The sequence below is a fragment of the Desulfovibrio fairfieldensis genome, assembly GCF_001553605.1.
Taxonomy (GTDB): domain Bacteria; phylum Desulfobacterota; class Desulfovibrionia; order Desulfovibrionales; family Desulfovibrionaceae; genus Desulfovibrio; species Desulfovibrio fairfieldensis.
Genome location: NZ_CP014229.1, coordinates 165001 through 277073, shown reverse-complemented (window position 1 = coordinate 277073; position 112073 = coordinate 165001). Strand labels below are relative to the sequence as shown.

At 61.2% G+C, this 112073-nt stretch carries 104 protein-coding genes, 3 tRNA genes and 2 rRNA genes (2 of these 109 only partly in view); 53 read left to right on the top strand and 56 right to left on the bottom strand.

Features of this window, described 5'->3' with window-relative positions; genetic code table 11:
• Both AXF13_RS01195 and AXF13_RS01190 read left to right on the top strand, forming a co-directional pair.
• Window positions 1-1035: the 3' portion of a hypothetical protein gene (locus AXF13_RS01195; protein ID WP_062251333.1), read on the top strand. 666 nt of this gene lie to the left of the window's left edge; only the last 1035 of its 1701 coding nucleotides appear in the window; the start codon falls outside the window, past its left edge; the stop codon is at window positions 1033-1035.
• Entirely contained in the window at window positions 1035-7649 is a 6615-nt protein-coding gene (locus AXF13_RS01190) for a hypothetical protein (RefSeq protein WP_062251332.1), read from the top strand. The genes AXF13_RS01195 and AXF13_RS01190 overlap by 1 nt, the downstream gene beginning before the upstream one ends.
• A gap of 81 nt (window positions 7650-7730) precedes the next feature.
• On the opposite strand, the gene AXF13_RS01185 is transcribed toward AXF13_RS01190, so the two are convergent.
• From AXF13_RS01185 to AXF13_RS01175, 5 genes are all read right to left on the bottom strand, one after another.
• Entirely contained in the window at window positions 7731-8039 is a 309-nt protein-coding gene (locus tag AXF13_RS01185; protein WP_062251331.1) for an addiction module antidote protein, read from the bottom strand.
• On the bottom strand, window positions 8036-8338 hold the full coding sequence (locus AXF13_RS15670; protein WP_083521910.1) for a type II toxin-antitoxin system RelE/ParE family toxin: 303 nt from the start codon (window positions 8336-8338) through the stop codon (window positions 8036-8038). Before AXF13_RS15670 ends, AXF13_RS01185 begins: the two co-directional genes overlap by 4 nt.
• 30 nt (window positions 8339-8368) lie before the next feature.
• Window positions 8369-8707 (bottom strand): BRO-N domain-containing protein, encoded by a 339-nt coding sequence (locus AXF13_RS15665; RefSeq protein WP_236887152.1) that lies wholly within the window; start codon window positions 8705-8707, stop codon window positions 8369-8371.
• Window positions 8708-8827: 120 nt separating this feature from the next.
• The gene (locus tag AXF13_RS16360; RefSeq protein ID WP_150116045.1) at window positions 8828-9154 is read right to left on the bottom strand and encodes a hypothetical protein; all 327 of its coding nucleotides are present in this window, start codon (window positions 9152-9154) and stop codon (window positions 8828-8830) included.
• A gap of 107 nt (window positions 9155-9261) precedes the next feature.
• Entirely contained in the window at window positions 9262-9486 is a 225-nt protein-coding gene (locus AXF13_RS01175; protein WP_062251329.1) for a helix-turn-helix domain-containing protein, read from the bottom strand.
• 156 nt (window positions 9487-9642) lie between these two features.
• Here AXF13_RS01175 and AXF13_RS01170 point away from each other — a divergent pair, with 156 nt between their 5' ends.
• From AXF13_RS01170 to ggt, 6 genes are all read left to right on the top strand, one after another.
• On the top strand, window positions 9643-10005 hold the full coding sequence (locus AXF13_RS01170) for a hypothetical protein (protein WP_062251328.1): 363 nt from the start codon (window positions 9643-9645) through the stop codon (window positions 10003-10005).
• 64 nt (window positions 10006-10069) lie between these two features.
• On the top strand, window positions 10070-10570 hold the full coding sequence (locus AXF13_RS01165) for a hypothetical protein (RefSeq protein WP_062251327.1): 501 nt from the start codon (window positions 10070-10072) through the stop codon (window positions 10568-10570).
• An 11-nt stretch (window positions 10571-10581) separates the two neighbouring features.
• Window positions 10582-11304, top strand: coding sequence for a hypothetical protein (locus AXF13_RS01160; protein ID WP_062251326.1), 723 nt, complete (start codon window positions 10582-10584; stop codon window positions 11302-11304).
• 626 nt (window positions 11305-11930) lie between these two features.
• Complete coding sequence (locus AXF13_RS01155) at window positions 11931-14054, top strand: methyl-accepting chemotaxis protein (protein ID WP_083521908.1); 2124 nt, start codon at window positions 11931-11933, stop codon at window positions 14052-14054.
• 356 nt (window positions 14055-14410) lie between these two features.
• Window positions 14411-15310 (top strand): DMT family transporter, encoded by a 900-nt coding sequence (locus AXF13_RS01150; RefSeq protein WP_062251324.1) that lies wholly within the window; start codon window positions 14411-14413, stop codon window positions 15308-15310.
• A 202-nt stretch (window positions 15311-15512) separates the two neighbouring features.
• Window positions 15513-17174, top strand: a complete 1662-nt coding sequence (gene ggt, locus AXF13_RS01145; protein WP_062251323.1) for a gamma-glutamyltransferase — start codon at window positions 15513-15515, stop codon at window positions 17172-17174.
• 138 nt (window positions 17175-17312) lie between these two features.
• Here ggt and AXF13_RS01140 read toward each other — a convergent pair whose 3' ends face one another.
• The 3 genes from AXF13_RS01140 to AXF13_RS01130 form a co-directional block, all read right to left on the bottom strand.
• Window positions 17313-17762 carry a GlcG/HbpS family heme-binding protein gene (locus AXF13_RS01140; protein WP_062251322.1) on the bottom strand — a complete coding sequence of 150 codons (450 nt, stop codon included), beginning with the start codon at window positions 17760-17762 and terminating at the stop codon, window positions 17313-17315.
• Window positions 17763-17840: 78 nt separating this feature from the next.
• Window positions 17841-19763: a TRAP transporter large permease gene (locus AXF13_RS01135; protein ID WP_062251321.1), complete on the bottom strand. Its 1923-nt coding sequence runs from the start codon at window positions 19761-19763 to the stop codon at window positions 17841-17843.
• 184 nt (window positions 19764-19947) lie between these two features.
• Entirely contained in the window at window positions 19948-20973 is a 1026-nt protein-coding gene (locus AXF13_RS01130; protein WP_062251320.1) for a TRAP transporter substrate-binding protein, read from the bottom strand.
• A 632-nt stretch (window positions 20974-21605) separates the two neighbouring features.
• Here AXF13_RS01130 and AXF13_RS01125 point away from each other — a divergent pair.
• On the top strand, window positions 21606-23519 hold the full coding sequence (locus AXF13_RS01125) for a sensor domain-containing diguanylate cyclase (protein WP_062251319.1): 1914 nt from the start codon (window positions 21606-21608) through the stop codon (window positions 23517-23519).
• A 68-nt stretch (window positions 23520-23587) separates the two neighbouring features.
• Window positions 23588-25141 carry a helix-turn-helix transcriptional regulator gene (locus tag AXF13_RS01120; protein WP_062251318.1) on the top strand — a complete coding sequence of 518 codons (1554 nt, stop codon included), beginning with the start codon at window positions 23588-23590 and terminating at the stop codon, window positions 25139-25141.
• A 177-nt stretch (window positions 25142-25318) separates the two neighbouring features.
• Here the strand turns inward: AXF13_RS01120 and AXF13_RS01115 are convergent, their stop codons facing one another.
• From AXF13_RS01115 to AXF13_RS01095, 5 genes are all read right to left on the bottom strand, one after another.
• A complete protein-coding gene (locus tag AXF13_RS01115; RefSeq protein ID WP_008686281.1) occupies window positions 25319-25603 on the bottom strand; it encodes a hypothetical protein in 285 nt (94 codons plus the stop codon).
• Window positions 25604-26018: 415 nt separating this feature from the next.
• Window positions 26019-26252, bottom strand: a complete 234-nt coding sequence (locus tag AXF13_RS01110) for a hypothetical protein (RefSeq protein WP_008686285.1) — start codon at window positions 26250-26252, stop codon at window positions 26019-26021.
• A gap of 90 nt (window positions 26253-26342) precedes the next feature.
• Complete coding sequence (locus AXF13_RS01105; protein WP_062251317.1) at window positions 26343-27875, bottom strand: fused MFS/spermidine synthase; 1533 nt, start codon at window positions 27873-27875, stop codon at window positions 26343-26345.
• A gap of 191 nt (window positions 27876-28066) precedes the next feature.
• Window positions 28067-28498, bottom strand: coding sequence for a tRNA adenosine(34) deaminase TadA (tadA, locus tag AXF13_RS01100; RefSeq protein ID WP_050801284.1), 432 nt, complete (start codon window positions 28496-28498; stop codon window positions 28067-28069).
• 71 nt (window positions 28499-28569) lie between these two features.
• Complete coding sequence (locus AXF13_RS01095) at window positions 28570-29238, bottom strand: LOG family protein (RefSeq protein ID WP_008686290.1); 669 nt, start codon at window positions 29236-29238, stop codon at window positions 28570-28572.
• Between the two features lie 247 nt (window positions 29239-29485).
• On the opposite strand from AXF13_RS01095, the gene AXF13_RS01090 reads away from it, so the two are divergent.
• Genes AXF13_RS01090 through AXF13_RS01065 form a run of 6 tightly spaced genes read left to right on the top strand, consistent with a single transcriptional unit; the run spans window position 29486 to window position 34395 of the window.
• Window positions 29486-31096: an MBL fold metallo-hydrolase RNA specificity domain-containing protein gene (locus AXF13_RS01090; RefSeq protein WP_062251316.1), complete on the top strand. Its 1611-nt coding sequence runs from the start codon at window positions 29486-29488 to the stop codon at window positions 31094-31096.
• Between the two features lie 7 nt (window positions 31097-31103).
• Window positions 31104-31655: a 16S rRNA (guanine(966)-N(2))-methyltransferase RsmD gene (gene rsmD / locus AXF13_RS01085; protein WP_062251315.1), complete on the top strand. Its 552-nt coding sequence runs from the start codon at window positions 31104-31106 to the stop codon at window positions 31653-31655.
• A complete protein-coding gene (coaD, locus tag AXF13_RS01080; protein WP_008686293.1) occupies window positions 31652-32191 on the top strand; it encodes a pantetheine-phosphate adenylyltransferase in 540 nt (179 codons plus the stop codon). The genes rsmD and coaD overlap by 4 nt, the downstream gene beginning before the upstream one ends.
• On the top strand, window positions 32191-33150 hold the full coding sequence (gene miaA, locus AXF13_RS01075) for a tRNA (adenosine(37)-N6)-dimethylallyltransferase MiaA (protein WP_062251314.1): 960 nt from the start codon (window positions 32191-32193) through the stop codon (window positions 33148-33150). The genes coaD and miaA overlap by 1 nt, the downstream gene beginning before the upstream one ends.
• A 4-nt stretch (window positions 33151-33154) precedes the next feature.
• Window positions 33155-33727, top strand: a complete 573-nt coding sequence (locus AXF13_RS01070; protein ID WP_062251313.1) for a GNAT family N-acetyltransferase — start codon at window positions 33155-33157, stop codon at window positions 33725-33727.
• Entirely contained in the window at window positions 33724-34395 is a 672-nt protein-coding gene (locus AXF13_RS01065) for a B3/B4 domain-containing protein (RefSeq protein WP_062251312.1), read from the top strand. The genes AXF13_RS01070 and AXF13_RS01065 overlap by 4 nt, the downstream gene beginning before the upstream one ends.
• A 79-nt stretch (window positions 34396-34474) precedes the next feature.
• On the opposite strand, the gene AXF13_RS01060 is transcribed toward AXF13_RS01065, so the two are convergent.
• From AXF13_RS01060 to AXF13_RS01040, 5 genes are all read right to left on the bottom strand, one after another.
• Window positions 34475-35524, bottom strand: coding sequence for an ABC transporter substrate-binding protein (locus AXF13_RS01060; RefSeq protein ID WP_062251311.1), 1050 nt, complete (start codon window positions 35522-35524; stop codon window positions 34475-34477).
• Between the two features lie 213 nt (window positions 35525-35737).
• Window positions 35738-38122, bottom strand: coding sequence for a glycyl radical protein (locus AXF13_RS01055; protein ID WP_062251310.1), 2385 nt, complete (start codon window positions 38120-38122; stop codon window positions 35738-35740).
• 51 nt (window positions 38123-38173) lie between these two features.
• Entirely contained in the window at window positions 38174-39094 is a 921-nt protein-coding gene (locus AXF13_RS01050) for a glycyl-radical enzyme activating protein (RefSeq protein ID WP_062251309.1), read from the bottom strand.
• 8 nt (window positions 39095-39102) lie between these two features.
• Window positions 39103-39906: an SDR family NAD(P)-dependent oxidoreductase gene (locus AXF13_RS01045; protein WP_062251308.1), complete on the bottom strand. Its 804-nt coding sequence runs from the start codon at window positions 39904-39906 to the stop codon at window positions 39103-39105.
• A 71-nt stretch (window positions 39907-39977) separates the two neighbouring features.
• A complete protein-coding gene (locus tag AXF13_RS01040; RefSeq protein ID WP_062251307.1) occupies window positions 39978-40337 on the bottom strand; it encodes a cupin domain-containing protein in 360 nt (119 codons plus the stop codon).
• 209 nt (window positions 40338-40546) lie between these two features.
• Here AXF13_RS01040 and AXF13_RS01035 point away from each other — a divergent pair, with 209 nt between their 5' ends.
• The gene (locus AXF13_RS01035; RefSeq protein WP_062251306.1) at window positions 40547-41323 is read left to right on the top strand and encodes an IclR family transcriptional regulator; all 777 of its coding nucleotides are present in this window, start codon (window positions 40547-40549) and stop codon (window positions 41321-41323) included.
• Window positions 41324-41423: 100 nt separating this feature from the next.
• Here AXF13_RS01035 and AXF13_RS01030 read toward each other — a convergent pair whose 3' ends face one another.
• From AXF13_RS01030 to AXF13_RS01015, 4 genes are all read right to left on the bottom strand, one after another.
• A complete protein-coding gene (locus tag AXF13_RS01030) occupies window positions 41424-42590 on the bottom strand; it encodes a hypothetical protein (RefSeq protein ID WP_062251305.1) in 1167 nt (388 codons plus the stop codon).
• Between the two features lie 60 nt (window positions 42591-42650).
• Window positions 42651-43934 (bottom strand): TRAP transporter large permease, encoded by a 1284-nt coding sequence (locus AXF13_RS01025; RefSeq protein ID WP_062251304.1) that lies wholly within the window; start codon window positions 43932-43934, stop codon window positions 42651-42653.
• A 56-nt stretch (window positions 43935-43990) separates the two neighbouring features.
• Entirely contained in the window at window positions 43991-44503 is a 513-nt protein-coding gene (locus AXF13_RS01020) for a TRAP transporter small permease (RefSeq protein WP_062251303.1), read from the bottom strand.
• 90 nt (window positions 44504-44593) lie between these two features.
• A complete protein-coding gene (locus AXF13_RS01015; RefSeq protein ID WP_062251302.1) occupies window positions 44594-45622 on the bottom strand; it encodes a TRAP transporter substrate-binding protein in 1029 nt (342 codons plus the stop codon).
• Window positions 45623-46081: 459 nt separating this feature from the next.
• Between AXF13_RS01015 and AXF13_RS01010 the strand changes: the two genes are divergently transcribed.
• The 10 genes from AXF13_RS01010 to AXF13_RS00970 all read left to right on the top strand — a co-directional run bounded on the left by AXF13_RS01010 (window position 46082) and on the right by AXF13_RS00970 (window position 55783).
• Window positions 46082-47065 carry a nine-heme cytochrome c gene (locus tag AXF13_RS01010; RefSeq protein ID WP_008686307.1) on the top strand — a complete coding sequence of 328 codons (984 nt, stop codon included), beginning with the start codon at window positions 46082-46084 and terminating at the stop codon, window positions 47063-47065.
• A 15-nt stretch (window positions 47066-47080) separates the two neighbouring features.
• The gene (gene hmcB / locus AXF13_RS01005; protein WP_008686308.1) at window positions 47081-48184 is read left to right on the top strand and encodes a sulfate respiration complex iron-sulfur protein HmcB; all 1104 of its coding nucleotides are present in this window, start codon (window positions 47081-47083) and stop codon (window positions 48182-48184) included.
• Window positions 48185-49399, top strand: coding sequence for a sulfate respiration complex protein HmcC (gene hmcC / locus AXF13_RS01000; RefSeq protein ID WP_008686309.1), 1215 nt, complete (start codon window positions 48185-48187; stop codon window positions 49397-49399).
• Window positions 49400-49415: 16 nt separating this feature from the next.
• Window positions 49416-49562, top strand: coding sequence for a sulfate respiration complex protein HmcD (hmcD, locus tag AXF13_RS16975; RefSeq protein WP_009303442.1), 147 nt, complete (start codon window positions 49416-49418; stop codon window positions 49560-49562).
• 220 nt (window positions 49563-49782) lie between these two features.
• Complete coding sequence (locus AXF13_RS00995) at window positions 49783-50034, top strand: HypC/HybG/HupF family hydrogenase formation chaperone (RefSeq protein WP_008686310.1); 252 nt, start codon at window positions 49783-49785, stop codon at window positions 50032-50034.
• A 325-nt stretch (window positions 50035-50359) separates the two neighbouring features.
• On the top strand, window positions 50360-53203 hold the full coding sequence (gene ileS, locus AXF13_RS00990; RefSeq protein ID WP_062251301.1) for an isoleucine--tRNA ligase: 2844 nt from the start codon (window positions 50360-50362) through the stop codon (window positions 53201-53203).
• Window positions 53200-53730, top strand: a complete 531-nt coding sequence (lspA, locus tag AXF13_RS00985; protein ID WP_062251300.1) for a signal peptidase II — start codon at window positions 53200-53202, stop codon at window positions 53728-53730. Before ileS ends, lspA begins: the two co-directional genes overlap by 4 nt.
• Window positions 53727-53933, top strand: coding sequence for a PLDc N-terminal domain-containing protein (locus AXF13_RS00980; RefSeq protein WP_008686313.1), 207 nt, complete (start codon window positions 53727-53729; stop codon window positions 53931-53933). The genes lspA and AXF13_RS00980 overlap by 4 nt, the downstream gene beginning before the upstream one ends.
• Window positions 53934-53945: 12 nt before the next feature.
• Window positions 53946-54932 carry a tol-pal system protein YbgF gene (gene ybgF / locus AXF13_RS00975; protein ID WP_062251299.1) on the top strand — a complete coding sequence of 329 codons (987 nt, stop codon included), beginning with the start codon at window positions 53946-53948 and terminating at the stop codon, window positions 54930-54932.
• Window positions 54933-55147: 215 nt separating this feature from the next.
• The gene (locus AXF13_RS00970) at window positions 55148-55783 is read left to right on the top strand and encodes a protein phosphatase CheZ (RefSeq protein WP_062251298.1); all 636 of its coding nucleotides are present in this window, start codon (window positions 55148-55150) and stop codon (window positions 55781-55783) included.
• Between the two features lie 381 nt (window positions 55784-56164).
• On the opposite strand, the gene AXF13_RS00965 is transcribed toward AXF13_RS00970, so the two are convergent.
• The 3 genes from AXF13_RS00965 to AXF13_RS00955 form a co-directional block, all read right to left on the bottom strand.
• Window positions 56165-56770 carry an indolepyruvate oxidoreductase subunit beta gene (locus tag AXF13_RS00965; RefSeq protein WP_062251297.1) on the bottom strand — a complete coding sequence of 202 codons (606 nt, stop codon included), beginning with the start codon at window positions 56768-56770 and terminating at the stop codon, window positions 56165-56167.
• An 11-nt stretch (window positions 56771-56781) separates the two neighbouring features.
• Window positions 56782-58632 (bottom strand): indolepyruvate ferredoxin oxidoreductase subunit alpha, encoded by a 1851-nt coding sequence (gene iorA / locus AXF13_RS00960; RefSeq protein ID WP_062251296.1) that lies wholly within the window; start codon window positions 58630-58632, stop codon window positions 56782-56784.
• Window positions 58633-58773: 141 nt separating this feature from the next.
• Complete coding sequence (locus AXF13_RS00955; protein ID WP_062251295.1) at window positions 58774-59478, bottom strand: tetratricopeptide repeat protein; 705 nt, start codon at window positions 59476-59478, stop codon at window positions 58774-58776.
• A gap of 154 nt (window positions 59479-59632) precedes the next feature.
• Here AXF13_RS00955 and AXF13_RS00950 point away from each other — a divergent pair, with 154 nt between their 5' ends.
• The 11 genes from AXF13_RS00950 (at window position 59633) to AXF13_RS15655 (ending at window position 67760) form a co-directional block, all read left to right on the top strand.
• The gene (locus AXF13_RS00950; RefSeq protein WP_062251294.1) at window positions 59633-60892 is read left to right on the top strand and encodes a glutamate-5-semialdehyde dehydrogenase; all 1260 of its coding nucleotides are present in this window, start codon (window positions 59633-59635) and stop codon (window positions 60890-60892) included.
• Window positions 60893-61597, top strand: coding sequence for a nicotinate (nicotinamide) nucleotide adenylyltransferase (gene nadD, locus AXF13_RS00945; RefSeq protein ID WP_062251293.1), 705 nt, complete (start codon window positions 60893-60895; stop codon window positions 61595-61597).
• Between the two features lie 2 nt (window positions 61598-61599).
• The gene (locus tag AXF13_RS00940; RefSeq protein ID WP_062251292.1) at window positions 61600-62418 is read left to right on the top strand and encodes a tetratricopeptide repeat protein; all 819 of its coding nucleotides are present in this window, start codon (window positions 61600-61602) and stop codon (window positions 62416-62418) included.
• Window positions 62419-62629: 211 nt separating this feature from the next.
• Window positions 62630-62723 (top strand) — tRNA-Ser (locus AXF13_RS00935).
• A 189-nt stretch (window positions 62724-62912) separates the two neighbouring features.
• Window positions 62913-63374, top strand: a complete 462-nt coding sequence (locus AXF13_RS17400) for a tyrosine-type recombinase/integrase (protein ID WP_335339376.1) — start codon at window positions 62913-62915, stop codon at window positions 63372-63374.
• On the top strand, window positions 63325-64104 hold the full coding sequence (locus AXF13_RS17395) for a tyrosine-type recombinase/integrase (protein WP_417926382.1): 780 nt from the start codon (window positions 63325-63327) through the stop codon (window positions 64102-64104). Before AXF13_RS17400 ends, AXF13_RS17395 begins: the two co-directional genes overlap by 50 nt.
• Complete coding sequence (locus AXF13_RS00925) at window positions 64098-64925, top strand: hypothetical protein (protein ID WP_062251291.1); 828 nt, start codon at window positions 64098-64100, stop codon at window positions 64923-64925. The genes AXF13_RS17395 and AXF13_RS00925 overlap by 7 nt, the downstream gene beginning before the upstream one ends.
• A gap of 92 nt (window positions 64926-65017) precedes the next feature.
• A complete protein-coding gene (locus AXF13_RS15660) occupies window positions 65018-65248 on the top strand; it encodes a helix-turn-helix transcriptional regulator (protein WP_083521907.1) in 231 nt (76 codons plus the stop codon).
• Window positions 65245-66174, top strand: a complete 930-nt coding sequence (locus AXF13_RS00920) for an AAA family ATPase (RefSeq protein ID WP_083521906.1) — start codon at window positions 65245-65247, stop codon at window positions 66172-66174. The genes AXF13_RS15660 and AXF13_RS00920 overlap by 4 nt, the downstream gene beginning before the upstream one ends.
• 195 nt (window positions 66175-66369) lie before the next feature.
• Entirely contained in the window at window positions 66370-66777 is a 408-nt protein-coding gene (locus tag AXF13_RS00915) for a plasmid mobilization protein (RefSeq protein WP_062251289.1), read from the top strand.
• A complete protein-coding gene (locus tag AXF13_RS15655; protein WP_083521905.1) occupies window positions 66774-67760 on the top strand; it encodes a relaxase/mobilization nuclease domain-containing protein in 987 nt (328 codons plus the stop codon). The genes AXF13_RS00915 and AXF13_RS15655 overlap by 4 nt, the downstream gene beginning before the upstream one ends.
• A gap of 431 nt (window positions 67761-68191) precedes the next feature.
• Here the strand turns inward: AXF13_RS15655 and AXF13_RS00905 are convergent, their stop codons facing one another.
• Together AXF13_RS00905 and AXF13_RS00900 are read right to left on the bottom strand one after the other, a co-directional pair.
• Complete coding sequence (locus tag AXF13_RS00905) at window positions 68192-69343, bottom strand: type II toxin-antitoxin system HipA family toxin (protein ID WP_062251287.1); 1152 nt, start codon at window positions 69341-69343, stop codon at window positions 68192-68194.
• The gene (locus AXF13_RS00900) at window positions 69333-69644 is read right to left on the bottom strand and encodes a helix-turn-helix domain-containing protein (RefSeq protein ID WP_062251286.1); all 312 of its coding nucleotides are present in this window, start codon (window positions 69642-69644) and stop codon (window positions 69333-69335) included. Before AXF13_RS00900 ends, AXF13_RS00905 begins: the two co-directional genes overlap by 11 nt.
• 149 nt (window positions 69645-69793) lie before the next feature.
• Between AXF13_RS00900 and AXF13_RS00895 the strand changes: the two genes are divergently transcribed.
• On the top strand, window positions 69794-70090 hold the full coding sequence (locus AXF13_RS00895) for a hypothetical protein (protein WP_062251285.1): 297 nt from the start codon (window positions 69794-69796) through the stop codon (window positions 70088-70090).
• Window positions 70091-70290: 200 nt separating this feature from the next.
• On the opposite strand, the gene AXF13_RS16350 is transcribed toward AXF13_RS00895, so the two are convergent.
• The 3 genes from AXF13_RS16350 to AXF13_RS00880 all read right to left on the bottom strand — a co-directional run bounded on the left by AXF13_RS16350 (window position 70291) and on the right by AXF13_RS00880 (window position 75192).
• Complete coding sequence (locus AXF13_RS16350; protein WP_150116043.1) at window positions 70291-72888, bottom strand: S8 family peptidase; 2598 nt, start codon at window positions 72886-72888, stop codon at window positions 70291-70293.
• Complete coding sequence (locus AXF13_RS00885) at window positions 72888-73883, bottom strand: AAA family ATPase (protein WP_062251283.1); 996 nt, start codon at window positions 73881-73883, stop codon at window positions 72888-72890. The genes AXF13_RS16350 and AXF13_RS00885 overlap by 1 nt, the downstream gene beginning before the upstream one ends.
• A 727-nt stretch (window positions 73884-74610) precedes the next feature.
• Window positions 74611-75192, bottom strand: a complete 582-nt coding sequence (locus tag AXF13_RS00880; RefSeq protein WP_062254652.1) for a hypothetical protein — start codon at window positions 75190-75192, stop codon at window positions 74611-74613.
• Between the two features lie 196 nt (window positions 75193-75388).
• Between AXF13_RS00880 and AXF13_RS00875 the strand changes: the two genes are divergently transcribed.
• Window positions 75389-76795 (top strand): phosphohexomutase domain-containing protein, encoded by a 1407-nt coding sequence (locus AXF13_RS00875; protein WP_062251282.1) that lies wholly within the window; start codon window positions 75389-75391, stop codon window positions 76793-76795.
• Window positions 76796-77008: 213 nt separating this feature from the next.
• Here AXF13_RS00875 and AXF13_RS00870 read toward each other — a convergent pair whose 3' ends face one another.
• On the bottom strand, window positions 77009-77773 hold the full coding sequence (locus AXF13_RS00870; protein ID WP_062251281.1) for an HpcH/HpaI aldolase family protein: 765 nt from the start codon (window positions 77771-77773) through the stop codon (window positions 77009-77011).
• Between the two features lie 417 nt (window positions 77774-78190).
• The gene (locus AXF13_RS00865) at window positions 78191-79162 is read right to left on the bottom strand and encodes a tripartite tricarboxylate transporter substrate binding protein (RefSeq protein WP_062251280.1); all 972 of its coding nucleotides are present in this window, start codon (window positions 79160-79162) and stop codon (window positions 78191-78193) included.
• Between the two features lie 185 nt (window positions 79163-79347).
• On the opposite strand from AXF13_RS00865, the gene AXF13_RS00860 reads away from it, so the two are divergent.
• Window positions 79348-81249 carry a sigma 54-interacting transcriptional regulator gene (locus AXF13_RS00860; protein ID WP_062251279.1) on the top strand — a complete coding sequence of 634 codons (1902 nt, stop codon included), beginning with the start codon at window positions 79348-79350 and terminating at the stop codon, window positions 81247-81249.
• Window positions 81250-82054: 805 nt separating this feature from the next.
• Here AXF13_RS00860 and AXF13_RS00855 read toward each other — a convergent pair.
• The gene (locus AXF13_RS00855; RefSeq protein ID WP_062251278.1) at window positions 82055-82735 is read right to left on the bottom strand and encodes a hypothetical protein; all 681 of its coding nucleotides are present in this window, start codon (window positions 82733-82735) and stop codon (window positions 82055-82057) included.
• 23 nt (window positions 82736-82758) lie between these two features.
• On the opposite strand from AXF13_RS00855, the gene AXF13_RS16345 reads away from it, so the two are divergent.
• On the top strand, window positions 82759-82941 hold the full coding sequence (locus AXF13_RS16345) for a hypothetical protein (protein WP_150116042.1): 183 nt from the start codon (window positions 82759-82761) through the stop codon (window positions 82939-82941).
• An 800-nt stretch (window positions 82942-83741) separates the two neighbouring features.
• Here the strand turns inward: AXF13_RS16345 and AXF13_RS00850 are convergent.
• Window positions 83742-83933 carry a hypothetical protein gene (locus AXF13_RS00850; protein WP_062251277.1) on the bottom strand — a complete coding sequence of 64 codons (192 nt, stop codon included), beginning with the start codon at window positions 83931-83933 and terminating at the stop codon, window positions 83742-83744.
• Window positions 83934-84184: 251 nt separating this feature from the next.
• On the opposite strand from AXF13_RS00850, the gene AXF13_RS00845 reads away from it, so the two are divergent.
• From AXF13_RS00845 to AXF13_RS00835, 3 genes are all read left to right on the top strand, one after another.
• Window positions 84185-85162 (top strand): tripartite tricarboxylate transporter substrate binding protein, encoded by a 978-nt coding sequence (locus tag AXF13_RS00845; protein ID WP_062251276.1) that lies wholly within the window; start codon window positions 84185-84187, stop codon window positions 85160-85162.
• A gap of 130 nt (window positions 85163-85292) precedes the next feature.
• On the top strand, window positions 85293-85760 hold the full coding sequence (locus tag AXF13_RS00840; RefSeq protein ID WP_062251275.1) for a tripartite tricarboxylate transporter TctB family protein: 468 nt from the start codon (window positions 85293-85295) through the stop codon (window positions 85758-85760).
• A gap of 13 nt (window positions 85761-85773) precedes the next feature.
• Entirely contained in the window at window positions 85774-87282 is a 1509-nt protein-coding gene (locus tag AXF13_RS00835) for a tripartite tricarboxylate transporter permease (protein ID WP_062251274.1), read from the top strand.
• A 91-nt stretch (window positions 87283-87373) separates the two neighbouring features.
• On the opposite strand, the gene gmhB is transcribed toward AXF13_RS00835, so the two are convergent.
• Together gmhB and AXF13_RS00825 are read right to left on the bottom strand one after the other, a co-directional pair.
• Window positions 87374-87937 (bottom strand): D-glycero-beta-D-manno-heptose 1,7-bisphosphate 7-phosphatase, encoded by a 564-nt coding sequence (gmhB, locus tag AXF13_RS00830; RefSeq protein WP_062251273.1) that lies wholly within the window; start codon window positions 87935-87937, stop codon window positions 87374-87376.
• 55 nt (window positions 87938-87992) lie between these two features.
• The gene (locus AXF13_RS00825; protein WP_062251272.1) at window positions 87993-88493 is read right to left on the bottom strand and encodes a (R)-mandelonitrile lyase; all 501 of its coding nucleotides are present in this window, start codon (window positions 88491-88493) and stop codon (window positions 87993-87995) included.
• A 147-nt stretch (window positions 88494-88640) separates the two neighbouring features.
• On the opposite strand from AXF13_RS00825, the gene AXF13_RS16970 reads away from it, so the two are divergent.
• Entirely contained in the window at window positions 88641-88814 is a 174-nt protein-coding gene (locus AXF13_RS16970) for a cupin domain-containing protein (protein WP_190276364.1), read from the top strand.
• A gap of 224 nt (window positions 88815-89038) precedes the next feature.
• Window positions 89039-89980 (top strand): DMT family transporter, encoded by a 942-nt coding sequence (locus AXF13_RS00820; RefSeq protein WP_062251271.1) that lies wholly within the window; start codon window positions 89039-89041, stop codon window positions 89978-89980.
• 83 nt (window positions 89981-90063) lie between these two features.
• Here the strand turns inward: AXF13_RS00820 and AXF13_RS00815 are convergent, their stop codons facing one another.
• From AXF13_RS00815 to AXF13_RS00805, 3 genes are all read right to left on the bottom strand, one after another.
• On the bottom strand, window positions 90064-90984 hold the full coding sequence (locus tag AXF13_RS00815; protein WP_062251270.1) for a DUF2333 family protein: 921 nt from the start codon (window positions 90982-90984) through the stop codon (window positions 90064-90066).
• Between the two features lie 199 nt (window positions 90985-91183).
• Window positions 91184-91260 (bottom strand) — tRNA-Pro (locus AXF13_RS00810).
• Window positions 91261-91304: 44 nt separating this feature from the next.
• Window positions 91305-91380 (bottom strand) — tRNA-His (locus tag AXF13_RS00805).
• Window positions 91381-91538: 158 nt separating this feature from the next.
• Between AXF13_RS00805 and murA the strand changes: the two genes are divergently transcribed.
• A complete protein-coding gene (gene murA / locus AXF13_RS00800; protein WP_062251269.1) occupies window positions 91539-92789 on the top strand; it encodes a UDP-N-acetylglucosamine 1-carboxyvinyltransferase in 1251 nt (416 codons plus the stop codon).
• Window positions 92790-92862: 73 nt separating this feature from the next.
• Window positions 92863-93588 carry a BON domain-containing protein gene (locus AXF13_RS00795; protein WP_062251268.1) on the top strand — a complete coding sequence of 242 codons (726 nt, stop codon included), beginning with the start codon at window positions 92863-92865 and terminating at the stop codon, window positions 93586-93588.
• 84 nt (window positions 93589-93672) lie between these two features.
• Here the strand turns inward: AXF13_RS00795 and AXF13_RS00790 are convergent, their stop codons facing one another.
• The 6 genes from AXF13_RS00790 to AXF13_RS16965 form a co-directional block, all read right to left on the bottom strand.
• Entirely contained in the window at window positions 93673-94389 is a 717-nt protein-coding gene (locus AXF13_RS00790) for a class I SAM-dependent methyltransferase (protein WP_062251267.1), read from the bottom strand.
• 222 nt (window positions 94390-94611) lie between these two features.
• Complete coding sequence (locus tag AXF13_RS00785) at window positions 94612-94899, bottom strand: hypothetical protein (RefSeq protein WP_062251266.1); 288 nt, start codon at window positions 94897-94899, stop codon at window positions 94612-94614.
• A gap of 98 nt (window positions 94900-94997) precedes the next feature.
• Entirely contained in the window at window positions 94998-95525 is a 528-nt protein-coding gene (locus AXF13_RS00780; protein ID WP_062251265.1) for a hypothetical protein, read from the bottom strand.
• Window positions 95526-95532: 7 nt separating this feature from the next.
• A complete protein-coding gene (locus AXF13_RS00775) occupies window positions 95533-96036 on the bottom strand; it encodes a cob(I)yrinic acid a,c-diamide adenosyltransferase (RefSeq protein ID WP_062251264.1) in 504 nt (167 codons plus the stop codon).
• On the bottom strand, window positions 96033-97046 hold the full coding sequence (gene amrS / locus AXF13_RS00770; protein ID WP_062251263.1) for an AmmeMemoRadiSam system radical SAM enzyme: 1014 nt from the start codon (window positions 97044-97046) through the stop codon (window positions 96033-96035). The genes AXF13_RS00775 and amrS overlap by 4 nt, the downstream gene beginning before the upstream one ends.
• Window position 97047: 1 nt before the next feature.
• A complete protein-coding gene (locus tag AXF13_RS16965; RefSeq protein WP_062251262.1) occupies window positions 97048-97785 on the bottom strand; it encodes a hypothetical protein in 738 nt (245 codons plus the stop codon).
• Window positions 97786-98024: 239 nt separating this feature from the next.
• Here AXF13_RS16965 and purM point away from each other — a divergent pair, with 239 nt between their 5' ends.
• From purM to AXF13_RS00750, 3 genes are all read left to right on the top strand, one after another.
• Window positions 98025-99077: a phosphoribosylformylglycinamidine cyclo-ligase gene (purM, locus tag AXF13_RS00760; RefSeq protein WP_062251261.1), complete on the top strand. Its 1053-nt coding sequence runs from the start codon at window positions 98025-98027 to the stop codon at window positions 99075-99077.
• A 135-nt stretch (window positions 99078-99212) separates the two neighbouring features.
• The gene (locus tag AXF13_RS00755; protein WP_062251260.1) at window positions 99213-99668 is read left to right on the top strand and encodes a YccF domain-containing protein; all 456 of its coding nucleotides are present in this window, start codon (window positions 99213-99215) and stop codon (window positions 99666-99668) included.
• 260 nt (window positions 99669-99928) lie between these two features.
• The gene (locus AXF13_RS00750) at window positions 99929-100690 is read left to right on the top strand and encodes a GntR family transcriptional regulator (protein WP_062251259.1); all 762 of its coding nucleotides are present in this window, start codon (window positions 99929-99931) and stop codon (window positions 100688-100690) included.
• Window positions 100691-100845: 155 nt separating this feature from the next.
• On the opposite strand, the gene AXF13_RS00745 is transcribed toward AXF13_RS00750, so the two are convergent.
• The 9 genes from AXF13_RS00745 to AXF13_RS00705 all read right to left on the bottom strand — a co-directional run bounded on the left by AXF13_RS00745 (window position 100846) and on the right by AXF13_RS00705 (window position 109264).
• Window positions 100846-102732 carry a TRAP transporter permease gene (locus AXF13_RS00745; RefSeq protein ID WP_062251258.1) on the bottom strand — a complete coding sequence of 629 codons (1887 nt, stop codon included), beginning with the start codon at window positions 102730-102732 and terminating at the stop codon, window positions 100846-100848.
• A gap of 74 nt (window positions 102733-102806) precedes the next feature.
• Entirely contained in the window at window positions 102807-103808 is a 1002-nt protein-coding gene (locus tag AXF13_RS00740) for a TAXI family TRAP transporter solute-binding subunit (protein ID WP_062251257.1), read from the bottom strand.
• 233 nt (window positions 103809-104041) lie between these two features.
• Window positions 104042-105196: a mandelate racemase/muconate lactonizing enzyme family protein gene (locus AXF13_RS00735; protein ID WP_062251256.1), complete on the bottom strand. Its 1155-nt coding sequence runs from the start codon at window positions 105194-105196 to the stop codon at window positions 104042-104044.
• Between the two features lie 310 nt (window positions 105197-105506).
• Entirely contained in the window at window positions 105507-106217 is a 711-nt protein-coding gene (locus AXF13_RS15650; protein ID WP_008686357.1) for a DUF134 domain-containing protein, read from the bottom strand.
• Between the two features lie 130 nt (window positions 106218-106347).
• Window positions 106348-106719, bottom strand: coding sequence for a hypothetical protein (locus AXF13_RS00725; RefSeq protein WP_062251255.1), 372 nt, complete (start codon window positions 106717-106719; stop codon window positions 106348-106350).
• 10 nt (window positions 106720-106729) lie between these two features.
• Window positions 106730-107110 (bottom strand): NifB/NifX family molybdenum-iron cluster-binding protein, encoded by a 381-nt coding sequence (locus tag AXF13_RS00720; RefSeq protein WP_062251254.1) that lies wholly within the window; start codon window positions 107108-107110, stop codon window positions 106730-106732.
• 4 nt (window positions 107111-107114) lie between these two features.
• Window positions 107115-108026 carry a 4Fe-4S binding protein gene (locus AXF13_RS00715; protein ID WP_062251253.1) on the bottom strand — a complete coding sequence of 304 codons (912 nt, stop codon included), beginning with the start codon at window positions 108024-108026 and terminating at the stop codon, window positions 107115-107117.
• Entirely contained in the window at window positions 108019-108906 is an 888-nt protein-coding gene (locus AXF13_RS00710) for a nucleotide-binding protein (RefSeq protein ID WP_062251252.1), read from the bottom strand. Before AXF13_RS00710 ends, AXF13_RS00715 begins: the two co-directional genes overlap by 8 nt.
• Window position 108907: 1 nt before the next feature.
• Window positions 108908-109264, bottom strand: coding sequence for a NifB/NifX family molybdenum-iron cluster-binding protein (locus tag AXF13_RS00705; RefSeq protein WP_062251251.1), 357 nt, complete (start codon window positions 109262-109264; stop codon window positions 108908-108910).
• Between the two features lie 160 nt (window positions 109265-109424).
• Between AXF13_RS00705 and AXF13_RS16960 the strand changes: the two genes are divergently transcribed.
• Window positions 109425-109685: a hypothetical protein gene (locus AXF13_RS16960; protein ID WP_062251250.1), complete on the top strand. Its 261-nt coding sequence runs from the start codon at window positions 109425-109427 to the stop codon at window positions 109683-109685.
• A gap of 262 nt (window positions 109686-109947) precedes the next feature.
• Here AXF13_RS16960 and rrf read toward each other — a convergent pair.
• Window positions 109948-110062: ribosomal RNA gene (gene rrf / locus AXF13_RS00695) — 5S ribosomal RNA — on the bottom strand.
• Between the two features lie 45 nt (window positions 110063-110107).
• Window positions 110108-112073, bottom strand: a 23S ribosomal RNA gene (locus tag AXF13_RS00690); it runs 966 nt beyond the window's last position.

The following is a 112073-nucleotide window of genomic DNA, read 5'->3' as shown; positions in this document are numbered from 1 at the left end:
AAGGAATCGTTCAACGTATACAAAGAAAAGGGCTATCTCGGTGCGGCGGCTACGCAGTACGAGTCCAGGATCAGGGCCGAAGCCAAGCGGATGGAGGCGGAGGCCAGAGCGACGCAGGAGAGAGCCGACACGGTTCAGGCCGCAAATCTTGGAGCCGGGCTATTTGAAACATACGGCGATGACGCCGCCAAGGTACAGTCGGTTCTGGAGGAAAAGGTCAAAGACCCGGTGCAACGGGCGCGGGTGACTCAGTCCTATCTGAGCAATGCCAGCCTGCACGAGCGGATGAAGACCCAGACTGAGGAACGGGACAAGGCCGCTTCCTACGATAATGCCATTTCCCAAACGGATTCTATCCTTGCCGGGCAGGAATCAGAACAGAAGAAGGCCGCGTTGCTTTCCGGCGTGCTTGTCGGGGTCGCTGATCCCGCAACGCGTAAGAAGATTGAGGAATACCAAAATTTCAAAATCAACGGCACCGAGGCCCCGGTGGACAAGAATGTGCTGGCCGAGGCCCAGACCTATGCCGCGCAGCCCGGCGTCCGTCCGGACATGGTTACGAACCGCTATGCGGACAAACTGCCTCCTTCTGCCCTGGGGAAAGCCGTGAAGATCGCCAGGGACGAGGCGACCAAGCAGAGCGAAAAGCTGATGCAGGACGAGATCACCGACTCCCTGGTAGACGATTTCGGCTACACCCGCTCCCAGGCCACGGCGGGATACAGGGTCATTCTGTCTAGAATGACGGGCCTTACTGATCCGGCGCAACGGCTGGAAACCGCGCGACAGCTTGCCAGAAAAATCAGCGTAAAAAATGATGCATGGTTTTCCGGTAGCGGCTGGGGAGCTGGGAATCAGGAACCCGCCTATACCTTCCCGCAGATTCAACGTGATGATCCTTCTTTCCGTCTTGTGGAGGTTCCTGAAGAGGCAATACCGTGGATTGACCAGCGGTTAGAGGGCTTGGGTTATACTGTGAATGAAGAGAATAGACAGATTTACTACCGCGACTGGCTGGAAGGAGAGATAAAATAATGTCCCAAGAAAATATGATTGTTGAGGCTACCAACCCCTTTGCTCAACATGAGCTTTCCCCGGAAGCCCAAGCAAAAATGACCCGCCCCTTGCAACTCCACGCCCCCGACGCCATACAGGCCGCCGAGAATACCGAGGCCCAGGCCCGGCGCGTACTCTCCTACACGCTGGGCAAATCCCAGGACGCGGCGGTGACGGCTTTCAAGGTGCGGGAGGGAAAAGGCATCCCGACCTATACCAGCCTTGAAGACGAGAAGCTGGCCACCGGAGCGGCGCGCGAACTGGCTCTTGAGGCAATGGGCGATTTCTCCACGGACACGGTGCAAGTGCTGGGCGACCTGGACTGCGCCAGTCTCATTCATACGGAAGTGCCCCTGGCCGACCAGTTCAACAAACTGCTGTCCGCCCCGGCTGACCTGTTCCATAAGGGTGTTGAGACAATCAACCGCAGCCGGACGGGCAGGGAGTTGGTCAATGTGCTCCCGCGCGCGCCGCTCAATATCGCGGAATCCGCGTATCAGGGCGTTCAGGCGCTGGGCGGGGCCATGCAGGCGGTGGGCATGCGCGACGCCGGGGCGGCGGTAGAAGGCTTTGGCCGCCGCCAGGCCGATGTCTCCCGTGCGCTGCTGGCTGAACTTCTCCCTTCTGCCGGGCGTCTGAGCAATGAGGAAATCCGCAAAGACTGGACCACGCTGCTTTCGGACGAAGGCCTGGCCGCCGTGGTGGGCAATGTGGGGGACATGGCGGCAAAGATGCTCCCGACCATAGCGGTATATATGACCAATCCCGCAGCCGGGGCCGTCATGGGCGGCAGTCAGGAAGGCGCGGCCCACTATGAGCAGTTGCGCCGGGATGATGTGCCCGTGGTAAATTCCCTGCTCAGCGCCGCTGCTTTCGGCATGGCTACGGGCCTGCTGGAGCGGGTGGGCCTTGATGCCATGTTGCCGCAAGTGGCCCCGCGCACGGGCAAACATCTTGTGGAACGGGCCATGAACGTGGCCGGGGCGCGACTGGATCAGGCCGTGGCCCAACTCCCGCCCAAGATTCAGACCGCCATTAACACTCTGCGCGCCGCAGCCGTGGAAGGCGCGACCGAGTATGCGGAGAATCCCATTCAGGGCGCGCTGGAAGGCATTGCCAAAAACGAGGACGCCGCCCAAATATGGGGCCGGGCCCTGGAAGGGGCCAAAGACTGGACCCCGATTCTCTATGCCGGGATCATGGGCGGAGGCATGCGCGCCATAGCCGGGAGCAACCCCGGCACGGAACAGCCCGCCATTGACCTTGCCGACTATCCTCCGGAACAGCGCGGCGTGGCCGCCGCCATCGCGGAAGTGGCCGGGCAGGAGGCGGAAGCCGGACAGCGTCTTGCTTTTGGCGAAGCTTTGAGCCGGGCCGCCGAGGTGGGCGACGCTACCAAGCTCAAGGGCAAGAGCCGCGAAGCCTTTGAAGCGGCCTACGGCAACCTTGTGCCCCAGGACGCGCGGACAGTTTTTCTTGACCCGCAAAGCCTGACCAGCTTTGCCCAAGGCGAATATGCCCGCAGTCAGGAGCCGGCGCAGGAGGAAGGCCCGGCACCCACCATGTCCCCGGATACCCCGGCGCAACTCTCCCAACTCGGCCTGACCGTGGAACAGGTGCAAGCGGCCAAGGCATCGGGCGCTCCCGTGGAAGTCCCGCTGGTGCGCATCCTTTCCATGCCTGCCGGGCCGGAACGCGCCGCCCTGCTGGATGCCGTGCGCCAAAAGCCGGACGGACTGACCGGGGAGGAAGCCCGGCTGTTCAATCCGGCTGAACAACTGGACGCCGCCGCGCTCAGACTGGCCGAGCGCCGGGAACAGAGCCGCGCCCTGCGCGCCGAGGAAAGCCGCCTGCGTCAGGAGTTCATGGGAGCGGGATTCCCCGCTCATGTGGCGGAACGATATACGGCCCTGCAACGGGCCAATGCCGAGGCGTTCCGCGCCAGATACGGCGCTGACCCGGTGGAAACGCTGCGCATCCGGAGTTTTGCCCAGGGCGAGCAGGCCCAGGGGGCCGCCGCGCTGGCTCAAGCCATGTACCGAAACAACGCGGCCACGCTCCAAGGCTTTGTGGACGAAGTGCTGGCCGGAACGCCGCAGGACAAAAAATCATACTTTGGGCTGGGCACGGCTGGCAGGACGGATCTGAACATTCCAGACAGCGAGATAATCCTTGCATCGGATCAGGTACGGCATATCAAATCGGGACATCCTGACTTTAATGCCTGGAGTGCCATCCCGGAAGTTATCGTGCGCGGTGAACCGACGCCCCTTGCTCAAAACAAGGTGACCGGGGGGAGGGCCATTGCCTTTACCCTGAATGAAGGGAAAGAAAGTCTGGTTGTCGTTGCCGCCCCTCAAGAGGGGAAATTTCTTGGCAGACGGCTTGTGGTGTTGACGGCCTTTCGGGATAGCGCCGCCAAGGTTGAAAACTGGCTTGAACAAAATAAAGGAGCCGCTTTCTATCAGAGTGCCGGCGGCTCCCCGGCATACCCAAGCCCCCGTGGGGGCGACCCCTCTGCTCTCAAAAGCGGCTCTTCTGATGAGACTATAAGCCTTCTCGTCCCGGAGAGCAAGCCGTTTGCCCAGGATCAAGGCATGCAGGAACGGCGCGGCCAAGTGGACTTCCAGACCACGCCGGAAGGCGAGGTGCAAGCCCTGGTCACGCTCTTTGACAGCAAAGACCTTTCCACGGTGCTGCATGAGTCCACGCACATATTCACGCGCCAGCTTGAGGAAATCGCCGGGCAGGGGAATGAAGCCGCCGCCGCTGATGTCCGCGCCCTGCGGGAATGGGCCGGGGTTTCTCCGGAAGGTCCCCTTACCCCGGAGGAATATCGCAGCTTCCAGGAGGCCGTGGCCACGGCGGGCGAAGCCTATTTCATGGGGGGCAAGGCCCCCAGCGCCAAGCTGCGCCGCGTCTTCGCCGGATTCCGGGACTGGCTGCTGAACATCTACAAAAACATGCGCGCCATTTTTTCTTCTGCCGGGTTCGAGAACCACCGGCTGACTGACGACGTGCGCGCCGTGTTCGACCGCATGCTGACCACGGACGACATTCTTTCACGCTCCCGTGAGCGTATGGACCTTCTGGACGGGGCCGCCAGGGTCAACGCTGAATTGTCCCTGGAGGATCAGGCCGAACTGGACGCCCGGCTGGCCGAGGCGGCGGAAGATGCCGTGATTGCCATGAACAAAGCCACCCTGCGCGACCGGCAAAAGCGCCTGCATGAATACCGCGACATCGCCAGAACGGCGGTAGGCCAAGAACAGTTCTGGGAAACCGTGGACTATCTCAGCGGCAAGACCGGGCCGGGACTGGACCGGCAGGCCCTTGAACGGGAATACGGCAAGGAGGCGGTGCGCGAACTGTCCAGGGCCAGACGCGGGCTTGTGCGGGAAAACGGTCTGCCTCTTGATCTGGCAGCCCAGGAAATGGGCTGGCAGGACACGGACGCGCTTTGGAATGCGCTGTATGACCGTCTCGCCTTGCAGGGACAGAGCAAGCGGGGACAGATTGAGGACATGGCCCAGGCCATGCTGGCCGGTGACGATTCCTTGCGGGAACAGTCCGTGGACCAGATGGCCGGGGATGCCTACGGCGATTATCTGGACGCTCTGGATAAATCCCTGGGAAAGCTGCTGGCCAAGAAGCGCGCCCCCACCCCGGAAAGCGTGAAGCGGCTGGCCGACAGTCTGGCCACGCCCCGCAAGGTTCTGATCTTTCAGGCCCAGGAGCAGATCAGCCGGAGCCGCGTGAGCGACATCCGCCCGGACACATACAATGCCGCCTTGCGTAAGGGCCAGCGCCGCTTGCAACAGGCATTGCGCAAGGGCGATCTGGTGGAATCCCTGGAACTTCTGAACGCCGCCCGGCTGTCCAATGAGCTGTATGTCCAGGCCGTGAAGGCCCGCAAGCAGATCGAGGCGGTAACGCGCCGGGCACGAAAGGCGGCCGCCATCAAGCCGGACAAGATTGATTCCCTGGCCCGTGAAGGTCTGCGCCGGATCATGGAGCGTTTTTCTCTTGCCCGGATGCCGGAAGGCGAGCGGGACAGCGCCGCGGAATCCTTGAGCCTGCGCGAGATCATCAACGCCCTGAATCCGGACGCCGACCTGATTATGGAAAGCGACGGCTCCCAGGCCCAGGCCGAGGGACAAAATATCCTGGCTGATGCCTTCCCGGAATGGTTGTTGAATGAGGCCGCGCCTCTCACGGACAGCGGCTCGGCACGCAACCGGAATGCCCTGCCCTATGGCGAGTTGACCCTGACCCAGCTTGAGGACGTGAACGAGCTTGTCAGTCACCTTGAACACGCGGGCCGGGCCATGAACCGGGCCAGCCGGGAGTCCGAAGCGGCGCGCATCGAGGCCCAGGCCGTGGAAGCCGCCGCCCCCATGCAGGGATTGAAGCCCGTGAGCATTGCCGAGGAAGGCAGCGCGCGGGAGAAGTGGCAGCGCCTTTCCCGCAAGTTCCTTTCCGAGCATGAAAGCTTGAGCAGCATTTTCCTGCGCGCGGACGGGTTCAGCAATATCGGCCCCAAGGGCAAGGCGGGCGTCAACGAGCAAGAATTGCTGCAACCCCTGCTGGACGGTGAGAACCAAAAGAAACTGCTCTGGCGCGATATCTCCACGCGGATGTCCGGCCCGGTGGAACAGCTTGTAACCCGTATGGCCGACCTGAATGAGCGTTTCGGGGAGAAGCTGGGCGGCGTGACCCGCGCGGATGGTTCCGCCTTGCGGGTGCCGGAAAAGATGCGGCAGGCCGGGCGAAGCTGGACGCCGGAACAGGTATTCGGTCTGGCCCTGCAGATGGGCAACCAGTCCAATATGGACCGCCTGCACGCGGGCTTCCCTGATCTGGACATGGAGAGCGTGGCCGTCCTGTTGGGCGACGATGCGGCCTATCATCTCTTTGGCGCCGACGCGGCGCCAGTGGATACCCCGCGCCCCGGTCTGCTCACCGCCGCCGACTGGCGGGCCATTCAGGGCATATGGGATGCGGTGAACAGCCTTTGGCCGGACACAGTGGACACGCGCCGCAAGCTCTACGGCTTCGCGCCCAAGAAGGTGGAAGGCGTACCGATGACCTTGCGCGTGGGCGACGAGGTTGTGGAACTGCCCGGCGGCTACTTCCCTGCCAAGTATGACCAACGCCTTTCCGAAACCGCAGCGGCCCGGCAGGAACGGGAAGACATTCTGCGCAGCGGTCAGGCGGGCTTCACGGCCCCGGCTGCGAGACACGGCCATACCATGACCCGCGCGGCCCATGCCCCCGGTGAAGCCCTGCGTCTGGACCTTGGGCAGATCATGCAGCACTTTGAGGACGCCACAACCTTTATTGCCCTCGGCCCGGCGGTGCGTCATGTGGACCGGGTGACGCGGAATCCCGTCTGGAAGGCCGCCTATGTGCGGGCCTTCGGAGAGCAGGAGTACAACGCCATCCGGGAGAACCTCAAGGGCATGGTGAACAAGGAGAGAAACCAGACCGCCGGACAGGACATTGCCCAGGTATTCCGCAAGATGGTCACCTACTACGGCCTTTCCTGGAACCTGAATACGGTCATGATGCAGACCGACGCCCTGATGAAGTCCATGGCCGACCAGGGCGCGCGGCCCGTGCTGGAAGGTCTGGGCAAGCTGCTCCGCCCCGGCGCGCTGGACCTGGTCAGGGATATCGAGAGCGTCAGCCCGTACATGGAATCCCGCTCCCGCAACATTGACCGCGACTTGGCCCAGGGCGTGACGGATATGGCGAAGCAGGCCAAACAGCGCAAGCTCATTTCCCTTGCCGGGGCAGCCCATACCGTGGAACAGGTTGCGGACGTGGGTCTGGCTCCCATGCGGTGCATGGACATGGCCGTGTCCTCCGCGCTCTGGATAGGGGCCTACAATGCCAAGATGCGCGAGCTGAACCCCGGCGGCAAGGCGGGCATCGACACCAGCAGCGAGCACCACAAGGCCGCCGTGGACCATGCCGACAAAATGGTGAAGCGCTCCAATCCCGATTACGACGCCACCAGCCGGACAAAGTTCATGCGTGACCCCGGCTATAGCTGGTTCAACATGTTCAGCAGCGCCGTGGAGATGATCTTTCAGCGCCAGCGGCTGGCATTGCAGGCGGTACAAGCCGGAAAGCTGAGTGCCCCGCAGTACGCCCGCTATCAGCTCTATGACATGATTCTCCCGGCCACGGCCTTTTACCTCATGGGCGAGGCCATGACCGCCGTGTTCGGCAGCGACGACGACAAAAAGAAGCGGGACAAGAAGAACGTCACCCGGCGCTATCTGGAAGGCTTGGCGGACTATGCCGCCCCGGTGATTCCCGTGGCGGGCCCGGCGTTGTCCTCCTGGTTCATCAACGGGAGGCAGTCACAGGGCCGTAATGTCCTGGACAAGCCCGTGCGCCTGGGCCTCAAGGTGGGCGACAAGGCCCGTGCCCTGGCTGACCCCAAGCTGCGCGGCAAGAAGCGGGAGAAAGCCGAACGCGCCCTGGCCTACAGCATCATCGACTTGGGCGGCTTCTTTGCCAGAATCCCGGTGCAGCGCTTCGCCAAATATGGCGAGAAGGTAGGCAACGCCCTGGGAGAGTAGCCGGGCAGGAGAAGAAACAAGGATGGGCCGGGGCTGACGCTCTGGCCCTTTTCCTTTGCACTGGGATGGAGGAAGGGAGTTTTACAAGAGTGTACCGGATTGTTGTTGCTGTTTTATGGGCACCGCCTGCAATTTTACGTTCAACGCCCCCATGATTTTAGCAATCGTCTCATAACGAGGCTTTGAACCGGGGCGTAGAGCCTTATACAAACTTTCCCTGTTCAGGCCGGAATCTTCCGCCAGCTTTGCCATGCCACGCGCTTTAGCAATATCCGAGAGTGCGGCAATGACAAGATCAGGGTCACGCTCCTCCATAACTGCTGAAAGATATTCAGCAATGGATTCTTCACTGTCTAGATAATCCACAACGTCAAACTTAGAATATTTCATGGCTGTAACCGTCTCTCTTTTGCCAGTGCTTTAGCTTTGACGATATCCTTTTGCTGTGTTGATTTATCACCGCCAACGATCAAAACATAAACACAAACACCTTCTTGCACAAAATATATTCGATATCCCTTGCCAATATGTATTCGCATCTCAGAGATACCATCTCCCACAGGCCTACAATCTCCAAAATTTCCAATCTCAGCCCGGCGCAATCTGGCCAGAATGTTGAACTTGGCGCGCGTATCCTTTAGCGCCGTCAACCAACTATCGAATAATTCAGATTTGATAATTGTGTTCATATGAGGAATGTAGCTATTCAGCTACAGAAGTCAAGTCGCCTTCCGTGCGGAGGCTGGATTGAAACTACATTTCAGGCAAGGGCGGGGGCGCGGCAACGGCCCCACACGGCTTTGGGGCGGCGTGCCGACAAAGCCATTTTGGCGATATGCTGGCAGGACGTCACCACGAACCCATTTGGAAAAGACGTGGGCTTCCGGCTTGTGGCTGCGGAAGACCAGAGCATACAGGCCGGATTCGGAGATGATGGTCATTTCCTGCTTTCCGCCAGGGGTGTCTATAATATGGACCCCCTTTTCATCTTCATCCAACCCGCGCAATGCCTCAGTCACGTTACCAAGGCCGAGAACCTCACACACATCCTTCGCCACAAACCACGGTTCGCCGTCAAAGGTATCAATCTGTTGAGGCCCATCCGTTGACTGAAACCGAACAAAAAAGGCCGGGGCAGCACACGCTTTCCCGGCCCGGTTTATCCTTGACCCACAAGGCTAGTTGAGGATGTTATTTGTGGTGTCCTCGTAGAGTTCAAGCTTTTCGTCCAGGTTGTTGCCAGCGTCATTTCGAGGTGTTGCGGGCCGGGCACGATCTGTTTCTCCCCTGCATTGTAGATTAATCCAGCCCAGTTCTAATTTTTGAAGCCATATTTTATGGCGAATATGGTCATATTGTTCAGGCTCTTCACAATCTTTTCTCGCCCAATTAACACCATACGCAATTTTAATAAGTGCAAATGCTACATGACTTTTAAGCTTTTCTTCCCTTCGCTGATGCCAATGATACACGCCAAAAGACGCGGCAAGAACGAGCGTAAGCATACAGAGTAAAACCCTTTTCATGCCATTTTCTTACCAACGATCAGGGAACGCCACAAGGCGTACTGCTCCGTCAAGGTCGCCTCTCTCACCCCGAAGCGCAGAGCGGGCTATTCCTCTTCTTTGCCGTCCGTCTCCTCATAAAGCCGCTTCGTCTTCACGCCAAGAGCCGAACCAATCTTGCCCAAGGTAGACAAGCGGCACTCGGCAATTCCTTCATCTGTCCTTGCCGTCAGCAAGGTTTGTTTTGATATTCCCGCCTGTTCCGCAACACTTCTAGTCGTAAGTTTTTTTTCTTCCATTATTTTGCGGATATTACTTTTGAAGGCTAACATTTTTTCTCCTTTTTGGTCTAATATACTTGACCAAGTATGGTACACTATGTTAGACCAAAATCACATCAAGGGCAATACCAAACAGAACAGCCCTCGGCGGTGCTACCAACACCAACCGAGGGCCTAACCACAACCCACTCGATCAAGGAGTGAATCATGGCTACCGAAATTTCCCACAACCTCACGGCCCCGTCAATTCCCACCACCATGCAGGAAGCGGAAGAGCGTATCCGGCAGCTTGAGAGCGATAACCGCAAGCTACGGCGCATGCTGCTGGCCCATGAACAGGAGCTTGGAACGCTGGAATGCGGCCACTATGTGGTGACCAGAGACGGATGGAACGGCCCCTATCACAACCAGAAGCAGGCTCTTGAACAGGGCAAGGACTTTGCCCAGGAAGATTTCAGCCTGACGGTGGAAATTGTGGCCCGTCATGAGGCCCAGGCAGAGGAAGAAGACTTCGGCGTGGAAGCGGGCGTTGACTATCCTTGGACCCTCAACCCGGCGGCCTGCTGGTAGATGGGTATGCCTGGCAGGGGAAGCAAGCTCTTTCTCTGCCGGGCACCCCAAAGGAGAATTGACGATGAGCACCAAAACCAACCCCGCCCCTGTCCAGAACGATGCCCAGCCCCAACCCGGCGGCCGCCTTCCTCAAGCCCGGCGTGCCACTCTGCATTCACTGAATAAGTCCAGGATGGACCAGACCCATACCCTGCCCGCGTCGGCACACACGCTCCCCACCGACAACCCGACCACCATCCCGTCCGAAGCCCTGCCTGTTTCCGCGCCCCTAAGGACTCCCCTGCTCTCCCTGTCCCCGGACGATTTGGCTGCCCTGGATCGTGCGGCGCAACGTGTGGAAGAGCTCAACCGCCATGTCATGAAGGAAATAGGCGAGCTGCATGTTGAGATTTTGAAGCGGGTTGATCTCAGACGTGTACAGTTCCCGGCATGGGAAGTTATGAGCGAATTTATTTTCTACTCATTATTCAGGGCGGTGGAGCTGCCGTCAAGCAACCTTGAGCGGGAGAAAAACCCCGCCCTGGCTCTGAAAATGCTGGCTGGCGCACTGGGCAACAGATAGGGGGATGCACCATGAACACCAACAGCAATCCCACCCCCACCCAGAACAACGCCTATTCCCAGGTGCCTTCTCCTGCCAAGCCCATTAATTCTCTGCCCGGAGACTGCCTTACCCAAACCCAGCGCGCCGCCCTCCACGCCCTGATCGAAGCCCGGCTTGACGGCCTCAGGGGCAAGGAGCGCAACCGCCGCCGCAATGAACTGCTTCATGAATTGCCGGAAGCCTTGGGCGTGGATGATATCAAGGGCATAACCCCGGCGCTCTATCCCTCTGCCGTGGCCTGGCTGTCCGGACAGGCGGAACCCGATGCTCAAGCACAGACGAAGGAACGCTTGCTGTCCCTGCTGGATCAGATCAGCGATAAGCTGATACCGGAGCCCGCCCCACTGCCGGATAAGATCAACCCCGCCAAGATTTATGCCTCTGCGATCCTGCAAAATGAAAAAAAAGCACTGTACGGGGATATTGAAAGGCTGGGCCACACGTTGAACGAATACCACCACGCCGTAAAAATCGCGGCCAAGGGCCTCCTGGCCGGGAGTAACCGCACAGCATGGAGTTTGATTCTTAACCGGCTTGAGCATCAGGCCCATGAGCAATTCCAGGCCGCCCGCGATATGCTTGCATCTATACACCACCAGACGCAGCTCACCGCCATGCTGGTAGCTATCGCCAGGGCTGGCGCGCTGCCGGAAGACTTGGTGGACGGCGAAGAGATGGCTACTCGCGTCTGATCTTCACGGCAAGGAATAAGCCACCATTAGCACCACAAGGCCCCTGCCCACGCGGCGGGGGCTTTCGCATTTGATGTTTGAAAATGTTTGAAAGGATGCCCTTGCGTTTGCCTTCTGTCACCCCCGATTCTCTTATCTGCCGGGGACTTTCATCCCTCAGACTCTTGCGTTTGGTCGATCTTAGCCACGTCCATGGGGTTACTTTCAAAAGGATCAGGAGGGAGTGACCCCGCACAGTGGGCACCGGAATATAATCAGGGGTAACTTTGGGGGTAACTAATTTTTGTTAAATATTTATCATTATTTATTTCAATATTATATTATGAATATTCAATAGGTGGTGGGCCACCAACACAAGTTCTGTCAAAGCCCGCCGAGGTTCGCAAGACCCCGGCGGGCTTTGCTTTTATGGGGAATTGCGCTCCGCTGAAGTTCGCCCGAGACATTCACCTTTCTGATGACTCCTCAGAAATTTATTTATAATTTCAAATGATTATATGATTGAAGGATATATTTTATTGAATACATGAATTTCTCCATATATTTTTTTAGGTTGCAGCCTTAGTTTTTTTGGATTTTGACCGTTATAAACGAACGCTACTTCTTTGGAACAAGGAGATGGAGAAATGGGGATCAAGGGAAGAATGATGCTTATGCTGGGACCGTTCATAGTCCTGGTGTTCATGGCACTGACATTTGTTTCCCAATGGGGAACGCAAACCATAGCCCGGCAAAACGCCGAGACGGAAGCCTTTCGCATGGCGCTGGAACAGGCGCCGCAAGTGCTCGGCGTCATCAACAAAGCCGCCGCCGACACCGACACATTCGGCAAACTTCTGGTTTCACTCCATGCCGGAGGCACCCGCGACCGCACGATCATGGGCGGGCTGTTGCGTGATTTTCTCGGCGGCAACAAGGAATACCAGGGAGTTTGGGTGGTATGGGAGCCAAACGCGTTTGACGGGCGCGACGCCGACTTCCTGGGCCACGAGTACAGCGGGGAAGACGGCTCTCTGGCCATGTACTGGTATCTGGGCGAATCCGGCTCCATCGAAGTGACGGGCGTCAACGTGCGGAGCGAGTCGTTTTACACCACCCCCAAGGCCTCCGGGAAGCTGACGCTTATCGAGCCGTATATTGATCCGGCCGCCCAGCCCCCGGTGCTCATGACCACCATCACCCTGCCGCTGGTGGAAAACGGCAAGGTGCTCGGCGTGTTCGGCATCGACATCGCCCTGGGCAAACTGTCCGAACTTATCGCCAAGGTCACCCCCTACGGCACCGGATATGCCAACCTGTTCTCGAATACGGGCACCATTGTGGCGTCGGGCGATCCTGTCGCCGGCAAGGGCCTGGACGCCCTGCCCGCGGAGAATACTGCCGCCATCCGCGAAGCCGTTACCCAAGGCAAGCCGTATCACGGCCAGCTGACCCGTGACGGACATGAATACCTGGCCACCTTCACGCCCATCACCGTGACGGAAGGTTCTCCGGCCTGGTCCCTGGAAGTGGCCTTGCCGCTTGATCAGGCCATGGCCGAAGCCGATCGCTCATTGTGGCGGACTATCGTCATCAGCGCCGTCGGCATTGCCGTCCTTATCGCGGGCCTGCTGTTCGTTGCCGCCTCCCTGTCCGCCCCTTTAAGGCGCGTGGCCGCTTACGCCGCCGCCGTGGCCGGAGGCGATTACCAGGCCGGGCTCGACAAGAGCGGCTTCAAAGGCGAACTGGCCGTGCTGGGGCAAGCCCTTTCCACCATGGTCGCCAATCTCATTGAAAAAATGAAAGAAGCGGAAAGCCATAAGCAGGCCGCCGAGCGCGAAACCGCTATCGCCCGCGAAGCCACCTGTCAGGCGGAGGAAGCCCGCAAGCAGAGCGAACAGGCCCGACGGGAAGGCATGCTGCAGGCGGCGGCTCAATTGGAAGGCATTGTCGCAGGCATTTCCGGAGCGTCGGCCGATCTGTCCGAACGCGTGCGTCAGGCCGAAAACGGCGCCGCCCAGCAGGCGGCCCGGGCCGCTGAAACCGCCACGGCCATGGAAGAGATGAACTCCACCGTGCTGGAAGTGGCTCACAATGCCGCATCCGCCGCCGAAGCGTCCACCGGCACCAGGACCAAGGCCGCTGACGGCGCTGCCGTGGTGCACAAGGCCGTGGACAGCATTCAGGCCGTTCAGAAAAAATCCCTGGAGCTCAAGGGGGACATGAGCGCCCTGACCCGGCACGCCGAATCCATCAACCAGATCATGAACGTCATCTCCGACATCGCGGACCAGACCAACCTGCTGGCTCTGAACGCCGCCATCGAAGCCGCCAGAGCCGGCGACGCCGGGCGGGGTTTTGCCGTGGTGGCCGACGAAGTGCGCAACTTGGCGGAAAAAACCATGACCTCCACCACCGATGTGGGCAACGCCATCAAGGCTATCCAGAACAGCGCCGCCACCAGCAGAACCCAGGTGGACAGCGCCGTGGCGGCCATCGAGGAGGCCACGCTCTACGTCAACCAGTCCGGCGAAGCCCTGACGGAAATCGTGGGCATGGTGGACAGTACGGCGGATCAGGTTCACGCCATCGCCACGGCCAGCGAACAGCAGTCAGCCACCAGCGAGGAAATCAACCGCTCCATCAGCCATGTCAACGCCATTGCCGGAGAAACCGCCCAGGCGATGCGGGAGGCCGCGGGCGCCGTGTCCGATTTGTCGGGCCAGGCCCAGGCCCTCACGGCACTGATAGAGCAAATGAAAAAGAGCTGACAACAGCCAACAACGGGCCACCAATGCACATTCCGCCAAAGCCCGCCGAGGTTCGCAAGACCCCGGCGGGCTTTGCTTTTGTGGGAATCAGTCTCCGGCACTGCTCATAACGCTCATTGACAGCCGAAAATTTTCCGGGCTATTGCCCAAGGGGCTGGCTGCGTTCACATCCATGACGCCAGAGGCCCTGCCCCGCTGGAATGCCGCCCCGCGCGACAAGAGCTGCGGGACAACAGCTCATATGCGTCCGCACGTCGGCGGCGCTCCGCTGCCGCACCGACGAGGGTCCCTCTTTCTTCCCCCACCTCCGAAAACATGCTTGCCAAGCCCCCGACGGCAAAACGACGGGAGACTACATGGGGTTTTTCTATAGTCTGCTGGCCGCGGCCACCTTCGGCCTGACGCCCTTTTTCAGCATCCCGCTGATGCGCAGCGGCCTCAGCCCGCAATCCGTGCTGTTCTACCGTTTTCTGACAGCCACCGTCATCATGGCTCTCATCCTCCTGCCCCGCCGCCGTCTTCTCCCGCCCTGCCGCAGCGACATCGCCAAGCTGGCCGGGGTGAGCCTCATGTACATGCTGGCGGCCCTGACCTTTTTCTGGAGTTTCGCCTACCTGCCCAGCGGCGTGGCGGCCACCATCCACTTTCTCTATCCGGTCATGGTCATGCTTTTCATGGTGGTGTTCTTCGGCGAGAGTTTTTCCCCATCCACCGCGCTGGGCGTGCTCCTGGCCCTGGGCGGCGTCTTTCTGCTGGGCAACGCCTCCCCGGACAGCAAGGGCATCACGGATACGGGACTGCTTCTGGCTCTGCTCTCGGCCCTGTGCAACGCGCTCTACATCACCGGCATCTTTGCCGCGCGCCTGCGCTGCAAAGACGGCCTGATCATCACCTTCTGGCTGTTGCTCTTCAGCACCCTGACCTCGCTGGGCAACGCCCTGGTCACGGACAACCTGCAATGGCTGGAAAGTCGCTGGCAGGTGGAACAAATCTGTCTCCAGGCCCTGGTGACGGCCGTCATTTCCAATCTGGCCCTGGTTCTGGCCGTGCAGCGCATCGGCTCCACCCTGGCCTCGGTGCTGGGCGCCACGGAACCGCTCACCGCCGTGCTGGTGGGCATCCTGGTCTTTGAGGAAGCCTCCACCCTGACGGTCTGGTGCGGCGTGGCTCTGGTCTGCCTTTCCGTGGCCGTGGTCATGCTCGGTCCGCAGTGGCTGCGGCGGTCCCCGGCCCCGGACGGCGGGACTCAGTCCTGAACCGGAATGCCGTAACGGACAGCGGGCGTCCGCGCAACGCACCGGCCCGGGGATGCGGGTCAACGCCTTTACTGAGCCGGACGGATGAGCTATAGAAACGGGATATCTTCACAACCGGCCGCAATGGTTGAAAAATCGTCCTTCGAGGGCCTCCGGCCCACCGGAAGGCGTAAAACGCGGCGCAAGACCGCCCGAGGTGCGCATGAACACCACCGTCCGCTACTCCGCCACAATTCCCTCCGGCATCAATCCTCTGGGGCGCAAAGGCATGATCAGCACGCCCCACTATCTGGCTTCCCAGGCCGGGCTGGACGCCCTGCGCCGGGGCGGCACGGCGGTGGACGCGGCCATTGCCGCTTCAGCCGTGCTGTCCGTGGTCTACCCGCACATGTGCGGGCTGGGCGGCGACAGTTTCTGGCTGATTTACGACGCCGCGCGCGACGAACTCAAAGCCCTGAACGCCAGCGGCCGCGCGGCCGCCTCGGCCAGTCCGGAATTTTACGCGGCCAGGGGGTTCAAAGCCGTGCCCGCGCGCGGCTATATGGCGGCCTGCACCGTGCCCGGCGCGGTGTCCGGCTGGGATGAGGCCTTCAAACTGAGCAAGACAAGCATGGGTTCGCCCCTGTCCTGGGCGGAGCTGCTGGACCCGGCGCGCGGCTACGCGGAAGACGGCTTTCCCGTGGGTCATTCCCTGGCCCACTGGCTGGCCGTGGACACCAGCGGGCAGGGCGCGGGGCGCGGCCTGCATCAGTTCCCGGCCTTTCTGGACGTTTTCTGCAAGGAAAACGGCCGTCCCTACACCCTGGGCGAGACCCTGCGCCAGCCCGATCTGGCCGACAGCCTGTCCCGTCTGGCCCAACACGGCGCGGATGAATTCTACCACGGCTCGATTGCCCGCGCCATTGCGGACAGCATGATGCTGCACAGCGGCCTGCTGACCGTGGGAGACATGGACGATCACCAGGCCGACTGGGCCGAACCCCTGCGCGTGCCCTACCGCGACCTGACGGCCTGCAGCGCGCCGCCCAACAGTCAGGGCATGGCCGCGCTGGAGATTCTGAACATCTGCAACAATCTGGATCTGGCCGCGCTGGGCGAAGGCAGCGCCGACTACTATCAGGCCATGGTGGAAGCCGTGCGCCTGGCCTTTCAGGACCGGGACCGCTGGCTTTCGGACCCGGCCTTTGGGGATATTCCCCTGGACCGGCTGCTCTCGCCGGAATACGGCCGGGAGCAGGCCAAGCGCATCCGTCTGGAACAAAGCTCCGGCCCCCTGCCGCCCCTGGCTCCGGGCGGGGATACGGTCTGGCTGGGCGCGGTGGACGCGGCCGGCAACGCGGTTTCCATGCTCCAGAGCATTTATCACGAATTCGGCTCGGGCATGGTGGCCACGGGCACCGGCATCCTGTTGCAGAACCGGGGCTGCGCCTTCTCGCTGGACCCGGCGCACGTCAACTGCCTGGAGCCGGGCAAGCGCACCATGCACACCCTGACCCCGGCCATGCTGCTCAAGGACGGCAGGCCCCGGCTGGTCTACGGCAGCATGGGCGGCGAGGGCCAGCCCCAGACTCTGGCGGCCCTGACCACCCGCATTGTGGATTTCGGCCTGGCCCCGCAGGACGCGGTCAATGCCCCGCGCTGGCTTCTGGGCCGGAGCTGGGGCGCGCCCGACAACGACCTCAAGCTGGAAGGCCGCATTCCCGAAAGCGTGGCCGAGGAACTGCGCCGTCGCGGCCAGCCCGTGCTCATGGTCGAGGACTATACGGAAATCATGGGCCACGCCGGGGCCATTCTCTGCGACGAGGACGGCCTGCTGCAGGGAGCGTCGGACCCGCGCGGCGACGGCCAGGCCGTGGCGCTGTAAACCCGCATACGACAAAAGGAGCCTGGAGGCCGCACGCCTCCAGGCTCCTTTTTTATGCGCGCCGCCAAGAATCCGGCGCGGATGGAAAGCGGGACATCGCCCGGATCAGCATCTTCCCGCCTTTTGTGCAGGGGGATTTCAGTCTCTTGCTGTTGGACCGCCCTCTCCCAGCAGCGCGGCCGCCAGCCGCCCGGCCAGCACCTCGTCCTCCGCGGGCTTGCGGCCGCTGACGCCCACGCCGCCCACAGTCCGGCCCTCCAGGCACAGGGGCACGCCGCCCGCCAGGCTGGTCAGCCGGTGTTGGGGGCCGTCGCAAAAATCCGCCAGGCTCAGATGCTCGCGCACCAGGCGGGCGTGCAGGGCGCTGGTGGGCGTTTCCAGCACGGCGGCGGTATAGGCCTTGGCCAACGCGATGGGCGTGCCGCGCCGTTTGGCCCCGGCCATGCGCGTGTAGTGCAGCAGATCCCCCACCGCGTCGCAGACCGCGATGCAGAGAGACGCCTGGCCGTCGCCTTCCGCCTCAGCGGCCAGATCGGCCACGGCGCGCAGGATGCGGGCATGATGCAGCATATCGGGCTGTCCGGACATGTCGGATTCTCCTTCAGGCAATGAAGAGGCCCGCCGGTCTTTTTCCGACCGGCGGGCTTGTTGTTGCAACCTGTCCGCTTACAGGAGGAAGAGCGACAGGCTCGGCCAATACGTCACCAGCAGCAGGATGACCAGCATGGTCAGAATAAAGGGCACGGCCGCCCGCGAAACCAGCTCGATCTTCTGCTTGGTGATGCCGCAGGCCACGAAGAGGTTCACGCCCACCGGCGGCGTCACGAAACCGATGGCCAGGTTGACCACCATGATCACGCCGAAATGGATGGGATCCACGCCCACCTTGGTCACCAGGGGCAGCAGGATGGGCGTGAGAATCACGATGGCCGCCAGGGCCTCCATGAAGGTGCCCACCCAGAGCAGCAGCACGTTGATCAGCAGCAGAATGGCGATCTTGTTGCTGGTCAGGTCCAGGATGGCCGCCGCGATGCGTTCGGGCACCTGCTCCAGGGTCATCACATTGCCGAAAATGGTCGCCATGGCCATCAGCATGATAATGACCGCCGAGGTCTGGGCCGACTCCACGCAGCACTTCCAGAGCGAGGCCAGGGACAGCTCCCGGTAGACGAAGAGGCCCACCAGCAGGCCGTACATGGCGGCAATGGCCGCCGCTTCGGTGGGGGTCATCAGACCGCCGTAGATGCCGCCCAGCACGATGACCGGCACCAGCAGGGCCCATTTGGCTTCCCACACGGCGCGGCCGACGGTTTTCAGGCTACGGGGGCGGGCCTCGCCGCGCCAGCCGTTTTTACGGGCAATGACATACGCCGTGGCCATCAGGGCCAGGCCGGTGAGAATGCCCGGAGTGATGCCCGCCAGAAAGAGCTTGCCCACCGAGGCCTGACCGGCCACGCCGTAAACCACGAAGGGATTGCTGGGCGGGATCATCACGCCGATGGCCCCGGCGGCGGCCACCACGGCGGCGGCAAAGAGCTTGTCGTAACCGCGCTCGACCATGGCCGGGATGGTCAGGGTGCCGATGGCCGCCACCGTGGCCGGGCCGGAACCGCTGATGGCCGCGAAGAACATGCAGGTGGCGATGCTGGCGAGGGCCATGCCGCCGGCAAGGCCGCCCACCAGTTCATCGGCCAGGGACAGCAGGCGGCGGGAAAGGCCGCCCGCGCCCATGAACACCCCGGCGGCGATGAAGAAGGGGATCGCCATGATGGGGAAGTTGTCGATGGAAGTGAAGGCCACGCTGGCGATGTAGCTCACGGGCAGGGTGCCCGCGCCCACCACGGTCATCAGGGCCGCGATGCCCAGGGAGAAGGCGATGGGCACGCCGATCAGCAGCAGAACCACGAAATAGCCGAAGAGCAGCGCAATGGCGTTCAGATCGTCAAACAGCAGCACCGGCGCGAAGAGCAGGGCCGTGAAGGCCGCGCCCGCCAGCGCGTCCCGCCAGGAAGAGTCCCGCAGCTGGCGGACCAGATCCTCCAGGGCGCGCAGGGTCATCAGGCCGAAGCCCAGAGGCAGGATCAGATAAGGAATGGCGTAGGGAATGCGCAAGGCCGCCGTCACCTGGGGCATGGCGAGCTGCATGCTGATGTGCTCCACGCCCTCCGTAAAGACGAACACGCTCAGGATCAGCAGACAGAGATCCACCACGATCCAGCTCAGGCCCTGAACGCGGGGCGGCAGCCGGTCGTAAATGATGTCCACCCGGATGTTGCTGCGCTGGCGGATGGCCAGGGGAATGGCCAGATAGGAGATCCAGATGAAGATGTAGCGGGACAGTTCCTCGGACCAGACCGACAGGCCCACATAGTGGGAAACGGTTTCGCGGATCCTGCCCACCGGCAGGAAACTTCCCAGCCAGGCGCTGAAACGGGGGCCGTCCAGCAGGGCCAGCAGCTCGGTGATGGAATAGCGGTAGACGGTCTGGTAGGTGATGATCCCGATCATCAGGAGCATGCCCACGACCAGAAAGGGTTTTTCCAGATTGGCGTCAAGCAGACGCAGAAATTTACGGGCGGATGAGGACATGGGATACTCCGTACGGCAAACAGCCGGGAAGAACGCGCCGGATCGCCGGAGGAGCCGGTCGGTGTGAGCAGGCCCGCTCCGCCGCGCCGTGCGGACGGATCAGGAAATCAGGCGACATCATCAGAGGACCGCCGGGCCGGGCCCGAAAGCGCGGCCGCGCTCCCGGACCCGGCGGCACGGATGTTTACTTCTGGGTTTCGAGCACCATTTCCACCAGTTCGGGCGGGAACTTGTCCTGGAACTTGTCCCAGACCGGGCGGGTGGCCTTGCGGAAGGCGTCAAGCTGTTCGTCGGTCAGATCCACGATCTTGATGCCGGCCTTGATGAAGCCTTCGCGGGCCTCGGCCTCATTCTTGGGATAGAGCGTGGTCCGCTGGTAGGCCAGGGCTTCGGCGGCGGCCTCGCGGATGACCTTCTGGGCTTCCGGGGGCAGCTTGTCCCACCATACCTTATTGGCCATCATGACCTGCATGCCGTAGTTGTGGGCCGTGGTCACGGCGTACTTCAGCACTTCGTGGTGCTTGGCGCCGTACATATGGGGAAAGGTGTTGCCCTCGCCGTCCACGGTGCCCTGCTGCAGGGCCGTGTAGGTTTCGCCCCAGGCCACGGGCGTGGGATTCATTTTCAGTATCTTGGCCACTTCCACTTCCACGGCGGAATCCGTGGTGCGCATCTTCAGACCGGCCAGGTCTTCCACCTTGGACACCGGGCGGTTGATGGTCACGAAGTTGCGGTAGCCGTATTCGGCGTACATGATCGGCTCCAGGCCGATGTCATTGGCGACCTTTGTGAAGTACTCGCCCAGCTTGCCCGAATCGATGGCTTTATACAGCTTTTCCTGATTCTTGGGGCTGGTGATGTACGGCAGGTCAAAGACCTGATAGAGAGGAGAGAAATTGGCCATATTGGGAGTGGAACTCACGGCCATTTCCAGGCTGCCCTTCTGGGCGCCCTCCATCAGCACGCGGTCGCTGCCCAGAATGGCGTTGGGGAAGACCTGGACTTTGATCTTGCCGCCGCTCTTCTGCTCCACCAGTTCCTTGAACTTTTCAAAAGCCAGGGTGATGTGATTGCCCGGAGGCGTGGTATGGGCCACCCGGAATTTGATTTTGGGACCGTTGTAATCGGCGGCATGGGCCGTAACGGCCGGTCCCGCCATCAGGGACAACGCGGCCGCGAAGCCCGCTGCGAGGGAAAACATCCTGTTCATGGCAACCTCCTGCCTTTGTTCAGGTTATGGCGTGCAATAACGCCCAGGGCCGTATTCTCAAGCGCATGCGGCGGCGCGTCGCAAGGACGTGTTCCGGTCCTCCGGCGCGCGCCCCCCGGCCCGAAGGCCGACGCCGCACGGCTCGCCGGCGCTTCCGGCGCCGGTTTTTCCGAGCCTGTTCTTTTCAGCACAAAGCCCGGAAGCCAACAATCGTTCAGGGAAGTAATTTGCGGGAAAAAGATGGAAATCCTTTTTGCGCGTAGCCCGCAAACAACATCATACCTAAAAGGATGACATGGATATCTCATTGAAATCAAAATAGAAACCAGATATGTTCCACGCACGGAACCCGGCCTTCCTCCGCAGCCGCAAAGCGCGCAAAACGTAATTTTTCCGTGCCTGCCCGGAAGCGCCGGGCTTGCCGGAAAGCGGAAACGCGCATGCCGGAAAACCCGGCGCCGCTTTTCCCCCGACTTTGTGCAAGTTGTCGCTATTTCGCCGGTCGCCGCCCGCCGTCGGTTCCTTTTTGATATTCCTCCACGTGCCTTTGGCGTATGCATGCGTGCTGGACGGCGAACACTGTTCCAACATAAGAATTTTTTGGGGAAAAGGCCGGGACGGAGGCAAAAAGAATGAAAGACAATCACCTGCTGCGGATCAATCTGAACATCACGGTCATTCTGGTCATCGGCTTCGCATTGACCGCCGTGCTCAGCTACCGGGCGAACTATCAGGCATCCCTGGACAACATCGAGCAGGTCTCCTCCCTCACGGCCGAGGGAATCTACTACCGGCTGACGACCAGGTTTACAAAACCGGTCAATATTTCGCTGACAATGGCCCACGACAACCTGTTGGTCAGACATCTTACCGGCGAAGCCCGGCATCCGGAGGACCGGGCGTACGTCGAAACCACCAGGGAATATCTGGACACCTACCGGAAAAAATATGGTTTTGATTCGGTCTTTCTGGTTTCCACGGCCACGGGACGCTATTACAATTTCAAGGGCATCGACCGTGTCCTGACCAGGGACAATCCGGAAAACACCTGGTATTTCCGCCTGATGAACAGCGATCAGGAATATGCCCTGCACGTGGACAACGACGAAGTGCGCGGCGCGGACAATAAAATCACCGTCTTCGTGAACTGCAAGGTCAAGGACGCCGCGGGCAGGGTGCTCGGCGTGGTGGGCGTGGGCATCCGCATCGACTCTTTGAAGGAACTGCTCAAAAGTTATGAGGAAAAATACCGTGTGACGGCGAGCCTGATCAGCAAAAGCGGCGGCATCGAAATATCCACTACCCATACCGGCCATGAAAAAAAGGACTGGTTCGAGACCTACCGGCAGGAGGACATCCGGAAGAAGATTCTGAGCTGGAACAACGACTCCTCAAGCCTGACGCTCTGGACGCCCACCGCGCCCCTGAGCCGTGAAAAGAGTTTCATCGTCGTCCGCTACATTCCTGAGCTGTCCTGGAATCTGGTTGTGGCCCAGAACACCGGGCTCCTGATCAGCGAAATGAGGGCGCAGCTCTACCAAACCTGCGCTATCCTGGTTTTTGTCATAGTTGTCGTGCTGGTCATCGTCACGACCGTCATCCGGAAATTCAACAAGCGGATCACCCAGTTGATGGAGGAACGGCAGGCTTTTTTCAAAAAGGCCACGGAACAGATGTATGACAATATCTGCGAGTTCAATATCACCCGGAATTGCGCGGAACAGGCATGGACCGGGGAATATTTCGAAACACTCGGCGCCAAGGGGCTTCCTTATGATCAGGCAATACGCATCATTGCCGAAAAACAGATCAAAAAGGAATTCCGGGAGCGCTATCTGGCGATCTTCGACCCCCGGAACGTCATGCGGGAGTATGCGGCCGGGAACAATCATCTGCGCTATGACTTCATGATCAGTCAGGACGGAACGGAGTACTCCTGGACGCGGGTGGACGCGCACGTTTTTTACTCCGCGGAGGACAAATGCATCCACATGGTCACCTACCGGAAGGACATTGAAAGGGAAAAGAAAAAAGAACTGCAGGCCGTGACGGATGAAATGACCGGCTTTTATACCAAAAAAGCCACGGAACGGGCCATCTGCGAACTGCTTTTCCAAAAGCCGGACAGCGGCTACGCTTTTTTCATTTTTGACATCGACAACTTCAAGCAGGCCAACGACCGCTTCGGCCATGCCTTCGGAGATATCTGCATCCGGACCTTCACGGCCATCATCAGACGGCATTTCAAAGAGCGCGCCGTGCTGGGACGGATCGGCGGGGACGAGTTCGCCGCCTTTGTCCCCATTCCGGACAGAGAGTGGGCGGAGCGCAAGGCGGAAACGCTGTCGGCCGCGCTCTGCACCGAATGCCTGGACGGTCCGGCCCGCTGGCGGATGACCGCGAGCATCGGCGTGGCCCTTGCTCCGCAGAGTGGAACGGACTTCAACACCCTGTACCAGAATGCCGACGCCGCCCTGTATCAGGTAAAGAAAAGAGGGAAAAACGGCTTTTCCGTCCATGACGGCACGGCAGCACGCGGCTTTTGAGCCCCGGCGCGCGGGCACGTCCCGCGACGGCGGCGGGACGTGGAACTTAACTCTGCCCGAGGTACGCCTTGAAAGAGCTTCGCTATATCCTGGGCGCGGGCTGCCTGAATGCCTGGCTCTGGCTGGTCTTCCGCAGCTACGGCGACCCGGAGCCGTTCCTGTTCAATGACGAATTCGGGCGGCTGTTCGCCGTGCTGCCCTGCGCCGCGCTGTTCCTGCTGCTGTTCGGCCTGTGGCGGGAACGCCTGCGCGCCGACGGCATGCTGGCCCGGCTCTGGATCGCGGGCTGCGCGGGCCTGATCAGCCCGCTGCTGCTGAGCCTGGATCTCGCCCTGTTCGACAATGCCGCGGCGGGCGCGATGATCAGCGCGCTGGCGGGTTTCGGCTTTGCCGTGGGCTTCACGGTGCTGGGCATGGGGGTGGCTTCGCTCTCGCGCGCGGGCATTCTGGTGGTGGTCAGCGGCGGCATCATCGCCAGCCGCGCCTTGATCCACGGCCTGCTGAGCCTGCGGCCGGAGAGCCTGCTGCTTCTGCCCGTGGTCTTCGCTCTGGCGGCCAAACTGCTGCTTGAGCCGCCCCCGGCTCCGCCCGCGCCGCCGGAAGCGGCGGACAACCCCGCCCAAGGCGAGCGGAGCGGCGCGCCGGAATCCGCCGCAATGCCCGCTCCGCCAGGCCTGACGGGCCCGGCGGGCCTGGCGCCGATCTACGCCGTCTACGCCCTGACCGGCCTCAGTCACGGCCTGTACTACAGCCTGCTGGCCGTCATGGAGCCCCTGCTGCCCCGTCCCAAGCCGCACCTGCTGCTCATTGTGGTGCTGAGCTGCCTGATCTCCCCGCTCTGCATCCACCTGGCGCGCCGGGCCTCCCTCTGGCGCACCATCCTGCTCATGGGCCCGCTGCTGGTGGTGGGCTATACGGCCTGGCCGCTGCTGCACCGCGAATCCCCGGCCCTCTCCCTGGACAGCCTGCACTTCGCCTATACCCTGCTGGGCGTCTACAGCTACACCACGCTGTTTTACGCGGCCTCCTGGCTCAACGCGCGCCGCCGGGGCAACGGCATCCGGCTGATCGGCTTCGGCGGGGCCACGCTGCTTCTCAGCCTGCTGCTGGGCACATACGCCCTGCCCGCCATCCGCGCCAGCCTTTCCCACGGCACCACGGTCAACTACCTTTTCGCCCTGCTGGCCGTCACCATTCTGCTTTCCAGTTCCGCTTACGTCTTCCTGCTGGAGCAGATGGGATTCTGGGAGGCCGCGCCGCCCGGCCGCCCGACCCGTCCCACCCGACCCCTGCCGGGCGCGTTCTCGCCCGTGATCCAGATCGAGACAGCGGCGCAGGGCTCGCAGGAGGCACAGGAGGACGGCCCGCTTCCGCCGGAGGCCCTGAATCAGGAAGACTGCGAACGGCTTTTCCGCCAGCTCGGGCTGACCCGCCAGCAGGCCTGCATCGCGGCCATGCTGGCCCGGAAGCGCCATGACGCCGATATCTGCGCCAGCCTGAACATTTCGCCCAGCACGCTGAAAACCCATATCCGCAATATCCTGCGACGGCTGAACATCAACAGTCGTCACGAACTGCCCTGGCTGGCCTGCCGCGCGGCGGGCGGCCAGGGCGAAGAGTGAGCGGGGAGGAAGGGACGACGCGACCGCGCCTCCCCTCGCCCGTCTGACGGAATGTACCTGGGAAGACGGCGGAGCGCCCCTTCCCCGAACGGGAAAAGGGGCGCTCCCTGAAGCGGATCACTGTCGCCCCGGCCGGGCGGGCCGTCGCGCAGCCCCGCCGAAGACAAGGGGAAAAGCTTATTTTTCGATCCAGGACAGCAGGGCATCCACGATCTTGCGGGCCTGCTCGGCGCTGGAAATGGTGAATTTGGACTGCTGGCGGTATTCGCCGCCCGATTTTTTATAGCGCCGGATCACATATTTATCCGGGCCGTAATCGTCGGTTTCCGGCCGCCACTGCTGATAGCGGAACAGGATGGTGGTCCAGGCGCCCTTGCTCAGCACCACCTTGTCCAGTTCGTTGATCAGAACCTGGCCGTTTTCCTCATACTGTACGGTAAGATCGTCGATGGATTCGTTCAAAACATCCTCGCAATGGGCGCGGCGGGACCGCCTGTCCCCGCGCCGCGCTGTTTAAACCCATTTGAAATGCTCTGACGAGGCTGCGGGAGCAGCCCCGTGCTCTCAAGCCGTAAGCGCATTATTTGCTCTTTTGCCTCTCCCGCCAGCGAGCCTTCACGCTTTGCGGCGAGGACGGCACGCGGCGTGCCGCGAAGACCGACCCGACGGGCGGCCCATAGGGCCGTGCCTGTAGCCCAAAGGGCGTACAGGCATCGAGAGCAACGCGGCGTGGATTCAGGCGAAGCGACCGAAGGCAGCCCCAAGGGCTGTCATCGTTGGCGACGACGGAGCCATACGGGGATCGACAGCAACGATAACCACGTTTTTCGCCGGAATGCCGACTTTGAAATTTTACAAATTTCAAAGTTAATCTGCTCTAGACGCCGGTAAAATTCGCCAGCACGCCCTTCACGGTTTCGGGCAGCTCGGGCTGCTGCACCACCATGTCCGCCGGGCCGGGGCCGTAACGGTTGGAGGTGGTCTGCGCCGTGGCGGTCATGGCCATCAGCCGTTCGGACATGGTCAGATCCCGTCCGCTGCTCATTTTCCGCCCCAGCATGGTCAGCACGTTTTCCGTGATGTCCACGGGTTTGACGTTGTTGTGTTCCATAGCACGGCCTCCTTCTGTGAATGCTAACCTACAGATTTCATCGGCATACCGCAAGACGGCTTTTGGGACGCCGGGGGAAAGCGCCCCGGCTCACTGCCGCAGCAGCATCAGGGCGTAGCGCTCCACCGGCGCGAAGTCGTCGGTAAGCGCGGGAATGTCCGCCGGTATGACCCCGGCGTAGCGCACGGCCAGCATGGCGTCCGTTTCCGGGGCCGGGGGGTCTGTCGCCCCAGCCGCTGCGTCCGCCGCCGGGGGCGCGGCATCGGGAACGGCTTCCGGAAACGCCAGCAGCATCAGGTTCTGCACCTCGCCGGGCCGGTCAGGTCTGCCCACGCAGTACACGCGCACCTCGGCAAAGGCGGCGGCCAGCGCGTGGCAAATGCCCCGGAACAAGCGCCCGTCCGGCCCCTCCACCGCCGAGATCACATTCATCAGCAGGGCTCCCCCCGGAGCCACGGCACGGCGCAGAGCCCGGGCGGCCTCCACGGTACCCATCTGGAAGGGTACGGAATAGTGCGAATTGAAGACATCCACGAAAACCAGATCATAACGCTCGTTCTGGCGGTTGAGAAAGGCGCGGGCGTCCTCGTGCCGCACCGTGAGGCGGGCATCGTCCCTCAGGCCGAACCAGCGCCGGGAGCTTGCGGTCATGGCCGGGTCCAGCTCCACCACGGTCAGGCGCAGACGCGCGGCGTCCAGCCCGCTTTTGCCCGACAACAGCCACTTGGGCACGGAATAGCCCCCGCCGCCGAGCATCAGCACCTTGCGCGCGCCCGGCACATGGCGCGGCCCCAGGGCGTAAAAACGGGTATAGTCGAAATACAGCTCGTCCGGGGCGTCCAGCAGCATGCCCGACTGGCTGTAGCCGGGATCCGTGGCCATCAGGCGCACGGCCCGGCCGTCCCGGGCGCGGTCCACGCCTTCCATGATCCGGATGCTGTTGTACGGGCTCTCCACCAGGCGCACGCCGCCCTTTTCCGCCAGCCATTGCCCGTAAAGCCCGTCCTGCCAGGCCAGCAGGATACAGAGGATCAGCAGCAGGAGACGCGGCCAGGGCCGGGCCGGGGCGTTGCAGAGGGAAAGCAGCAGCATGCAGAGGGCCACGCCCCAGAGAATGACCGTGCTGCCGAAAAAGGAAATCAGCACAAAGCCGCCCAGAAAGGTGCCCAGAATGCTGCCCGCCGTGGACAGGGCATAGAGCCGTCCCACCGTGGCCCCGGCGGTGTCCACGTCCGCGATGCGCAGGCGGATTACATAGGGAGTGATCATGCCGAAGAAAAAGGCGGGCAGGGCGAAAATGCCCAAGGCGGCGGCCACGGCGGCCAGATACAGGTTGCCCACGGCCTGGGTCACGCCCGCTCCCAGCGCCGTATGGCAAAAAGCCGTAAGCGCGCAGCCCAGTCCGGCCCCGGCCAGGGCCTGGCCCAGCCCCCGGCGGGAGAGAGTCTTGTCCGCGAAGCGGCCTCCGGCCCAGGCCCCCAGCGCCAGACAGGCCAGCACCACGCCGATGAGGCTGGTCCAGACAATGGCCGAGGTGCCCACGTGCGGGGCCAGCACCCGTCCACCCACCATTTCCAGCACCATGACCAGCGCGCCGCTCAAAAAAACCGTCAGTTCCAGCATACCCGGTCCTTTTTCCGGCGGAGAGGCGTTCAATCAGGAGAATACGCCGCCCGCCGCGCTCCGAAAACGCCGATTACCGGCCTTTTTGTCCTCTGCCCGCGTCCGGCTCACTCCGCGCGACGGCCGGGTCCGAATATACTCCCCCCGCCCGCGGTTCGCGGTCCTTGGCAAGGAACAAAAATCTTCACTACTCAACGTTTCCTTTCGAAAAAATCACGCAACAGGGCCGCACAGGCCTCGGCCCGCACCCCGCCCATATGCCAGACCCGATGATTGCAGAAGGGAGCGTCCAGATATTCGGCGCGGGAAATCACGGCTCCGGCCAGATCGTCGGCCGCGCCGTAAACCACGCCAGCCAGACGCGCATGCACCAGGGCCGCCGCGCACATGGCGCAGGGCTCCAGGGTGACCGCCAGCACGCAGCCGGCCAGGCGGTAATTGCCCAAGGCCGCGCCCCCGGCGCGCAGGGCCAGGATTTCGGCGTGGGCCGTGGGATCGTGCCGCCGCACGGGCGCGTTGCCGGTCCGCGCCAGGATATGCCCGCCGGGCCCGGCCAGAACCGCGCCCACCGGCACTTCCCCGGCCTCGGCCGCCAGCCGGGCCTGATCCAGGGCCTGATCCATCAGCCCCTCCCAGCTCAGGCCCGGCGGCGGATCGGGCACGGGCCCGGCGGGCGCGAACACGCGCGGGGCCGCTACAAAATAATGATCTTGCACAAGTGGTTGACCACTTCCTCGGGCGTGTCGCAGACCGTGACCAGCTTGTCGATCTCCGTCTCATGGATGAAGCCGCCGGCCGCCATGCTTTTGCGCAGCCACTCCAGCAAGCCGCTCCAGAAACGCGAATCGTACAGAATGATGGGGAATGGCCGGGTGCGGCCGGTCTGGGCCAGCACAAAGGCCTCGGAAAGCTCGTCGATGGTGCCCATGCCGCCGGGCATGACCACATAGGCCATGGCGTATTTCACGAACATGAACTTGCGGATGAAAAAATAACGGAAATTGCAGCGGGTTTTCACATACTTGTTGCAACCCTGCTCGTGCGGCAGTTCGATATGCAGGCCCACGGACTCGCCCCCGGCCTCAAAGGCCCCCTTGTTGGCCGCTTCCATGATGCCGGGGCCGCCGCCGGTGATGACGCCGAAGCCCGCGTCCACCAGCATGCGGGCGATTTTTTCGGCATCCTGGTATTCCTGCATGTCCGGCGTGCAGCGGGCCGAACCGAAAATGGAGATGCAGTTGACCTTCAGGGCATTGAGCTCGTCCAGAGCGTGCACCATTTCCGACATGATCCGGAAAGTGCGCCAGGATTCGGTGGTCACGGAGCTCAGGTCATCCACTATGTTCTGTCGTAGTTCTGGCATGGTTGTTCCTTACTGGAGATTAGGCATTTCACATTGAAAATGTGTAACTGCTTTGGCGGTAGCGTGAGCTGGCGCCCGCGCGTAAAACCGGTTTCACTATATGTGAGCCGGGGCGCGGCGGCAAGAGCGCGGCGAACCGGCGTCAGTTTGACACGGCGACGGGCTTGCGGCTATGTGAAGCATTGCCGCAATGCCGTGCCGACGCACGCTGCGGCCTCTGCCCATCCACCACCCATTCGGAGTGCATATGAAAGTACAGTTTCTGGGCGCGGCCAAGACAGTCACCGGTTCCTGCTACATGATCGAGGCCTGCGGCAAGCGCTTCTGCGTGGACTGCGGCATGCACCAGGGCAACAAGGCCATTGAGCAGCGCAACCGCGACATCAAGCCCTATCTGCCCGGCAATATTGATTTCATCCTGATCACCCATGCCCACATCGACCACTCGGGCCTGCTGCCCCTGCTGGTCAGGGACGGCTTTGACAAGCCGGTCTACTGTACCAAGGCCACCAGCGACCTGCTGGAAATCATGCTTCAGGACAGCGCCCACATCCAGGAAATGGAAGCCCAGTGGGAAGCCAAAAAATACGACCGACGGGGCCTGAAAAATCCCCCGGCCGCGCTCTACACGGTGGAGGACGCCCAGAAGGCGGCCACCCTTTTCCAGCCCGTGGACTACCACAAGTCCTTCGAGCCCGCGCCGGGCATCCGGGTGACGTATTACGACGCCGGGCATATCCTGGGTTCCGGCTCCCTGCGTCTGGAAGCCGAGGAAAACGGCAAGACCACCAGCATGATCTTTTCCGGCGATATCGGCCGTCCCCAGTCCCTGATCGTCCGTGATCCGGAAAGTCCGCCCAGGGCCGACTACGTGTTCATGGAATCCACCTACGGCGACCGCAATCACAAGAACGAGAGCACCAGCGCGGAGGAACTGGCCGATGCCGTGGCCTACAGCTACGCCAAGGGCGAAAAGGTCATCATTCCGGCCTTTGCCGTGGAGCGCACCCAGGAAGTGCTCTACTGTCTGCACATGCTCAACAGCCAGGGGAAGTTGCCTGAAAACATGCCGGTTTTCGTGGACAGCCCCCTGGCCATCCGGGCCACGGAAATTTTTGAGCGCAACCGCGAACTTTTCGACGAGGACGCCAAGGCCCTGCTGGGCAACGGCGACGATCCCTTCTCCCTGCCCAACCTGCACTACACGTTGAGCACCGCCGAATCCCAGGCCATCAACGAGTTCAGCGGCCCGGCCATCGTCATTTCGGCCAGCGGCATGTGCAATGCCGGGCGCATCAAGCACCACCTCAAGCACAACATCTGGAAGCCCGGAGCCAGCGTGGTCTTCGTGGGCTACCAGGCCGTGGGCACGCCGGGCCGCAAGCTGGTGGAGCACGCCAAAAAGATCACCCTTTTCGGCGAAGACATAGAAGTGGCGGCGCGCATTTTCACCATCAACGGCTTTTCCGGCCACGCGGGCCAGAGCCAGCTGCTGGACTGGCTGGCCCCGCTCGCCGGCGACGGCACGCAGGTGGTGCTGGTGCACGGCGAAAATTCCGCCCAGACCACGCTGGCCGGATTGATCCGGGAGCGTTTCAAGGTCACGCCGCTGATCCCCGGCTATCTGGAAGAACTGGTCCTGGAAGGCGGGCGCGTGGCCCAGACCGTGCTGCACGAGCGCGAGGCCCATCCCAAGGTGGACTGGGACTTCCTCACCGGCGAAGTGGAGCGCAAGTGGGGCATGTTCAAGGGCAAGCTGGCCGATGTGGAACGCCGCCCCTGGGTGGAACAGACCGAATTGCAGGAGGCCCTGGCCAAGATGGATTACGCCATGACCCGCCTGCTTTCGCGCATGTAGGCGCTGTATGCGGATCATTGCCGGCGGCCTGGGCGGCCGCGTGCTGAAAACAGTGGAAGGCGAGGGCTACCGCCCGGCCATGGGCCGCACCCGCGAGGCCCTCTTCTCCATGCTGGCCGCGCGCGGTCTGGTCTGGAGCGAGGCCCGCGTGCTGGACCTGTTCGCGGGCAGCGGCAGTCTGGCCTTCGAGGCCTTGAGCCGGGGCGCGCCCAATGCCCTGCTGGTGGAAAACGCGGCCCCGGCCATGCGCTGTCTCCAGGAAAACGTGGCGGCCCTGGGCCTGGAAGGGCGGGCCCGGCTGGCCAAGGAGGATGTGCTGCGCTTTCTCAAACGCCAGCCGCCCGAAGGCTTTGACCTCGTCTTCATGGACCCGCCCTACCGCAAAAATCTGGCGGAACCGGCCCTGCGCGCCCTGGCGGACAGGGGCTGGCTCGCGCCCGGAGCTTTTGTCACGGCGGAAATAGAAAAGGACGTCGCGCTCACGCCGCCCGCTTCCTTCAACCTTCTGGCCGAGCGCCTTTTCGGCCAGACGCGCATCTGCATCTGGACGGCATCATGAAAACAGCCCTCTATCCCGGCACCTTCGACCCGCTGACCAACGGCCATCTCAGCCTGATCCGGCGCGGCTGCGACGTCTTTGACCGGATCATCGTGGCCGTGGCCGACAATACCCCAAAATTCCCGCTGTTCAGCCATGAGGAACGGGTGGAAATGGCCCGCGAGGCCCTCAAGAACGAATCGCGCGTGGTGGTGGAGCCCTTTTCGGGCCTGACCGTTGAATACGCGGCCCAGCGCGGGGTCTGCGCCCTGTTGCGCGGCCTGCGCGCGGTGTCGGACTTCGAGTATGAATTTCAGCTGGCCCTGATGAACCGCCGTCTTCAGCGCCATATCCAGACCGTGTTCATGATGACCGACTATCAGTGGCTGTTCATCAGCTCGACCATCGTCAAGGCGGCGGCCAGCCACGGCGCGGACGTCAAAGGCCTGGTGCCCGAAAACGTGCGCCGCAAGCTGCTGGAAAAATACGCCAACGGCGAAGTGCGCCGGGCCACGCCCTGTCTGGCCGCGCCGCACGGGGGATTCCGCGTTTCGTAATGGCCGGGGAATCCACGCCGCCCTTTGCCGCGCCGGTCATCTGTCTGGCCGGTCCCACGGGTTCGGGTAAAACCGCCGCGGCCCTGGCCCTGGCCCGCGAGCTGGACGGGGAAGTGATCAATGCCGACTCGCGCCAGGTGTACGCCGACTTTCCGCTGATCACGGCCCAGCCCTCGCCGGAAGAACGCGCCTGTTGTCCGCATCACCTCTATGGTTTTCTGCCCGCGCGGCAAAAAATCAGCGCCGGGCAGTGGGCGGAGCAGGCGGCGGCCAAGGCCCGCGAACTGCTGGCGCGCGGCAAGACCCCGTTGCTGGTGGGCGGCACGGGCCTGTATTTTCAGGCCCTGCTGCGCGGCATTGCCGACATCCCGCCCCTGGACCCGGCCATCGGCGCGCGCCTGGAAGCCCGCCTGGACGCTGAAGGCGCGCCCGCCCTGCATGCCGAACTGCGCAAGGCGGACCCGGTCTATGCGGCGCGCATCCACCCCAACGACCGCCAGCGCATCGCCCGCGCCCTGGAAGTCCGGGAAGGCACGGGCCGTCCTTTCAGCTGGTGGCATGAAAACGCCATGGCCGCCCCGCTCTGCCGGGGGCCGCTGCTGGTGCTCAACGCCGACCTGGCCTGGCTGGAGCCGCGTCTGGCCCGCCGTCTGGACCTGATGCTGGCCGCCGGGGCCCTGGAGGAGGCGGAAAAGGCGCGCGCTCTCTGCGACGACCCGGCCGCGCCGGGCTGGTCGGGCATCGGCGCGGCCGAAGCCCTGGCCCATTTGCAGGGCCGGATCAGCCTTGAGGAATGCCGCCGCCTCTGGCTGCGCAATACCCGCGCCTATGCAAAACGCCAACTGACATGGTTCCGGGCCCGGCCCGAAGCAATCTTTCTGCCGCCCGACGATGTGGCGTCCATCGTGGAGCAGGCGTGCCGCAGCCGGGTCGGCAATTCCGCCCTGTGCATATCATAATCGTATGAACGCGCGTCTGATTCTGGAAACGCCGCGCCTGGCCCTGCGGGAAATGACGCCGGACGACTTCCCCGCGCTCTGCGCCATGCTGCGCGACCCTGAGGTGATGTACGCCTACGCCCACGCCTTCAGCGAGGCCGAGGCCCGGCAATGGCTGGACAGGCAGTTGCAACGCTACCGTGAAGACGGCTTCGGCCTCTGGGCCGTGACGCTCAAAACGGAAGGCGGCCTGCCCGGCGAAATGATCGGCCAGTGCGGCCTGACCCGGCAGGACTGCCCGCCCGTCTCGCGGGAGCGCGTCCTGGAAGTGGGCTATCTGTTCCGGAAAAGCCGCTGGCACCAGGGCTATGCCACGGAGGCCGCCCGGGCCTGCCGGGATTACGCCTTCACGGTTCTGGACGCCGGGGAAGTCTTTTCCATCATCCGGGACAACAACGCCGCTTCCCAGGCCGTGGCCCGCAGAAGCGGCATGAGGCCCGGCGCGCGCTTCATCAAGCGCTATTACGGCCTGGACATGCCGCATGTGGTTTTTTCCGTCACCCGCTCCCACCGGCGGGAAATAAAGGAAGGCAGATGATCTCTCCCCAAATCGGCATCGACCCCGCTCTCAAGGCTCTCTGGCCCGAGGCCCGTCTGGCTTGTCTGACCTGGCGCACCCTGCCCGCTCCGGAAAATCCGGCGCTCTGGAGCTTTTTTACTCAGGAAATCCTGCCCGGCCTGAACGCGACGCTTCAGGACACGCCCTTGGCCGAACTGCCCAACCTGGGGGCATCCCGCCGGGCGTACAAGGCCTTCGGCCGCGACCCGGGACGCACGCGCGTCTCCTCCGAAGCCCTTTACCGCCGCATCCGCCAGGGCAAGGACCTCTACCGCATCAACAGCGTGGTGGACGCCAACAACCTGGTTTCGCTGGAAACCGGCTTTTCCCTGGGCTCCTACGACCTGGCCCGCCTGGAGGGCGGCCTGCTCTTCCGCCTGGGCGAAGCCGGGGAAATGTACGCGGGCATCGGCAAGGACGGCATCGACCTGGCCCGCCTGCCCCTGCTGGCCGACGCGCGCGGCCCCTTCGGCAGCCCCAGCAGCGATTCGCAGCGGGCCATGATCTCGTTGGAAAGCCGGGATATTCTGACCGTCATTTACGGCTTTTCCGGACAGGAGGAAGTTGAGGCCGCCCTGGCCCTGGCGCAGAAACGCCTGACGGATTTCGCCGAGGCCGAGAACTGCGCTGTTTCCACGGTTTGCTGAGCAAAGCCCCCGCCGCGCGGTCGGAGGATGAGGCTGGCCGCGCGGCGGGGAGCGGCCGGGAGGGCCTGTGGGAACATCGTCAGGGTAAAAAACGGGGCGTTACGAGGGGCAGGCTTTCCAGCTCTCCAGCCTCCCTGCTGCTGAGCGCTCCGGTTTTTTTGTGAAAGGCGATCACGTCTTTCAGCCAGTCCCGCAACGGCCCTTCAGGCCGCGCGGCGTCGGCCTCCACGCCGCCCAAAAGCGCCTTCTGCTTTTCCAGGGGGAAAAGCAGGTGCGTTTCCAGCTCCCGGCGGGCGTTGGCGGCGGACAGGGCCTTACCGGCAAACTCCCGCTGGAAGCGCTGGTACAGAAGCGCGAGTTCTTCCACGGGCATCTTCCCGAAGCTCTCGACGGCTTGCAGATAGCTGCGCAGATAGGCCGTGATCCGTTCCGGGTGCTTATCGGCATAGCCGCGCTCCGCGAGCAGCAGCACGGGCTGCGCGATGCCGCTTTTCCGCCCGTCCGTGAGCCTGAACAGACCGAGCTCTTCCGCCGCATAGGTCGCCGGAGCCCAGAGGGCCGCCGCTTCGCCCAGGCCCTTGGCCAGGGCCCGCACAGCCTCGTCGGGCTCGACGTCCACAATGGTCACATCCGTGTCCCGCAGGCCCATGCCGTCCAGCCAGGCCAGCAAAAGCTGGTGCGCGCTGGTGCCCAGGGGACAGAGCACTGTTTTGCCGCGCAAATAGCGCGCCGCCCCGCCGCCGTTCAGCCGCGCCAGGGGACTGGATGCGCGCGCGTACACGGCGTTGGACGCGGCCTCCTCCGTGCCGACGCCCACCACATAGACATCCTTGCGCAGCAGGGCGCGCAGGGCGGGCACGCCGCCGCAGGCCGCCAGATTCCAGCCGTAGGCGTGCATATTGTCCACCAGCAGCCTGCCGGTGGGAAAAGGACGGAGTTCCACGGCCGGGTTGTTTTCCCGGTCCCATTGGCGGTCATGGGCGTACCAGGCCGCAAAAGCCTCGAATTCAGCCAGCCAGGCGGTGCGCAGAGGCGCGGGCCGCGCATGATCCGCGGATTGCGCGGGCGCCGCGGAAATCAGGAGACAGGAAATCGCCAGACAGGCCCACAGCGGGCGGACAAACTGCATGATCTTTCTCTCCTGCGGTCCGCTCCTGCCGGAAACGGACCGCGAAAAACATATGGTCGCGAGATTCTATAGTATTAACAGTCTCTTGGAGCTGTTTCTAAATTAGGATTTTCGCTCTCTGCCAAGGAAGCGAGCCCTGGGCGGAGGGAGTATATTCAAACATATTCGGCCTTCGCACGGGGCGAGCCCGAAAGGACAATTTAGAAACAGCTCCTAAAGTTCGTGCGCGGTACGGCTCAAGATATCCTCCTGGATTTCGCGGCTCAACTCCACGAAATAGGCGCTGTACCCGGCCACGCGCACCAGCAGGCTCTTGTAGTCCTCGGGCCGGGCCTGGGCGCAGCGCAAGACCTCATGGCTGACCACATTGAACTGCACGTGGAAGATGTCCAGGTCCAGAAAGGTCTTCAAAAAGGCGGAAAGACGCTTCCTGCCCTCCGGACCGGCCAGCACCTGCGGCGTGAGCTTGATGTTCAGCAGCGTGCCGCCGTCGATGCTTTCGTGCGGCATTTTGCCCAGAGACTGCAAGATGGCCGTGGGGCCCAGACGATCCTGCCCCTGGGAGGGAGAGCAGCCGTCGGCCAGGGGCCGCCAGGCCCTGCGTCCCGAGGGCAGGGCCGCCACGGCCATGCCCTGCGGCACATTGGAGGAAACCGGATACAGGGCGGGCAGCTTGTGATTGCCGAGCTTGCCCCGGTAGGAATCAATCTCGTTGATGATGACGCCGCACAGTTCGATCATCACGGCATCGGCTTCGTCGTCGTTGTTGCCCCACTTGGGCGCGTCCTCCTCCAGGATGCGCCGGATGCCCTCATAGCCCCGGAAGTCGGCCTTGACGGCCGCCACCAGTTCGGCCATGCCGAAACGCTGTTCCTCAAAGACGATCTTTTTCACCGCGGCCACGGAATCCACGAAATCGCCCACGCCATTGCCGTTCATGCCCGGCCCGGTGTTGAATTCCGCGCCGCCGTGGGTGAGATCCCGCCCGCTTTCCAGGCAGCCCAGGGTGAACATGGAAGCCACAGGATTGGGCAGGTACTGGTAGTGCAGCTCCTCCAACACGTTCTGGGAGATGGAGAACCGGCGCAGCAAATGACGCAGTTGGGCATGGAGAGCGGACCTGAATTCCTCGTAGGTCTTGAATTCCGCCGCGTCGCCCGTTTCCGGGCCGAGCCGCTTGCCGCTTTTCAGATGTACGCCGTTGGTCAGGGTGAACTCCACGGCGCTGCCCAGGTTGTAGTGCCCCGCCGAACTCCACTGGTAATGCCGCCCGGCCAGTTGCGCCTCCACGCAGCCGATGGGGGCCCAATCCCGCGCCAGGTGGGCGGGAATGCCCTTCTTAAGCAACATCTTGTAGCCCACATCGTCGCTGAAGACCGCCGGAAAGCCGGAGCCCGTCTGTACCAGTTCGGCCACTTTCAGAAAGAATTCTTCCGGATTCTTCTTGCTGATGCGCACGGACAGGGAGGGTTGGACCATCCGGACGTCGATGCTCGCCTGAAGCATGAGATAGGTCAGCGTATTGACCGCGTCCCGGCCGTGGGTGTCCAGGCCGCCCAGCGCGATGTTCTGGAAGGCGCAGAAGCCGGAATAATGCCTGGCGGCGGGCTCGTTCCAGTACCAGATCTGCTCGCCCATCTTGACCCACAGGCATTCGATGATTTCCAGGGCTTCCTCGTCGCAGAGGCCCCGCTGCCGGTCTTTTTCATAGAAAGGCAGCAGATACTGGTCCAGCAGGCCGGGGGAATACCCGCCCGCGTTGCCCTCGATGAACAGGCCCACAAAGACGAAATAGACCATTTGCAGCGCCTGATGCAGGGTTTCCGGCGGGTTGTGGGCCAGGTGCGCGCAGACCCGCGCGATGCGCTCAAGATCCGCACGGCGTTTTGGCCCGGCTCCGGACATCTGCGCTTGGGCTTCCCGGGCGTGGCGCTCGCAAAGAATGGAAAAGCCTTCGCAGCAGATAATCACCGAACGCCAGAAATCCCGCCGGGAGAAATTTTCGATCGTATTGAAGTCCAGTTCGGCCAGCTTTTCCTCGGCCCGGCGTCTGATGCCGTCAAAACCCAGGGGCAGGATCAGCTGCGGCAGGGCGGGCACCATGTCCCCCGGCACGCATTCGATCTTGACGTCATTATCGCACACGCCGCCCACGGCCACCATTTCGCGCACGTCCTCCGGGGCCCTGGCATTCCAGAAATCCCGCAGGGTCTTGCCCCGCCAGTAGGGGTACACCTCCTCCCGGTAGCATTTTTTCTGCTCCTCGCTGATCTGGTAAGGATCCTGAGGACGAGTGCTCATGGTGTCCAGTTCATCGTAAAACCAATTGTTGGACAGCTCCGGATTGACGTGGATGCTCCGCGCCACGGCCCCGGCATTGCCCACAATGAGTTCGTCAGGCTGGATGGTGATGGTTTTTGTGGCACAGTGCTCCTTGAAGGCCACGGCTCTGCGGATGATCATGGGTTCGCTTTCCGTGGCCTTGAAAATCCGCGTCTTGGACAGGGCCCCTTCAATGCAGACGCCGGGCCTGTGGGAGAAAAACTGGCTCTTGAGCCGCCCGATCCGTTCCAAGCGTGCTTCCTTGGTGAGTGACATGGTCGATCTCCTTAACGGAAGTAAAAATGCAGGGCGCGCCGCCCCCGAATATCAGGCGGCGCAAAAAATCTTCAATCCCCCGGCGCGGCCGCGCAGCCGCCGCACGGCCGCCTCCGCCTCGTCACGGGGCATGGGCGGCGTATCCCCGAGGCCGTACTCCCGGCCGAGCATGGCATATTTGTCCTTGCCCAGGCGGTGGTAGGGCAAAACCTCCAGATCCACTGTTTCCGGGCCGCCGGGCAGGCCGCCCAGATACGCGCCGTAGGCTTCGAGATGCGCGGCATCGTCGTTCAGGCCCGGCACCAGGGGCAGGCGGACATGCACCGGCTTGCCCGTCTCGGCCAGAAAATGCGCCAGATTCTCCAGGATCAGGCGGTTGTCCTGCCCGGTGAGCCGCCTGTGCCGCACGGGGTCCAGATGCTTGATGTCGTAAAAAATCACGTCCGCGGCCAGGGCCAGGGCCCTGAAATGCTCATAGGGAGCGAAACCCGAGGTCTCGATGGCCGTATGGATGCCCAGAGCGGCGCAGCGGCCGCACAGTTCCACGGCAAACGCGTGCTGCGACAGGACCTCCCCGCCGGAAAGGGTGACCCCGCCGCCGGAATTGCGGTAAAAAAGCATATCCTTCTTGATGCGCACAAGGACCTCGTCCAGGCTGTATTCGCGCCCGGCCATAAGCAGGGCTTTGCCGGGACAGGTTCCGGCGCATCGGCCGCAGGCGTCGCACAGGGCCCGGTCGAGACGCGGCGGGCCGGACTCCGCGCGTATGGCCCCGCGCGGGCAGAGATCCGCGCAGCGGCCGCAGCCCAGGCAATCGTTTCTCTTTTGCAGCAGCTCCCGCCCAGGATTCTGGGTGGTGGGGTTGGAGCACCAGCGGCAACGCAGAGGGCAGCCCTTGAAAAAAACCGTGGTCCGGATGCCCGGCCCGTCATGCAGGCTGTAGTGCTGGATATTTTCAATCAGGGCTTTCATGGCCGCGCCTACAGAACAAGGTTGTCGAACTCTTCCCGGTGCCGGTCCCGCAGGGCATACAGCTTGGCCAGTTCCACGCTGGCCCGGCGCTCCACGTCCCCGGCGCACTCCAGAAGCACGTCCATGACCCGCACGGAAGTCCCCAGGGAAAGCAGCCAGCGCACGGTGCAGGCGATGTCCTCGGGCTGGATCATCTTTTCCGGCGCCAGGGAGGCGCCCTCGCCCGCGGCCATATCCGTATTGACCCAGCCGGGGCAGATGGTGGTCACGCTTATGCCCCCGGCCGAAAGCTCCCGGTAGGCGGACTCTCCCAGGCCCATGAGCCCGAACTTGGAGGCCGAATAGCCCCCCAGCCCGGCCACGGCCACCTTGCCGTTGCGCGAGGCCACATTGATGATCCGCCCTTGTCCCTGCTTGAGCATCACCGGGATGATCTCGCGCATGAACAGAAAGGGCGCGCGCAGATTGACCGCCAGAAGTCGGCTGAAAACGGCCTCGTCCAGGTCAAAGCTGCCGGGGATGCTGATGCCCGCCCCGTTGAAGAGCAGATCCACACGGCCGTGCCGGGCGGCAATGGCCGCGGCGGCGAGACGCACGGCTTCGGCGTCGGCCAGGTCCACGGCCTCAATGTCCGGCAGGTCCGCCCCGGCCAGGGAGCGTTGCGCGGCCAGCTCCGCGCGGGCCGCTTCCAGGTTTTCCCGGCTGTGCGCCACAAGCACCAGCCGGTATCCCCAGCCCGCGAGCTCGCGGGCCACGGCCTTGCCTATTCCCCGGCTCCCTCCGGTCACCACGGCTACAGGAGTTTCTTTCATATCCGCCTCCACGTTGCTGCATGCTGAAATTTTTTCGCCGCGCCCACGCCCGTCCTCGGAATTGATCCTCTTCAGGACCGCGCGGGCACGGCACAGACAAAGGCTTTTTTGACATAGTTCGCCACATGCCAGATTGTGCGCGTGCCGTAGGGGATGAGAAAGCTGTCGCCGGGGCGCACCGTGACCCGCGTGCCGTCGGCATGTTCAATGACCGCCTCGCCCTCCAGAATGCTGCACATCTCGTCCGTGGCATGGGAAGGAATGGCGAAACTGCCCTTTGAGCAGTCCCAGATGCCGGCCGCAAGCGTGCCGTCAGGCCGCGCGAAGCAACGCCAGACGTTGGCGCGGGGCTCTCCGTCCACAGGATTGGGCGCGGGCCCTTCCGAATGCCCGGCCGGCGCGCTTTGATCAAAAAGAATAATTGTGTTCACGGCGGCATCCTTTGTTCATATATTATCAACTTTTTTCCATTATTATATACTACTTCCCCCTTTGTCAAACCCTGAATCAAGAAAAAGTCGACGCCGGGAAAAAAATAGAGTAACCTTAATCAAACTGAGCTTCAGCCCCGAAGACACTGGTTTGCGGCACGGCCGCCCGGCGCGGATTTTCCGCGTCCAACTTTGCTTGTGAGAAGAGTATGGCCCAGAACAGCAACGCTTTTGTCCAGACGTTTGAAAAAGGCCTGCAAATACTTGAATATCTGGTGGAGGAAAAAACCGTTTCCGTGACCGGCGTGGCAAAACGCATGGGCATTCAGAAAAGCGCCAGCTACCGCTTTCTCAACACGCTCCGGCTCCACGGCTATGTGGACAAGGATCAGCACAACAGCTACCGCCTCACGGACAGATTGAGCAAATTGGGCAAGGGCATGGTGCCCAAGCGGGAATTTTACAATATCGTCGCGCAGTTTCTGGACAACCTGGCAAAGAAGAACAAAGAGAACAACGGCATCTGCAATCTGGGCATGTGGAACGGCAAGGAAATCGTCTACATGGTCCAGAGCGCCAACGACAAATATATGCTCCTGACCGTGGGAAGCACGGTTCCGGCCTACTGTTCCGCGCTGGGCAAGGCCGTACTGGCCTATCTGCCCGACGAGGCCTTGGAAAATTATATCCAGCGCACCGAATTCGTCACCTTCACGGAAAGCACGGTGAACAGCGCCGAACGCCTGCGCGCGGATCTCCAGGCCGTGCGCGAAAAGGGCTATGCCCTCATGGACGACGAGCTCTACCCCGGCCTCAAAGGCCTGGCCATGCCGGTCATCAACGGCAGCGCGCCGGTCCGCTACGCGGTCAGCGTCACCCAGACCATCTACGGTCCCGCGGGCCAGCTGGTGGAGCAAATGCTCAAGCCCCTGCAGGAAACAGTGCAGGACATCGTGGCCTGCATGGAGATCCATGCCGACCAATAGCGCATTGCACGTATTTCAAAGGCGAATTGCCCCAGGGCCTGTCCGTTGCGGGATCAGAGCCGGAGCGTCCCACGCGCGGGACCGTTGAGGCGTTCCGGGTTCAGTACGTTGCGATCCCTTTTCTTTCCAGCAGGGCCGCGAAAGCGTCAGTGATCTCCCTGAAGGCCTCAAGCATGGTGTCGGGTCTGAACTCCTTGTAGCGCCAGTTGATGCCGAAAACCTCCTCCACCACGCGGATGCAATGCTCCGTGGCTCTGGCCGCGCCGTCCGCTCCCGTGGGCTCAAAGCCCTCGCAACGGTTGGCCCCGTACATGATTTCCAGCATGCCCTCCCGGCTCAGATCCGGCGGAGTCACGGCCCGCGCGCCGGCAGCGTCCACCCATACAGGGCAGCCCGCCGGAAGCCCTTCGGGCCCCGGCGCGTGCAGCAGCGCGCCCGCGTCGTAGAGCATGGCCTTGATCACCTGCATGGCCGAGGCCGCCACGCACTGCTGGTTGACTTCGGAAAGCAGGGGCATGCGTTCGGGCACGCGGGCCCAGAGGTCCTTATCCACATCCAGTTCGGCGGTAATGTCCCTTTTGTTCTCCTCGACCTTCAGATAATAGGGGATGCCGGGAGCCAGCGCTCCCTCCTGGAAAATCTGCATGCACATGCAGTGATGCCCCACCAGGGTGATGTCCACGGCTTCGGGCCGCGTACCGCGCTTTTCGGCCACAACGGCCTTGAGCATGGGTTCGAAAAGCGAGACGTTGCCCACGCCCACCGTGGGGGCCAGGCCCACCTTGCCCAGAATCTCGTGCAGATAGTCCGGGCCGGACACGTTGACCACATGCGCGCCGGGCAGAACCTGTTTGACCGTCTTCATAAGATTATAGAGCAGCACGCCGTGCCCCGGCGCCCAGGGCCGAAGGCCCGAGCCCTCCGGCGCGCCGTAGTAAATCCGCCGCGCCAGGTCATGGGGCAGGCGGTGCAGATGCCACCAGGAAAGCAAGGTGGTGGCATTGAAGATCACGTCCGGCCGGTAGCGTTCCAGGGCCTCGGCAATGGCCTCCGTATCCAGCATATCGATGCCGAAGCCGGCCACGTCGGGAAACCGCCTGTATTCCTGCAGAAAATAACTGTCCGCGATCAGGCTGTTGGCGACCCGGCGGGCGTGGTCCGCGCGAATGTCCCCCACCGCCACCCGGACGCCGGGCAGCCTGCCCGCCAGATGGGCCGCGTAGGTGCCGACCCCGCCCAGTCCCAGAATCATCAGCGTCTTGTCCATGAAAAACCTCCTCGCCCAGCACGGGCCGGAACTCTCATCCTTATGGGAACAAACAAGCCCCTAGCGGACAAAATGCACCAGAAAAAGCGATATCTGCGGGAAAAACGTGACCAGGATCAGGGCCAGTACCTGCACGCCGAGAAAGGCCCAGGCCTCGCGCATGATGTTGCCGATTTTCTCCTTGCAGATGGGCGCGGCGATCCAGAGCTGCGGGCCCATGGGCGGCGTCACCTCGCCGATGATGGAACAGAACACGGCCAGCGCGCCGTACAGGGCGGGGTCGATGCCCAGGCTCATCACGCTGGGCAGAAAGAGCGGCAGCACGATGACCACCATGGGAAAGCTGGAGAAGAAAAAGCCCATGACCAGAAGCATGGCCTGCACGGCAAGCAGAAAGCCGGTGGGCCCGAGCTCCAGGTCGATGACCCACTGGCTGATCATCTGCGGCAGGCCCACATAGCCCAGCACCCGGCCGAAAAGCTCGCCGCCGATGACCAGGAAGTAAATCATGCTGCTCAGGCGCACGGTCTCCACCAAGGAGTCCATGAAGACCTGCCGGGTGATGCCCTTGTAGACGAGCGTCCCCAGGGCCAGTGAATAGATGCAGGCCACTGCCGCCGCCTGGGTGGGGCTGAATATGCCGGAGTAAATGCCGCCGAGCACGATGAGCGGCATGAGCAGAATGGGGAATGCCTTGCGGAAGGCCTCCAGGCGCGCCGCCGGACCGGCTTTTTCTCCGCCCCGGTAGCCCCGTTTGATGGAAAGGTACACGGTGAGCAGGCACATCAGGACCGCGGCCAGCAGGCCTGGCCCCACCCCGGCCGCGAACAGGTCGGCGATGGAAATGCGGTTGCTGGCCCCGAAAATGATCATGAACACGCTGGGCGGGATGACGGCCCCCAGCCCGGCGGAGGTCACGGCCAGGCCCGAGGCGAAGGCGCGCGGATAGCCCGAGGCCGCCATCATGGGCACGAAAATGGTGCCGATGATGGCCAGACAGGCCGTGGCAGAACCGGAAATGGAGCCCAGGAAAGCCGCGAAGATGCAGATGGCCACGGCCATGCCGCCGGGCAGATGCCCCACCAGGCGGTTGATGCAGTCCCGCAGATGCCCCATGCCGCCGCTGGAAAGAATCAGATTGCCCGCAAAGATGAAAAAGGGCATGGCCAGCATGGGATAGCCGCTGATGGTGGTGAAGAAGATCTGGGAAATGTTGCCTACCGGGAAATCCATGACATGGATCATGATGGCTATGGAGCCGATGCTGAACGTCACGCACAGCGGCGTTCCCAAGAGGAAAAGGATGACAATGGTCAGCAGGGCGAAGTAGACGAAAGTGTCCATGCCGTTCTCCTGGTGTCTGATTGCATAAATTTCGAGCGCGGGCGCGGATTCCGGCTTTATTCCTCCGGCTCTTTTTCTTCAGGCGCGTATTTGCCGCGGACCACGACCCAGAGCCGGTACACGGCGAATACGGTGAACATGGCCATGCCCAGGCCCACGCAGCTTTCCACCAGCCAGCGCGGCACGGGCACGCAACGGACAATATTCATATTGAATTCAATACATTGAGAGATGAAGATAAAGCCGCTCCAACTGATGACCACGCCGAACGCGATGGTGGCGAAGCAGCTGATGATGTCGCAGGCCTTGCGGGCGGGCCCGGGCAGGGCGTTGCGGAGCATGTCCACTGAAACGTGGTCTCCGTCGGGCAGAATGGGACCGGCCACCATCATGACGGCCCAGATGGTCAGCCAGACAGGCAGGTCGTACATGAGGTCGATGGAAAAATGGAAAAGCGTGCGGCAGACGATTTCCGCGAAATTGACAAGAATGCCCGCAAAGAAGACCAGACCCCAGAATTCGATCCAGCGGCGCTTGAGTTTGGCCCCGGCATGGCTGTGATGTGACATGGCTCTTCCCCTTTCCGCCGCAATGCGGCGGACGGGCCGGGCGCGGCCGGTACGGGCATGCCGTCCCCGCCGCGCCCGGCCGTAAACGGGTTATCCGGCGGTGGTCCTGATGGCCTCCAGCAAGGCGGGGTCCACGCCCCTGACGAATTCGTCCGTGGCCTGCCGCAGGGCGGCTTCCCACTCGGCGCGGGCCTCGGGGGTCATCTTCACCAGGATGGTGTCCGGATTTTCATCCCACCACTTGAGGATGCGCTGCTCCTCGTCCTCGAAATACTGGTGCACGTCCGTGGCCGCGATGACGAATTCCAGGGCCTTGCGTTCGCTTTCGGGCAGGGAATCCCACCACTTGCGGTTCACCACCAGAGCCTGCGGGCAGAAGCCCAAGGGCACGGGAAGCATGTACCTGGTCTGGCGGGGCAGATCATAATAGGTGTAGCCGAAGATATCGTTGGTCAGACCCTCGATCATGTTGGTCTGCAGGGCGGAAACCACCTCGGTATACGGCAGGGCCACGCCCACCAGGCCGAGGGCCTTGAAGGCATTGGCGTAGGACTGCTGGCCGGAATAGCGGATCTTCTGATTCTTCATGGCCGCCAGAGAGTCCGCCGGGCCGTTCTTGGTCCAGATCCAGAAGTGGCCGATGGAATTGGTCCACTTGAGAATCCTGAAGCCCTTGGTTTCAGCCAGGCTTTCCTGCTTGGCCTTCCAGGCCGGGGTGTCCATGGCCCGCAGGAAGTGGGCCATGTCCTTGAAGACGCCCGGCGCGGTGATCACCCGCCAGTCCGGGTCGAACTGTTCAATGAACTGGGGCAGGGTGTAGGTGAACTGCCCCGCGCCCGTGGCCACGGCGTTGATCGCGTCGGCCGGGGACTTCACCACGTCGCCCACCCAGCGCATCTTGTATTTGCCGCGCAGGGCGGGATGGTTCTGCATATTGAAATCAAGCGCGCCGTAGTAGATGCCCACGGCCTGCCCTTCGGCATAGGAAGAGGCGGAGCTGTAGGGCTCGGGAAAAAGCAGTTTCACCTCCTTGGCCGCGGCCGAGGCCGGGCGGGCGGATCCACACAGGGTCAGGGCGCACAGCGCCAGCATGCAGGCCATGGTTTGCAACAACTTCATCGCACTCTCTCCTTGATATGGTCACTGCCGGTTATGGGGACTCCGCCCCGTGAAGCACATCGGTATCACTTGGAAAGGAGACTGCCGGGCAGGGCCGGAATGGTTGTGGATTGCGGTTCATGACAGGGCGCATTATGGGTTTTGTTATTTTTAAAGCAAAACAATTCATTTATTGTGAATAATAGGCCAAGCCAAACCGGGTGTCAAGCCAGCTTCCCGGCCCGTTTCCTTCTCGCGCGGGAAAATGCGGTTTTTTTGCGAAAACTTTCTCAAAGCCTTGCCTTTCAGGCGCGAGAAGCCTTCCCAATGCGCGCCCCCTCCTTGACGTATCTCCCGCCCTGAGCTAACTTTGCCGCAATCTAAGTGTTTGTCCCCCGCTGGAGGGCGGGGGCCGGAGGTGACCCGCGCGCTTGCCGCGCCGGGAATTGGGGTAATGTCTGTATGCAAAAGGACAAGCACATGAGGAATGGCACAACACTGCTTCTGCTGGCGGCTATGGCCCTGGCTGGCGCGGCGTGTCTGACGTCCTGGGGGGCGGGGTCTGCGTCCGCGGCTTCCCTGGAACCCACGGACAGCGGCGCGCCGTCGGCCATGGTCATCTTTCCGGTCGGCGAAAAGCCCAATCCCAAGGGCGCGGCCATGAAACCCGTGGTTTTCAACCATCTCGTCCATGAGAAAAAAGTCGAAAACTGCGAGTCCTGTCACCACACGGGCGATACCGTGGCCTGTACCACCTGTCATACGGTGGAAGGCAAAGCCGAGGGCAACTTCATCACCCTTGAGCGGGCCATGCACGCCCCCAAGATCGCCAAGCGCGCCAAGGGCAACACGCCCCAAAGCTGTGTGAGCTGTCACGAGCAGCAGCTCAAGCGGCGTGAATGCGCCGGCTGTCACGTGCTGGTCAAGCCCGTGCGCAACGACGCCTGGTGCGCCGTCTGCCATACGGTGGCTCCGTCCATGACCAAGGAGCAGATGCAGCAGGGCATCGCCGGGGATCTGCCCGCCGAACAGAACGAGGAACTGGCCGCCGAAACCGTGCTGGCCAAGAAGCCCGTGCCCTATCTCTCGCCCATGATGGCCCCCTACAAAGTGGTCATCGACGCCCTGGCCAAAAAATACGAGCCCAGCGTCTTTACCCACCGTCGCCATGTGAACTCGCTCATGGAGCGCATTAAGGACGACAAGCTGGCCCAGGCCTTCCACACCAAGCCGGAAACGCTCTGCTCCGCCTGTCACCACAACAGCCCGCTGTCGGCCACGCCGCCCAAGTGCAGCAGCTGCCACACCACGAGCATTGATCCCAAGAATCCGGACCGTCCCCGGCTCAAGGCCGCCTATCATCTGCAGTGCATGGGTTGCCACAAGGCCATGAAGGTGGGCCGTCCGAAAAATACCGACTGCACCACCTGCCATAAGCAACGCGCCCCGCAGCGCGCCGACTAGTACGGAGAAACGCATATGAATCGCAGAAAATTCCTGACCATTCTGGGCAGCGCGGGCGTGGTTTCGGCATTGGGCACGGCGAAGGTGGCCGAAGCCAGCGTGCACACCTTCCCCTACTATGACGACAGCTACGGGGTGCTGCACGACACCACCCGCTGCATCGGCTGCCGCCGCTGCGAAGCGGCCTGCAACGAGGTGAACCACCTGCGCAAGCCGGCCAAACCGTTCAGCGACCTTTCGGTTACCGACACCCGCCGCCGCACCTCGGCTTACGAGTGGACCGTGGTCAACAAATACGAGATGAACGGCAAGCCGGTGTTCCGCAAACTGCAGTGCTTCCACTGCAACGACCCGGCCTGCGCCTCGGCCTGCTTCGCCAAGTGCTTCCAGAAACTGCCCGACGGCACCGTGGCCTACGACGGCTCGCAGTGCGTGGGCTGCCGCTACTGCATGGTGGCCTGTCCCTTCTATGTGCCCGGCTTCCAGTATGACGAGGCCTTTGACCCGCTGGTGCAGAAGTGCACCTTCTGCGAGCCCCGCCTCAAAGAAGGCAAACTGCCCGGCTGCGTGGAAGCCTGTCCCGTGGACGCGCTGACCTTCGGCAGGCGCAGCGACCTGATCAAGGTGGCCCGCGCCCGCATCGCGGACAATCCCGGCAAGTACGTCAACTACATCTACGGCGAATTCGACGCCGGCGGCACCGCCTGGATGGTGCTGGCCCCGGCCGCCGAGGGAGCGCCCGTGCCGCCGGATGACCCGACACTGGCCAGCCCGGATCTGAAACAGCTCGGTCTGGACACCCACCTGGGCAACCGGCCCATGGGCGAACTGACCTACGGGGCGCTGGGCGCCGTGCCCATGATCGTGGCTTTCTGGCCCGTGCTCTTCGGCGGGGCCTACGCCATGACCAAGCGCCGTGAGGCCATGAGCAAGCTGGAACAGGACAAAATGGCGAAGGAGGCCAAGGAAGACGTGGCCGCCGCCGTGGACGCCGCCGTGCGCAAGATTGAGGAAACCGAAGGCGAAGGCGCGGCCGAGCGTGCCCGCCGGGCCATGACCGAGGCCCTGAAGGCTCGGGAAGCCGAGGCGGCGTGCTCCAAGCACGGGGAGGATAAGTAGATGGAAAACCACAGCATCGTCATTCCCACCAAGGACAAACTGTTCAATCTTGATCCGCTGCTGCGGCGGACTCCGGGCAATATCCTGACGTGGATCATCCTCACTGTGGGCCTGATCATCACCATCATCCGCTTCACCCAGGGCATCGGCTCGGTGACCAACCTGGACGACAACCAGCCCTGGGGCCTGTGGATCGGCTTTGACCTGCTCTGCGGCGTGTGCCTGGCCGCCGGCGGCTACTTCACCACCGTGGCCTGCTACGTCATGGGCATGAAGCATTTCCACTCGGCGGTGCGCCCGGCCGTGACCACGGCCTTCCTGGGCTACGCCTTTGTGGTGGTGGCCCTGCTGTACGACCTGGGCCATCCGTTGCGTCTGCCCTACATGTTCTTCTTCCCCGGCACCACCTCCGTGCTCTTTGAAGTGGGCCTGTGCGTGGCCACCTACGTCACGGTGCTCTTCATCGAATTCTCCGTGGCGCCCATGGAATGGCTGGCCCAGAAGTTCCCCTGGCTGATCAAGTGGCGCAAGCTGGTCATCCGCTGCACCATCCTGCTGACCATCTTCGGCGTGACCCTCTCCACCCTGCACCAGTCCTCACTGGGCTCGCTCTACCTCATCGCGCCTGAAAAGCTGCATCCGCTCTGGTACTCGCCCTTCATGCCCATGTTCTTCTTTGTCAGCTCCATGGCGGCCGGCGCCTCTATGGTCATCTTTGAGGGCATGTTCGCGCACAAGGGCGTGCACCAATACATGGACGCCACCCACCTGCGCGAGGCCGACGGCGTGGTGCTGAGCTTCTCGCGGGCCGCGTCCTTCATCCTCTTCGCCTACTTCATGCTCAAGCTCATCGACATGCTGGTGCAGGCCAATCTTCCCTATCTCTTCACGGGATACGGGGTCTGGTGGCTGGTGGAGATGCTCTTCTTCGTGCTGATGCCCGCCCTGCTCTACGCCAAGGGCGCGCGCGACGGCAACGTCAGCCTCTGCCGCTTCGCCTCGGCCAATGCGATCATCGGCATCGTGCTCAACCGCTTCAATGTCTCCATGATCGCCTTCAACTACAACCTGCCTCCGGCGGAACGGTACTTCCCGAGCATCTGGGAAATCTGCATCTCCATCTTCGTGGTGACCATGATCGTGACCGCATACCGCTTTATCGTCTACAATATGCCCGTGCTCTACGAACATCCCGACTTCAAGGATGCCCACTAGACACAAGGAGAAGACCATGGAATTCCATACCTTTTATGACTACTTCCTGTACACCAAGAGTTGGGCTTACGTCATGATGTTCGTCGTGCTGCCTCTCTACGTGCTGTACTGGAACTTCGTGCTCTTCCCGGACAAGAAGAAAGGCAACAACAGTCCCAAGTAGCAGGGCGCAAGCAAGGCGGGGCCGCAAGGCCCCGCCTTTTTTCATGCCGCGCGTGCCTCGCGGGCGCGCCTGTCCCGCTGAGGTTCGCCGCCCTTGCTTCGCCATTGCTCCCCTGCTATGCTGATATTTCTCCCGGCCCGACATCTTTCCGGCGGCGCGCCCGACGCGTCTTGCCGTTACGCCATGAATGCTTATTCTTCAGTGCAGTGAGGTCCCCGCCATGTGTCTAGCCATTCCCGCCCAGATTGTGGAACTTCAGGAAGAAGGCATGGCCCGCGTGCGCGTGGGCGAAAGCCAGACCTTTCTGACCGCTTCCGTCATGCTTTTGCCTGAACCGCCGCAGATCGGCGATTATGTCATTCTCCACGCCGGGTTCGCCCTGCATACCATGACGCCCCAGGAGGCCCAGGACAGTCTCGCGGCCCTGCGTGAGCTGGCCGAAGCCATGGAGGGCACGCCGGCCCCGTTCTAGCCCGGATTAACGTTGGGAATTATCATTCTCAACGTTGGCGCTGCCTTCAGCCTATCTCTGCTGTCGTCATCCGTAAGGCGGCATAGCCGCCAACGGCTGACGCTCGTGGCTGACGTCAGCTCTCGCAGCCGCCGGAGTAATTTCAAAGTGAAATTGCTCCGAGACCGCCTCTCCGCGCAATGTATGCCGACAAGTCCACGCCCAAGAAGGCCGCAGAAAAGCGGCCTTCTTGACTTTAGGGCGCTCTTTGCCCACACTAGAGCGATTTTTCTTTCGCCCGCATCCTCTTCTGCCCTCGGGCCGGGCACAGCCGCTGGGAGCCAGCATGAGTGACTACAAAAAAACCCTGAATCTTCCGCAAACCGCCTTTCCCATGAAGGCCAATCTGGCCCAGCGCGAGCCGGAAACCCTCAAGAAGTGGGACCAGATCAACGCCCGCGAAGCCATGGTCGAGGCTTCGGGCAGCCGTGGCGCCTATGTGCTGCACGACGGGCCGCCCTATGCCAACGGGCACATTCACATGGGCACGGCGCTGAACAAGATTCTCAAGGACATTGTGGTCAAATCCCGCAACATGCAGGGCTACGCCTCCCGCTATGTGCCGGGCTGGGATTGCCACGGCCTGCCCATCGAGCACAAGGTGGAGCAGGAACTCAAGGAAAAGAAAAAGACCCTGCCCGCCCATGTGGTGCGCAAGCTCTGCCGCGACTACGCGGCCAAGTGGATCGACGTGCAGCGCAAGGAATTCAAGCGGCTGGGCGTGCTCGGGGACTGGGACGATCCCTATATGAGCATGAAGCCCGCCTATGAGGCCACCACGGCGCGCGAACTGGCCGATTTTGTGGAAAAGGGCAGCGTGATCCGCGCCAAGAAGCCCATCTACTGGTGCTGCTCCTGCCATACGGCTCTGGCCGAAGCCGAGGTGGAATACTACGACCACACTTCCCCCTCCATCTACGTGCGTTTTCCCCTGCCCGACGCGGGGCTGAGCAAGGTCTTCCCGCAGGCTGATCCTTCCCGCGCCTATGTGGTCATCTGGACCACCACGCCCTGGACCCTGCCGGACAATATGGCCGTCTGCCTGCATCCGGAATTCACTTACGTGCTGGTGGAGGCCGGGGGCAGCCAGTATCTGCTGGCCGAGGAACGCCTCGCGCCCTGCGCCGCCCTGTTCGGCTGGAACGATCCCAAAATTCTGGGCCGGGCCACGGGCGCGCAGCTCGAAGGCCTGGTGGCCCGCCATCCCTTCTACGACCGCCCCTCGCCCCTGACCCTGGGCCTGCACGTGACCCTGGACACGGGTACCGGCTGCGTGCATACCGCGCCGGGCCACGGCCGTGAGGACTACGAAGTGGGCCTCAAGTACGGCCTGGACATTTATTCTCCCCTGGACGACGCGGGCCGTTTTCTGCCCACAGTGGAATTTTTCGCCGGGCTCACAGTCACCGAAGCCAACCCCAAGGTCATTGAAAAGCTCAAGGAAAAGGGCGCGCTGCTCCAGGAAGGCAAGATTCAGCACTCCTATCCGCACTGCTGGCGCTGTAAAAATCCGGTAATCTTCCGGGCCACCACCCAGTGGTTCATCAGCATGGAGAAAAACGACCTGCGCAAGCGGGCTCTGGAGAGCATCGACAAGGACGTGCAGTGGATTCCGGCCTGGGGCCGTGACCGCATCTACAATATGATCGAATCCCGGCCGGACTGGTGCATTTCGCGCCAGCGCCAGTGGGGCGTGCCGATCCTGGCCCTGCGTTGCGAGGACTGCGGCGAGGCCTGGAACGATCCCGCCTGGATGCGCGACATCAGCGACCGCTTCGCCAAGCACCCCACGGGCTGCGACTACTGGTACGAGGCGGACCTGAGCGAGATTGTGCCCGACGGCCTGAAGTGCCCGCACTGCGGCGGCAGCCACTGGACAAAAGAAAGCGACATTCTGGACGTCTGGTTCGACTCCGGCACCAGCTTCGCGGCCGTGCTGGAAGCGCGGCCAGAGCTCTCCTACCCGGCGGACCTCTACCTGGAAGGCTCGGACCAGCATCGCGGCTGGTTCCACAGCTCTCTGCTGGTGTCCGAGGGCACGCGCGGGCGGCCCCCCTACCGCTCGGTGCTGACCCACGGCTACGTGGTGGACGGCGAAGGCCGCAAGATGTCCAAATCCATCGGCAATGTCATCGCCCCGCAGGAACTCATCGAGAAGTTCGGGGCCGAGATCGTGCGCCTCTGGGTTTCCTCGGTGGAATACCGCGAAGACATCCGCATTTCGGACCAGATCCTGGGCCGTCTGGTGGACGCCTACCGCCGCATCCGCAACACCTGCCGTTTCATCCTGGGCAACATCGACGGCCTGAACCAAGCGGACCTGCTGCCCCTGGAGCAATTGCTGCCCCTGGACCGCTTTGCCCTGGACGTGGCCGCACGCATGCACGAACGCGTACAGCAGGCCTACACGGACTTTGAATTCCACAAGGTCTACCACAGCCTGCACAATTACTGCGTCACGGATCTCTCCTCCGTCTATCTGGATATCCTCAAGGACCGCCTCTACGCCTCGGGCGCGACCAGCCGGGAACGCCGCTCGGCCCAGACGGTCCTGTGGCACATTCTGCGTCTGCTGCTGCGCGACATGGCCCCGGTGCTCTCCTTCACAGCCGAGGAAATCTTCAGCCACCTTCCGGCGGACCTGCGCGGGCCCGAGCCCACGGTCTTCGCCCTGCAGGCCGTGTCCGGCGAGGAATTTCTGCTGCCCGAAGGCCGGCGCGACGACTGGAACGTGCTGCTGGCCGTGCGCGGCGCGGTGACCAGGGCCATTGAACCCCTGCGCCGCGACGGCGTGGTGGGCCATTCCCTGGATACGCGGGTCACGCTCTACCTGGCCGACGAGTTGCGCGAGCGCCTGGAAAGCCTGAACACGGACCTGCGCGCGGTCTGCATCGTCTCCCAGTTGGAACTGGCCCCCCTGGCCGAGGCTCCGAAAGATGCCTACAGTGACAGCGAAGTGTCCGGCCTGGCCATCGGCGTGGAAAAGGCCCACGGCGAAAAGTGCGAGCGCTGCTGGATTTACAGCACGGAACTGGGCACGGACCCGGCCCATCCCACGCTCTGCCCGCGTTGCGCGGCGGTGCTCAAAAACCTTCCCCTCGGGGAGCGGGAAGGACGCGCGGCCGAATGAGACGGCGCTATCTGATTTTGGGCGGCCTGGCCGCGCTGGCCTTTGTGCTGGACCAGCTCAGCAAATGGTGGGTCATGACCGCCATTCCCGAGCACCGGCCCGTGGTGGTGATCCCCGGTTTCTTCGACCTGATCAACATCCGCAACCGGGGCGCGGCCTTCGGTTTTCTGAACCGCTCGGACATTGAATGGCAGTTCTGGCTCTTTCTGGCGGCCACCGTGGTGGCGGCCTGGGCCATCATCGCCCTGGTGCGCGGCTCACACCATCAACCCTGGCTCTTCGCCGGGCTGGGCCTGGTGCTGGGCGGTGCTCTGGGCAACCTGGCGGACCGCCTGCGCTTCCGGGCCGTGGTGGATTTTCTGGATTTCTACTGGGGCGACTGGCACTGGCCCGCCTTCAATGTGGCGGATATGGCCATCTGTATCGGCGCCTTTCTGGCCTGTCTGGTCATCTGGCGCAAATCGCCGGAAAACGCGCGGGACGGCGCGTCCGACCGCGACACGTCCGGCACGGGGAGAAAAGCATGACCTTTGCCTGGTGGCATCCGCTGGTAGCCTTGATTCCCATGCTTCCCAGCTTCTGGAGCATCTGGCACATCTGGAGTCATGAGTTCGAGACGCCCCAGCAACGTGCGCTCTGGCTGGTGCTGGTGGTCTTTCTGCCGGTACTGGGCGGCATCATCTACATATTTACGGGCCGCACCAAGGCCTGTGGAAAAATTCAACGCTGAAACGAGGCTATCATGAACAGATCCCGTTCTTCCCATCTCCTGCTCCTGGGCTGCGCCAGTCTGTTGCTGGGCGCCTGCGTGCAGAGCGGCTCCGGCGGCGGCAGCACCCTGAATCTGGAACAGCAGGTGCAGCAGCACGACATGCAGCTCAGACAATTGCAGCCCGCCCAGGCCGACGCCTGGAACCAGCTCCAGGCCATGCGGCAGGAGTTGAACACCCTCAAGGGCCAGATGGATGATCTGCAGAATGTGGGCGGCGCGCGCGCCCTGGTGGAGCGCGTCAATCGCCATGATGCGGCCCTGCGCCAGGTGGAGAGCAGCATGGCCCTGAATCTCAATCTGGGCGATCCCCTGCCGTCCACGCCCGTGTCGGCGGCTGCGCCGACGACTCCGGCCGTGCCCATGACCGGGACCGCGAACACGCCGTCGTACGGCCAGCCCGAAGCAACCTACGGCCAACCGGCCCAGGGCGGCATGCCCGCGGGCAGTCCCGGCTACACGGCGGCCGTGCCCGCAGGCACACAGCCCTATCAGGGCCAGCAGGCGGCCCAGCCCGCCCAGGCTCCTAACGCCAGCACCTGGGGCCAGCCCTCGCCCCAGCCCGTGGTGCAGGCCCCGCAGAAGGACATTTCCCTGGCCCTCTTCGACGCGGGCGTCAATGCCTTCAACGCCCGCAAGTACGAGGAAGCCCAGCGCTCCTTCACGGACTTTCTGAAAAATTACAAGGACCACAACCTGGCCCCGGAAGCCCAGTACTACCTGGCGGAGTGCTACTTCCAGCGCAATCAGTTCGCGGACGCGGCCTTGGCCTATGATACGGTGATCAAAAAATATCCCAAGTCCACGCGCACGCCCGGCGCCTATCTGAAGCAGGGCATCAGCTTCAGCAAAATCAACCAGGGGGCCGCGGCCAAAGCCCGGATGCAGGAACTGATCAAGAAGTTCCCCAATTCACCGGAAGCCGCCCGCGCCAAGAGCTTTTTGAAGACCAACAAGTAAGCGGTCATTTTCGTCCGGAGCGTGTTTTGCCGCCGGGCCTGTCCCGGCGGCAAAACGTTTCACGGCAGAGAGCGGCTCAGGCATGAAATGTGTGAACCGCTCCGGCAAGGGTTTGCAGCCAACCCCTTGTCATGACAAGTGGTACATACTCTGAGGGGCCCGGCCCCCTACTCGCAACACTCTAACCTTTCGGCAGGGCCGGAAAGGGGAACGGGATGGCGGACCACGCAGATGAGCCGACCGTGTACAGACAGTTGAGCACGGACATGCGCCAGGGACTGAAGGATATTTACCAGCAGATTTCCACGGCTTCCAGCGATCAGGTTTCGCCCGTGCCCGAAACGGACGCCCTGTTCCACGAGGCTTCGGACCAGTTGGGGGAAGTGCTCAAAGCCACGGAAACAGCCACCATGAGCATCATGGAAATCGTGGAGAAGCATCTGGATCTCCAAGCCGAAAGCGCGGAACTGCTGGCCGCCGTGCGGGAAGGCACGGCCACGGAAAGCCAGAAGGCCCGCCTTGCCGAGATCAACAGCCAATTGGGCGATGATCTCACCAGCCTGCTGACCACCCTGAGTTTTCAGGACATCACGGGCCAGCGGATCAAACGGGTGGTGGCGGCTCTGAACAAGATTGAAAACAGCGTGGTGGAGCTCTATGTCTCTTCCGGCCTGATCATGGACGGCGCGGAAAAAGACCCGGCCAAGAACGCCCAGGCCCTGAAAGAAGAAGCCAGCAAGGCTGTGGAGGATTTCCGCCAGAACCGCAAGGTCGTTTCCTCGCTCAACGGTCCCAAGAAAGGCGTCTCTCAGGGGGCCATCGACGATATGCTGGCCCAGTTGGGCATGTAGTGTCTAATTTAAAAAATCAGGCACACAAAACCCAGGGGGTCTTGCGGCGGTGCAGCCGCCGCAACTCAGCGAAAAACCACGTTTTTCTCTGACGATCCTCCGAAAATTGAGAGCATAACTATCCTCAAATTTTTTGCAATCAGAGTAGTCCCGGATTCCGGCATTTGAAAAGCAAACAGCCCGCCGATGGTTTTCACCACGGCGGGCTGTTGTTTTACAGGGCTGTTATTCTTCAAAGTCTGTTGGCCACTACGAGAAATTTTGTTCTCTGCCAAGGAAGGAAGACTTTTTATGGAAGGAGTGTACTCTTGTGGTACTCGACCGGAATAAAAAGTCTTTCTGACGCAGGCAGAGGGCGAAAGGGCCGTAGTGCCAACAGACTTAGGCCAGAACCGTCTTGCCCAACTCCAAGGCCTTAAGATTGGACTCCTGCAGCTTAGCGGGCAGAAACTTCTTGATGGCCGCTTCCAAGGCGTCCACGCCGAAAGGCAGCACGCCGGAGGCGCAGACCGCGCTCAGCAGCACGGTATTGCCGCTCTGGGCCGAACCGGCCCGGAGTCCCAGCTCGCGGCAGGGAATGAAGCGGCATTGCCCGGCCACCAGCCGGGTCTGTTCCTCAATATAGGCCATGTCAGGATAGCTGGCCTGTCCCAGGGAGACGCTGACCGGCGGCAGGGGATCGCTGCTGGAAAACACCGTGCCGCCGGGCCGCAGATAGGGCAGGCCGCGCAGGGTTTCCAGAGGTTCAAAGCCCAGCAGCACATCGGCCTCCCCGAAGTCCAGTTTGGGCGAACGCCAGCCGCCCAGCAACAGCACGGATTCCACCACGCCGCCGCGCTGGGCCATGCCGTGCACTTCCCCGGCCACCACGTCCAGACCGGCCTGCAGAGCCGTACGCGCCAGCAGGGTAGTCGCCGTCAACGTGCCCTGGCCGCCCACGCCGGTGAAATAAATCCGCATCCGTTTTTGCTTGTCGTGTGCTTTCATTGTTTCACCACTCAGCGCTTTTTGGCTTTAAAGGCCGTGGGAGCGATCTGCAGGCAGATCATGCAGCCGGAACACAGGGTTTCATCCACCGCCAGATTGTCGCCCTGGCGATAAAAGGCCGGACAGGCCAGCTGCTCCAGGCAGCGCAAGGCTTCCTCGCCCTGCTGCACCACCTGGGCCACCTGGGGCTGCCCTTTCTTGAGGCGACGACGAGCATAGAGCACGCACGGCTCCTCGGCGATGAGCACCCGCACCCCGGACTTGCCCTTCATTTCCTCCAGGGCCTTGGTCACGGCCTTGAGATTGAAGGCCTTTACCTTGACGCATTCGGTCACGCCCAGGCCGCGCACCACGGCTTCCATATCCATATGCACGCTCATGTCGCCGAGCATTTCCTGCAACATGCCGGGATTGGGCTGATGGCCGGTCATAGCCGTGGTGCCGTTGTCCAGAACGACCAACAGCAGATCGTGGTGGTTGAAGACCGCATTCGCCAGACCGGTCATGCCGGAGTGGAAAAAGGTGGAGTCGCCGATGAAACCCACCACCGGCTTGCCCGAAGCCCGCGCAAAGCCGCTGCCCGCCGAAATGGACGAGCCCATGCAGACCAGGAAGTCCGCAGTGCGCAGGGGCGGCAGCAGGCCCAACGTGTAGCAGCCGATGTCGCTGGAATAGATGGCTTCGTCCCCGAATACCTGACGCACGGCATAGTACACGGCGCGGTGCGAACAGCCGGGGCAGAGGTTGGGCGGACGGCCCGGCAACTGCGCCTCCACGGGACGCGCGGGCTTGGCCGGACAAGGGCAGTCCAGCCAGGCGGACAGGCGACGCAGCACCAGGGTGGTGGAATATTCCCCCTGGCCGGTCAGATTTTCATTCTTGCCCTCAATGCGCACGTTCAGGCCGCGCCGCTGGGCCAGGGCGCGCACGTCCTGTTCCAGCAGGTCCGCGCCTTCCTCCAGCACCAGCACCCGGTCGCATTTCTGGAGGAACGCGACGATCATTTCGCTGGGCAGGGGCCAGGTCATGCCCAGTTCCAGCACGCGCACGCGGTCTTCCCAACCGCCGCTGGCCAAGGCGTCGGCCAGGTAATTGCGGGCCACGCCGCTGGCGATGATCCCTAGGCGGGTCTGTCCGGCGGGTTCGCGCTCCACGTTGAAGCGGCTGCCCTCGGCGATCTGGCGGGCCTTTTCCAGGTTGGCGTCCAGAGCCAGATGACGGCGGCAGGCCACGGCGGGCACCGGCACAAAGCGTCCCGGCTCGCGCTTGAAGGCCACCTTGGGCTGGGGCGCGGGCAGATCGTCAAAATCCACGGGCCCGCGCATATGGCTGACCCTGGTGGTGGTGCGCAGCATGACCGGCTGTTGCAGTTCGCGGGCCAGACGAAAGGCCTCGCGGGTCATTTCCTTGGCTTCCTGAGCCGAAACGGGCTCAAAACAGGGCAGAGAGGCGAAACGGGCGTAATGGCGGTTGTCCTGCTCGTTCTGGCTGGAATGGCAGCCGGGGTCGTCGGCCGTGAGCACCACCAGACCGCCGGGCAGGCCGATATAGGCCGAGGTAAACAGGGGATCGGCGGCCACGTTGAGGCCCACATGCTTCATGGCCACCAGGCTCATGGCGCCGCCCAGGGCACCGCCGGCGGCCACTTCCATGGCGACCTTCTCGTTAATGGAGTATTCCAGCCGGTAGCGGCCCTCACCGCCCAAGCGGAGGAAGGTGTCGGCCACTTCCGAGGACGGCGTGCCCGGATAACAGGAAACCATGTGCACGCCCGCTTCCAGAGCGCCGCGCACGATAGCTTCATTGCCCAATAACAGATGGCGCTCCCCACGGGCGCCGCGCAACAGCGGATCGTTGCTCATGCTTCCTCCAGACCCTGCGCGCGTGCCGCGCGGGCCGCAAGTGGATACCCCCAGCCGGACTTTTCCGCCCCGGCTTCGCCGGGCGCGGTCGGCGTCCGGCACGCATTACGGCGTATTCGGTCTAATTTGGAAAATCAGACACTAGTTCTGAACCGGCTTTTCAGGCGCGCTCCCGGCGGCGGGAACAAGCGCCTCGGCCCGGACGCGGAAATACTCCCCGTCAAGACCGTTCACTTCCTGAGCCAGGGCCTGGTAGGTCTTGGCAGCCAGATCCTTCTCCCCCGCCCTGGCGGCGGCTTCGGCCAGCATCTGGCGCAGCTGGACGGAACGGTTTTCACCCGGCAGGCGCGCTTCCAGGCCCTGCAGCAAGGTCAGGGCCTCGGCGTTCTTGCCCGCCTTGAGCAGGCTTCCGGCCTCGCCCAGGGCGGCGGCCAGACCCAGCGCGCCGTCGGCGTCCAGCTTGGCGGCTTTGGCGTAAACCTCGGCGGCAACAGCGGCGTCCCCGCTCTCCAGGGCGCTCTGGGCCCAGGCCAGCAGCACGGAAAGGCGCACGTCGGACGGGGCCTTGTCGGCCAGGGCGGCCAGGGCCTTGAGGCGTTCCTGCCCCTGCATGGTCATGCTGACGCGCGCCAGTTCCTGCCGCGCGTCCTCGTTCTTGCCGCCGCTGTACCAGCGCCAGATGCCCGTGCCTGCCAGGACCAGCAGAAAGAGGATCACCACACCGGCGATAATGCCCGCATGGCGCAGCATGAACTGCAGGAGGGGCGCGCTTTCGGAACTGACTTCAGCCTGCAGATCGCGAAACAGGGGCGAAGTCTCCTCGCCTTGATTCTTTTGCGGATTCATGTATCAAAAACTCCTTAGGGAGACGGAACTGCCCAAAGCCGGAAGCCCGCGACGCGGGCAGGCTGTTCCTGACGGAACTATTTACATAGGCCAAAGCCAGCCTCCCTGTCAAAATAAATATCCCCGCCGCTCACGGCGGCGCAAAGGAGCAGCCATGACGCCTGCGGAAGAAATGGAACGCTTGGCCGCGCGGGCCCGTGAAGCGGCCCGGGCCATGAGCCGTGCCCACGCCGAAATCAAGACGCGGGCCCTGATCGGACTGGCGGACCAGCTGGCCGCGCGGGAAGAGGAAATCCTGACCGCCAACCGCAAGGATCTGGACGCGGCCCGCGCCGCGGGCCTGGATGCTCCGCGTCTGGACCGCCTGACACTGACCCCGGCCATCATGGCCGAGATGCGCGCGGCCTGCCTGCATGTGGCCCAGCTGCCCGATCCCGTGGGCGTCACGGAACAGCAATGGCAACAGCCCAACGGCCTGCTGGTGGGACGCATGCGCATCCCCCTCGGGGTCATTGCCATGATTTACGAGGCACGGCCCAATGTGACCATCGACGCGGCCATCCTCTGCATCAAGGCGGGCAACGCGGTGATTCTGCGCGGCGGCAGCGAGGCCCTGCATTCCAACACGGCGCTGGCCGGGCTGCTGCAAACGGCCCTGTCCGACGCGGGTCTGCCGCCCCAGGCCGCGCAGCTGGTGGGCATCACGGACCATGCGGCGGTGACGGCCCTGTGCAAGCTGGACCGGTACATCGACGTCATCATCCCGCGCGGCGGCGAAGGCCTGGTGCGCGCCGTCACCGAAGCGGCCACCATGCCGGTGCTCAAGCACTTCAAGGGCGTCTGCCACGCCTTTATCGACGCGGATGCGGATCAGGATCAGGCCCTGGAGATCGTCTTCAACGCCAAGGTGCAGCGGCCCGGCGTGTGCAACGCCCTGGAATGCCTGCTGGTGCATAAGGACGCGGCAACGAACTTTCTGCCGCTGGCGGCCGCGAAACTGGGCGCCGCCGGGGTGGAATTCCGGGCCTCCCCGGAAGCCCTGCCCCTGCTCGGCCCCGGTGCCGTGCTTCTGCAGCCCGAGGATCTCGGCCAGGAGTTCCACGCCCTGATCCTGGCCGTGCTCGTGGTGGACGATCTGGACGCGGCCCTGGACCACATCGCCCGTTACGGCTCCAATCACACCGAAATCATCTGCACCCGCGACTACGGCCACGCCATGCGTTTTCTGCGCGAGGCCGACGCCTCCATGGTGGCGGTCAACGCCTCCAGCCGTTTTAACGACGGCGGCCAACTGGGCCTGGGCGCGGAAATCGGCATTTCCACCTCCAAGCTGCACGCCTACGGCCCCATGGGCGTGCAGGAGCTGACCACCACCAAATTCGTGGTGCTGGGCCAGGGGCAGGTACGGCAGTAAATGACGGCGCACGGCGTCCGGCGTCCGGGCCGGGCCATTCTGGGCGGCAGTTTCAATCCGCCGCACGTGGGTCATCTGCGTCTGGCCGTGGAGGCGCGCGAGGCACTGGGCGACCTGGTGCGGGGTGTGGATATGGTGCCCTGCGCCCAGCCGCCGCACAAGAAAACCGGGCACCTGCTGCCCTTTGAGCTGCGCGCCGCCATGCTGGAGGCGGCCCTGGCCCCCCTGCCCTGGCTGCGCTGCAACCGTCTGGAAGCCCTGCGGGACGGCCCCTCCTACACCTGGGACACCTTGCAGGCCTATCGCGCGGCGGAGCCGGACACGGACTTCTATTTTCTGCTGGGCAGCCCGGATTTCGCCCTGCTGCCCACCTGGCACCAGGGCCTGGAACTGCCCCGGCTCTGCCACTTCGTGGTGGTGCCGCGCGGCGATCTCACTGCCGAGGAATTCACGGACATGACCAGCGCCCTCTGGCCCGAGGCCCGCGAACACCCGCCTGTTCTGCCCGGAGGCCGCTGCATGGCCCTGCCCGGCGGCGGGCTGGCGCATTTTCTGCCGCTGCCCTGGCTGGCCGTAAGCGCCTCGCGCATCCGCGAACTCTGGCTGGCCGGACGCAGTGTGGATTATCTGGTGCCGAGAGCCGCGCTGAATCTTTTGCAGTCCCACCGGCAGGCCATCGCGGCGCATTGGCAGGAGGCAAAATAGCCATGCTCACCGTCGCCCCCAAGGAAGTGCGTGAAAACATCGCCCGCGCCAACGGCTATCTGCGCCGCAACGAAGTGAAGCGCGCCCTGGCCTCCATGAGCGCGGCCCTGCGCCAATACGCGGGCCTGCAGCTGACGCGCGCGGCCAGGGCGGAGCTGGACATCCAGATCAGCGAATTTCTGAGCGCCCTGGTCCATCATCAGAGCATGCAGCCTCTGCTCGACCCGGCCCAGAGCGGCATCCCCCGCGAGATTTTCTATCATCAGGGCAAGGAAAGCGCCCTGGCCACCGTGCTGGACGGCCTGGCCAAAATTTTGCGGGAAGAGGCGGAGAGTTCCATCCGGCAGGAAGCCGAAGCGCGCCTGGAACGCAAAAAAAATCTGATCCGGACCGGCGTGCAACTGATACGCGAAGGCCAGCCCGCCAAGGGACGCGCTTTTCTGAAACGCGTGGCCGAGGAATTCAGCGACGAGGAAGGCATCCGCATCCAGTTGGGCCAGATTTTCACCGCCGCCGGACAATATACGGAAGCCGCCGAAATGTATGAGGAAGCCATGCAGGCTCAACCCCGTGAAGCGGCGGCCTACACCGGAGCCGTGGCCGCCTGGCTGAAACTGCGCGAATTCGAAAAGGCCGAAAATATCTACAAGGCCATTCTGCGCACTTTCGGCGGCCATCCCTCCACCTTCGGCAAAATGGCAAAAATGTATTTGGAGTGGCATCGGCGCGCCCAGGCCGAGGATACGGCCCTGCGCGCCCTGCAGGCCGATCCGCGGCAGGCCGATGCCCTGGAAGTCATGGCGGTGCTGGACAAAAAGTAATCATGCGGACGCGGACGGGGTGTTCGGCGCCGCAATCGTACAGAAGCCATAAGCATACGCTTTTCCTCAGACGCGGTGCAGCCACGCCGGACGGCATCGGGTATCCGGCGAAAAAAGCCCGTGTGGCGTTGCCTTTCACGCGAAAGTACGCTAGAAGGTTTCTCCGATTCCGCTGTGGCAATTTGTCCGGCGCGACTCCGCCATACGACGCGGAGGGGTAGCGAAGCGGCCGTAACGCGCTCGACTCGAAATCGAGTTATCGGTTAATAGCCGGTACGTGGGTTCGAATCCCACCCCCTCCGCCATATGATGATTCACGGAACTCCGAATTCGTCCGCTAAGCATTGACAGCAGCCGAATTCGGAGTTTTCTTTGTCCGACGATGTCCGGTCAAAATCGCTCATAGCCGAGCGAAAACCGGACACCGCACCGGACATTTTTTATTTTGGCGCTTCCGATGTCCAAAAAATGTCCGGTCAAAGGAGGAAACGCCCATGGCTCTAAGCGATATGGCTATAAAAAAAGCCAAACCCCGTGAGAAAATTTATACCCTCAAAGATGCCGACGGGCTTTATCTGGAAATAAAGCCTTCTGGCAAAAAGTATTGGCGTCTCCGCTACTGGATAGACTCCAAAGAAAACCGTCTCTCCATCGGTGAATATCCCCTCATATCTCTGGCTGAAGCCCGTTCTCGCCGCGATGAAAAGCGGCGTATGATTAAAGACGGTATCGACCCTGTGGCGCAGGTACGCGAACAGAAAGCCGCTGTAGCTCCAGATAAGTTCTTTGAGTCCGTAGCGCGTGAATGGGCGCAGAAAAATGCGAATAAATGGACGGAAGGTCACGCCGAATTGAGCTTGCGGCGTCTGGAGATGAACATTTTCCCTTACATCGGCCAAAAGCCCATTGGGGAAATATCCAGCACCAGAACTTTTAGAATGCCTTCGCCGCGTTGAGGCCAGAGGTGCGCTTGAGGTTACGCGCCGGGTGCGCGGCCTTTGCTCTATGATTTTTCGTTATGCCATTGCCACGGGCAAGGCAGAACGTGACGTTGCCGCCGACCTCATAGGAGCCTGCGCAACCCCCAAAAAACAGCACCGCCCGACCATTACTGACCCGCAGGAAGTTGGCAGACTCATGCAGGCCATTGATGCCTGTTCAGCCTCGGCAGTTGTATATTGCGCCCTGCGGCTGGCCCCTCTGGTTTTTGTACGCCCTGGTGAGCTGCGCAATGCGGAATGGAGCGAGTTCAATCTGGAGGCTGCTGAATGGCGTATTCCAGCCCATAAAACAAAAATGCGTTCTCTGCATATTGTGCCACTCTCTACACAAGCCTTGGACATCCTCAAGGAGCTGCACCCTCTTACAGGTAACGGAGACTTTCTTTTTCCTTCTGTGCGGACGGCATCCCGCCCAATGTCTGACAATACCATTAACGTGGCGTTGCGCCGGATTGGATACGCCAAGGAAGAAATATGTGGGCATGGCTTTAGGGCCATGGCTTCAACCCTGCTCAACGAACTCGGCTGGAACAGGGATGCTATCGAACGCCAGCTTGCCCACGGTGAGCGCAATAAAATTCGAGCGGCATATAATCACGCGGAGTTTTTACCGGAACGCCGCAAAATGATGCAGGCGTGGGCTGACTATCTGGAACAACTCAGAGAAAGGAATTTCATATGCTAAAAATTCACTCTCAAGAAGAATGGGTTCGGACTGGGGATATTATTAGTCTTGCGGATTTGACCCTACGCTGGCCATACTATGCCATATTTTATATTCCGCACATGATTTGTTCCGTGCTCCCGTTGCAAATGTATATTTGGAAAGAAGAAGCGGTTACCCCTGCGGGAGACAAATTCCATCGATTAATGCCGATAGATCGACGGATTAATTATATTGAACTATTTAACATGATGCCTTTTATCGTTTTTTTGCGTGAGCAGATAGAAAAAAATGAACGTATGCACGGAGAACTCCAAGCCTCCACCGGCCTCAAGCCGGGAGAACCAGATCTTTTGCTGGCAACGAGTGAAAATTTGGCTTTGGTTTTGACTAGAATAATATTTGCAGTCTCATACATTCATAGCAACAAAGATGCAGATATTCATCGAGCGTTACTGAACAAAATGAATAATAAAATTGACCCAGAAAATGATGTTTTGACAAAAATTATTGATGGAGATCAATTTTATAAGTCTATCCTTCCATCGGAAAAGATACGACCGACATTCGTAACAGAATTTAAAACTAGGCGATTCTTTACGACTTATGAACTTGCTAAAGAATTTGTAAGAATCTGCCATCCAAAGAATGACGAAGAAATCATAATAGTTGCAATTGAAGTTGATCGCCGCTTTCCAGGTTTAAATAACATGGAATTTGGCCTGCTTTTTTCTGCATCAGATGGCTCAATCCAAGAAGATTCAGTGGGGAAAAATGGCTATCGGTTAAGGAAAAAAATTTACAAATATAAAAAAATACCTTTTGACCACCCTGTCCATTGACAGTCCACCCCCTGGGCAAAGCAACATCGGCCCATGTTCTCCAACATGGGCCGTTTTCATTTCATAGCGGCCCGTAAACAGTAGGAGCCGTTATGGCAAAGGTCGCTTTTTTGTATAGGCAACGACACTACCTGCCTGATGAGGGTTTTGTTCGTTTGTCGCAAATTCTCCAAGTGCTGCCCATTGGCAAAACAAGCTGGTGGGAAGGCGTCAAAAGTGGGCGCTACCCTGCCCCACTCAAATTGGGGCCACGCACAACCGTTTGGCGTGTTGAAGATATCCGGGCGCTAATCAGCAACGTGGAAGGGGGAGATGCGGCATGAATCTTTCACAGTCCCACAACCAATCGAACAATCTTCCACCCCTACGGGCGATAAATATGGAAGACTTCCTCGCCATCACCCTTCCTGAGCGCGATTTTTTGTTACGCCCTGTAATCCCAACCCAAGGCATTGCAATTCTGTTCGCGCCACGCGGTATCGGCAAAACTTTTGCGGCATTGGGCATTGCCCTCGCGGTTGCAGGTGGCTTGTCCATATTCAACTGGCATGCCCCACAAGCCAGAAATGTTCTCTATGTGGACGGTGAAATGCCTGCCATCTCCATGCAGGAACGCCTTGCAGCCCTCTCATTGGGCATGGCGGTCCCTCCTCGCGCCTTGCAAAACCTCTCCATCATAACCCCTGACATGCAACCCCGGTCTATGCCTGATCTCGCAACGACCTATGGGCAACAGGCTCTTGAGCCTTTTCTCTCTGGAGTAAACATGCTCGTTCTGGATAACCTCGCCACGCTTTGCCGCACAGGCAAAGAAAACGAGTCTCAATCTTGGACGCCCATACAAACATGGTTACTGGACTTGCGAAGGCGCGGCATGGCCGTCCTGCTGGTGCATCATGCAGGCAAATCAGGTGACCAGCGCGGCACGTCTGCCCGCGAAGACATTATGGACACCGTAATCAGCCTTAGACGCCCTAAAATATACAACGTGGCAGAAGGAGCGCGATTCGAAGTGCATCTGACCAAAGCGCGGGGCATTGTAGGAGAAGAAGCTCTGCCCTTTGAAGTGCATCTGCGTAGTGAGGATAATCGGCTACTTTGGGATGTAAGCGATCTCGTGAATGTTCAAGCCGAAGAGCTCAAGCGCCTTCTCGCGGAAGGCCTCAGCCTTAGAGATTGTTCTGATGAAATGGGCGTCAGCAAATCTGTTCTGCATCGGCTCAAAAAACGCTTGGAGGGTGAGCAATGACCCGATCCGCAAACCTTCTCCACCATCTGTCCCACTGTCCCACTCTCTGGCGCAGGGACAGCGGGACAGTAACCAGCTGCATCACCCCCCAAGCATTAGCAGGTTTGAAGCAAGCCATGTTTTCGCTTCGCTCAAACTGCTTGCTCTGCGAGGCGTCAAAACACATTGCCGCTTCACGGCAAAAGGAGCGCGCCTATGCAAGCTGAGTCGCGCAAACACGCCCCCCGAAAAAATGGACGCCCAAAGGGCGACCCCATAAAGGTGCGCCACATGACAATCGGGGTGCGCGTTAATCCGGCAGAGTGGCAGACTCTTCAGCTTCGTGCGCGGCATATGGGCATGAGCCCTGCGCAGTGGTTGCGCACAGCAGCTTTAAGCAGGCGCATGCCGCTTCCACCCGTGCCAGAGGTTAACCGCAAGGCCTATGGCGAACTTGCGCGGTTGGGCGTGAATCTCAACCAGATCACCAAGGCTGCCAATGCAGGGCGAACCGCTGTTCCCTTCGGGCTGTTGAGGGAGCTACTTCGCGCGATCATGTGCTTGCAAGCCTCCCTGATGGGCGTTGCTGACAGCATGCCGCCAGTGGCAGAGGAAGTGCATTGATAGCCAAGTGCATCAAGGGCAAGGGCTTTCGTGGGGCGGCCGCCTATGATTTGCAGCCTCACAAAAGTCTGTTGCTTGAAACCAATATGGCAGGACGAACACCACGTGCCCTTGCTGTGGAGTTTGGAGCTATTCGGGCCTTAAGGCCGAATCTATCCAAGGCCGTTTGTCATGTGAGCCTCAGCTTGCATCCAGAAGAATCTCTGTCAGATGAGCAATGGTGTGAGGCTGCGCATTCGTGGCTTCAGGAAATGGGCTTTGTAAACAATCAATATGTCATTAGCCGACATACAGACGCAGCACACCCACACATTCATATTCTGGTGAACAGAATTGCACTGGATGGAAAAGTGGTGACTGACGCGCACGACTACAGACGACAAGAAAAAATCATGCGGGAGCTGGAGCAACGGTTTTCTCTTCGGCAGGTGCGCTCAAGTCGGGAAACGTTGCGGGCAGCACTTACGAAAGGGGAGATTGAGCACGCCCTGCGCACTGGCGAGGCCTCCACCCGTATGAACCTACAAAAAATAATTGATGCGGCCCTTACGCAAAAAATCGCGTTGAATGTGTTTTGTCAGCAGTTGGCAGCCCAGGGCGTGACCGTGCGTTTAAATAAAGCCTCCACCGGGTTTGTTTCGGGGATCAGCTTTGCGCTTGGTGACGTGACGTTCAAGGGCAGCAAGCTCGGCAAAGGGTACACATGGGGCGCATTGCAACTTAGAGGATTACTCTATGAGCAAGATAGACGAATTGAAGAGCATGAGCAGGGCATCGGAAGCGACAACGCCACCATCCCCGTCGAGCGAGATAGATCAGACAAGGATAGAAGCAAGCCTGATGGTTCTGAGCTTGCAGGAGGAAGCACGAATCAAGAACTCGCAGGAGCTGATTCAGCTTTTACGAGAATTGCAGAGAAGTACCTCTCAGGCCGCGCGGGAGATCGGAACCGCAGCTCACCAAGTAAGGGATTATCCCGTTGAGGTTTTGAATCAGCACCGGGCGCGTATGGAGCAATGCTTGGCAAAGTGCGAGGCGGCGGCAATCGCATCAAAGGAATATTTTGATAAATCGCGTGCAGTAATGGATGGTTACGGCAAGGAATTGCGGGGAGATACGTGGTTGCTGGCAAGTGTAACTTCTGGATGCACAGCGATTGCTTTCATGCTTCTGTTCTTGTTTCTCCGCTGGCTAGGTCATTGATTATTGCCGCAGGGATTTAGGCTATCATCTCAGCAGGTTAATAAATATAGGCTGCTATGCGTAACCGCATGGCAGCCTTCTGTCGCGCTGTGAAAATCAGATACCAAACCGGATATTTTTTCTGGCGTTTCCTTTAGGAGCAGTTCTCAGGCTGCTTGCGGAATTTCCCATTTGTCACTCAGGCGGCCTCCTTCCTGCACATTTGAGCACCTTATTTCTTCTCCTCGGCCAAAGCCGCGTCCACCTGCTGTATAATTTCGCGCACTGTCCGAGCGTCTACATCCACAGTTGCGGCGGCAGCCAGAAAATCCTTTTCGGTTATATCCTTGCCCTTGTTGTTGACCATGCAGGTCTGTTCCCCGTTAATGCCCTCTGACGGCGTAAGGTCATAAACCGGGGCCATGCGCCACTGGTTTTCCTTGTTCAGCAGGAAGGAAAAGTTTTTGGAATGGTCGTCCCTGTTGCCGGAGCGCACGTTGAACACCATGAGCCGCACCATTTTAAGCACTTCGCGCATGTCTTTGGTGAGCAGCAGCGTCAGGCGCAGCAGGCTTTCATAGGTGAGTGAGGGTTCGCGGTGCGATGCGTGCAGCAGGCCGCAGGCGGTGTGCACATGCACCTTTTGGCCATGCACCCTGTCAAAGCGCTTAACGCCGAAATATCCCGGCGAGGTTGCCGATGGAAACAGGTGCGTTTCCGGCATGTCCAGCCCGGCTTCTCTGGCCGCCAGGGAATATGCGTATTCCGTCAGCCCGGTGTTTGGCGGTTCGTGAGCGGAGCGAAATTTGATGATCCAGGGGGTTCCTTGGGGTTCCCCCGCCCCCTGCGGCACAATGCGGTAATCATCGGCAACGTTCACCAGAATTTTGGGTCTGGCCCCTGCGGATGAGCCGTTGAGCTGAATAAGCTTGTCCAGTTGCCCCGCATCCACAGGCGCATCGCGCAGAATCCGCAGCGATTCCTCCGCCAGCGCATCCAGTTCCGCCACAGAAACGGCTTCTTCTGCCTGTTCCGCCGCCGGGGTGTACTCCAGCGCGCCCATGCCGTGGGCACCCACCATGGCAAGGCGCTGCAAGGGCAGGCAGGCATGGAGCGATGAGCCTTTTTTTCGTAATGCCCTGTCCAGCAAAAGCAGCCCCCAGCCATCGGGCAGGCTGTCGTTGAACACGCCGAACAGTCCGTCAAAGGTGCGCTTGGGGTCTTCCTTGACCTCTGGGCTGAGCGGAAGCCTGAACGGCGAAATGTTGATGCCCGAATCAAGAAATTCTGGCGCGTACTGGAACAGAACGGCGTTGCTGTGTGCGGCGAGCTTTCCCACATGGCGCCGTACGCCGTATGCATGCAGATGCACGTCAAGATTCATGACGTTTTCTCCCTGCCCGCTTGCGGGGTGCTGGGGATTGCGGCTTGAACAGGTTTTCTGTGCGCGGCGGGTTGAACAAGCCGGAAAAGGCTTCAAGATCGTTAAGAATCAGGGCGATAGCCAGCAGGGACGCGAGCGAGATTTCCCCTGTTGTTTCAAAGCGCTTCACAGAGCCAAGGGAAACGCCGCTACGGGCCGCCAAATCTTTCTGGCTCATATTGAGAGCAAGACGTTTGGCCTGCGCCTTGGCGGCGATGCCGAGCCGGATTTCCTGCGGAGTTTTTAATATATCGTTTAACATGATAGCTCTTAACTTAATTTTTTAGTATAATAGCTAAAATATGAGATGATAGCAATCTGATGATGGGGGGAAGAAGGGGAATTTGCGAAACAACAATAGCACCGGCCCCGCCAAGCGAGATAGATCAAACAAGGATAGAAGCAAGCCTGATGGTTCTGAGCTTGCAGGAAGAAGCACGAATCAAGAATTCACAGGAGCTGATTCAGCTTTTACGCGAATTGCAGAGAAGTACCTCTCAGGCCGCGAGGGAGATCGGAACCGCAGCTCACCAAGTAAGGAATTATCCCGTTGAGGTCTTGAATCAGCACAGGGCGCGTATGGAGCAATGCATGGCAAAGTGCGAGGCGGCGGCAATCGCATCGAAGGAATATTTTGATGAATCGCGTGCAGCAATGGGAGCTTACGGAAGGAATTGCGGGGTGATACGTGGTGGCTGGAAAGTGTAACTTCTGGATGCACAGCGTTAGCCTTATTGCTTCTGCAATTATTTCTCCGCTGGGTTGGACACTAATTGTTGAAGCAGTACATTGGTTCTTAATTAAATAGAGATGGAGGTAGGGTCGACCTGCCTCCATCGCTTGATGCACCAGTCAGATGGTGTTTAAATTTTTTAGCAATTGGAAACCCTTTACTAAGGGGCTAAGGGTCACTCCCGTGTCTGCTGAATTTGGATCGCCGGTGTAATCCTAGTTCGAACTTCGTTGTAGATCGGTAAATCTAGGCCTTCAGCAACCTCTAAAGAAACCAGAAGGCCATAAGGTACAGGTAATGTAGTTTTTTTTGCGTCCTCTCGACAATTCACCTGAATACTTATTCTGTCACCATCTCCAATAGGTTCGGCAGAACTTCCTTCAAAAATTTCGTGTTGAACAGTACCTCGTTGTACTGTTTGCCACCCTCCTTGGCCTCCACAGGCCTCTTGTCTATCCGGGGTAAGTGATGAGCCCGCAGGTACCGTGAACCATAGTCTTGTGGCGCGGTATTTTTGAGTCTGAGCAGCAATGGGTGATAACCATGCGAGAGTTACGGTTAAGCGGCGTCGATCGCGCCGTGAGCCCAAAGAAGGAGGAATTGGCAAGTTGAAAATATGGGCATGCCCATCAGTAAGTTCACCAAAACCAAGAAGAGTTGCTCTTTGTTCTGTGCAATCAAACACTCGATCTATATCTGGCGCGCCATATCCGAGCCAATTGCAAGTTAACGTTCTTGCGCGTGCGCCGTTCCCAGTGTTATTCAATATGTCAATCAGGTGTATTCCAATATCACCCCAGGAGCAACCATGCACCAACATAGCTTTTAGCAAGGGAGCTTCATATTTACGCATGTCTTGCGCAATCGTTTGATCATCGAAAATTTGTTCAAGGGTATCATAGCAAATACTGGCATTTCGAGACATCAAAGCTGCTGCGTTGCTCGTACCGCATCCGTAAACAGTAGCGTTCAGTTCCCCAACGAGAGTGCTTGGTGAAGCAAATTTGTTTCCTGGTTGGATTTTGTATGAAGCTCTGAGTTCTAATTTTTGAGGCGGTACCGTTGTCATCGGGCGTGGATAGCATTGTCTGCCGCCGGAATAGAGCAAGTCTGGTTTGATGCTGCGAGAATATCCACTACCAAAGGCCGAAACTGGGCTTGGCAACACAGAGTGCAGAGGGTTAATTCGATGTGCACCCAATGGAGCATCGGGGGCTTTGTCGTGGTGGAGCGCTCCAACAGTAAGTGGATTGATCGCCTCAGCTGGTGCAAGAAGCCGTCTACTCCAGGCATCACCATAGAGACTTTTAATTACAGCTCGTTCTAGTTCGTCTGGGGGAAGCGATTCGAGCGGAGGTAATGAGGGGTCAAGTTCAATGGGAGATAAGTGATTGCCGGCGCTAACAATAAACAAAACCCCATACTTTGCGCTTAGCCAATCCAGTAAGCGTGCAAACGGACTTATTGCCCTAATGAAAGGCCTTCTTTCATCACCAATAGATAAATTTATCACTCGTACAGAAGGAGAGACAGGAGGTTCCCCATTTTCTCCCTCAAAGAGTCTCTTCACGGCGCTATGTATCAGGTCAACCGCTAAGCGGTCCTCTGGCATCAATTCTGGGCGTGGCTGGTTGGGCGACGGAATTGGTTTCATAATAGGTCGCACATATATTGGCCTGCTTAGAGATGGGGACTGGACCGATAAATCTCCGTGTGCAATGAGCGAAGCCATGCTAGTGCCGTGAATGCGTTCAGACGCCGCGTACTCCTCCTCAAAATTGTCTGGGTCATCTATTATCATCCGGTTTGCAAGCAAACGGTGGTTTGCAAGAGGCATCCCGTCAAGCAAAGCTACTACAGGATCTCCTATCGGCATGGAGGTGTCTACATCGCCAGCTGGCTCGGTCTCTTCCGCAGAAGGCACAGTCCCAATGCTCATCTGTCCCACCGGCCTAAAAAACATGACGTCATCGCATAAGGTTAATTCCGTATTTGGATCATCGATGATCGCTTTCACTCCAGCGGCAGGCAGTTCACCCAGTATAGCGTGGTAGCAAATAGCTGGAATCGCAGCCTGGCTCAGAATACGTCCATCCATTTGTTCAATCAGAGAGATAATCTGTGCGGCCCGTTGCGCGCGATGATCAGCATTTTCTCGAAACCACAATTCTGTTTCAAACCGAACATTTCGTTCTGGATCATTTGCCAAATCTTCTTTCCAAATTTCTAACAGGCCTGTTTCGAGGAGGCGTTCTCGAAGTCCCCATCGACGGATATCTTTCAAGCACAGGAAAACATCTCGAAATTTTGTTAATCCACGTTTGAGCTTGTGTCCTGGATTGCTTTTATACCGTTTCCAGAGTGCGAGCATTTCTTCCAGCGCTCTTTGATTGGACATAATCATGTACAGCTGCACGCCCAATTCATGGTCGTGATGTCTCTCATCGTAGAAATCGTCATCAGGGGGTGTTTTTGCTCCTTCAACTTCCCCCATCCACTCAAAGCCTTGAATCTTTTTTACTGCATTGGCGAAATCCTGGACTGAACCAATTGTTTCAATGACAAGAACCTGTTCAGGCTCAATCCCTGCTGCGTTTTGCTGAAGCCGTACGCGTTGATCTTCAAAGGCCTTTTGCAACTGCTGGAATTGAGGTGAAAGTCTGTCCCATTGGCGGGCAGCGGAAGGTTTCCGAACATTAGGAAAACCACTTGGCAATGTGGCGCGAGGCGCACTCTCCGGTGTAGGGAAAAGCAATAGGGGGCGATTAGCCATTATTCAGCTCTCCTCTCGTTGTTTGTAGTTACAGTTCTCACCTTCCAGGCCGCAAGGGCTTTGGTAACAATCTTTTTCATATCAGCATCGGGTTGGGTCAGGACATATTCGCGGAATATTGTCGTTCCAAATTCTTCAGCTTCTGCGAAATTTGATCCTAGTAGGCGTTTGGCCAATGTCCCAGGAGCATGCCCTAATGAAATGCCAATGCGCTGTTCAAACTTTATAAACCACTCTTGTAACCGATCTCGTGTTGGGTCAGGTAAATTTACACGCACCTGGAATCTGCGCCAAACAGCTCGATCCAGCAGTTCTGGGTGATTTGTTGCACCGATCACAAGGACGTGGCTTGGCAGTGCGTCAATTTGCATTAGTAATGAGCTGACTACGCGTTTTATTTCTCCTGTCTCATGAAGGTCACCGCGCTCTTTGCCAAGAGTCTCAAATTCATCAAAAAAAAGAACGCATTTGCGTGTTGAGGCATATTCAAATAACTTTTTTAACCGGTTTGCTGTCTCTCCTAAATATGTGCCTACCACACTCTCATATCGCACCACGAGAAGAGGCACGGCAAGCGCTTCCGCAACGGCTTCAGACAAGGTCGTTTTGCCGTTACCGGGGGGGCCAACCAATAAAATTCGATTACGCGGCTCAAGGTTATATGATCGGAGCAAATCAACTCTGTGTTGTTCCTGAATTACGGCTTCCACCAATTGGAGAACTTCTGAGGAAAGGACAAGATCTGTCAATTTCCTTTGAGGCAAGACTTCATGAAATAAATTCGCAGAACGCGAATCCATCAGGGTACCGCTATTGGTCTGCACGGGCCGTTCAAAAGGCATAGCTTTAAGGGCTGTCTCTAGCTTGGCAGCCAGGACAAGGTGTTGTCTTGCGCGTTCTTCGGCGATCATTGCCTCAACGACTTTTCTAAAGGTAACCTTGTCGCCCCGCACGCCGGATTGAACAAGGCGAACCAAAAGATCCGCTCTTGCCATTAGTTATCTCCTGTCCTTATTCCCGCTTTGTTGTTTCACATGAGCAGGTTGTCATCTTTTCCAGTACTGAGGGCGGATTTTCTCCGCTTCTTTGACAATAGCTTAATATGGTGATCCTTCATCATCAGAAGGTACGAGCCAATGACGCCTACGCTAGCTTCCGGCGAAGTTGCCGCCGATCAAATGAGACTTTCATTATTGTAGCGCAATGGGTATTATGTTACAAAATGAGTTATTTTCTTAAGGCTCCCGGAGAGATATCGGTTGAGTCAAGATCAGCGAACCTTCCGCGCTGTCGTTCGAAGTCTCTCTTTGCTAGAGGGGCTTTCATCTCAACTTTGATATCCTCAATTTTGCTGTTGCAAAAATGAGACAAGGTGGAGTGACGCGCTCCGGTGCAAGTTTCGGAAATTCTACTGTTAAACGCTAGCATTTTTTTGGGGAGAGGGTCATGATTTCTGAATTTTGGGCAAAATAATAACAATTGTCCTACTCAAAAGTGCGAGGTGTGCGCGGCAATAATTTTTCTAAGGTAAGTGTGTACCGGATAGTAATCTGGATATTATTCTTAAGGTAAATTTTTTTATCCAATAAAATTATCTAGTTGGTTGCTTTTTCGAATTCCACCCCCTCCGCCATTTAAAGAAATTTCAGGCTGTTGCACACAATGTGCTGCAGCCTCTTCTTTTATGCCGCTTCTTCCCCCTGTCGGCGACAAACGGCAAACTCATTCAACCGCAGCCCTGACGGCGTTCCTCAATGCGGCATAGTCACACGGCATGACATTGCACAGTGCCGTCAATCTGTTCAGGCATACAGTTTTCTGATTTCCGAAAGTCTTGTCGAGTTTTTCGGTGGCGACGGCATAAAAAGCCCACTGGCTTAGATCCAGAGGATTGATGGTCTTCTGGTCTCTATGCTTCAAGACGCAAAAAACATACACGTCAGCCTGGCGCTTTTTCTCTTCGGCGTATGCTGTTCCATCCCAATAACGCGTTTGCGGAATGTTAAAAGTAATGGTTGAAAACTTTTTTTGCGCCCATGACTGAATATATGCCGAAGTTTTGACCTCAATTCGTATTCCCTCAGGGGAAAGCAGATCAAAACTTTCCCAGGTCGGGCTGGTCTCCATATGGCAGCCGATAGCCGTCGCCACTATATATTCGGCCAGTTTTCCCCGCTCCGTATTGCCGACGAGATCGGAAAAGGCCCAGGCCCAAAAATCTTGAAGGGTACGCTTTGGTTCCAAGCCCACAAAGGATTCCTTGCCGTCTTTGCGTCTGACTTCCATCGCAGGAAACTGAGACATAACATCACCTATGGGTACGCGGGGTTTGGGCTCAACGTCCGGCGACAATCCGCCGCTTGAGCAAATGGGCTCATACATTTCCGTAACATGCCCGTCGTGTATGGTGAAGTCCGAACTTCGCCCAGGCCCCGCCCTTGACATCGCCGCCCTCTTCCACAAGCATGCGGGAAAAACCGCCACTGCTTGCGAGGACGCCATGACCTACGATCTTTCCTGCTTCAAAGCCTATGACATCCGGGGCCGCGTGCCGGACGCTCTCAATCCCGATCTGGCCCGTGCCCTGGGCCGGGCCGTGGCGGACGTGCTGGGCGCGCGTTCCGTGGTGCTGGGGCGCGACGCCCGTCTGTCCGGACCGGAGCTGCGCGACGCCCTGGCCCAGGGGCTGCTGGCAGCCGGGGCGCGGGTCACGGATCTGGGCCTCTGCGGTACGGAAGAAATCTACTACGCCGCCGCCAACCAGCCTTTTGACGCCGGGATCATGATCACCGGCAGCCACAACCCGGCGGACGAAAACGGCTTCAAGCTGGTCCGCGCCGGGGCCGTGCCGATAAGCGGGGATTCCGGACTGTACGAGCTCAGGGAGCGCGTGGCCCGGCTGCTTGAAACGCAAGCTCCGCGGAATGCGCCCGCGCCGGGCGCGCTTTCCAACGTGCGCCCGGCCTGTTTCAGGCCGGACTATCTGAACTGGCTGCTGGACTACAGCGGCGCGCGGGATGCGGCAGACTCGGGCAGGCCTTTAAAAATCGCGGCCGACGCGGGCAACGGCTGTGCCGGGCTGGTGCTGCGCGAGCTGGCCCCGTCCCTGCCCTTTGACTTTGTCTGCCGCCAGATGGAACCGGACGGGCATTTCCCCAACGGCGTGCCCAATCCCCTTTTGCCGGAAAAACGCCAGGCCACGGCCGAAGCGGTACGCCGGGCCGGTGCGGACCTGGGCATTGCCTGGGACGGGGATTTCGACCGCTGCTTCTTTTACGACAGCGAGGGCCGCTTCATTGAGGGCTATTATCTGATCGGCCTGCTGGCCGGGGAACTGCTGCGGCGCTTTCCGGGCGGCAAGGTCATCCATGACACGCGGGTCTACTGGAACACGCGCGAAATGGTTCTGGCCGCCGGAGGCACGCCGATCATGGGCAAGACCGGCCACGCCTTCATGAAGGAACGCATGCGCGCCGAAGACGCGGTTTACGGCGGCGAAATGAGCGCCCACCACTATTTCCGGGATTTCGCCTACTGCGATTCGGGCATGCTGCCCTGGCTGCTCATCGCCGCGTTGCTCAGCCGCTCCGGCGCATCCCTGGCCGAACTGGTCAGCGAGCGTATGGCCGCCTATCCCTGCAGCGGCGAAATCAACCGGCGGGTGGCCGACGCGCCCCGGCTGATGCAAACACTCCGCGACCGCTATGCGGATGCGGCCCTGCACGAGGACCGCCTGGACGGCGTCAATCTGGAGTTCGCGGACTGGCGCTTCAACCTGCGCATGTCCAACACCGAACCCCTGCTGCGCCTGAATGTGGAAAGCCGCGCCAATCCCGCCCTGCTGGAGGACAAGACCAGCGAGCTGCTGGGCCTGCTGGACGCGGAGGAAGGCACGACCCCGGCCTGAGCCGGGGGGCCTTCAGAGCGTTGACAACGGCAACGCGACCCAAAATCAGGAGCAGGTCACGGCTCTGCCGTGCCGTTACGCGACTGGTTTTTGTGCCTTTCCGCCCGGCGCGTTTTTCTGAAAACGAGCCGGTGGCGGCGCAAACACCGCACAAGCGGGATTTGTCATCCGTCTGGCGGCACGCCCCCGGCCTGAGCCGGGGTCGGGTCCCGCTTATTTTTCGGAAGCCCAGAGGCTTTTCAGGTTGTCGGCCAGGGCTTGCGCCAGCAACGCGGCATCCGAACCCACGCCGATAAAGGTGTAGCCCATTTCCCGCACGGCCGGGGCCAGGTCCGGCGTGGGCAGCAAGATGCCCGCGGCCTTGCCGTGCCCGCGCGCCGCGTCGGCAATGCCCCGCAGCGCCGCCATAAAGCGCGGGTCCGCGAACGTCTCGGGCAGCTCCAGGCTTGCGCCCAGGTCCGCCGGTTCCACAAAAAGCACATCCACGCCCCGCACGGCCGCGATGGCCGCGCACTGCTCCACGGCTTCCGGGCTTTCGATCTGCATGACGCCCAAAAGCCCCCGCTGGGCGCAGGCGGCATAGCGCCTGAATTCCCGCCCGTAATCCGAGGCCCGCACGGCCTGTCCCACGCCGCGCACGCCGTACGGCGGGTACTGCATGAAGGAAACGGCCTCTTCCGCCCGGGCCGCGTTGTCGATATTGGGGAACATGATGCCCGAGGCCCCCAGATCCAGCGCCCACTTGCACCAGACCCGGTCCGACATGGGCAGGCGCACGACGGGCACGGCGGGAAAAGCCGCCGCGGCCTGCAACTGCGACAGCAAGGTGGCGGGGCTGCCCGGCGCGTGTTCCACATCCAGCAACATCCAGTCATACCCCGCGCCCGCGACGATCTCACCGCAGATGGAAGAAGCCAGACTGCACCAGACGCCATACACGGTCTCCCGGTTCTGCACGCGGGAACGGATATACTTCATACCTTGCCTCCTGCCGACACGCGTCGGCGCATAAAATGTCGATGCTTCGCAAGCCTCGCCGCGGCCTTCGCAGCAACGATGGGCAGTCATAAAACGCGAAATGCGGAAACGTTCCTCATGCCCCGGCAGCACCATCCCGGCGGGTTCGCCGGAAGCCGCGCGGAACGGCGTTCCAAGGGCGGGCAGCGCGCCGGACGGGCCCGGCAGGAGGCTGGAAACAAGCCCCCCGGAGGCCGCATGTTCCCGGCCGCTCTTTCTTCCGTGATCCTCAGGGCGCGACAAAGGCCGGGCGGGACAAAAAACAAAAGAGGGAGGGATTTGAAAATTTGCATCAACCTTATCTCTGGCGGGAAACCGGGACGCGCGCAAAAAAGCATGCCCACCCCGGCCGATAAAACAGTCAAAGCCGTCACGCCGCTACCGGGTGATAAATTTGGCGACAGCGGCGGTGTTTTCTTCGTCTTTCGCAAAAACTTCGGCCCAGTCAGCCGCGTCCAGGAAGCGACCCCGAGCCATCTGCTGTGTTGCGAAGGTCTGAAATTCTTCACTTTCCACGGCCTGTTGCAAAGCATGGGCCAAAATGTTTCTGATTTTCTCGGGGGTGCCCCGGGGGGCAAAAACGCCGTTATGCAGAATCAGGGTATTTTTCAGGCCCAGGTCGGCGGCGTAGCACGGAACCCTGATGCCGGGCAGCTTGTCGTCGCCCATGACCAGCAGCACCCGCTGCTCTCCCGCTATGACAAAGCGGGCCATATCGGCATTGGGCACGGCGCGCATGTCCACACGCCCGCCCATCAGGGCGGCCGCCGTCTCGCAGGCCCCGTCAAAGGGCATGATCTCCACCTTGTCCTGGATGCCGGCACGTGCCAGCACGTCCAGCAGGGCCAGGTGCGCCACGCCGTCCAAACCCGGAATGGCGATGTGGTACTTGCCGGGTTCTTTTTTCACCGCTTCGATGAATTCCGAAATCGTCCTGAAGCGCGAATCCAGATTGACCACCAGGGAATTGGACATCTCAAGGGCCTGGCCGATCATCTCGAAATCGTGCCAGCTCATGGAAATTTGCCCCAGGGCCTTCATGGTCACAAAGGCCGAATGGTGCAGCAGCAGGGTGTAGCCGTCGGGATCGGCCCGCATGGCGGCGCGCAAGCCTTCCTCGGTGTTGGCTCCGGGAATGTTCACCACAACCACCGGCTGGGGCAGCAGCTTCTTGTCCCGGATGATTTCGACCAGTTTGCGGGCGGTCAGGTCGCTCTGGCCCCCGGTTTTGTATGGGACGACCAAACTGATTTCCCTGTCGGGATATGCCGCCGGGGCCGCCAGAGCGGGCCCCCCAACCAGAAACAGCCCGAAAATGCAGCCCAGGAACGCGCCGATGCGTGTGCTCATGCCGACTCCAAAGAATAAGGGGGAAATGCCCCGTGCCGATCTGAAATGCCCCTACTATAGCAAGATACGCACCATAATAAGACATGCTATAAATACAAGGCGATCTGTATACTTTTTTCCGCAAATTCGTTGCACGCAACGCAAATAGACGCTACATGCAACAGTGCAACACAGAGGAGATCGCCATGCCCGATCCAGCGCCGCGCATCTTTTTCGCCGCGCCCGACGAAAGCCTGATCCAGGCTTTTTACCAGGCCATTCCCAAGGACGAGCATAACATCTTGGCCATGAGCGTCCTGGACCAATCCGCCGCCAATGTTGTTGAATATGCCAGAACTTCCTCCATTGAAGTGATCATCAGCCGGGGCGGCATAGCCGAACTTCTGCGCAAAGCCCAGAAACGCGGTCCAAGCGCCATTCCCATTGTCCAGATCCAGGTGACGCCTTTCGACATCATTGACGCCATGCGCGAGGCGCAGAAAATTTCCCGTAACATGGCCTTCATCGCCTATGCCAACATGCTGGAAGGCGCTAAAAAGCTCATGGATCTCTTTGACCTGGACCTGCGTTTCGTCGCCCTGTCCTCACCCAGGGATTGTCTGGAAGCCATTTTCACGGCCCTGGAACACAAGACGGAAGTGATCGTGGGCGGCGCGCAGGTGGTGAAAGTATGCCGGGAAAACAGCATCCCCGCCGTCTTGCTCAATACCAACCAGGAAAGCCTGCGCCAGGCCTGCGATGGGGCCCTGCGGATTATTGAGGCGCGCGACGATTCCCGGCGGGAAACGCGCCGCATGGCGGCCATCCTGGACCAACTGGACCAGGGCCTGATAGCCTTGGACGGCGACGGGCATGTGCTCTACAGCAACGCGCCGGCGGATCGCCTAGCCGGTGTGGGCAAGAAGCAGCTTCTGGGGCTCGGCATGCAGCAGATTCCCCTTTTCCAGCGCCACTTCACATCCTCTTTTTTTCTGAACGGCACGGGCAAGACCGTGTTCGCCTGCGGCGACAGCAAGCGGGAATGCGTGGCCCGCTGGCAAAGGGTCGAACCGGAAACCTTCGGCATCAACGGGCTCATCAGCCTGGACGTCGGACGGGAAGTTTCGGCCCGGCCCCAGACGGAACGCGGGGACCGGGGACACAGCTCCCGTTTTTGCTTTGAGGATATTGTGGGCGCGAGCATTGCGCTGGAAAAGGCCAAGGCCAAAGCCCGCCAATACGCCCAGGCCGACGCCGCCATACTTCTGCATGGACAGACCGGCGTGGGCAAGGAGCTGTTTGCCCATGCCATTCACAATGCCAGCCCCCGCCGGGACGAGCCTTTCGTGGCCGTCAACCTGGCGGCCCTGCCGGCCACGCTGATGGAAAGCGAGCTCTTCGGCTACGTGCGCGGCGCGTTCACCGACGCCCGGCGCGGCGGCAAGCAGGGCGTCTTTGAATACGCGGGCAAGGGCACCGTCTTTCTGGATGAAATCGGGGAAATCCCCCTGGAAATGCAAAGCCGCCTGCTGCGCGTGCTCCAGGACGGAGACTTCATGCGCCTGGGCGACGACAGGCTCGTCAAGGCCCGCTGCCGGATCATTTCAGCCACCAACAAGGAACTGGAAGAGGCGGTGCGACAGGGGACATTTCGCCAGGATCTCTATTACCGGCTGAACATTCTGCGCCTGAACATCCCCAGCCTGCGGGAACGCCGGGGCGACATCCGGGATCTGGCCCGGATTTTTCTTGAAAAGTTCTGCGCCAAATACGGCAAAGTTTCGGGCAAGATCACGCCCGAGGCCCTGAAAATCCTGCTGGAGCGGAAGTGGGACGGCAACATCCGCGAATTGCAGGCCGTCATTGAGCGCTATGTGGTGCTCTGCGCGGAGGGGCATGTGCATCTGGAGGAACCAGGCCTGCGCGACATTCTGGAAGAAGGGCGGCAGGCCGGGCAGGCGGCGGGACAAGCCCGGCGCGCGCCCAGCGACGAGGAAGTCAGGCTGGCCCTGGAGGCACACCGCCACAACATCCTTGAGGCGGCCGCCGCCCTGGGCATCCACCGCACCACGCTCTGGCGGCGGCTGAAACGCGCGCGCCGGACCTGAGCGCGCCGGTGCACCGGGCGATTCTCATTGGCCGTGGGCATGCATCGCGACAAGCCGAAATCAACGTCGTAAGGGATGGCCGTATCCGTCCACGGCGAGCTTTTTGCCCTCCGCCGCCTCCGGCCCGGAACAGACCTGTTCCTTGTCGTCACAGTCCCGCGACTCTTGCATAAAAAGTACTTGTCGCATTTCGTATCGTGTCCCCCGGCTGAGCTCCCAGAGCCGCCTATTCCCTCCATGCCCCCGAGAAACAGTTCTCGCGGATCAGGCGCGGCCGGCCCCACAAGCACGAACGGTTCCGGGTACGCGCGGGGCTGACGGCAAAGCGTTGCCGGGCGCTGAAAATGCCGATATAAGGAACGGGCACGGTCACCCTTCCAAACTCTAACGCCTGGGCACGGCGCTAGCAGCAAAGGAGAGTATCACCATGCGAAAGCTGGTTTTCGCCGCGTTCATCGCGTTGATACTGGTCCTGCTGCTGGCCTCCAAGGCTAGCTAACAGCTGACCCCGTATCTGACGCGAACAGATACGGGGTCTGAAACTGGCCCTTCGGCAGATGACCGTGCAAGGCGCTATGCGCCGTGCTCACCCCGGTTCCTGCGCTAACAGGGGCCGGGGTTCTCTTTTCAGATAATGCTTCCATGCTAGTTTGGCAAGCATCAGGGGCGGGCGCGGACCAGGTAGCGCGGTTTGATTCACCGGGCGGATTTTGAAATAGGGATATTCGTCTTTTGAAGAATGAAAACCCCCTTGAAGCGCGCGGCTTCAAGGGGTTCCGTATTTCAGTCCGCAATAAGGAATCTTTTATGGTGTTTTCGGCATTTCGCCATACAGCAGCAACAGCTGAAGCGCCCCCAGCAGCTCGTGGTGCAATTTTTCCAGAGCCGCGTCCTTGGCCTTGTCCTCAACAATTTTATTGGTGGCGGGATTCACCACATAGGGTTCACCTAAGATGTCGGCCATTTCGTACATGTAATAGGTATAGTCTCCATAAGGCCGCTTGAAATCCAGCCCCTGAACCGGCCAGAAATCCTCATCGCCGTCATCCGGACGATTTTCCCATATGATCCCTTGTTGCAGCAGCTTCAGATGCCTGACCGTCAGGGTAAACTTTCCTCGCGCGTCCATACCGTAAACAGGGTCGCCAAAGGCTTCGCGGAACTCCTCTGGAATAGTGTATTCCCCAGGAGTCAGGCGGGCGTTGGTAATGAACGTCGGCAAAAGGACACACAACCGGCGCAGTTTGACCGTCGCTTTCTGTGGGGGCAGGCCGGTCAGCCGGGCTGCGGTTTTTACGGCGTCAGCCTTGCCGAAAATGGCTTCAGGATCCACCACGGGGCCACCGGCTTCTATCGGTGCCCACAGCACATGCATATGGCGGATCAGGGCCATGTCTCCGGCATCAAAAGATTCAGAACCGGCTTGCGCCGTGGAAGGGAAGCAGAAGCTGAGCAGGATCGCGGCGGCAAGGGCAAGGCCGTGCATAGCTTTTCCTCACGGTAAAAATAGTGCTGCGTAACCCCGGCAATGCCGGGCAGATCAAAGGAGACAGCCCGATAACCCAGAGAAAAAATATTGAATTGACGCCGGAAGAGCAAGCGGAACTTGCCGAAAAATTGCCCGCCCTGTTGGAAGTCATTGCAAAGGGCGATCGTCTTTCCGGCCCATGTTATTGCCGGGTTCTATTCTAACATCCACGACATACGAGCCATCCTCGTCTTGAATATGTCCTCGCGCTCCACTTCCAAGGCAGATTTGAATTGATACGATATGATCGTGTGCACCTGCCACGTCATTTTGCCGGACGCCCAAGGCTGCGGGTTTCCCCGTGTCCGCGCAGGAAAAGCCCGCGTAAATCGGGCGTCCGGTCGCCCATAGGTGCAAACAGCTCTGGGTAGGCGGCACCGGCGGAGCTTTGCCCGCCGTAAGGCTGAAATTTCAAGCTTGGTCTGCCCTGGAAAAGAGGGGCGGCCACCGGGGTCAACCGGCGGCCGCAAAGAGGGGGATGTTCCGATGGTTAGAGGATTCTATTCAACGGAGGAGGTTTTTCGGGGGAATCCGCGTCGCCCTGATGGGGGCTGGGACGGCACGGAAATTTGTTTTATTTTTTCGTATATATTAACCGCCCGTCGGCGGATATTTCGTTTACTCGGCGCTCGGTGTTTCGGACGCCGTTGCCTTTACTTATAGCAATGCTCGTGCCAAAGTTGGATAATACAGCCAATATCTTATAATTCAATAGAATTTTGTATGGAAACTCGAAATGAGGGCGTATATTTTTTATGCAGGTCTGCTCCATGCCTGCATAAAATTTACACAGATGGCTATATTTCACACAGGGAAAGCCTGTACCCACGTGGAGGAAAGTAGGCCTCTGTGAGTGAGCATTCCAGGGGCCTCATGCGGCACCCGCTTTGCCAGTTTGCGCCGTGCCGTCGCCGCTCAGCGCCTCTTTCTCAAGGCACTCTCTGGTCCAGGATGCCCCCTCCCCTCACCACCAGGGGTCTTCCAGGCCGTCCGCCCCGAAACGCATGGGCTCCGGTCCGGAAAGAATTTTCACCCGCTCAAGAGCCGCCAGTTCCGGCAGAAGCGCCTCCGAGGCATAGCCCCGGTCAAGATGCAGGGTGTCGGGGATGCGCAAAAAACGGAACCGGGCCGGATTTAGCGCGCAGCATTTTTTCATCCAGGGCTCCACGGCTTGGGGGATTTTTACTCCCGCCGCTCCCGGCTCTTGCGCCTTTTTTGCCAGGAGCGAAAACGGCTCAATTCCCTACGGCTTTTGTGTTGCCTTGCAATATGACGCCAGCGGACGATATTTGCCAATAAATGTATTATAACTTATCCACTTTGAAACGGACCCCTTGCATACTAGGAGAGAACGCACTGTTCCTGGCGCGCTTCGGCGCGCCATGTCCTCACTTCAAGGAAGATGTTATGAAATACGCACTGATCTGTGGGGCGATTCTGGTGACAAGCGTCTTGCTGGGTTCCAACGCGCGGGCCGCCACGGCTTTTCCCCAAAAGGAAATCACCATCATCGTGCCCTATTCCACAGGCGGCGAAAGCGACATGACGGCGCGCAAGATCGCGGAAATCGCGGGCAAATTGCAAATTTTTTCCCAGCCGATCGTTGTGGTCAACATGCCCAGCGCCAATACCCGCGACGCCCTGCGCCATGTGGCGGGCAGCAAGCCCGACGGGCACACCCTGCTTTTACACCATACGGCATTCCTGGGTACATACTTCCTGGGCACTGTGCCCTATTCCTACAAAGATTTCGCCATGATCGGCCAATCGCTGATCACGCCCAACTGCCTCATCGCCCGTGCGGACGCGCCATGGAAAAACGGCACGGAACTGCTGGCCGCCGCGGCCCAAAGCGACAGGCCCATTGTGGCGGGTACTTCCAGCGTCGGCGGCTATGGGCACACCATTTTTGAATTTTTTATGAACGCCACCAAGAGCCGCGACAAGTTCAAGATCATCTTCTTCGGCAGCACCCCGGAAACGTCCACGGCTCTGCTGGGAGGCAAGATCGACATTCGGATCCAGCCCACGGGCGGCGCCATGAACGCGATCAAAGCCGGGGACAGCAAGATCCTGATCCTGCTGACCGAAAAGGGCATGCCCCAGTTCCCGGGCGTGGAAACTCTGGGTTCTCTGGGCATCACCAACATACACATACAGCGCCAGGGGCTCTGGGCGCCCAAGGACACGCCGCCCGCTGTGCTGGACCAGTTGGGCGCGGCCCTGGAAAAAATCGTCAATTCGCCGGAATTCCAGGAATTCGCGGCGGGCAAGGCCATGATCGCCGAATTTATTCCCCGCGACCAATGGCTCAAGTACTACCAGGCCGACGAAAAGGTATATGACCAGATAGCCGCTGACATCAAGAAAGCGGCCAAAAAGTAGCTTGTTTCCCCTCCGGCTTCCGGCGTCTTCCCCCCAGGCCGGAAGCCGCACCTTTCTTTCCACGTGGGGGCATGCGGAGGCCGCATGCCCCTACTTTCTCCACCGGTCCATGCCGCGCCGGGAGGTCGCCATGGTTTTTCTCGAACCCTGCATTCTGCTGACAGCCGCCCTGCTCAGCCTGCTCTGCCTCTTTTATCCCACAGAGGGCGCTGGCTTCATAGCCCCGTCGGACTATCTGGGGCCGGACGGCTTCCCCACGGCGGTCTGCGTTCTGCTGCTGACATCCTGCGTCTTGCGCCTGGTTCTCTGGTTCAAGGAACGCAGAACCCTGCTCGGACAGCGGCTGTTCGCCACCACAGAACAGCGCATCCTCTTCGGCAAAACGTTTCTGATGATCCTTCTTTTCATTCTCTCCTTCATCCATGTGGGTTTTTACGCCACCATCCTGGTCTATTTCGCTGTCTTTCCCCTGCTGCTGGAAGGCGTCAAAAAAGTCAGACCGGCGGCCCTGGCCGCGTACGCCGGCGGCCTGGCCTTGACCTGCTGGGTCATTTTCCACTGTTTCAAGATTTATCTGCCCGAACCGCTGCTGTTTTAAGCTGGAGCCCTCTATGAACATCCTAGACGCGCTCTGGGCGGCGCTTGATCCCCTCACATTTCTGCTTGTTTTCCTGGGCACGCTGTTCGGCCTGATTTTCGGCGTGATCCCCGGCCTGACGGCCATTCTGGCCATTGTGCTGCTGATTCCCCTGACCTACGGCATGGACGCCCTGATGGCCATTGCCATGCTGATCGGCGTGTATATCGGCGGCATTTCCGGCGGCCTGGTCACGGCCATCCTGCTGGGCATGCCGGGCACCCCGTCCTCCATCGCCACCACATTCGACGGCTTTCCCCTGGCCCAAAAAGGCGAAGCGGGCAAAGCCCTGGGCGTGGGCATCACCAGCAATCTGGTCGGCTGCATGATCGGCTGGCTGGCGCTGATCCTGCTGGCGCCCTTTTTCGCGCGCATTGCCGTGGCCTTCGGTCCGGTGGAATACGTGGCGGTGATCATCTTCGGCTTCACCACCGTGATCAGCCTGTCCGGCAACACGCCCAGCAAGGGCCTGATCGCCTGCCTGTTGGGCCTGCTCTGCTCAATCATCGGCATGGACCCGTCCACCGGCATGATGCGCAATACCTTCGGCTTCACCGTGCTGGACGGCGGCATTTCATCCATACCGGCCATGATCGGCCTGTTTGTGCTTACCCCGGCTTTTCGGGAAGTGGAGCAGTGTACGCGGAAATACATCATTCCGCGCAGCAATCTGAAAAACATCTCCATGTCCCGGACGGAACTGCGCCAATCGCGCGGCAATTTTCTGCGCTCCGGCATCATCGGCGTGCTTATCGGCATTCTGCCGGGCATCGGCGGCACCCTGGCCAATTTCGTGGCCTACGACCAGGCCAAGAAGCACGCGCCCCGTCCCGATACCTTCGGCACCGGCGACATTCAGGGCATCGTGGCTTCGGAAACAGCCAACAACGCCGTTATCGGCGGCACCCTGATCCCCCTGCTGGTACTCGGCATTCCGGGCGACGCGGTCACCGCCGTTTTGCTGGGGGGGCTTCAGCTCCACGGCATTGAACCGGGGCCCCTGCTGCTGCGCGACAACCCGCAGCTGCTCTACGGCATCTTCGTCTATTTTCTGGTGGCGTCCCTGTTCATGTTTGTGCTGATGTTCGCGGCCGGTGCGCGGATTTTCCCCGTAATTCTGCGGATCAGCAAAACCTGGCTGCTGCCGGTGGTGATCATGGCCAGCCTGGTAGGCTGCTATAACATTTCCTACGCCACACGGGATCTCTGGATCAGCTTCGCCTTCGGGGTCATCGGCTATTTTCTGCAAAAAGCCGGATATCCCCTGGCACCTATGGTCATTTCCCTGGTGCTGGGCCTGATGTTTGAAAAGCAACTGCGTCTGGCCCTCGCCCTCAGCGACGGCAGCCTGCTTCCCTTCCTGCAGTCGCCCTATGCCCTGCTGTTTCTGGCGCTGGCCCTGTTTTCCGTGCTCTGGTCCTGGTGGAAGGCCCGGCGCATGGCGGCCCCGATAAAGGTCGCTCGCGGCGGCCGCACGGACTGAGAGCCGCCGGAAAATTCTTTCGGGCAAGCCGCTGTTGCAAAACCGCCCGGCGCAGGGAACAGCGCCGGGCGGTTTCTTTCAAAAATTTCTTTCAGGAATGTTGTGCCAGAATATGCGCGCAGGCGGCGGGCAGGTCCGGCAGCACAGGCACTTGCGGCAATACCGCCCGCGCTTGCGCCGCCTCATGCTCCCCCCAGCCGGTGCGCAGCAGCACGGCCCGGCACCCGGCGGCCAGTCCGGCCTGAGCGTCGCGCAACCGGTCACCGACCATCCAGGAGGCCGCCAGGTCAATAGCCAGATCGCGGGCGGCGCGCAGCAGAAGGCCGGGCGCGGGTTTGCGGCAGTCGCACGGGCCGGTGGTCTCCGGCAGATGCGGGCAGGAATACCAGGCGTCCGGAGCCGCGCCCAAAGGAGCCAGCCGGGCATCGACCCAGCGCTCCAGGGTGTGCAGCTCCGCCGGGCCGAACATGCCCCGCGCGATGCCCGACTGGTTGCTGGCGACCACCAGCAGCCAACCGGCGGCCTTGAAACGGGCCAGGGCCTCGGGCACGCCGGGCAGCCAGCGCCAGTCTTCCACGCGGTGCACGTAGCCCGTATCCAGATTGAGGGTGCCGTCACGGTCCAGGAAGACCGCGCGACGCAATGCGGTGCTCATGCGCCCATGCTACCCGCCCGGCGGGGCCGGGTAAAGCCCGCCGGGAAAGCCGGTTCTACCTGCTCACGGGACGGCTGTACTCCGCATCGCTGACCTTTTCATGCCACACGGCGTTTTTGCCGTCCTTCACGCCGGTAAGCGCCATGTGGGTCATGGCGACATGGGGCGCGGCACCGTGCCAGTGGCGCACATTCGGGGGGCAACGCACCACGTCCCCGGCCCGGATTTCCACAACCTTGCCGTCAGACGTGCCGGTCAGGCCCACGCCGGAAATCACCACCAGGGTCTGCCCGGCGGGGTGCTCGTGCCAAGCCGAGCGCGCGCCCGGCTCAAAGGTGACATAGGCTCCCGACACATTGGCGGCGGCATTGTCCGGAAACAGGGGATCAATGCGCACAGTGCCCGTGAACCAGGCCTCCGGTCCCTTGGCCGAGGCCTGCGTTCCGGCGCGAACGACGCTCTGCCCGGCGCTGGACGCGGTGTCGGCGGCCAGCGCCGCGCCCACGGACGCCCCGGCCAGCACAAAGGCGAAAAAGGCGATGGCAATACGTTTCATGAGTATACTCCTTTGCGGCGGATTCCGGGAAAAGCTCCCGTTTCTGCAATACTAGCCGCCGGGCGGGCGGGGCGGAATATCCGATCCTCGCAAAAAACTGCCTGATCCTTTCGGCGGCGCGAAGACCCACATCGGCAAGCAATCGCCATGCTTCTTTCCTCCGGCTGCCGGATCTCGGCAATTGAAGAGGCGCGCCCCGGCGATACGGTCTGGTTTACGCCGCATACGTCCATGACGCATATTTCCGTGGCCGAGGAAGAGAACGGCACGGCCGTGGACTGGCAGGAAAAAGTCATTGACGCGCAATATGCCGGATGTTGACCGGCAAGGCCATGCCGCGGGAAAAGCCTTGCCACATTGCCGGATTCGAGCCACCTTGGCGCGACGGAGGCCGACCCCGTCGCTTCCATGTAGTTTCTGGAGCGGATTCGCTTTGAAATTGTGCCGATTTCAAAGCTGAAATGTCCTGGACTGTTGTACGCCATCCCGGCCCGGAGCGCCCGCCGCCCGGTCCGGGATGCCCCTTGAATTCCGGAGAGTCGGGCATGCAGCTCGGAACACAATTGAAGGGCCTTCTTCTGGCCCTGACCACCGCGCTTTTCTGGGGCACGCTGCCCATTGCGCTCAAGCAGGTGGTGACCACGGTGGACCCCATGACCATTGTCTGGCTGCGCTTCAGCACCGGCGCGCTCTGGCTGTGGGTCTGGCTGCCCCGTAGGGACGCCCGACGCCTCCGATTCGGCGTGTACGAAAGGCGCATTATTCTGCTGCTGGGCATCGCGGCCGCCGGGCTGGGCGGCAATTTCGTGCTGTTCAACGCCTCCGTGGCCTATCTGAGCGCGTCCGCCACCCAGATCATCGCCCAGGCCGGACCCATGCTCCTGATGCTGGGCAGCGTCGTGGTGCTGCGGGAGCCGTTGCGCCGCATCCAGGTCAGCGGGGTCGCCACCCTGCTTCTCGGATTCGGACTCTTCTTCAATGAACGTCTGGCTGACCTCCTCCGCTTCCGGGAAGGCTACGGGCTCGGCCTGGCGCTCGGCCTCACGGCCGCCGTGGTCTGGGCCGTTTACGGCGTGACCCAGAAAATTCTGCTGCGCGAAATGGCCCCGCCCCGGATCATGCGGGCGCTCTACACCGTCTGCGCGCTGGCCCTGACCCCCTTTGCCGCGCCGCAGAGCCTCCTGCGCCTGGACGCGCTCCAGATTGTCTGCCTGGCCTACTGCTGCCTGAACACCCTGGTGGCCTACGGGGCGTTCAGCCGGGCCATGGCCTGCTGGCACACGGCCAAGGTCAGTGCGGTCATCACCCTGACGCCCCTGTTCACCCTGGTTTTCGCCAAGCTCTTCCATCTGCTCGGGCCAGCCTTTTTTCCGGCCGACCCGCTGAACTGGCTGAGCTACGGCGGCGCGCTGGTGGTGGTCTGCGGGGCCGGGCTCATTGCCGTGGGCCCGCTGCTGCATCCCCTGGCCTTGTTTCACCACCGCTGAACCGCACGACAAAATGCACAGGGCGCGCAGATCATCCCGGCGATGATCCGCGCGCCCTGTTTGCGTCAGGCAATGGCAGCGCGTCAGATGCGGATGCTGTCGCGGATGTCTTCCAGGCGGGCCTTGGCGAACATCAGATAGGACAGGATCAGCTCGCCGGAGTTGAAGGACGAGGTAATGTAAAGCGGGTCATAGGTGCAGATGCGGTTCAGGCAATCCATGGCGGCGGCCATGTTGCTCTCGTTGTTCTTGGCCCGGATCTCGGGATACAGAACATACAGGGTATTGATGAAGTCCCGCAGCACCAGCGCTATGCCCTGCACTTCGTAGATGCGATTGTCCAGCTCATAGAAAGGCATGTTCTGGGCGTTTTCCAGCAGGCCCAGAGCATAGCCCAGCATGTTCTCGCCCGTGACCGTGACAAAGGAGGCGTACAGGTCGTCGGTGCGGCAATTGTAGACGCCCGTGCCCTTGTCCAGCGAGTCTTTGTACTGTTCCAGCAGCTTGAGGCCCTTTTTGTAGGAGCCCTCGGCCGAGGGGAACATGAAGCTGCGCGGGTCCATGGCAAAGCTGTTGATGCGCGCCTTGTAGAGAAATTCGCTTTCGCGGTCGCTGGAGCCCAGTTTGGCGATCTGGCTGGAATAGAGATCCAGCAGGAATTTTGTGGCGTGATACACGCCGTACTGGCGGTATGCGCGGTTATCCAGCACGAAACGGTTGAAGACGATGTCGTTGAAGCTCCAGCCGAAGGGGGAGTTCAGTTCGTAGCGCAGCTGATGGGTAATGGCGTCCAGCAGGATTTTGCCTTTTTCATTGTCGGAGAGCTGGTCGGCATTCTCCGGCACGGCCACGGGGTCCGGAAAGGTGGTGGTGTCCACCATGGCATAAACGCGCTGCAGGCCCCAGACCACAACCAGAATGCCCACCAGAAGGCAGGCCTGCACGGCCAGGGTTTTCAGCACAACGCGCATTTTCAACACAGTGGGAAGTTCAGGCAGCTTCATGAAAAAATCCTCGCTTGAGAGACGGTGACGTGCGCCGCTCCGGCTGAACGGCATTGCCTTATCAGATAGGACCTATCGGCCCATGCGGAAGGGGGTGGGCCTGAAAAAAACATCGCCCCGGCCTGAAAACCCGGCTTCCGCGCCGGGCGCATCACGACAAAAGGGCCTATCCGCAACGGATAAGCCCTTTCGGCAAATTTGGTCGGAGCGAAAGGATTCGAACCTTCGACCCCCTGCTCCCAAAGCAGGTGCGCTACCAAGCTGCGCCACGCTCCGAATGAAAACCCCGCGTCGTGGCTAACGGACGCGGGGCAAATGTATGGGGCGAAAGATGGGACTTGAACCCACGGCCACCTGGGCCACAACCAGGTGCTCTACCAACTGAGCTACTTCCGCCACAGGGAGATTTCTATACGCGGAGACCGACCGTTTGGCAAGTAATTTTTCCAACGGACGACTCTGGATTTTCTTTAGAAAAAAATCTACGCTGACGGCGTTTCCCCCATCACGGACGGCCCCGGCATTGCCCGTCCCAACAGCCCCCTTGGAGAATTATGGACAAGCTGGTCATTGAAGGCGGCGTGCCGCTCACCGGCAGCATCGACGTCAGCGGTTCCAAAAACGCCGCCCTGCCCATTCTGTTCGCTTCCATCCTGCTGAGCGAGCCGGTCACATACACCAATGTGCCGGATCTGCGCGACATCCACACCACGCTCAAGCTGCTGGACATGCTGGGCTGCCCCTGTTCCTATCAGGATCGGCGGGTTGAGGTGACGCCGGGCGATCTGCGGCCCGAAGCCCCTTACGACCTGGTGCGCACCATGCGGGCCTCGGTGCTCTGCCTGGGGCCGCTGCTGGCGCGCATCGGCCAGGCCCGCGTGGCCCTGCCCGGCGGCTGCGCCATCGGCGCGCGCCCCGTGGACCAGCACCTCAAGGGTCTGGAACAGATGGGCGCGCGTTTCGAACTGGAAGAAGGCTATATCATCGGCCGCTGCCGCAAGCTCAAGGGCGCGCACATCACCTTTGACCTGCCCACGGTGGGCGGCACGGAAAATCTGCTCATGGCCGCCGTCCTGGCCGAAGGCGAAAGCATTCTGGAAAACGCGGCCCGCGAACCGGAAGTGGTGGATCTGGCCAACTTTTTGCTGGCCTGCGGCGCGCGCATCGAGGGCCAGGGCACGAGCTGTCTCCGCGTACAGGGCGTAAGCAGCCTGCACGGCGCGGAATACGCCGTCATGGCCGACCGCATCGAGGCGGGCACTTTTCTGGTGGCCGCGGGCATCACCGGCGGCGAACTGCTGCTGCGCCACTGTCCCTTTGCCGAGCTGGAGGCAGTGATCCTCAAACTACAGAGCATGGGCATGGACATCACGGCCACGCCCGACGGCGTGCTGGCCAAGTGCGGCTGCCCCCTGCGCGGCGCGGACATCACCACCCAGCCCTACCCCGGCTTTCCCACGGACATGCAGGCCCAGATCATGGCCCTGATGTGTCTGGCCGACGGGGCCAGCGTGGTGGAGGAAAGCATTTTTGAAAATCGTTTCATGCACGTGCTGGAGCTGATGCGCATGGGCGCGCAGATCAAGGTTTCCGGGCACACGGCCATGGTGCGCGGGGTGAGCCGTCTGACCGGCGCGCCGGTCATGGCCTCGGACCTGCGGGCCAGCGCGTCCCTGGTGCTGGCCGGTCTGGCCGCGCGCGGCGTCACCGAGGTGCGGCGCATCTACCATCTGGATCGCGGCTACGAGCGCATTGAAAACAAACTCAACGCCGTGGGCGCGCGCATCCGCCGCGAAGCCGAGTAAGCTCGATTCCGGACAGGATATTGAACACATTTATCCGGCACATGAAATAAGCCGCGCCCGGAGGAGGAACACTATGCGACGTCTGGCCCTTGTTCTGCTGCTGGCCGCCCTGGCGGCCCTCAACGGCTGCGCCTACAGCGCCTACGGCCTGTATGACGACCAGCGGCTCATGGATACCATCACCGACGACAAAACCCTGGCTACCAGCATCAAGACCGCGCTGATGAACGAAAACTTCAGCGGCGGCTGGTCCATTGCCGTCTATTCCTACTACGGCAACGTCTTCCTGGTGGGCGAAGTGCCCCAGAACATGCAGGGCAAGGCCCTGGCCATCGCCCGCCGCTACAAGCCGCGTTCCGTGACGCCGCACTGGTTCTCTCCGGCCAAGAGCGATACCAGCAACTTCGCCCTGGCCGCCTCGCTGCGCACCGACCTGATCGGGGCCAAAGGACTGTCCTCCACCCGTATCGACACGGAGGTCAATGCCGGGCGCGTGGTTCTGCTGGGCGTAGTCAAGGACGACGAGGAAAAACAGATCGCCATCCGTACCGCGCGCAAGGTCAAGGGCGTGACCTCGGTGACCAGCTATCTGATGCTGCCCCAGCGGCCGGGCAAAGCCCCGGCGGAGGCGGACGCGCAGACCGGCGCGCAGGCGGGCCGGGAAGGCGTGGGCGAACGGGAGCTGCCCCCGGCCCGGACTCCGGCCCAACAGCCCGCCCAGGCCACGCCTCCGGCGCAACCCCAGGCCACGCCTCCGGCGCAACCCCAGGCCGCGCCGTCCCAACCGGTGAACATATAAGCTCTGAACAACACTGATACGTAAAGGGGACGCGGCATGGCCGCGTCCCCTTTACGTATCAGTGTTCCCTTGATTTACTGCCTTCTACCTGCTTTCCAGCAGATATACGGCCCTCTGCGGGCGCGCGCGCAGCAGCGTATGCCGCACGATGCTGAAGCCGTGGCGCGCGGCGATATTCTCCATTTCTTCACGGGAAAGCCGGAAAGTATATTCCGAAGGCCTGCGCCGCAGCGGGGGAAGATGCCTGTCGCGTGTGTGGAACTCATTGTCGGTAACGCGGTTGTAGGAGGCGTCAACCACGTCGCAGACAATTTTTCCCCCGGTGTTCAGGCAGGGCCGGTAGGTACGCAAAAAACTTTCCATGGAAGCTCCGGGAATGTGATACAGCCAGTTGACCGAAAGAATGGCGTCCACGCGCCGGGGCGGACGCGTCGGCGCAAGACCGTCATCCTGCCAGACATCAAGACTCGCTCCGGTCTGGCGTGAAAGACCACGGCAAAGTGCGACGACTTCGGCGGAAATATCGGCTCCCTGCAAGCGGGTGAAGCCCTGTTGCGCCAGCCAGAGCAGATTCGCGCCGCTGCCGCATCCTGGTTCGAAGATGCGCGCGTCGCGGGGCAGGCTGTCGGCCAGCCAGCCGCAGGCGACGCAGACATGCCGCCGCCAGATACGTTTTTTAATGGCATAAATGTGCCATGCCTCCGCATGGCAGCGCTCAACAAAATTTTCCAGCCCGGCAATGCGGACTGTGTGGGAAAACGGCCATCTGTCGCGAATATATCCGGAAAGCGCCGTAAGCATTGGAATCTCCTTTTCAAGCACAAACTGCACCGGGGGACGGCGCGGGCGCGCAACGAGGCTTCCGCCGGGTTCTGACGCGGATCGAGACGGGCCGCGAACCCCGAAAGAAATCGACGCGTGAACCGCGCGGAGCGCGCGCAACGCCGCGCTCATACGGAGGACAGGAAACCGGTCGCCGATGGATGCCGCGAAAGAAGAAAGCTCGCGGCACGGCAATGGGGGCTATTCCGGAGGATGGTCCAGAGAAAAAACAGGATGGGCGGGAGGAACGGGAAAACCGGCTTCGCCGACACGGAAGACGACGGTCCGCCTGAGAAGAACCGGCGCGGACGCGGAGGCCTCATCACCGGGCAGAGGAACGATATAGTGGTGTGAGCTCTCGTCGTGGCTCTGCATGACGTACTGCCGTCCTTCGCTGAACAGCGTGAAGGGCGTGCAAAACGTCAGCAGCAGGACAACAAACACGGCCCGCGCAACCATGCGCAGGCTGCCGTCATTCCATTTTGGCATATTACGAATAAACGTGATACTCCAATCTATGTCAACGATTTTTCAGTATAAATTATTTTACACAGCGTGAAGCAAACATGTCGCCACAGTGCAGATACTCAGCCCTTTCGCCGCAGCAAAGCCCCGCCCAGGCGACGCACGGCGGCGTCCGGTTCGGCATTCAGCGTGGCCCAGGCCGCAGCGGCATGGGCCAGCACCCGCCCGACCAGATCCAGGGCGTCCTCCGCGCCGTCCACCCAGACGCTGACCGCGCCGTGCAGCATGAGGCCCGGCCCTTCCAGCGGGCCCCGGATGCCCAGCACCGGCACCCCGGCTCCGGCGGCCAGACCCACTTCCACTCCGGCATCCTGGCCTGACGCGCCGTAGTAGATCACCAGATCCGCCGTAAGGCAGGCATTGCGGCAAAACGCATAGACCTGGCCGCCGTCCCGGTCCGTATCCATCCAGATGCGGCGCTCCGCCGGGGTCAGGCCCGGCGGGGGCACGGCCTTTTCAGTCCAGTCCAGCATACGGCAGCCCAGGGCGCGCAATTCACGGCCCAGCAGACGAACGCCGTGCTTGTGTTTGAAGGAACCGGCCACGTAGATGGTCAACGGGGCTTCGGAAGAGAATTCAGGCAAAGGCATGCAAACCTCAGAATTCAATGCCGGGCGCGGCTTTGACGCCCGCCCGCCAGGGATGTTTGATCTCGCCCATCTCCGTGACCAGATCCGCCTCCCGCACGAGCCAGTCCGGCGCGTTGCGGCCGGAGAGCACCAGATGGCGGCCCGCAGCGCGGGTTTCGGCCATGAGCGCCTCCACTTCCTGCCGGGTCAGGATGCCCGCGTCCAGGGCGTAGAGGCATTCGTCCAGGATGAGCATATCGGCCTCCGGCACGCGCGCGCGCGCCCAGGCCAGCACGCGCAGAGCGGCGGCCCGATGGGCCGGGCGATCCTTCTCACGACGCAGAAAGCCTTCGCCTCCGGCCAGAAAACGCGGGCCCAGCCATTGCGCCAGCATGCGCTGCTCCCCGGCCTGGCCGTCCCGCTTCATGAACTGGCCGAAGGCCACGGTCATGTTCTGCCCCAACGCGCGCACGGCCTGGCCCACGCAGGCGCTGGTCTTGCCCTTGCCGTTGCCGGTATAGACCAAAATCACCTCCAGACTCCGGGCAGAGCAGCCTTGCAGGAAGGGCATTGCCCCGGCGCGCCCAATTGCCGCGTCTGCCAGCCCCGGCGCTCAATGGCCGGCGCGCCGCAAGCCGGACAAAAGGTAGTGCCGCCCAACGCGCTGGACACATTGCCGATGTACACGAAATGCAGGCCCGCTTCCCGGCCGATGCGCCAGGCGTCCTCCAGCCGGGCCGGCGGCGTGGAGGGATGCCCGGCCATGTGATAGGCCCCGTGAAAGGCCGAGAGATGCCAAGGCGTGTCCGGGCCCAGTTCGCCATGCACAAAGGCGGCCATATCCCGTAGTTCGGCTTCGCTGTCGTTACAACCCGGAATGACCAGGGTGGTCACTTCCAGCCACCAGCCCAGCGCCTTGATGGCCTTCAAATTGTCCAGGACGGGCTGAAGGCGGCCGCCGCAATAGTCGCGGTAAAAATCGTCGCTGAAGGATTTCAGATCCACATTGACGGCATTGACCCGGCGGCGCAGGGGCAGCAGAAAGTCCTCGGCCATAAAGCCGTTGCTGACCAGAATGACCCGCATGCCCATGGCCTGGGCCAGTCCGGCGGTTTCATAGACCTGCTCGAAAAAGACCGTGGGCTCGTTGTAGGTAAAGGCCATGCTGCGCGCGCCGTGCTTTTCCGCCAGCCGCACCAGGGCGTCCGGCGTAACGCGCTTGCCGGGCACCATGCCGTTGGCCGGTATGCGCGCTATCTGGTAATTCTGGCAGAACCGGCAACGGAAGTTGCAGCCCGCGCTGCCCACGGAAAAGGTTTTGCTGCCCGGCAGAAAATGGTAGAGGGGCTTTTTTTCCACCGGGTCCATCTGGGCGCTGGTGACCACATCCCCCACCAGGGAAACCATTTCCCCGCCCAGGTTGACCCGCACGCCGCACAGCCCCTTGCCGCCTTTCTTCAGGCGGCAGGCATGCGCGCACAAGCGGCATCGCACTTCCCCGCCGGTCCCGCCGGACAAGGGCTCCCAGAGCATGGCGCGCATCTCAACGCCCTCCGGCGCCGCGTCCCGGCAGTCCGGCTCCGCCCATGCCTCCGGTGCCACCCGTTCCCCCCAGTCCCGTGGACGGCGCGATATTGTTGCGCGGGGCCGGCAGATAGCCCGGCGCGTGCGGCCAGGGCCGCGTATCGGACGGCGGCCGCCAGCCCGGCGGCATATGCCCCTGGGGCGGTGTCGTGCCCTGCCAGCCCGGTTGCTGCCAGGGCGGAACAGGCGAGGGCCGGGGGGGCGCGGGATGAGGCCACGGCCCCGGATACGGGCCGGGATTGGGGTGCGGACGCGGCGGCGGGCCGGGAGGATACGGCGGATACGGCCCGGGTCCCGGCGGATAGGGCCGGTTCTCGCCGGGGTAGATCTGCGGGGCCACGATGACCGGCGTGTTCTGTTCCGGCTGGGGCTGGCGGGGCGCGATGACCGAGGTGATGATGTCCCCGGTTTCAGGATCCCGCCAGGTTCCGGCAAAACCATTGTACCCCGCGCTGTCGTTGGTGGAATTGTACACGTCGCCGTTGTACACGGTGGAATTGTTGTATTCGTTGTGTACGGACGGATTTTGCGGCGCGGGCGTCTGCGCTGAAGCGGAAGCGGTCGCTCCCGCATTGCGGGGTGCGCTGTCCGTCCTCTCGGCGTTGCCCGCATCGGGCGACCCCATGGCATGGACCGGCACGCCCGGCCAGAGGCAAAGCGCAAGCCAGAGAAGCAGAACTATATGATGATTACGCATAAAACTTTCCCATTTTTGCCAACTGGTACTTGTAACACTTGAAATGCTCGTTTGCGGCGAGCAAAGGCCGCCGACTCGCATTTCGCGGCAAGGAGTTGCGGACAAATCCTTCAGAGCAGTCGGCGCATAAAAGGCGTTAACTCCCCTATACCAGCGGCGGGCGGCCCGGTCCATGAAAAAAGAGACTTGGGCTTCGGAGAAAAATTTGCTATTCAATGGAGATTAAAGGAGGCGACAGCATGTCCAGCGAGCGCGCAAAAGCCTATACCCAGGCCGGCGTCAACATTGAGGCGGGCAATGCCCTGGTCGGACGCATCAAGCATTTGGTGGCGAGCACCCAGATCAGGGGCGTCATTTCCGACATCGGCGGTTTCGGCGGCCTGTTCCGTCCGGACCTCAGCGGCATGAGCGAACCGGTGCTGGTCTCCTCCACCGACGGCGTGGGCACCAAGCTCAAGCTGGCTTTCACCTTCAACAAGCATGACAGCGTGGGCATCGACCTGGTGGCCATGAGCGTCAACGACATTCTGGTTCAGGGCGCGACTCCCTTGTTTTTCCTGGATTATTTCGCCACCGGCAAGCTGGACGTGGACACGGCGGAAACCGTGGTCAGCGGCGTGGCCGAAGGTTGCCGCCAGGCCGGTTGCGCCCTGCTGGGCGGCGAAACCGCTGAAATGCCCGACATGTACGCGCCCGGTGAATACGATCTGGCCGGTTTCTGCGTGGGCCTGGTGGACAACGCCAAACTCATTGACGGTTCGGGCATTCAGGTGGGCGACGTCATTGTGGGCGTGGCTTCCTCCGGCCTGCACTCCAACGGTTTTTCCCTGGCGCGCCAGGTTCTGGCTCGGAGCGGCCTCAAGGCGGACGACGCCTTTCCCGGCGCGGACGGCGCCAGCGTGCGCGACGTGCTGCTGACGCCCACCACCATTTATGTGGAGGCCGTGCGCTCCCTGTTGCGCGACATGAACGTCAAGGGCATGGCCCATATCACCGGCGGCGGTTTTTACGACAATATCCCGCGCGTGCTGCCCTCCCAGGTGGAAGCCCGGATCAATTTCGGCAGTTGGCAGCTGCCGCCCGTCTTCCACTGGCTCAAGAACGCGGGCGAACTCTCCTGGCCGGAGATCCTCCAGATATTCAACGGGGGCATCGGTTATGTCCTGATCTTGCCCGCCGAGCAGGCCGAGGAAGCCATCAACCGCATCCAGGCCTTCAATCTGCGGGCCTGGCGCATCGGCGAGATCGCTCGGCGCGCCCAGGACGGCGAACAGGTTGTGGTCAATTTTTAGAGCAGGTTACCTTTCAAAGCTAACCTGCTCCGGCGTCTGCGGAAGCGGACGACCGCGACGAGCGCCTTTAAAACTTTGAAAATGTCGATTTCCGAAGTGAACCCGCTCTGAAAAACGGGTCAGGAGAACACGGCCATGAGTTGCCTGGGCAATGTGATCTGGTTTTTACTGGGCGGCATCTGGATGGGCCTGACCTGGTGGTTTTTCGGAGTACTCTGCTTTATCTCCATTGTGGGCATCCCCTGGGGACGGGCCTGTTTTGTGATCGGCGAATTCGCCTTCTTTCCTTTCGGGAAGATGCCGGTATCGCGCGACGTGCTCACCGGCCAGCCGGACATCGGCACCGGGCCCTTCGGCACAGTGGGCAATATTATCTGGCTGTTGCTGGCGGGCATCTGGATCGCCATGCAGCACCTCATCTGGGCCCTTTTCTGCGCCGTCACCATTATCGGCATCCCCTTTGCATGGCAGCACGTCAAACTGGCGGCCCTGGCCCTCTGCCCCATCGGCAAGACCATTGTGCCAGTGGCGGTGGCCGAGGCGGCGGAACGGGCGGCTGCCGACGAGCGGGTACGCTCCTCCCGATCCTAGAGCAGATTACCCTTGAAAAGTCACTTTGCTCCGGCTGCAAAGCTGCCTTTTTTCGGACGGCGTTTTACTGAGGGCTGAGCCTGAACCTGTCGCACTTGGGATTTCCGCAAAACGTTCGGCCAGGCCAGGCTGCGTAAGTCTCGCGGGTATTGACCCACGCCGCGCCCGGCGCGGCTTCAGAGCGTTTCAACCTTGAAATGCTCTTGTTTCCGTTCTCCCAGCGGCCGGGTGTGTGACAACGGCCTCGGCAAAGGAACGTCATGATCGAACAGAACCGGCAGCCCTTTCCCGTTTTTTCCGAACCGCCGCAGTTCCGTCGCCCCGGTCCGCCCCTCTACGCCCAGTTGGCGGACGTGCTGCGCCAGCAGATCGAAAACGGCGTGCTGCCTCTGGGCGTAAAGCTGCCCAATCTGCTCCAAATGGCCGAGATTTTCGGCGTGGCACGGGTCACCGCGCGTCAGGCCGTGCAACTTCTGGTCATGGAGGGCCTGCTCACCGCCCGCCAGGGACGCGGCATCCATGTGGCGCGCCAATTGCCCGTCCGGCCCTATGAAAATATGCGTACTTCCTGGAAGGCCATGGTCAAGCGTATCGAAGGGGCCAGCGTGGAGCTGCTCGACGCGGCCGACGTGGACGACTGCCCTCTGCTGGCGGCCTGGGAGCTGCCGTCCGCGCCCGCCTATCATTATATGCGGCGCGTGCATATCAAGGACGGCGTGCGTTTCGCCTACATCGAACTTTATCTGGACAGGATCATTTACGACCAGGCCCCGGAACGCTTCAACGCCACCACGGTGATCCCGGTCATGGACGAGCTCAGGGTCAACGTGTCCAAGGCCCGGCAGGAACTGACCATCGGCGGCGCCTCGCCGGAGGTCGCGCAGCATCTGGGCATTGCCTGCGGCGCGCCCGTGGCCCTGGTGCGGCGCTATGCCTGCGACGACTCGGGCAAAGCCATTTACGCCGCCCTGGTTGTGCATCCCGGCGACAGGGTGCGCTTCGACATTGATCTGGTGCGTTGAACGCGAAGAACGTCCACACACACGAAAGAAGCCCGCGGTATCCGCACCGGCGGGCTTCTTTCGTGTGGAGGACGGATTATAGGGCATACCGGCGCTACAGGAAATTCCGCTTTCCGACGCGAGGGAAAGCAAAAGGGCCGCAGCGCCGATATGCCTCAGGCCGTCCGCAGGGCGACGGAGGGCCGGCCCCTGACCTGCCGAAACCATTGCGCGGCCAGCAGGGCCACAACGCCCAGGGTGACCAGCACGCAGACCGACGGAGCCAGTTGCGCGCCCCAGATGGTCAGCCAGAAGCTGGCCAGCATAACCACGGCGGAGAGGGTGTAATCGCGCGCGGTAAAGGGCCGGGCCATGGCTCCGTACAGCAGGGCGTCCAGGCTGGTCAGTCCGGTCAGGATGCAGACCAGAGAGCACGCTGCCCAGGCGGCATTGCTGAAATCAAAGGAAAACAGCGGATTGTAGATGATCAGGAAGGGCAGGATGAAGCCGCTCAGCGAAAGGCGGAAGCCGTGTACGCTGGTGAGCGCGTAATTGCCGCCCGAAATGCCCGTGGCCGCCAGGGAGGCCAGGCCCACCGGCGGCGTCACCGCCGCGATGATGGAGAAATAAAAGCAGAACATATGGGCCCGCAGCAGGTCCACGCCCATGGGCGTCAATGTGGGAATGATAATGATGGCGCACAGGGCGTAGGCCGCGGCGGGCGGCACGGCACAGCCCAGAATCAGGGCCACGACCATGGTGACCAGCAGGGCGATGAACAACTGCCCTCCGGCAAGAATATGGATGAGGCTCGCCAGCTTGCTGCCCAGGCCCGTGGAAATGAGCGTCTGGGCCACCATGCCGATGAGCGCCAGGGAGATGCCGATCTTGGCGCCGGTCACGGCCCCGCTGACCAGCGAGCGTACCAGCTCCCGGCGGCCGGGGCGGGTGTCCTTGATGGCGAAGCCCGTGATCAAGGTGACCACACTGGCCCAGAAGGCCGTATTGGACGGGCTGTAGCGCATGAGCAGCATGGCGAAGATCAGGCCGATGGGCAGCACGAAGACCGGCAGCCGCCGCCGGATCAGGGCCCAGTCCACGTCCATATGCACGATTTGCAGATCCTTGCGCACCGACAGGAACTGCACGCCCACGGCCACGGCGAAATAAAAAAGCATTGCGGGCAGAATGGCGGCCAGCATGACCACGGCGTAGGGCCGGCCGATGAAGGTCGCCATCATGAAGGCCGCGGCTCCCATGACCGGAGGCATGAGCTGGCTGCCCGTGGCCGAGCAGGCCAGGATGCCGCCGGCCTCGTCCACGGAATAGCCGGATTTGTTCATATACGGCAGCACAAAGGGGCCGGTGATCGCCACATTGGCCACGGGCGCGCCGGAAACCATGCCGATGAGCGAGTTGGAAAACACCCCGGTGAGTCCCGCCCCGCCGCGCAGCCTGCGCCCGAGAATCTTGCCCAGCTCCATGAGCAGGCCTTCCACCTTGAAGATGCCCAGCAGCGCGCCGAACACCACGAACATGAAGACCTGGTCCGCGCTGATGGACATGAACAGCCCGTACAGGCCCGAAAGGCCCACGCTGAGCATGGAAACCACATAGTCAAAGCCGAAGGCCGGATGGTAGAGCGGCCCGCTGAGCAAATGGCCGAAGAAAAAATAGGCCACAAAAACCACGGCCACCAGCAGCAGGGGCAGCCCCCAGCACAGCCACGTGCCCAGGGCCGTGGCCAGTATCAGACAGAGCCCGGCCAGCAGCGCCGCCCGGGTGGGGAAGCCCTGGGACATTTCCAGCTCTTCGATATTGCCGTACACATAGACGCAGCAGGCCAGGGCCGCCGCCAGGCAAAGATACAGGCCCACGGCCGCGAGACGGCTTTTGGCCTTGATGGCGTAGCTCATGAAGACCATCAGGAAGAGAAAGGCGAAGTGGATGGTCTGGTGTTCCCACTGGCTGAAGTAGAGGTATTGCGAGGCCACGGCATGGTAGACCACCATGGCGAGCCCTCCGACGGTCAGAACGGCCTTGGGCAGGGAGACGTTTTTCATGGAGGCACCTCCGGGCGGACGGATCGGACGAATCCGGGGCCGTGACGGCGGCCCCGGGCAATACGGCGGGAGAATTACAGGATTCCGGCTTCCTGATAGGCGCGCAACGCGCCGGGGTGGATATTCTCCGGGCTGAAGCCCTTGACCAGTCCGGCGCGGCTCATGAGCCCGCCCAAGGCATGGTATTTGCCGAAAGCCTCAATGTTTTCGATCATGGCTTTCGCCAGGATGTAGGCGTATTCCTCGGGAAAATCGGGATGGGCGAAAAGGCCGTGCAGATCCGCGCCGATCCAGAGGGGAGCTTCCAGGCCGTCCACGGCCTTGGCCGGAACCTGGATGGGGAAGAGCCGGATGTCCTTGGCGGCGGTTTTTTCCACCGCGTCTTTAGTCCAGTCCAGATGCGTGAGTTCCCGGCCGGAGGCCAGCACTTCCACAGTCTGGGGCGCGGGCGAGAACTTGCCGGACACCGGGTCCATGTAGCCGCCGATGGTGGCCGCGTCCACCTGGCCGTTGACCAGGGCCGTGGCCGCTTCGGAGGTGCCCACGAACTGGATCTTCAGGCTCTTGTAAAAATCATCGTCATAGCCGTTGCGCAGCAGGGCGTCGGGTTCATACCCCCAAATGACCTGGGGAATGCGGCCCATGGCGATGCGCTTGCCCCGGAGGTCGGCCACGCTCTTGATGTCCTTGTCGCCGGTCACCAGCCAAGTGGCCGTATAGGTATAGATGCCGATGAGTTTGAGGGGCGTGCGCTTGGCCGGGAAGGGCTTTTTGCCCTGCTCCGCCAGCCAGTTGATGCCTTGCGAGGCCGTCACCACGGTATTCTGGCGCGCGGCGGCGTCGGCATTGAGCTTGTTGACGTTGTAGGCCTGGCCCGGCGTTTCCGCGTGAGCGATGCTCAGGGGATAATTGCCCTGGTTGACGATGCTCTCCAGAGCCGTGCCCAGCACATAACTGCCGGTGCCGAAGGGCGTGCTGAGCAGATGGATGACCGTTTTTTCGGCCGCGCGGGCCGGAAGAGCGGCGCACAGCGCGCCGACCACAAGACACGTCAGGATAAGCGTCAGGCGTTTCATGGAATCTCCTTTCCAAACATGGAACAAATTAGAGAAGTTAACACTTGAGATGCTCTAGAGGGCGCCGTCATGAGATGGATTTTCGGTTATATCAAGGAGAACGAGCCTGTTATGAAAGGAGTGTACTCTTCTGGTACTCGGCTGAAATAAAAGGCGAAGTTCGACGCAGAGATAACAGAAAAGACACTCATGACGACACCCCCCAGGCCTGTTGACACTTGGTGGGGAAGGCGTCAGCGGCAGCGCGCATGGAAGGTCAGCAGCTTTTCCACCGCTTCCATGTCCGGCGCGACGCCCAGACCGGGTGCGTCACTCAGCAGGAAACGCCCATCCCTGAGGCGCGGAAAGGGAGCGGCCAACAGCTCGCGCAGGGGATTGGGGTTGCAGTCCACTTCCAGCAGGCCGTCGCCGCCCACGGCGGCCAGCAGATGGGCGGAAGCCAGCAGGCCGATGCCGCCGCCGAGATAGTGCGGACAATAGTGCAGCCCGGCGGCCAGGGCCGCGCGCGCCACGCGCAGGCAGCCCGTGAGGCCGCCCCATTTGCAGACGTCCGGCTGGACGACGCGGACGGAGGCGGCGGCAATGGCCGCGTCAAAAGCAACCTCGCTGCGGATGTTTTCTCCCGCCGCCAGCGTGAATCGGCCGGCGGCGGCCAGAGCGGCCCACTCCGCCGCCGGGCGGTCGCAGGCCAGGGGCTCCTCCACCCAGAGCAAAGGATATCGGCGCAGGCGCGGCAGGGCCTCCAGGGCCTGTTCCAGGGTCCAGGCCTGATTGGCGTCCGCGGCCAGGCGCTCGCCGGGCAGCAGGCTGCCCAGGGCCGCGCGGATGTTGGCCTCGTCCTGCTCGCGGCCGAAACCGATCTTGACCTTGAAGGCCCGATAGCCCTCCTGTCTCGTGCGGGCCACGGTTTCGGCCACGCCGGGATGATTGATGCCGCTGGCATAGGCGGGCATGGCCGTCATGGCCGCGTCGCCGAGCAACGCGTGCAGCGGAACCCCGGCGCGGCGGGCGGCCAGATCCCAAAGGGCGATATCCAGACAGGCCAGAGCCTGGTCCATGGGGCCGGGTTCGTCGGCCTGGAGCCGCAAAATACGCAGCTTGCGGGCCACCTCGCGCACAAGACCGCCGGGCTCGCGCCAGGATGCGCCCAAGGCCGAGGGCAGGACTGTTTCAGCCAGCAACCGGCCCCGGTGCTCGGCGCCGCAGGAGGGGAAATTGCACCAGGCTTCGCCCCAGCCGCACAGGCCGTCCTCATCCTCCACACGCAGCAGCACGGCGGGCCTGTCGTGCATGACGCCGAAGGAGGTGCGCACCGGCGCGTCAATGGGCGCGCGGAAAACAAAAACCTCAGCGTGTCGCAGGGGTGCGGTGGCCGGAATCTCCCGCATGGGGCCTCCTTGGCTTGATGTAAAATTGATATCTAGGTACTAACCATAGTATCAATTTGCTGTCAACAATCTTTATATATAATTATAAATAATTAGTAAACTATTGTTTGATCAATATGGCCGCCCCGCTTCCGCCGCGCGGATCTGTACGCGGTCTGGGCCGGAACGCGCTCTCGCGACGCTGCCGCCATCCGGAGCCGCCAGGAGCGGGTGATTACGGAATGGACGGCCCGGCCTGCTCGCGCAGGCCGGGCCGTAAAAGGAAGGGTGGGCAACAACCGGAATTAGAGCATTTCAACGTGGAAATGTTCTAATGGTGATTGCAGCCGCCCTTGCACAACTGCTCCGTGCCGAAGGGTTGCAATTTGCCTGCGGCAAAGGCCTTCAGGGCATCGCCCACCGTGGCCTGCCCGGCATTGTGATAGACCGTGACGCCCGCGGCCTGCATGGCGCTGAGCGGGCGCATGCCCATGCCCCCGGCCAGCAGCGCGGTGACCCCCTGCTGCGCCAGTTCCTGCACGGGCTGGAGGCAATTGCCGTGCTCATGCCCGCTGTTGGGCAGCACGCGCACATCGCTGACGGCCCCGTTTTCCACGCGGGCCAGGGTATAGACGTCGCAGTGGCCGAAGTGGGCGCTGGGCGCGGCTTCCAGCCCGCCGGGCGCGTCTGAGGGAACGGCCACCAGAATGGATTGACTCATATCTAGAGCTCCTTGCGTTTCAGATGTATCCACCAGGGCGCAGACGCCGCCTTCAATGCGCAGGGCATGTCCCTCAATGAGGGCTTCGGCCACGCAACGGCGCGCCTTGCGCAGCAGCCTGCCGAAGGTATGCCTCGAAACGCCCATACGGGCGGCGGCCTCGTCCATGTTCAGATCCTGATAATCGGCCAGGCGCAGGGCTTCCAGTCCGTCCACGGAAAGCCGGCATTCCGCCAGCTCGCTCATGGGCACGCCCCGTGGCTTGAAATAGGTCATCTTGGGCAAGGCGGCCACACGGCGGCAGTGACAGGGTCTGGGCATGGGCTCCTCGTGCTGGTGGATGAAAATTAACATGTACTAAAAAGCTGGTAAGAACGGCAGGGAGCTTGTCAAGACGCGACGGGCCGGGAGAAAGCCCCCGGCCCGCGATTCAGAGATACTGAAAGGCCGCTCAGACTTCCGCCAGAAGGCGGAGCAGACGGCGGGCATCCTCCGCGCCGGGCGTCAGGGGCAGGCAGTCCAAGATGCCCAGGCCCTCCATGGCCTCGTGAAAAGCCTCGGGGTCCAGAGTGCTGGCAACGGCGGTATGCGTCCGGGCGTCGATCATCAGCAATTCCATCACGCTGCGCCGCACGTCCTCGCCCGGAGCCGGGTCCAGCAGGATCAGTCGCGGCGGATCGGCCCGCAGACGCGCTTTGCAGGCCTCCAGATCCGCCACTTCGCTCAGGCCGCAGCCTCCGGCCCGCAATTCCTCCGTGCAGGCCCGCCAGGCTTCGGGACGGCGGCTCACCAGCACAACATTTATATTCTCCGCGTTGGGCATGACGGACCGCCTAATGCCGGCCGCCGCCGCAGGTGTGTTCCATGGTGAAGGGCGTCAGCTTTCCTTCGCTGAAAGCCTGCACGGCCGCGCCCACGGTGGGATAATTGCCCGCGAAGTAAACCTGGATGCCCATCTGATTGAAGCCCATGAGCGGGCGCATGCCCATGCCCCCGGCCAGCAGCGCGTTGACTCCGTGCTCGGCCAGATACTGGACGGGCGCCAGGCAGCCGCCCTGCTGGTGCGCCAGGGATGGAAGGGTGGAATGCCCGGTCACCGCGCCGTCTTCCAGCTCCACGATGGTGTACAGGTCGCAATGACCGAAATGCATGCCCATGCCGGCATCCAGGCCGCCGGGCTGAACCGAGGGAACGGCCAGAATGGTCTTGCTCATGTCGCTATCCTCTGTGTACAGGGTTAAGGTTTTCACGCCGTACCGGCATTGCGTCGGCCAGAGCGCGCACGCGCTTCCAGATGGACGCCAGCACGGCGGCAAGGGGAGTATCTTCCTCAGTAAGCGCCTGCCGCCGGATCATGGCGCGGGTCGCCTGGGGATCAAAGGGGATTTCTCCGGCCAGGCTATGCCCCTGCTCGACGGCAAAGCGCCGGATGGCCTCGGCTTCGGCCGGATTGAGGTCGGCCTTGTTGATGACCACGGCCACGGGTATGCGGAAGTGTCGGCAGAGTGTCGCCACCCGCTCGAAATCATGCCGCCCGGAGGGCGTGGGCTCCACCACGGCCACGGCCAGGGACGCGCCCGCCAGCGAGCTGATCACCGGACAGCCCACGCCCGGCGAGCCGTCACAGAGAATCAGCTCCCGACCCTGCGCGGCGGCCAGCTCGCGGGCCTGCTGCTTGAGCAGACTGACCAGGCGGCCGGAATTCTCCTGTCCGGGCTCCAGCTGGGCGTGCACAAAGGGGCCGAAGCGCGTTTCGCTGATCCGCCAGAGGCCGCAGCGTCGCTCGGGAAAGTCAATGGCCCGAGCCGGACAGAGTGCGCGACACACGCCGCAGCCCTCGCAATCCAGGGGGTCGATGACAAAACGTCCGTCTTCATTGCGAACCGCTCCGAAGCGGCAAAGGTCCGCGCAACGGCCGCATTGGACGCAGAGATCCTGCACGATTTCCGCCGTATGGCCGGAAATGAAAACTTCCTCCCGCTCCACGCGCGGGTCCAGCACAATGTGCAGATCAGGCACGTCCACATCCAGATCGCAGATGACCGCATTTTCGGCCAGATGCGCAAAGGCCGCGCAGACCGTGGTTTTACCCGTGCCGCCCTTGCCGCTGATGACCACAATCTCACGCATGGCGCACCTCCCCGGCCTGATGGCGCAGCGCCGTCCGCAAGAGGCGGAAGCGCTCCCGCCAAGCCTCGGAGTCCAGCACCGGCAAACGTCCGCGCGCATAGCTCTCGGCGGCGGCGCGCTCAAAAGGCAGCTCGGCCAGAAGAGGCAACTCCTGCTCCGCGCAGTAGGCGCGCAGCAGCGCGTCCCCGGCCAGGTTGTCCGGTATGCCCGCACGATTCATAATCACGGCCAGCGGCTTGCCCAGACGGCTGAACGCGGTGTGCGCCAGCCGGAAATCATGAAAGCCGAAGGGCGTGGGTTCGGCCACCAGCACGATCATATCCGCCTGGCGTGCCACGGTCATGGCCGGGCAACTCACGCCCGGAGGCGCGTCCAGCAGCACATCGGCCCCGTCCTGCGCCAGCATGGCAGCCAAGGCATTCTCCAGCCCGCGCAACAGCGGCGGGGTCATGGCCTCGCCGATCCGGCTGCGGCCCATGAGAAAGCGTGCCTTGCCGTCCAACGCCGTGCCAAACTGCACTACACCCAGCTCACGCCGCCCGACGCTCAGCGCCTGGGCTTCGCACACGGCGAAACAACCGCCGCAGCCGTGGCACATGTCCGGAAAAATCATGATTTTCGCGCCCAGACGCGCAATGGCCTTGTAGGCGCAGATTTCCCGGCACGCGCCGCAGTTGGTGCAGCGCTCCTTGTCCAGCACGGGCACTTCCAGATAGACGCTTTCCGGGGCCGACAGTTCGGGATGCAGAAAAAGATGCAGATTGGGCGCTTCCACATCCGCGTCCACGACCAGGCAGGGGCCGTCCCAAACCGATGCCAGGGAGGCCGTGACCGTGGTCTTTCCGGCCCCGCCTTTGCCGCTTGCCATGGCTATACGCATTTCAGGCCTGCTTGTTGGGGGCATCGGCGGCTGTAACGCCGCCTTCCAGATAACAGCGCACGGCTTCACGCACGCTGCGGCCGTCCAGGTCCTGATAGACGGCGATATCCGCCGCCTGCAGGGCCGCAAAAGCCTTGGGCCCCACATAGCCGCTCAGCACGGCCCGTATCCCGGCCCCGGCCAAGCGCTCGGCGGTTTCAATACCCGCGCCCTGAGCCAGAATCTGCGAGGCTCCATTGTCCAGATATTCAGCGGCCATACTGTCCGTATCCACCAATACAAAACCGGCGGCTCGGCCGAAACGGGGGTCCACCATGGAATCCAGGCCCGGCCCTTCGCTGGAAACGGCAATTTTCATACTGAGACTCCTTTTCGCGGTATGGCATGAGCGCCACAGAATATTGCTCAAATGAGCATAATCCAACAACCTGGAATGTCAAGCAGCGGGCAAAAGAAAATTGCCTGCTGTCCTGGCCGCTCGCATCCAAGAGGCACAACTCTCTTGAAACCGTGAGCTATTGAAGAAGAAGAAGAAGAAGAAGAAGAAGAAGAAGAAGAAGAAGAAGAAGAAGAAGAAGAAGCCTCCAAAACCGGGCCGTTTGATCGATGTCGGAACCAGGCGGAACGTCCCGGGGACAGTTTTAGAGCAATTTCACTTTGAAATTGCTCTACCGCCGCACAAGGTGCGGCGCGCCGCGAAGACCGACCCGACGGGCGGCCCGCAGGGCCGTGCCTGTAGCCCAAAGGGCGTACAGGCATCGAGAGCAACGCGGCGTTGATTCTGGTGAAACCAGGTTTTTCGCCAGAATATCAACTTTGAAATTTTACAAATTTCAAAGTTAATCTGCTCTAGAAGCAGACCCGCGGGTTTTCCAGCCTGTCCGGTTCAAGGCAAGGTGAAGAAGGAAGGAAGGAAGGAAGGAAGCGGTGGGATGGTTCGGGAATTCGCGGAGTTGGGGGGGTCTTGCAGGCGCGGCAGCATAGAGCGGACAAGAGAAGCCCCCCTTGCGCTGAGAGCGGCGAGGGGGGCTTCCGAGCAATTTTTGGCAGCGGCCTACTTTCCCACATGACGTTATGCAGTATCATCGGCGAGGAAGAGCTTAACTACCGAGTTCGGAATGGGATCGGGTGTACCCTCTTCTCTATGGCTGCCAAAAAATTTGGCAAAATATAATTGACAGGGAAGGAAGGAGTTTTTCAAGAGAACAAGCCTCACGGGCTATTAGTACTGGTCAGCTCCACGCCTCGCGGCGCTTCCACCCCCAGCCTATCAACGAGGTAGTCTACCTCGGCCCTTCAGGACTTGCGTCAGGGAGAACTTATCTTAAGGCAGGCTTCCCGCTTAGATGCTTTCAGCGGTTATCCCTTCCGCACATAGCTACCCTGCTATGCCGTTGGCACGACAACAGGTCCACCAGGGGTGCGTCCATCCCGGTCCTCTCGTACTAGGGACAGGCCCTTTCAATTCTCCAGCGCCCACAGAAGATAGGGACCAAACTGTCTCACGACGTTTTAAACCCAGCTCGCGTACCACTTTAAACGGCGAACAGCCGTACCCTTGGGACCTGCTTCAGCCCCAGGATGTGATGAGCCGACATCGAGGTGCCAAACCGCATCGTCGATGTGAACTCTTGGATGCGATCAGCCTGTTATCCCCGGCGTACCTTTTATCCAATGAGCGATGGCCCTTCCATTCGGGACCACCGGATCACTAACACCTACTTTCGTACCTGCTCGAGATGTCTCTCTCGCAGTCAAGCTCCCTTATGCGTTTGCACTCGACGGCTGGTTTCCAATCAGCCTGAGGGAACCTTTGCATGCCTCCGTTACATTTTAGGAGGCGACCGCCCCAGTCAAACTACCCACCAGACACTGTTCCCTCGCCGGCTTACGGCTGAGGGTTAGGGACCTGAAAAAACAAGGGTGGTATTTCAACAATGGCTCCCTCCATACTAGCGTACAGAGTTCACAGCCTCCCACCTATCCTACACATGCAGGTTCAAATCCCAATGTCAAGCTATAGTAAAGGTGCACAGGGTCTTTCCGTCTTTCTGCGGGTACACGGCATTTTCACCGCGACTTCAATTTCACCGAGTCTCTGGCCGAGACAGTGTGGAGATCGTTACGCCATTCGTGCAGGTCGGAACTTACCCGACAAGGAATTTCGCTACCTTAGGACCGTTATAGTTACGGCCGCCGTTTACCGGGGCTTCAATTCGGAGCTTCGCTTGCGCTGACCCCTCCTTTTAACCTTCCGGCACCGGGCAGGCGTCAGTCCGTATACGTCGTCTTTACGACTTCGCACAGACCTATGTTTTTAGTAAACAGTCGCCACCACCATTTCTCTGCGGCTCCCTCAGGCTCAACAAGTGAATCGCTTCACCTAAAGGAGCACCCCTTCTTCCGAAGGTACGGGGTTATTTTGCCGAGTTCCTTGGCCAGAGTTCTCTCGAGCGCCTTGGATTATTCATCCCACCCACCTGAGTTGGTTTCCGGTACGGTTTGCGTGTTCTAAACTTAGAAGCTTTTCTTGGCAGCATAGACTCAGCGACTTCAGGGCTTACGCCCACGGACTCGCGTCTCAGCATACAGGGAAACGGATTTGCCTGCTTCCCATGCCTACTCGCTTGCACCGGGTAATCCAACACCCGGATCGCCTATCTTCCTGCGTCCCTCCTTCGCGCGAACACACAAGTACGTGAATATTAACACGTTTCCCATCAGCTACGCCTTTCAGCCTTGCCTTAGGGGCCGACTAACCCTGGGAAGATTACCTTTACCCAGGAAACCTTGGGTTTACGGCGAACGGGTTTTTCACCCGTTTTATCGTTACTCATGTCAGCATAATCACTTCTCCACAGTCCAGCATGCTTTACAACACACCTTCAGCCCATGAAGAACGCTCCCCTACCAGACCGCATACGCGGAATTCAAAGCTTCGGCAGCATGCTTAGCCCCGTTACATTTTCGGCGCAACGTCATTAGACCAGTGAGCTATTACGCTTTCTTTAAACGATGGCTGCTTCTAAGCCAACGTCCTGGGTGTCTCTACAACGTCACCACCTTAACCACTGAGCATGCATTTGGAGGCCTTAGCTGTTGATCTGGGCTCTTACCCTCTCGACAATGGACCTTAGCACCCACTGTCTGACTCCCGTGGTACATCT

What these genes read in the sequence shown, in the direction of transcription:
- AXF13_RS01190 (WP_062251332.1), top strand. Translation starts at nt 1,035, where the DNA reads ATGTCCCAAGAAAATATGATTGTTGAGGCTACCAACCCCTTTGCTCAA.
- AXF13_RS01185 (WP_062251331.1), bottom strand. Translation starts at nt 8,039, where the DNA reads ATGAAATATTCTAAGTTTGACGTTGTGGATTATCTAGACAGTGAAGAA.
- AXF13_RS15670 (WP_083521910.1), bottom strand. Translation starts at nt 8,338, where the DNA reads ATGAACACAATTATCAAATCTGAATTATTCGATAGTTGGTTGACGGCG.
- AXF13_RS16360 (WP_150116045.1), bottom strand. Translation starts at nt 9,154, where the DNA reads ATGCTTACGCTCGTTCTTGCCGCGTCTTTTGGCGTGTATCATTGGCAT.
- AXF13_RS01175 (WP_062251329.1), bottom strand. Translation starts at nt 9,486, where the DNA reads ATGTTAGCCTTCAAAAGTAATATCCGCAAAATAATGGAAGAAAAAAAA.
- AXF13_RS01170 (WP_062251328.1), top strand. Translation starts at nt 9,643, where the DNA reads ATGGCTACCGAAATTTCCCACAACCTCACGGCCCCGTCAATTCCCACC.
- AXF13_RS01165 (WP_062251327.1), top strand. Translation starts at nt 10,070, where the DNA reads ATGAGCACCAAAACCAACCCCGCCCCTGTCCAGAACGATGCCCAGCCC.
- AXF13_RS01160 (WP_062251326.1), top strand. Translation starts at nt 10,582, where the DNA reads ATGAACACCAACAGCAATCCCACCCCCACCCAGAACAACGCCTATTCC.
- AXF13_RS01155 (WP_083521908.1), top strand. Translation starts at nt 11,931, where the DNA reads ATGGGGATCAAGGGAAGAATGATGCTTATGCTGGGACCGTTCATAGTC.
- AXF13_RS01150 (WP_062251324.1), top strand. Translation starts at nt 14,411, where the DNA reads ATGGGGTTTTTCTATAGTCTGCTGGCCGCGGCCACCTTCGGCCTGACG.
- ggt (WP_062251323.1), top strand. Translation starts at nt 15,513, where the DNA reads ATGAACACCACCGTCCGCTACTCCGCCACAATTCCCTCCGGCATCAAT.
- AXF13_RS01140 (WP_062251322.1), bottom strand. Translation starts at nt 17,762, where the DNA reads ATGTCCGGACAGCCCGATATGCTGCATCATGCCCGCATCCTGCGCGCC.
- AXF13_RS01135 (WP_062251321.1), bottom strand. Translation starts at nt 19,763, where the DNA reads ATGTCCTCATCCGCCCGTAAATTTCTGCGTCTGCTTGACGCCAATCTG.
- AXF13_RS01130 (WP_062251320.1), bottom strand. Translation starts at nt 20,973, where the DNA reads ATGAACAGGATGTTTTCCCTCGCAGCGGGCTTCGCGGCCGCGTTGTCC.
- AXF13_RS01125 (WP_062251319.1), top strand. Translation starts at nt 21,606, where the DNA reads ATGAAAGACAATCACCTGCTGCGGATCAATCTGAACATCACGGTCATT.
- AXF13_RS01110 (WP_008686285.1), bottom strand. Translation starts at nt 26,252, where the DNA reads ATGGAACACAACAACGTCAAACCCGTGGACATCACGGAAAACGTGCTG.
- AXF13_RS01105 (WP_062251317.1), bottom strand. Translation starts at nt 27,875, where the DNA reads ATGCTGGAACTGACGGTTTTTTTGAGCGGCGCGCTGGTCATGGTGCTG.
- tadA (WP_050801284.1), bottom strand. Translation starts at nt 28,498, where the DNA reads ATGGATCAGGCCCTGGATCAGGCCCGGCTGGCGGCCGAGGCCGGGGAA.
- AXF13_RS01095 (WP_008686290.1), bottom strand. Translation starts at nt 29,238, where the DNA reads ATGCCAGAACTACGACAGAACATAGTGGATGACCTGAGCTCCGTGACC.
- AXF13_RS01090 (WP_062251316.1), top strand. Translation starts at nt 29,486, where the DNA reads ATGAAAGTACAGTTTCTGGGCGCGGCCAAGACAGTCACCGGTTCCTGC.
- rsmD (WP_062251315.1), top strand. Translation starts at nt 31,104, where the DNA reads ATGCGGATCATTGCCGGCGGCCTGGGCGGCCGCGTGCTGAAAACAGTG.
- coaD (WP_008686293.1), top strand. Translation starts at nt 31,652, where the DNA reads ATGAAAACAGCCCTCTATCCCGGCACCTTCGACCCGCTGACCAACGGC.
- miaA (WP_062251314.1), top strand. Translation starts at nt 32,191, where the DNA reads ATGGCCGGGGAATCCACGCCGCCCTTTGCCGCGCCGGTCATCTGTCTG.
- AXF13_RS01070 (WP_062251313.1), top strand. Translation starts at nt 33,155, where the DNA reads ATGAACGCGCGTCTGATTCTGGAAACGCCGCGCCTGGCCCTGCGGGAA.
- AXF13_RS01065 (WP_062251312.1), top strand. Translation starts at nt 33,724, where the DNA reads ATGATCTCTCCCCAAATCGGCATCGACCCCGCTCTCAAGGCTCTCTGG.
- AXF13_RS01060 (WP_062251311.1), bottom strand. Translation starts at nt 35,524, where the DNA reads ATGCAGTTTGTCCGCCCGCTGTGGGCCTGTCTGGCGATTTCCTGTCTC.
- AXF13_RS01055 (WP_062251310.1), bottom strand. Translation starts at nt 38,122, where the DNA reads ATGTCACTCACCAAGGAAGCACGCTTGGAACGGATCGGGCGGCTCAAG.
- AXF13_RS01050 (WP_062251309.1), bottom strand. Translation starts at nt 39,094, where the DNA reads ATGAAAGCCCTGATTGAAAATATCCAGCACTACAGCCTGCATGACGGG.
- AXF13_RS01045 (WP_062251308.1), bottom strand. Translation starts at nt 39,906, where the DNA reads ATGAAAGAAACTCCTGTAGCCGTGGTGACCGGAGGGAGCCGGGGAATA.
- AXF13_RS01035 (WP_062251306.1), top strand. Translation starts at nt 40,547, where the DNA reads ATGGCCCAGAACAGCAACGCTTTTGTCCAGACGTTTGAAAAAGGCCTG.
- AXF13_RS01030 (WP_062251305.1), bottom strand. Translation starts at nt 42,590, where the DNA reads ATGGACAAGACGCTGATGATTCTGGGACTGGGCGGGGTCGGCACCTAC.
- AXF13_RS01025 (WP_062251304.1), bottom strand. Translation starts at nt 43,934, where the DNA reads ATGGACACTTTCGTCTACTTCGCCCTGCTGACCATTGTCATCCTTTTC.
- AXF13_RS01020 (WP_062251303.1), bottom strand. Translation starts at nt 44,503, where the DNA reads ATGTCACATCACAGCCATGCCGGGGCCAAACTCAAGCGCCGCTGGATC.
- AXF13_RS01015 (WP_062251302.1), bottom strand. Translation starts at nt 45,622, where the DNA reads ATGAAGTTGTTGCAAACCATGGCCTGCATGCTGGCGCTGTGCGCCCTG.
- AXF13_RS01010 (WP_008686307.1), top strand. Translation starts at nt 46,082, where the DNA reads ATGAGGAATGGCACAACACTGCTTCTGCTGGCGGCTATGGCCCTGGCT.
- hmcB (WP_008686308.1), top strand. Translation starts at nt 47,081, where the DNA reads ATGAATCGCAGAAAATTCCTGACCATTCTGGGCAGCGCGGGCGTGGTT.
- hmcC (WP_008686309.1), top strand. Translation starts at nt 48,185, where the DNA reads ATGGAAAACCACAGCATCGTCATTCCCACCAAGGACAAACTGTTCAAT.
- hmcD (WP_009303442.1), top strand. Translation starts at nt 49,416, where the DNA reads ATGGAATTCCATACCTTTTATGACTACTTCCTGTACACCAAGAGTTGG.
- AXF13_RS00995 (WP_008686310.1), top strand. Translation starts at nt 49,783, where the DNA reads ATGTGTCTAGCCATTCCCGCCCAGATTGTGGAACTTCAGGAAGAAGGC.
- ileS (WP_062251301.1), top strand. Translation starts at nt 50,360, where the DNA reads ATGAGTGACTACAAAAAAACCCTGAATCTTCCGCAAACCGCCTTTCCC.
- lspA (WP_062251300.1), top strand. Translation starts at nt 53,200, where the DNA reads ATGAGACGGCGCTATCTGATTTTGGGCGGCCTGGCCGCGCTGGCCTTT.
- AXF13_RS00980 (WP_008686313.1), top strand. Translation starts at nt 53,727, where the DNA reads ATGACCTTTGCCTGGTGGCATCCGCTGGTAGCCTTGATTCCCATGCTT.
- ybgF (WP_062251299.1), top strand. Translation starts at nt 53,946, where the DNA reads ATGAACAGATCCCGTTCTTCCCATCTCCTGCTCCTGGGCTGCGCCAGT.
- AXF13_RS00970 (WP_062251298.1), top strand. Translation starts at nt 55,148, where the DNA reads ATGGCGGACCACGCAGATGAGCCGACCGTGTACAGACAGTTGAGCACG.
- AXF13_RS00965 (WP_062251297.1), bottom strand. Translation starts at nt 56,770, where the DNA reads ATGAAAGCACACGACAAGCAAAAACGGATGCGGATTTATTTCACCGGC.
- iorA (WP_062251296.1), bottom strand. Translation starts at nt 58,632, where the DNA reads ATGAGCAACGATCCGCTGTTGCGCGGCGCCCGTGGGGAGCGCCATCTG.
- AXF13_RS00955 (WP_062251295.1), bottom strand. Translation starts at nt 59,478, where the DNA reads ATGAATCCGCAAAAGAATCAAGGCGAGGAGACTTCGCCCCTGTTTCGC.
- AXF13_RS00950 (WP_062251294.1), top strand. Translation starts at nt 59,633, where the DNA reads ATGACGCCTGCGGAAGAAATGGAACGCTTGGCCGCGCGGGCCCGTGAA.
- nadD (WP_062251293.1), top strand. Translation starts at nt 60,893, where the DNA reads ATGACGGCGCACGGCGTCCGGCGTCCGGGCCGGGCCATTCTGGGCGGC.
- AXF13_RS00940 (WP_062251292.1), top strand. Translation starts at nt 61,600, where the DNA reads ATGCTCACCGTCGCCCCCAAGGAAGTGCGTGAAAACATCGCCCGCGCC.
- AXF13_RS17400 (WP_335339376.1), top strand. Translation starts at nt 62,913, where the DNA reads ATGGCTCTAAGCGATATGGCTATAAAAAAAGCCAAACCCCGTGAGAAA.
- AXF13_RS00925 (WP_062251291.1), top strand. Translation starts at nt 64,098, where the DNA reads ATGCTAAAAATTCACTCTCAAGAAGAATGGGTTCGGACTGGGGATATT.
- AXF13_RS15660 (WP_083521907.1), top strand. Translation starts at nt 65,018, where the DNA reads ATGGCAAAGGTCGCTTTTTTGTATAGGCAACGACACTACCTGCCTGAT.
- AXF13_RS00920 (WP_083521906.1), top strand. Translation starts at nt 65,245, where the DNA reads ATGAATCTTTCACAGTCCCACAACCAATCGAACAATCTTCCACCCCTA.
- AXF13_RS00915 (WP_062251289.1), top strand. Translation starts at nt 66,370, where the DNA reads ATGCAAGCTGAGTCGCGCAAACACGCCCCCCGAAAAAATGGACGCCCA.
- AXF13_RS00905 (WP_062251287.1), bottom strand. Translation starts at nt 69,343, where the DNA reads ATGAATCTTGACGTGCATCTGCATGCATACGGCGTACGGCGCCATGTG.
- AXF13_RS00900 (WP_062251286.1), bottom strand. Translation starts at nt 69,644, where the DNA reads ATGTTAAACGATATATTAAAAACTCCGCAGGAAATCCGGCTCGGCATC.
- AXF13_RS00895 (WP_062251285.1), top strand. Translation starts at nt 69,794, where the DNA reads ATGGTTCTGAGCTTGCAGGAAGAAGCACGAATCAAGAATTCACAGGAG.
- AXF13_RS16350 (WP_150116043.1), bottom strand. Translation starts at nt 72,888, where the DNA reads ATGGCTAATCGCCCCCTATTGCTTTTCCCTACACCGGAGAGTGCGCCT.
- AXF13_RS00885 (WP_062251283.1), bottom strand. Translation starts at nt 73,883, where the DNA reads ATGGCAAGAGCGGATCTTTTGGTTCGCCTTGTTCAATCCGGCGTGCGG.
- AXF13_RS00880 (WP_062254652.1), bottom strand. Translation starts at nt 75,192, where the DNA reads ATGTCTCAGTTTCCTGCGATGGAAGTCAGACGCAAAGACGGCAAGGAA.
- AXF13_RS00875 (WP_062251282.1), top strand. Translation starts at nt 75,389, where the DNA reads ATGACCTACGATCTTTCCTGCTTCAAAGCCTATGACATCCGGGGCCGC.
- AXF13_RS00870 (WP_062251281.1), bottom strand. Translation starts at nt 77,773, where the DNA reads ATGAAGTATATCCGTTCCCGCGTGCAGAACCGGGAGACCGTGTATGGC.
- AXF13_RS00865 (WP_062251280.1), bottom strand. Translation starts at nt 79,162, where the DNA reads ATGAGCACACGCATCGGCGCGTTCCTGGGCTGCATTTTCGGGCTGTTT.
- AXF13_RS00860 (WP_062251279.1), top strand. Translation starts at nt 79,348, where the DNA reads ATGCCCGATCCAGCGCCGCGCATCTTTTTCGCCGCGCCCGACGAAAGC.
- AXF13_RS00855 (WP_062251278.1), bottom strand. Translation starts at nt 82,735, where the DNA reads ATGCACGGCCTTGCCCTTGCCGCCGCGATCCTGCTCAGCTTCTGCTTC.
- AXF13_RS00850 (WP_062251277.1), bottom strand. Translation starts at nt 83,933, where the DNA reads ATGAAAAAATGCTGCGCGCTAAATCCGGCCCGGTTCCGTTTTTTGCGC.
- AXF13_RS00845 (WP_062251276.1), top strand. Translation starts at nt 84,185, where the DNA reads ATGAAATACGCACTGATCTGTGGGGCGATTCTGGTGACAAGCGTCTTG.
- AXF13_RS00840 (WP_062251275.1), top strand. Translation starts at nt 85,293, where the DNA reads ATGGTTTTTCTCGAACCCTGCATTCTGCTGACAGCCGCCCTGCTCAGC.
- AXF13_RS00835 (WP_062251274.1), top strand. Translation starts at nt 85,774, where the DNA reads ATGAACATCCTAGACGCGCTCTGGGCGGCGCTTGATCCCCTCACATTT.
- gmhB (WP_062251273.1), bottom strand. Translation starts at nt 87,937, where the DNA reads ATGAGCACCGCATTGCGTCGCGCGGTCTTCCTGGACCGTGACGGCACC.
- AXF13_RS00825 (WP_062251272.1), bottom strand. Translation starts at nt 88,493, where the DNA reads ATGAAACGTATTGCCATCGCCTTTTTCGCCTTTGTGCTGGCCGGGGCG.
- AXF13_RS16970 (WP_190276364.1), top strand. Translation starts at nt 88,641, where the DNA reads ATGCTTCTTTCCTCCGGCTGCCGGATCTCGGCAATTGAAGAGGCGCGC.
- AXF13_RS00820 (WP_062251271.1), top strand. Translation starts at nt 89,039, where the DNA reads ATGCAGCTCGGAACACAATTGAAGGGCCTTCTTCTGGCCCTGACCACC.
- AXF13_RS00815 (WP_062251270.1), bottom strand. Translation starts at nt 90,984, where the DNA reads ATGAAGCTGCCTGAACTTCCCACTGTGTTGAAAATGCGCGTTGTGCTG.
- murA (WP_062251269.1), top strand. Translation starts at nt 91,539, where the DNA reads ATGGACAAGCTGGTCATTGAAGGCGGCGTGCCGCTCACCGGCAGCATC.
- AXF13_RS00795 (WP_062251268.1), top strand. Translation starts at nt 92,863, where the DNA reads ATGCGACGTCTGGCCCTTGTTCTGCTGCTGGCCGCCCTGGCGGCCCTC.
- AXF13_RS00790 (WP_062251267.1), bottom strand. Translation starts at nt 94,389, where the DNA reads ATGCTTACGGCGCTTTCCGGATATATTCGCGACAGATGGCCGTTTTCC.
- AXF13_RS00785 (WP_062251266.1), bottom strand. Translation starts at nt 94,899, where the DNA reads ATGCCAAAATGGAATGACGGCAGCCTGCGCATGGTTGCGCGGGCCGTG.
- AXF13_RS00780 (WP_062251265.1), bottom strand. Translation starts at nt 95,525, where the DNA reads ATGCCTTTGCCTGAATTCTCTTCCGAAGCCCCGTTGACCATCTACGTG.
- amrS (WP_062251263.1), bottom strand. Translation starts at nt 97,046, where the DNA reads ATGCGCGCCATGCTCTGGGAGCCCTTGTCCGGCGGGACCGGCGGGGAA.
- AXF13_RS16965 (WP_062251262.1), bottom strand. Translation starts at nt 97,785, where the DNA reads ATGCGTAATCATCATATAGTTCTGCTTCTCTGGCTTGCGCTTTGCCTC.
- purM (WP_062251261.1), top strand. Translation starts at nt 98,025, where the DNA reads ATGTCCAGCGAGCGCGCAAAAGCCTATACCCAGGCCGGCGTCAACATT.
- AXF13_RS00755 (WP_062251260.1), top strand. Translation starts at nt 99,213, where the DNA reads ATGAGTTGCCTGGGCAATGTGATCTGGTTTTTACTGGGCGGCATCTGG.
- AXF13_RS00750 (WP_062251259.1), top strand. Translation starts at nt 99,929, where the DNA reads ATGATCGAACAGAACCGGCAGCCCTTTCCCGTTTTTTCCGAACCGCCG.
- AXF13_RS00745 (WP_062251258.1), bottom strand. Translation starts at nt 102,732, where the DNA reads ATGAAAAACGTCTCCCTGCCCAAGGCCGTTCTGACCGTCGGAGGGCTC.
- AXF13_RS00740 (WP_062251257.1), bottom strand. Translation starts at nt 103,808, where the DNA reads ATGAAACGCCTGACGCTTATCCTGACGTGTCTTGTGGTCGGCGCGCTG.
- AXF13_RS00735 (WP_062251256.1), bottom strand. Translation starts at nt 105,196, where the DNA reads ATGCGGGAGATTCCGGCCACCGCACCCCTGCGACACGCTGAGGTTTTT.
- AXF13_RS15650 (WP_008686357.1), bottom strand. Translation starts at nt 106,217, where the DNA reads ATGCCCAGACCCTGTCACTGCCGCCGTGTGGCCGCCTTGCCCAAGATG.
- AXF13_RS00725 (WP_062251255.1), bottom strand. Translation starts at nt 106,719, where the DNA reads ATGCCCAACGCGGAGAATATAAATGTTGTGCTGGTGAGCCGCCGTCCC.
- AXF13_RS00720 (WP_062251254.1), bottom strand. Translation starts at nt 107,110, where the DNA reads ATGAGCAAGACCATTCTGGCCGTTCCCTCGGTTCAGCCCGGCGGCCTG.
- AXF13_RS00715 (WP_062251253.1), bottom strand. Translation starts at nt 108,026, where the DNA reads ATGCGTGAGATTGTGGTCATCAGCGGCAAGGGCGGCACGGGTAAAACC.
- AXF13_RS00710 (WP_062251252.1), bottom strand. Translation starts at nt 108,906, where the DNA reads ATGCGTATAGCCATGGCAAGCGGCAAAGGCGGGGCCGGAAAGACCACG.
- AXF13_RS00705 (WP_062251251.1), bottom strand. Translation starts at nt 109,264, where the DNA reads ATGAAAATTGCCGTTTCCAGCGAAGGGCCGGGCCTGGATTCCATGGTG.